Annotated in this window: 97 protein-coding genes and 3 pseudogenes (2 of these 100 running past the window's edge); 55 read left to right on the plus strand and 45 right to left on the minus strand. The window is 71.1% G+C overall.

Going from position 1 to position 114,113, the window contains the following annotated elements:
* Together OOK38_RS29035 and OOK38_RS29040 are read right to left on the minus strand one after the other, a co-directional pair.
* A protein-coding gene (locus OOK38_RS29035) for an SRPBCC family protein (RefSeq protein ID WP_266755736.1) crosses the window boundary here: on the minus strand, positions 1-130 show its 5' portion. 350 nt of this gene lie to the left of the window's left edge; the window shows 130 of its 480 coding nt (coding positions 1-130); its start codon is at positions 128-130; its stop codon lies beyond the left edge, outside the window.
* A gap of 192 nt (positions 131-322) precedes the next feature.
* Positions 323-1,153: a DeoR/GlpR family DNA-binding transcription regulator gene (locus OOK38_RS29040; RefSeq protein WP_266755735.1), complete on the minus strand. Its 831-nt coding sequence runs from the start codon at positions 1,151-1,153 to the stop codon at positions 323-325.
* Positions 1,154-1,432: 279 nt separating this feature from the next.
* Here OOK38_RS29040 and OOK38_RS29045 point away from each other — a divergent pair, with 279 nt between their 5' ends.
* Positions 1,433-3,832 (plus strand): hypothetical protein, encoded by a 2,400-nt coding sequence (locus tag OOK38_RS29045; RefSeq protein ID WP_266755734.1) that lies wholly within the window; start codon positions 1,433-1,435, stop codon positions 3,830-3,832.
* Here the strand turns inward: OOK38_RS29045 and OOK38_RS29050 are convergent.
* The 4 genes from OOK38_RS29050 to OOK38_RS29065 all read right to left on the minus strand — a co-directional run bounded on the left by OOK38_RS29050 (position 3,802) and on the right by OOK38_RS29065 (position 8,485).
* Entirely contained in the window at positions 3,802-6,231 is a 2,430-nt protein-coding gene (locus OOK38_RS29050; RefSeq protein ID WP_266755733.1) for a right-handed parallel beta-helix repeat-containing protein, read from the minus strand. The two genes, OOK38_RS29045 and OOK38_RS29050, sit on opposite strands and share 31 nt — an antisense overlap.
* A 171-nt stretch (positions 6,232-6,402) precedes the next feature.
* On the minus strand, positions 6,403-7,008 hold the full coding sequence (locus tag OOK38_RS29055; protein ID WP_266755732.1) for a hypothetical protein: 606 nt from the start codon (positions 7,006-7,008) through the stop codon (positions 6,403-6,405).
* A gap of 184 nt (positions 7,009-7,192) precedes the next feature.
* Entirely contained in the window at positions 7,193-8,017 is an 825-nt protein-coding gene (locus OOK38_RS29060) for an MOSC domain-containing protein (RefSeq protein ID WP_266755730.1), read from the minus strand.
* A 45-nt stretch (positions 8,018-8,062) separates the two neighbouring features.
* The gene (locus OOK38_RS29065; protein WP_266755728.1) at positions 8,063-8,485 is read right to left on the minus strand and encodes a DUF6643 family protein; all 423 of its coding nucleotides are present in this window, start codon (positions 8,483-8,485) and stop codon (positions 8,063-8,065) included.
* Positions 8,486-8,777: 292 nt separating this feature from the next.
* Here OOK38_RS29065 and OOK38_RS29070 point away from each other — a divergent pair, with 292 nt between their 5' ends.
* Positions 8,778-10,118 carry a TerD family protein gene (locus OOK38_RS29070; RefSeq protein WP_266755727.1) on the plus strand — a complete coding sequence of 447 codons (1,341 nt, stop codon included), beginning with the start codon at positions 8,778-8,780 and terminating at the stop codon, positions 10,116-10,118.
* A gap of 18 nt (positions 10,119-10,136) precedes the next feature.
* On the opposite strand, the gene OOK38_RS29075 is transcribed toward OOK38_RS29070, so the two are convergent.
* Entirely contained in the window at positions 10,137-11,312 is a 1,176-nt protein-coding gene (locus OOK38_RS29075) for a glycosyltransferase (RefSeq protein WP_266755725.1), read from the minus strand.
* A 58-nt stretch (positions 11,313-11,370) separates the two neighbouring features.
* Between OOK38_RS29075 and OOK38_RS29080 the strand changes: the two genes are divergently transcribed.
* Together OOK38_RS29080 and OOK38_RS29085 are read left to right on the plus strand one after the other, a co-directional pair.
* Positions 11,371-12,156 (plus strand): glutamate racemase, encoded by a 786-nt coding sequence (locus tag OOK38_RS29080; RefSeq protein ID WP_266755724.1) that lies wholly within the window; start codon positions 11,371-11,373, stop codon positions 12,154-12,156.
* A 211-nt stretch (positions 12,157-12,367) separates the two neighbouring features.
* Positions 12,368-12,913: a hypothetical protein gene (locus OOK38_RS29085; RefSeq protein ID WP_266755723.1), complete on the plus strand. Its 546-nt coding sequence runs from the start codon at positions 12,368-12,370 to the stop codon at positions 12,911-12,913.
* A 20-nt stretch (positions 12,914-12,933) separates the two neighbouring features.
* Here the strand turns inward: OOK38_RS29085 and OOK38_RS29090 are convergent, their stop codons facing one another.
* Positions 12,934-13,986 carry an O-antigen ligase gene (locus OOK38_RS29090; protein WP_266765565.1) on the minus strand — a complete coding sequence of 351 codons (1,053 nt, stop codon included), beginning with the start codon at positions 13,984-13,986 and terminating at the stop codon, positions 12,934-12,936.
* Positions 13,987-14,225: 239 nt separating this feature from the next.
* On the opposite strand from OOK38_RS29090, the gene lnt reads away from it, so the two are divergent.
* From lnt to OOK38_RS29110, 4 genes are all read left to right on the plus strand, one after another.
* Entirely contained in the window at positions 14,226-15,839 is a 1,614-nt protein-coding gene (gene lnt, locus OOK38_RS29095; protein WP_266755722.1) for an apolipoprotein N-acyltransferase, read from the plus strand.
* 56 nt (positions 15,840-15,895) lie between these two features.
* The gene (locus OOK38_RS29100) at positions 15,896-16,369 is read left to right on the plus strand and encodes an NUDIX domain-containing protein (RefSeq protein WP_266755720.1); all 474 of its coding nucleotides are present in this window, start codon (positions 15,896-15,898) and stop codon (positions 16,367-16,369) included.
* A gap of 60 nt (positions 16,370-16,429) precedes the next feature.
* A complete protein-coding gene (locus tag OOK38_RS29105) occupies positions 16,430-17,230 on the plus strand; it encodes a 3-hydroxybutyrate dehydrogenase (RefSeq protein ID WP_266755718.1) in 801 nt (266 codons plus the stop codon).
* A 98-nt stretch (positions 17,231-17,328) separates the two neighbouring features.
* Entirely contained in the window at positions 17,329-19,254 is a 1,926-nt protein-coding gene (locus OOK38_RS29110; RefSeq protein WP_266755716.1) for a GAF domain-containing protein, read from the plus strand.
* Positions 19,255-19,300: 46 nt separating this feature from the next.
* On the opposite strand, the gene OOK38_RS29115 is transcribed toward OOK38_RS29110, so the two are convergent.
* Entirely contained in the window at positions 19,301-20,686 is a 1,386-nt protein-coding gene (locus OOK38_RS29115; protein ID WP_266755714.1) for an MFS transporter, read from the minus strand.
* Positions 20,687-20,846: 160 nt separating this feature from the next.
* On the opposite strand from OOK38_RS29115, the gene OOK38_RS29120 reads away from it, so the two are divergent.
* Positions 20,847-21,080 carry a hypothetical protein gene (locus OOK38_RS29120; protein WP_266755712.1) on the plus strand — a complete coding sequence of 78 codons (234 nt, stop codon included), beginning with the start codon at positions 20,847-20,849 and terminating at the stop codon, positions 21,078-21,080.
* Positions 21,081-21,287: 207 nt separating this feature from the next.
* Here the strand turns inward: OOK38_RS29120 and OOK38_RS29125 are convergent, their stop codons facing one another.
* On the minus strand, positions 21,288-21,701 hold the full coding sequence (locus OOK38_RS29125; RefSeq protein WP_266848919.1) for a peptidoglycan-binding protein: 414 nt from the start codon (positions 21,699-21,701) through the stop codon (positions 21,288-21,290).
* A 2,673-nt stretch (positions 21,702-24,374) separates the two neighbouring features.
* Between OOK38_RS29125 and OOK38_RS29130 the strand changes: the two genes are divergently transcribed.
* From OOK38_RS29130 to OOK38_RS29165, 7 genes and pseudogenes are all read left to right on the plus strand, one after another.
* Positions 24,375-25,487, plus strand: coding sequence for a catalase family protein (locus OOK38_RS29130; RefSeq protein WP_266755708.1), 1,113 nt, complete (start codon positions 24,375-24,377; stop codon positions 25,485-25,487).
* 533 nt (positions 25,488-26,020) lie between these two features.
* Positions 26,021-26,202 (plus strand): annotated as a pseudogene (locus OOK38_RS29140) (SpoIIE family protein phosphatase); the annotation flags it as partial.
* Between the two features lie 717 nt (positions 26,203-26,919).
* A complete protein-coding gene (locus OOK38_RS29145; protein ID WP_266848921.1) occupies positions 26,920-28,119 on the plus strand; it encodes an acetyl-CoA C-acyltransferase in 1,200 nt (399 codons plus the stop codon).
* A 70-nt stretch (positions 28,120-28,189) separates the two neighbouring features.
* On the plus strand, positions 28,190-28,837 hold the full coding sequence (locus tag OOK38_RS29150) for an HAD family phosphatase (protein ID WP_266848923.1): 648 nt from the start codon (positions 28,190-28,192) through the stop codon (positions 28,835-28,837).
* 189 nt (positions 28,838-29,026) lie between these two features.
* Complete coding sequence (locus OOK38_RS29155) at positions 29,027-29,719, plus strand: TetR/AcrR family transcriptional regulator (RefSeq protein WP_266848925.1); 693 nt, start codon at positions 29,027-29,029, stop codon at positions 29,717-29,719.
* Positions 29,720-29,949: 230 nt separating this feature from the next.
* Entirely contained in the window at positions 29,950-31,218 is a 1,269-nt protein-coding gene (locus OOK38_RS29160) for an acyl-CoA dehydrogenase family protein (protein WP_266848926.1), read from the plus strand.
* A gap of 1 nt (position 31,219) precedes the next feature.
* Positions 31,220-32,002 carry an SDR family oxidoreductase gene (locus OOK38_RS29165; RefSeq protein ID WP_266755702.1) on the plus strand — a complete coding sequence of 261 codons (783 nt, stop codon included), beginning with the start codon at positions 31,220-31,222 and terminating at the stop codon, positions 32,000-32,002.
* A 279-nt stretch (positions 32,003-32,281) separates the two neighbouring features.
* Here OOK38_RS29165 and OOK38_RS29170 read toward each other — a convergent pair whose 3' ends face one another.
* Positions 32,282-32,947: a TetR/AcrR family transcriptional regulator gene (locus OOK38_RS29170; RefSeq protein ID WP_266848928.1), complete on the minus strand. Its 666-nt coding sequence runs from the start codon at positions 32,945-32,947 to the stop codon at positions 32,282-32,284.
* On the minus strand, positions 32,944-34,239 hold the full coding sequence (locus tag OOK38_RS29175; RefSeq protein WP_266755698.1) for a CdaR family transcriptional regulator: 1,296 nt from the start codon (positions 34,237-34,239) through the stop codon (positions 32,944-32,946). Before OOK38_RS29175 ends, OOK38_RS29170 begins: the two co-directional genes overlap by 4 nt.
* A gap of 188 nt (positions 34,240-34,427) precedes the next feature.
* On the opposite strand from OOK38_RS29175, the gene OOK38_RS29180 reads away from it, so the two are divergent.
* From OOK38_RS29180 to OOK38_RS29205, 6 genes are all read left to right on the plus strand, one after another.
* Entirely contained in the window at positions 34,428-35,186 is a 759-nt protein-coding gene (locus OOK38_RS29180) for an ABC transporter ATP-binding protein (RefSeq protein ID WP_266755696.1), read from the plus strand.
* A complete protein-coding gene (locus OOK38_RS29185) occupies positions 35,183-35,989 on the plus strand; it encodes an ABC transporter ATP-binding protein (protein ID WP_266755694.1) in 807 nt (268 codons plus the stop codon). Before OOK38_RS29180 ends, OOK38_RS29185 begins: the two co-directional genes overlap by 4 nt.
* 5 nt (positions 35,990-35,994) lie before the next feature.
* Positions 35,995-36,876 (plus strand): branched-chain amino acid ABC transporter permease, encoded by an 882-nt coding sequence (locus OOK38_RS29190; protein WP_266848930.1) that lies wholly within the window; start codon positions 35,995-35,997, stop codon positions 36,874-36,876.
* A complete protein-coding gene (locus OOK38_RS29195) occupies positions 36,873-38,021 on the plus strand; it encodes a branched-chain amino acid ABC transporter permease (RefSeq protein WP_266755690.1) in 1,149 nt (382 codons plus the stop codon). The genes OOK38_RS29190 and OOK38_RS29195 overlap by 4 nt, the downstream gene beginning before the upstream one ends.
* A gap of 5 nt (positions 38,022-38,026) precedes the next feature.
* Positions 38,027-39,304 (plus strand): ABC transporter substrate-binding protein, encoded by a 1,278-nt coding sequence (locus OOK38_RS29200; protein WP_266755689.1) that lies wholly within the window; start codon positions 38,027-38,029, stop codon positions 39,302-39,304.
* A gap of 333 nt (positions 39,305-39,637) precedes the next feature.
* Positions 39,638-42,058 (plus strand): SpoIIE family protein phosphatase, encoded by a 2,421-nt coding sequence (locus tag OOK38_RS29205; protein ID WP_266755687.1) that lies wholly within the window; start codon positions 39,638-39,640, stop codon positions 42,056-42,058.
* Between the two features lie 139 nt (positions 42,059-42,197).
* Here OOK38_RS29205 and OOK38_RS29210 read toward each other — a convergent pair whose 3' ends face one another.
* Together OOK38_RS29210 and OOK38_RS29215 are read right to left on the minus strand one after the other, a co-directional pair.
* Positions 42,198-43,814 (minus strand): cation acetate symporter, encoded by a 1,617-nt coding sequence (locus tag OOK38_RS29210; protein ID WP_266755685.1) that lies wholly within the window; start codon positions 43,812-43,814, stop codon positions 42,198-42,200.
* A complete protein-coding gene (locus OOK38_RS29215; RefSeq protein ID WP_266755684.1) occupies positions 43,811-44,308 on the minus strand; it encodes a DUF485 domain-containing protein in 498 nt (165 codons plus the stop codon). The genes OOK38_RS29210 and OOK38_RS29215 overlap by 4 nt, the downstream gene beginning before the upstream one ends.
* 261 nt (positions 44,309-44,569) lie before the next feature.
* On the opposite strand from OOK38_RS29215, the gene OOK38_RS29220 reads away from it, so the two are divergent.
* The gene (locus OOK38_RS29220) at positions 44,570-45,577 is read left to right on the plus strand and encodes an NADP-dependent oxidoreductase (RefSeq protein ID WP_266755683.1); all 1,008 of its coding nucleotides are present in this window, start codon (positions 44,570-44,572) and stop codon (positions 45,575-45,577) included.
* A gap of 221 nt (positions 45,578-45,798) precedes the next feature.
* On the opposite strand, the gene OOK38_RS29225 is transcribed toward OOK38_RS29220, so the two are convergent.
* Positions 45,799-45,933: a hypothetical protein gene (locus OOK38_RS29225; protein WP_266848931.1), complete on the minus strand. Its 135-nt coding sequence runs from the start codon at positions 45,931-45,933 to the stop codon at positions 45,799-45,801.
* A gap of 191 nt (positions 45,934-46,124) precedes the next feature.
* A pseudogene (locus OOK38_RS34635) lies at positions 46,125-46,178 on the minus strand (hypothetical protein); the annotation flags it as partial.
* Between the two features lie 355 nt (positions 46,179-46,533).
* Here OOK38_RS34635 and OOK38_RS29235 point away from each other — a divergent pair.
* Positions 46,534-47,718 carry a type III polyketide synthase gene (locus tag OOK38_RS29235; RefSeq protein ID WP_266848933.1) on the plus strand — a complete coding sequence of 395 codons (1,185 nt, stop codon included), beginning with the start codon at positions 46,534-46,536 and terminating at the stop codon, positions 47,716-47,718.
* 168 nt (positions 47,719-47,886) lie between these two features.
* Here OOK38_RS29235 and OOK38_RS29240 read toward each other — a convergent pair whose 3' ends face one another.
* Positions 47,887-50,055: a SpoIIE family protein phosphatase gene (locus tag OOK38_RS29240; protein WP_266755677.1), complete on the minus strand. Its 2,169-nt coding sequence runs from the start codon at positions 50,053-50,055 to the stop codon at positions 47,887-47,889.
* A gap of 552 nt (positions 50,056-50,607) precedes the next feature.
* Between OOK38_RS29240 and OOK38_RS29245 the strand changes: the two genes are divergently transcribed.
* Entirely contained in the window at positions 50,608-51,924 is a 1,317-nt protein-coding gene (locus OOK38_RS29245) for a hypothetical protein (RefSeq protein ID WP_266755675.1), read from the plus strand.
* A 185-nt stretch (positions 51,925-52,109) separates the two neighbouring features.
* On the opposite strand, the gene OOK38_RS29250 is transcribed toward OOK38_RS29245, so the two are convergent.
* From OOK38_RS29250 to OOK38_RS29260, 3 genes are all read right to left on the minus strand, one after another.
* Positions 52,110-52,529 (minus strand): hypothetical protein, encoded by a 420-nt coding sequence (locus OOK38_RS29250; RefSeq protein WP_266755673.1) that lies wholly within the window; start codon positions 52,527-52,529, stop codon positions 52,110-52,112.
* A 450-nt stretch (positions 52,530-52,979) separates the two neighbouring features.
* Positions 52,980-54,092, minus strand: a complete 1,113-nt coding sequence (locus OOK38_RS29255) for an aminotransferase class V-fold PLP-dependent enzyme (protein ID WP_266848934.1) — start codon at positions 54,090-54,092, stop codon at positions 52,980-52,982.
* A gap of 629 nt (positions 54,093-54,721) precedes the next feature.
* Complete coding sequence (locus OOK38_RS29260) at positions 54,722-56,434, minus strand: MFS transporter (RefSeq protein WP_266755669.1); 1,713 nt, start codon at positions 56,432-56,434, stop codon at positions 54,722-54,724.
* Positions 56,435-56,709: 275 nt separating this feature from the next.
* Between OOK38_RS29260 and OOK38_RS29265 the strand changes: the two genes are divergently transcribed.
* The gene (locus OOK38_RS29265; protein ID WP_266755667.1) at positions 56,710-57,483 is read left to right on the plus strand and encodes a TetR/AcrR family transcriptional regulator; all 774 of its coding nucleotides are present in this window, start codon (positions 56,710-56,712) and stop codon (positions 57,481-57,483) included.
* A gap of 192 nt (positions 57,484-57,675) precedes the next feature.
* Here the strand turns inward: OOK38_RS29265 and OOK38_RS29270 are convergent, their stop codons facing one another.
* Positions 57,676-58,467 carry a TIGR03943 family protein gene (locus OOK38_RS29270; protein WP_266755665.1) on the minus strand — a complete coding sequence of 264 codons (792 nt, stop codon included), beginning with the start codon at positions 58,465-58,467 and terminating at the stop codon, positions 57,676-57,678.
* A complete protein-coding gene (locus OOK38_RS29275) occupies positions 58,464-59,504 on the minus strand; it encodes a permease (protein WP_266765564.1) in 1,041 nt (346 codons plus the stop codon). The genes OOK38_RS29270 and OOK38_RS29275 overlap by 4 nt, the downstream gene beginning before the upstream one ends.
* A gap of 386 nt (positions 59,505-59,890) precedes the next feature.
* Here OOK38_RS29275 and OOK38_RS29280 point away from each other — a divergent pair, with 386 nt between their 5' ends.
* Together OOK38_RS29280 and OOK38_RS29285 are read left to right on the plus strand one after the other, a co-directional pair.
* Positions 59,891-62,860: a carbohydrate binding domain-containing protein gene (locus OOK38_RS29280; protein ID WP_266755663.1), complete on the plus strand. Its 2,970-nt coding sequence runs from the start codon at positions 59,891-59,893 to the stop codon at positions 62,858-62,860.
* A 367-nt stretch (positions 62,861-63,227) separates the two neighbouring features.
* On the plus strand, positions 63,228-63,650 hold the full coding sequence (locus OOK38_RS29285) for an SseB family protein (RefSeq protein ID WP_266755662.1): 423 nt from the start codon (positions 63,228-63,230) through the stop codon (positions 63,648-63,650).
* A gap of 263 nt (positions 63,651-63,913) precedes the next feature.
* Here the strand turns inward: OOK38_RS29285 and OOK38_RS29290 are convergent, their stop codons facing one another.
* The 6 genes from OOK38_RS29290 to OOK38_RS29315 all read right to left on the minus strand — a co-directional run bounded on the left by OOK38_RS29290 (position 63,914) and on the right by OOK38_RS29315 (position 69,166).
* Positions 63,914-64,306, minus strand: a complete 393-nt coding sequence (locus tag OOK38_RS29290; RefSeq protein ID WP_266755660.1) for a MarR family winged helix-turn-helix transcriptional regulator — start codon at positions 64,304-64,306, stop codon at positions 63,914-63,916.
* Positions 64,307-64,415: 109 nt separating this feature from the next.
* Positions 64,416-64,766 carry a VOC family protein gene (locus tag OOK38_RS29295; protein ID WP_266755658.1) on the minus strand — a complete coding sequence of 117 codons (351 nt, stop codon included), beginning with the start codon at positions 64,764-64,766 and terminating at the stop codon, positions 64,416-64,418.
* Positions 64,767-64,993: 227 nt separating this feature from the next.
* Positions 64,994-66,025 carry a LacI family DNA-binding transcriptional regulator gene (locus OOK38_RS29300; protein ID WP_266755656.1) on the minus strand — a complete coding sequence of 344 codons (1,032 nt, stop codon included), beginning with the start codon at positions 66,023-66,025 and terminating at the stop codon, positions 64,994-64,996.
* Entirely contained in the window at positions 66,022-66,927 is a 906-nt protein-coding gene (locus tag OOK38_RS29305) for a carbohydrate ABC transporter permease (RefSeq protein ID WP_266755654.1), read from the minus strand. Before OOK38_RS29305 ends, OOK38_RS29300 begins: the two co-directional genes overlap by 4 nt.
* Positions 66,924-67,847, minus strand: coding sequence for a carbohydrate ABC transporter permease (locus tag OOK38_RS29310; protein WP_266755652.1), 924 nt, complete (start codon positions 67,845-67,847; stop codon positions 66,924-66,926). The genes OOK38_RS29305 and OOK38_RS29310 overlap by 4 nt, the downstream gene beginning before the upstream one ends.
* Entirely contained in the window at positions 67,844-69,166 is a 1,323-nt protein-coding gene (locus tag OOK38_RS29315) for an extracellular solute-binding protein (RefSeq protein ID WP_266755651.1), read from the minus strand. Before OOK38_RS29315 ends, OOK38_RS29310 begins: the two co-directional genes overlap by 4 nt.
* Before the next feature lie 311 nt (positions 69,167-69,477).
* On the opposite strand from OOK38_RS29315, the gene OOK38_RS29320 reads away from it, so the two are divergent.
* The 13 genes from OOK38_RS29320 (at position 69,478) to OOK38_RS34575 (ending at position 84,662) form a co-directional block, all read left to right on the plus strand.
* Positions 69,478-71,499 (plus strand): beta-galactosidase, encoded by a 2,022-nt coding sequence (locus OOK38_RS29320; RefSeq protein ID WP_266755650.1) that lies wholly within the window; start codon positions 69,478-69,480, stop codon positions 71,497-71,499.
* 760 nt (positions 71,500-72,259) lie between these two features.
* A complete protein-coding gene (locus tag OOK38_RS29325) occupies positions 72,260-73,819 on the plus strand; it encodes an arabinogalactan endo-1,4-beta-galactosidase (protein WP_266765563.1) in 1,560 nt (519 codons plus the stop codon).
* 144 nt (positions 73,820-73,963) lie between these two features.
* Positions 73,964-74,251, plus strand: a complete 288-nt coding sequence (locus OOK38_RS29330; RefSeq protein WP_266755649.1) for a helix-turn-helix transcriptional regulator — start codon at positions 73,964-73,966, stop codon at positions 74,249-74,251.
* A gap of 25 nt (positions 74,252-74,276) precedes the next feature.
* On the plus strand, positions 74,277-75,239 hold the full coding sequence (locus OOK38_RS29335; protein WP_266755647.1) for an SMP-30/gluconolactonase/LRE family protein: 963 nt from the start codon (positions 74,277-74,279) through the stop codon (positions 75,237-75,239).
* Between the two features lie 202 nt (positions 75,240-75,441).
* Complete coding sequence (gene crcB / locus OOK38_RS29340; protein ID WP_266755645.1) at positions 75,442-75,918, plus strand: fluoride efflux transporter CrcB; 477 nt, start codon at positions 75,442-75,444, stop codon at positions 75,916-75,918.
* Positions 75,915-76,319, plus strand: coding sequence for a DUF190 domain-containing protein (locus tag OOK38_RS29345; protein WP_266755643.1), 405 nt, complete (start codon positions 75,915-75,917; stop codon positions 76,317-76,319). The genes crcB (OOK38_RS29340) and OOK38_RS29345 overlap by 4 nt, the downstream gene beginning before the upstream one ends.
* On the plus strand, positions 76,316-76,690 hold the full coding sequence (gene crcB / locus OOK38_RS29350) for a fluoride efflux transporter CrcB (protein WP_266755642.1): 375 nt from the start codon (positions 76,316-76,318) through the stop codon (positions 76,688-76,690). The genes OOK38_RS29345 and crcB (OOK38_RS29350) overlap by 4 nt, the downstream gene beginning before the upstream one ends.
* Before the next feature lie 83 nt (positions 76,691-76,773).
* Positions 76,774-77,610, plus strand: coding sequence for an undecaprenyl-diphosphate phosphatase (locus OOK38_RS29355; protein ID WP_266755641.1), 837 nt, complete (start codon positions 76,774-76,776; stop codon positions 77,608-77,610).
* Between the two features lie 208 nt (positions 77,611-77,818).
* Entirely contained in the window at positions 77,819-78,496 is a 678-nt protein-coding gene (locus tag OOK38_RS29360; protein ID WP_266765562.1) for a FadR/GntR family transcriptional regulator, read from the plus strand.
* A 244-nt stretch (positions 78,497-78,740) separates the two neighbouring features.
* Positions 78,741-79,763, plus strand: coding sequence for an asparaginase (locus OOK38_RS29365; protein WP_266765561.1), 1,023 nt, complete (start codon positions 78,741-78,743; stop codon positions 79,761-79,763).
* A gap of 163 nt (positions 79,764-79,926) precedes the next feature.
* The gene (locus OOK38_RS29370) at positions 79,927-80,877 is read left to right on the plus strand and encodes a glutaminase (protein WP_266755639.1); all 951 of its coding nucleotides are present in this window, start codon (positions 79,927-79,929) and stop codon (positions 80,875-80,877) included.
* 657 nt (positions 80,878-81,534) lie between these two features.
* Positions 81,535-82,941, plus strand: coding sequence for a polyprenol phosphomannose-dependent alpha 1,6 mannosyltransferase MptB (gene mptB / locus OOK38_RS29375; RefSeq protein WP_266848936.1), 1,407 nt, complete (start codon positions 81,535-81,537; stop codon positions 82,939-82,941).
* 254 nt (positions 82,942-83,195) lie between these two features.
* Complete coding sequence (locus OOK38_RS34575) at positions 83,196-84,662, plus strand: glycosyltransferase 87 family protein (protein ID WP_323178854.1); 1,467 nt, start codon at positions 83,196-83,198, stop codon at positions 84,660-84,662.
* Positions 84,663-84,676: 14 nt separating this feature from the next.
* On the opposite strand, the pseudogene OOK38_RS29385 reads toward OOK38_RS34575, so the two are convergent.
* The 3 genes and pseudogenes from OOK38_RS29385 to OOK38_RS29395 all read right to left on the minus strand — a co-directional run.
* Positions 84,677-85,582 (minus strand): annotated as a pseudogene (locus OOK38_RS29385) (D-alanyl-D-alanine carboxypeptidase family protein); the annotation flags it as partial.
* A gap of 88 nt (positions 85,583-85,670) precedes the next feature.
* Entirely contained in the window at positions 85,671-86,810 is a 1,140-nt protein-coding gene (gene rho, locus OOK38_RS29390; RefSeq protein WP_266755636.1) for a transcription termination factor Rho, read from the minus strand.
* A 499-nt stretch (positions 86,811-87,309) separates the two neighbouring features.
* Entirely contained in the window at positions 87,310-87,759 is a 450-nt protein-coding gene (locus OOK38_RS29395) for a helix-turn-helix domain-containing protein (RefSeq protein WP_266755635.1), read from the minus strand.
* Between the two features lie 132 nt (positions 87,760-87,891).
* Here OOK38_RS29395 and OOK38_RS29400 point away from each other — a divergent pair, with 132 nt between their 5' ends.
* The 5 genes from OOK38_RS29400 (at position 87,892) to OOK38_RS29420 (ending at position 92,532) form a co-directional block, all read left to right on the plus strand.
* Positions 87,892-88,725 (plus strand): alpha/beta fold hydrolase, encoded by an 834-nt coding sequence (locus OOK38_RS29400; RefSeq protein WP_266848939.1) that lies wholly within the window; start codon positions 87,892-87,894, stop codon positions 88,723-88,725.
* A 108-nt stretch (positions 88,726-88,833) separates the two neighbouring features.
* Positions 88,834-90,057: a cytochrome P450 gene (locus OOK38_RS29405; protein WP_266849384.1), complete on the plus strand. Its 1,224-nt coding sequence runs from the start codon at positions 88,834-88,836 to the stop codon at positions 90,055-90,057.
* Between the two features lie 143 nt (positions 90,058-90,200).
* Positions 90,201-90,947 (plus strand): nuclear transport factor 2 family protein, encoded by a 747-nt coding sequence (locus OOK38_RS29410; protein WP_266755632.1) that lies wholly within the window; start codon positions 90,201-90,203, stop codon positions 90,945-90,947.
* The gene (locus OOK38_RS29415) at positions 90,944-91,285 is read left to right on the plus strand and encodes a YciI family protein (RefSeq protein WP_266848940.1); all 342 of its coding nucleotides are present in this window, start codon (positions 90,944-90,946) and stop codon (positions 91,283-91,285) included. The genes OOK38_RS29410 and OOK38_RS29415 overlap by 4 nt, the downstream gene beginning before the upstream one ends.
* Entirely contained in the window at positions 91,282-92,532 is a 1,251-nt protein-coding gene (locus OOK38_RS29420; protein WP_266848942.1) for an RNA polymerase sigma factor, read from the plus strand. The genes OOK38_RS29415 and OOK38_RS29420 overlap by 4 nt, the downstream gene beginning before the upstream one ends.
* 327 nt (positions 92,533-92,859) lie before the next feature.
* On the opposite strand, the gene OOK38_RS29425 is transcribed toward OOK38_RS29420, so the two are convergent.
* On the minus strand, positions 92,860-93,333 hold the full coding sequence (locus OOK38_RS29425; RefSeq protein WP_266755627.1) for a hypothetical protein: 474 nt from the start codon (positions 93,331-93,333) through the stop codon (positions 92,860-92,862).
* Positions 93,334-93,483: 150 nt separating this feature from the next.
* Here OOK38_RS29425 and OOK38_RS29430 point away from each other — a divergent pair, with 150 nt between their 5' ends.
* Positions 93,484-93,849, plus strand: coding sequence for a MerR family transcriptional regulator (locus OOK38_RS29430; RefSeq protein WP_266755625.1), 366 nt, complete (start codon positions 93,484-93,486; stop codon positions 93,847-93,849).
* Positions 93,850-93,917: 68 nt separating this feature from the next.
* Here OOK38_RS29430 and OOK38_RS29435 read toward each other — a convergent pair whose 3' ends face one another.
* The gene (locus tag OOK38_RS29435) at positions 93,918-95,522 is read right to left on the minus strand and encodes an alpha-amylase family glycosyl hydrolase (RefSeq protein ID WP_266848943.1); all 1,605 of its coding nucleotides are present in this window, start codon (positions 95,520-95,522) and stop codon (positions 93,918-93,920) included.
* 54 nt (positions 95,523-95,576) lie between these two features.
* Between OOK38_RS29435 and OOK38_RS29440 the strand changes: the two genes are divergently transcribed.
* Positions 95,577-96,569: a class I SAM-dependent methyltransferase gene (locus tag OOK38_RS29440; RefSeq protein WP_266755621.1), complete on the plus strand. Its 993-nt coding sequence runs from the start codon at positions 95,577-95,579 to the stop codon at positions 96,567-96,569.
* Between the two features lie 340 nt (positions 96,570-96,909).
* Here OOK38_RS29440 and OOK38_RS29445 read toward each other — a convergent pair whose 3' ends face one another.
* The 4 genes from OOK38_RS29445 to OOK38_RS29460 form a co-directional block, all read right to left on the minus strand.
* Positions 96,910-97,731 carry an alpha/beta fold hydrolase gene (locus OOK38_RS29445; RefSeq protein WP_266755620.1) on the minus strand — a complete coding sequence of 274 codons (822 nt, stop codon included), beginning with the start codon at positions 97,729-97,731 and terminating at the stop codon, positions 96,910-96,912.
* An 80-nt stretch (positions 97,732-97,811) separates the two neighbouring features.
* Positions 97,812-98,645 carry an alpha/beta hydrolase gene (locus tag OOK38_RS29450; RefSeq protein WP_266755618.1) on the minus strand — a complete coding sequence of 278 codons (834 nt, stop codon included), beginning with the start codon at positions 98,643-98,645 and terminating at the stop codon, positions 97,812-97,814.
* Positions 98,646-98,786: 141 nt separating this feature from the next.
* Entirely contained in the window at positions 98,787-99,512 is a 726-nt protein-coding gene (locus tag OOK38_RS29455; protein ID WP_266755617.1) for a GntR family transcriptional regulator, read from the minus strand.
* A 108-nt stretch (positions 99,513-99,620) separates the two neighbouring features.
* Positions 99,621-100,820 carry a serine hydrolase domain-containing protein gene (locus OOK38_RS29460; RefSeq protein ID WP_266755615.1) on the minus strand — a complete coding sequence of 400 codons (1,200 nt, stop codon included), beginning with the start codon at positions 100,818-100,820 and terminating at the stop codon, positions 99,621-99,623.
* 234 nt (positions 100,821-101,054) lie between these two features.
* Here OOK38_RS29460 and OOK38_RS29465 point away from each other — a divergent pair, with 234 nt between their 5' ends.
* The gene (locus OOK38_RS29465) at positions 101,055-101,816 is read left to right on the plus strand and encodes a hypothetical protein (RefSeq protein ID WP_266755613.1); all 762 of its coding nucleotides are present in this window, start codon (positions 101,055-101,057) and stop codon (positions 101,814-101,816) included.
* 729 nt (positions 101,817-102,545) lie between these two features.
* Here the strand turns inward: OOK38_RS29465 and OOK38_RS29470 are convergent.
* Entirely contained in the window at positions 102,546-103,205 is a 660-nt protein-coding gene (locus OOK38_RS29470; protein WP_266755612.1) for a hypothetical protein, read from the minus strand.
* 236 nt (positions 103,206-103,441) lie between these two features.
* Here OOK38_RS29470 and OOK38_RS29475 point away from each other — a divergent pair, with 236 nt between their 5' ends.
* A complete protein-coding gene (locus OOK38_RS29475; RefSeq protein WP_266755610.1) occupies positions 103,442-103,747 on the plus strand; it encodes a DUF1905 domain-containing protein in 306 nt (101 codons plus the stop codon).
* Between the two features lie 82 nt (positions 103,748-103,829).
* Here OOK38_RS29475 and OOK38_RS29480 read toward each other — a convergent pair whose 3' ends face one another.
* Positions 103,830-104,750, minus strand: a complete 921-nt coding sequence (locus OOK38_RS29480) for a DUF5829 family protein (protein ID WP_266755608.1) — start codon at positions 104,748-104,750, stop codon at positions 103,830-103,832.
* Between the two features lie 380 nt (positions 104,751-105,130).
* Between OOK38_RS29480 and OOK38_RS29485 the strand changes: the two genes are divergently transcribed.
* Together OOK38_RS29485 and OOK38_RS29490 are read left to right on the plus strand one after the other, a co-directional pair.
* Positions 105,131-105,517 carry a hypothetical protein gene (locus OOK38_RS29485; protein WP_266755606.1) on the plus strand — a complete coding sequence of 129 codons (387 nt, stop codon included), beginning with the start codon at positions 105,131-105,133 and terminating at the stop codon, positions 105,515-105,517.
* Complete coding sequence (locus OOK38_RS29490; protein WP_266755604.1) at positions 105,514-105,663, plus strand: hypothetical protein; 150 nt, start codon at positions 105,514-105,516, stop codon at positions 105,661-105,663. The genes OOK38_RS29485 and OOK38_RS29490 overlap by 4 nt, the downstream gene beginning before the upstream one ends.
* A 15-nt stretch (positions 105,664-105,678) precedes the next feature.
* Here OOK38_RS29490 and OOK38_RS29495 read toward each other — a convergent pair whose 3' ends face one another.
* The 4 genes from OOK38_RS29495 to OOK38_RS29510 form a co-directional block, all read right to left on the minus strand.
* On the minus strand, positions 105,679-106,266 hold the full coding sequence (locus tag OOK38_RS29495; protein ID WP_266755602.1) for a histidine phosphatase family protein: 588 nt from the start codon (positions 106,264-106,266) through the stop codon (positions 105,679-105,681).
* A 175-nt stretch (positions 106,267-106,441) separates the two neighbouring features.
* Positions 106,442-106,822, minus strand: coding sequence for a hypothetical protein (locus OOK38_RS29500; RefSeq protein ID WP_266848944.1), 381 nt, complete (start codon positions 106,820-106,822; stop codon positions 106,442-106,444).
* A 114-nt stretch (positions 106,823-106,936) separates the two neighbouring features.
* A complete protein-coding gene (locus OOK38_RS29505; protein ID WP_266755600.1) occupies positions 106,937-107,836 on the minus strand; it encodes a phosphotransferase family protein in 900 nt (299 codons plus the stop codon).
* 293 nt (positions 107,837-108,129) lie between these two features.
* Positions 108,130-109,095, minus strand: a complete 966-nt coding sequence (locus tag OOK38_RS29510; protein WP_266755598.1) for an acetylxylan esterase — start codon at positions 109,093-109,095, stop codon at positions 108,130-108,132.
* Between the two features lie 555 nt (positions 109,096-109,650).
* Here OOK38_RS29510 and OOK38_RS29515 point away from each other — a divergent pair.
* On the plus strand, positions 109,651-110,553 hold the full coding sequence (locus OOK38_RS29515) for a universal stress protein (RefSeq protein WP_266755595.1): 903 nt from the start codon (positions 109,651-109,653) through the stop codon (positions 110,551-110,553).
* Between the two features lie 134 nt (positions 110,554-110,687).
* Here the strand turns inward: OOK38_RS29515 and OOK38_RS29520 are convergent, their stop codons facing one another.
* Together OOK38_RS29520 and OOK38_RS29525 are read right to left on the minus strand one after the other, a co-directional pair.
* A complete protein-coding gene (locus tag OOK38_RS29520; protein WP_266755594.1) occupies positions 110,688-111,455 on the minus strand; it encodes a ferredoxin reductase in 768 nt (255 codons plus the stop codon).
* 177 nt (positions 111,456-111,632) lie between these two features.
* Positions 111,633-112,238, minus strand: coding sequence for a sulfite oxidase-like oxidoreductase (locus OOK38_RS29525; protein WP_266755593.1), 606 nt, complete (start codon positions 112,236-112,238; stop codon positions 111,633-111,635).
* Positions 112,239-112,546: 308 nt separating this feature from the next.
* On the opposite strand from OOK38_RS29525, the gene OOK38_RS29530 reads away from it, so the two are divergent.
* Together OOK38_RS29530 and OOK38_RS29535 are read left to right on the plus strand one after the other, a co-directional pair.
* Positions 112,547-113,467 carry an NADP-dependent oxidoreductase gene (locus OOK38_RS29530; protein ID WP_266755591.1) on the plus strand — a complete coding sequence of 307 codons (921 nt, stop codon included), beginning with the start codon at positions 112,547-112,549 and terminating at the stop codon, positions 113,465-113,467.
* A protein-coding gene (locus tag OOK38_RS29535; RefSeq protein WP_266755589.1) for a GNAT family N-acetyltransferase crosses the window boundary here: on the plus strand, positions 113,464-114,113 show its 5' portion. Its footprint extends 64 nt past the window's final position; 650 of the gene's 714 nt are visible here — the first part of the coding sequence; its start codon is at positions 113,464-113,466; its stop codon lies off the right edge, out of view. The genes OOK38_RS29530 and OOK38_RS29535 overlap by 4 nt, the downstream gene beginning before the upstream one ends.

The raw sequence follows: 114,113 nt of genomic DNA on the forward strand, positions 1-114,113 counted from the left end.
AGCCGGACACGTCCTCGGCGAGCGCGGAGAACACCGCCTCGGGAGGGGCGGTCACCTCCCGGGCGAACACCAGACGCACCGGAGCCGTCTCGACGAAGTCGGGTCCTACCGGACGCAGGCGACGTGCCATGAGCGAACCCCCTTGCGGGAACCGGGTCCTGGCTCCCGTGTGTGTACGGAGCGCCCGTGACGGGTCCCGCCCGGCCGCCTCGCGGAACCGACCCCGGTCGGCGGCCGACGACGACCTGGTCGCACCCGCGCCACGGACGGCGCCGGCTGTGTCACCGGCGGCGCGGGCAGCGTCACCCTAGCTGGCGGGCCGTCAGATGTCTGTATCGTCCTCGGGTTCACCGGCGACCACCAGACGCCGCAGGTGCTCCGCGATCTCCGCGCGGGCCTCGGCGGGCATCCCGCCGTCGGTCACCAAGGTGTCGACCTGCTCCAGCACGGCGAACGAACTGAGGCCCACCGTGCCCCACTTGGTGTGGTCGGCGACGACGACGACACGGCGCGCGGACTGCACGAGCCGCCGGTTGGTCTCCGCCTCCGCGAGGTTCGGCGTCGACAGCCCCGCCTCGGCCGATATGCCGTGCACACCGAGGAAGAGGACATCGAAGTGCAGTGCCGCGATGGCCTGATCGGCCACCGGACCGACCAGGGAGTCGGACGGTGTGCGCACCCCACCCGTGAGGACGACGGTCGCGGCGCCCGGCCGCTGACCGGAGGTGCGCTGCGCCGAGTGGAACACGTCCGCCACACGCACCGAGTTGGTGACCACGGTCAGGTCCGGGACGTCCAGGAGCTGATGGGCCAGCGCATACGTCGTCGTACCACCGGAGAGGGCGATCGCCGAGCCCGGCGCGACCAGCTCGGCGGCGGCCCGCGCGATGTCCTCCTTGGCGGTCAGCTCCAGGCCCGACTTGGCCTCGAAACCCGGTTCGTGCGTGCTCGCCTCGACCACGGGCACCGCGCCGCCGTGCACCTTCTCGACGACACCCTGGCGGGCCAGCGCGTCGAGGTCGCGGCGGACCGTCATGTCGGAGACGCCGAGCCTTCGCGTCAGTTCGTTCACGCGGACACCGCCGCGGCGGCGCACCTCGTCGAGGATCAGAGCGCGCCGCTGCTCCGCGAGGAGGTTCTGATTCTCACTCACGACCGCTCCGGTCCTTTCGCCGCTGCCTGCCCGACTCCGCCCGAACCCGCTCCCACGTGGACATTCTCCTTGCCCGAGGTCTGGAGGACGACCCATCCTCGCACGGGACACCGCCGGTCGCGCCACTGCCCGCACGCCCACGGTGTCCCTTCCGTGCCGCCACTTTCACACGTATCGGGGAGATTCCGTGAGTTCGGGTGTGCGCGGTGCCCGGATCGCGCGATCCTTGTGCCTGCACATGACACATGCGACAGGCGTGGCGCGGGGAAGTGCGGAACAGTGGAACGTGCACGGGAACATGCCATCGACGGGGAGCCCGGCAGCCCCGTACACCGGCCCGAAGCGGCCGGAACCGCCCTGGAACTCCTGGTCCACGGGGTCGGCGGCACCACGCCGGAGGACATGCTGGACGATCCGCGGACGGTCCGGATCACCGGCGACGCGACGGCGGCCGTCTTCCGGCGCGCCGAGGACGTCGGCGCCGAGGAGCGCCCCGGCGACCACCGCGGCGGTCCGGTGCGCGAGGCGTACGTATGGTGCAACCTCACCTCCGGCAACGGCGCCCGTGCCCTATGGCTCCTGTTACTGCCCTTCATGGTGGTCAACCTCGCGCACTGGATGCGCCCGGCCTCGCTCGGCCGCGGGCGGGCCGTGCGCCTGTACGGGCTGCTCGTCCGCCTCGCAGGACTCACCCTCACGGTGCTGCTGGTCGCCGCCGCCTGCGAGGTCGCCCTCGACCTGGCCGCCTGGCAGTGCGCGGGCACCCGCACGTGCGTGCGCAACCACTCCTGGCTCGGTTTCCTCTCCCCGGACCGGCCCGACGCGGGCTGGTGGAGCCAGCCGGGCCGCCGCCTCGCCCTGGCCTGCCTGGTGCCCGCGGCGCTCACCGCCCTCCTCTGGTACCTGTCGCACCGCACCTGGAGCGCGTACGAGTCGCAGCAGCCGATGTCCCGCGCCGCCGAACCCGACGAGGAGACCGACGGCACCGGACTGGGCCGCCCCGGCTTCTGGTACGGGCGCCGCCTGGTGGCCCGGCTGCGCGCCGCGCACACGGCCGCGGGCTTCCTGACCGTCGCCGCGGCCGTCGGCTCCTCGGCGGCCCGCTACGACCGCAGGCCCGGCGGGCCCGCCGTACTGGAAGTGCTGGGCGGGCTCCTGAACGCAACCCTCGTGGTGGGCGGGGCCGTTGTGCTGTGGGTGGTCTGCCGTCGCGGCCGCACCGAGAACCGGATCGACCACGCACGCGACCGGACGCTCGTACGCCGGCTGGCGCTGGGCTCGGTCGTCCTGCTCGTCCTCGCCCTGGTGTACGCCGGCTGGTCACGACCGGAGTGGCACTCGTCGGGGCGCCTGCCCGGCGACGCCACGTTCGGCGGCCTGGCCCTCGCGCAGGGCCTGCTCGTGATCGCGCTCGGCGTGGTCGCCCGCATCCTCTACCGCGCGAACCCCCGGGTCCCGGGCTCCCGCGGCACCGCGACCGGCACCGACGACACCCGCACCGCGATGCGTGGCTTCGCGGGGCCCGCCGTCGCCATGCTCGCCTGCGCGCTCGGCGGCGTGATGTCCGGAGGTGTGTCGCAGCGGGTCGCCGACTGGCTCGACGGCACCCGCCACTCGATTCCCGGCCCGCCCGTCCTGCTGACCTGGCAGGCCTCCGCGATCCCGCCGCTGCTCGTCGTCCTGCTCGTTCTCATCGGCTGGCTCGCCCGGCGCACCTGGCGGCTGCGCCGCCGCGAGACGATCGCCGTCGAACGCGACTACCCGGGCGAGGCCAAGGACATCGCCCGCACCCGCCGCATCGCGAGCACCCGCGCGATGGCCGCCCTCACCGACCGTGCGCCGCTCATGGTCGGCGTCGTCTCGTCCGTGACCCTGCTGCTCGGGGCCGGCGCCCTGGCCGGGGCCTTCACCACCGGGGACGCCCCGAGCGAGGCCGCGCGGGGGACGTACGGCGTCGTCCAGGGCGCGGCCGAGACCGCGCAGGCACTCGGCTCCTGGCTGATCGGCCTCGGCTTCATCCTGTTCGTCACCTGGGGCCGCCGCGCCTACAAGGACCCCGCCGCCCGCCGTACGATCGGCATCCTCTGGGACGTCGGCACCTTCTGGCCGCGCGCGGCCCACCCCTTCGCGCCGCCCTGCTACGCCGAGCGCGCCGTGCCCGACCTCACCTGGCGCATGGCCACCTGGATCCGCGCCACCGGCGGACGGCTCGTGCTCTCCGGACACTCCCAGGGCAGTGTGCTGGCGGCCGCCGCGGCCTGGCAGCTCAAGCCCGCGGTCCGCAGGAGAATCGCGCTGCTCACCTACGGCTCACCGCTGGAGCGCCTGTACGGACGCTGGTTCCCGGCCCACTTCGGCCCCGCCGCCCTGGCCTCACTGCACCGGGAGGTCGCCTGCTGGCGCAATCTGTACCGTCCGACCGACCCCATCGGAGGACCCGTCCGGCTGCCCGGCGACTGCGGCCCAGAAGTCGACCACGAGCCCTTGAAGGACCCGCTCGCCTACGGCCGCACCGAGCGGCTGCCGCTGCCCGCGCCGGTCCTCGGCCACTCCGACTACCAGGCGGACCCGGCCTTCGCCGACGAGCGGGACCTGCTGCTGGCCCGGCTGCTGCCCGAGGTGCCGGGCCAGCGTCCCCGGAAGGACGCTCACGGCAGCTCCGGCAGGTCCTCCGAGTAGAGCAAGGTCAGGTCGTCGGTGCTCGGCTCGTCCAGCTGGGCGACCCGGCCCGCGTGCCGCTCCACCATCGCCTCGAACGTCTGCCGCGCCGTGCGTCCGTTGCCGAACGCGGCACCCTTCGGAATCGCCGTGAAGTACTTCAGGAGCGCCTCGGCCGCGCCGGGGCCCAGGCGGTACTCGTGCTCCTCGGCCTGCTGCTCCACGATCCGCAACAGCTCGTCGGGGAGGTAGTCGTTGAAGGTGATGGTCCGTGAGAAACGGGATGCCACACCGGGGTTGACCGACAGGAACCGCTCCATCTCGGCGGTGTACCCCGCGACGATCACCACCACCGCCTCCCGGTGGTCCTCCATCAGCTTCACCAGCGTGTCGATGGCCTCGCGTCCGAAGTCGCGGCCCGAGTCCTCCGGCGACAGCGCGTACGCCTCGTCGATGAACAGCACGCCGCCGCGCGCCCGGTCGAACGCCTCCTGCGTACGGATCGCGGTCGACCCGATGTGCTCACCGACCAGGTCCACCCGGGACACCTCGACCAGATGGCCCTTCTCCAGCACACCCAGCGAGGCCAGGATCTCGCCGTACAGCCGGGCGACGGTCGTCTTGCCGGTACCGGGGGAGCCGGTGAAGACGAGGTGGCGCCGGGCGGACGCCGCCTTGAGGCCCGCCTGCTGCCTGCGTCGGCCCACCTCGATCATGTCGGTGAGGGCGCGCACCTCGCGTTTGACGTTCTCCAGGCCCACCAGTGTGTCGAGTTCACCGAGGACGATCCTGGATCCGCGGGCCGGCTGCGCGGGCTCCACGCCGCCGACGAGCGGTTCCCGTTCGGTGCTGCGCTGACCGGGGATCGCCCCCAGCAGACTCGCGGACGAAGCCGACGTCTCGACCGCCGTCTCGTGCGCCGGGGTGTGCAGCGCGGTGCTCTCGTCGCTCGCGCAGTCCTCGACGACGGGACCCCCGCCGGGCGCCGCGCCCCCGTCGGCGAACTCGTAACCCCCGCGCGCGCACCGCTCGGTACGGCACTTGCGCAAGGTCGCCCGGCAGCCGTCGATCACATGGAAGCCGTAGCCTCCGCTGTCCGCCACCCGGCAGTTCAGGAAGCTGCCCCGGCCGTCGGCGGACACGTAGAAGCCGGCTTCGGCGGGCGAGGTGACCGTGCAGCGCTCGATCGTCGGATCGGCGCCCTTGGTGACGATCACTCCGGTCTGCGTGCCGTCCACGATGCAGCCGGACAGGTTGCCGCCGCTGCCGTGGTCACGGAACCAGGCACCCGTCGCGGCGTCGCGGATGCGGCAGTCGTCGAGCTGCGCGGTGGCGCCGTCGCTCACCGACACCGCGGTGTTGCGCACCTGCGAGATGTCACAGTCGACGACATCCGCGCGCGAACCCCGGTCGAGGACGAACAGCGCGTCCGGCACGTCGTGCACCCGGCACGAGTCCAGTACCGCGGTCGCGCCGTCACTCACCCACACCGCGGGGTAGTCGCCCGTGCTGTCGAAGATCTCGCACTGGTTGGCGTCCACGCGCGTGCCCGGGTCCCAGACCGAAAGGCCGTTGCGCCCGAACTGCCGCACGCTGGTACGTGTCAGTGTCAGCACCGAACGCGAGCGCAGATCGACCGCGTTCTCCGGGATGTCGTGGATGCGGCAGTCGGCGAGCGTGAGCACCGCGTCTGTGTCGAGGGTGACGCCGTCGGCGGTCGTCCGGTGGACATCGCAGTCGGTGAGATGAGCCGTGGCCCGGCCGGTGATCTGCACCCCGGAACCCTTGACCTCGTACACCTCGCAACCCACCGCCTCCAGCGACGAGTTCTCGCCGGTCGCCGACAGGCCCGCACCGGAAGTGTGGTGCACCCGGCAGCGCTCGAGGCGCGGATGCGCGCCCCCGCGGACCACGACGCCCGACTGACCGGCCGCGACGACCTCGCACTCCTCGAACACCCCGCCGCCGCCGTCCAGTACGGCGATGCCGACGCCCGCGGGATTGTCGACCGTGCAGCGGCGCACGGTCGGGCGGGCGCCACCGCGCACCTCGATCCCGGCGGCGGACCGCGTGACGATCCGCACGTCCAGCAGTTCCGGTGTGCCGTCCTCGACGAGCAGCGCGGGCGCGGCGGAGTCCTGGCCCTCCACATGCAGGTCCTGGACCACGGCGGAGGCGCGCACGGTCAGCGGCACGCCGTCGACCGGAGCGATGCGCACGGAGCCGGGGGAGCCCTCGGGGCCGCGCAGCGTCACCGCCCGCTCCAGCACCAGGTTCTCCCGGTAGGTGCCGGGAGCGACGGTCAGGACGTCACCGTCGGCCGCGGCCTCCAGGGCGGCGGCCAGCGATGCGTACTCACCCGTGCGGCGCCGCCACCGCGAGGTTCCGGTGTGCGTCACCTGGACCGTGCCCTGTGCCATGGCGCTGTTGTGCCCCCACCTCGTCGTACGCGGGTCCTGCGAGGTCGTGCTGATGCCCCGTCGGTCGGGATCCCGGTCCCTGCCGGACAGCCTCTCACGACGGTGCCGAACAGTTCGGCCGGTCCACCGTAGCGTGCGCGGGGACGCCCGGTTGACCGGAGCGGAAAGGCGTCAGCTGCCGGTGCCTGCCTTGCCCCAGTCGGGACCCGCCTTGTCCCATGCCTGGTCCCAACGGGCATGACGTCGGCGGATCATGTGCCCCACGATCAACCGTCTGGCTCCCGCCACGAATCCCGCCGACAGCACGGCCGCGCCGAAACCGGCCAGAACGGCGTGGGTGGCCGCGGTGGCACTGTCGAGCGGGCGGCCCACTATGCCGCCGTGCAGATCGGTCCAGATCGGGAAATGGTCCCCAGGACGGGGGGACTTGAGGGCGGCGATCACCGTGCCGTGCTGCGGGGTGCCGTCCGGCGCCGTCCAGTCGGCCACGACGCGGCTGCGGGTGTCCCGTGCCGACGACGTCTCGGGGTCCGGCGCCAGCGGGCCCCGGGACAGCCTCCTGACAACGGTGGCGGTGACCTGGTGACGGTCCTCGCGCTGCTCCCGCACGGACCGCAGCAGCGCCTCCTGGGCCGAGGCCCCCACGACAGCTCCGACCAGGGGCGCGCCGACGAGGACGAACAGAAGGGCGGCCAGGGCCAGCCAGGCCTCCACGAGATCCGTCGTGCGGCGCAGCGGATTGTGCCGCCAGCGCCAGAGACCGATGATCGCGTGCACCGTCCCGCACCCCCTTCCGCGTCCGTGATAACCCGCAGCGGAGCCGTTCACTCGGGACGCGGAGGAAGAGAGAGCGAAATCACCCTCCCCCGGGCCCTGCGTGAACATCTCACGCCGACTCAACGATCCCGCCCGGGGCCGGGGTTCCCCGTGCCCGGCCTCTGGCGGAATGTGATCGCAGGGGCTAGGAGAGGACGGTCACCGGGTCGCCCACGCGCAGCGTGCCGCGGGACTCGGGAACCAGGTTCTGTCCGAAGATCAGCCTGCCGGCGAAGCGGCGGTGGCGGGCGAGCGTGCGCAGTGGCTCCTTGCCGCGCGCGGCGGTGTCCTGGTCGGTCGTGGTGACGACGCAGCGCCCCGACATCCTGGTCACCCGGAAGGTCACCTCGCCGATGGCGATCCGCGACCAGTCGTCCTCGGCCCAGGCGTCGGTGCCGGAGACGACGACGTTCGGCCGGAAGCGGTTCATCGGCAGGGGACCCTCGTCGGCGTGGTCGCCCTGCGCGATCAAGGAGTTGAGCGCGTCCAGCGAAGAGAGCGTGGTGACGAGCAGGGGATAGCCGTCGGCGAAGTTAACCGTCTCGCCCGGCAGGGCGAACTCCGGGTCGACGGGCCGGCGCGTGGCGGGATCGTCCATGTGGACGAGGCGCACATCGGCGCCCAGGTAGCCGCTGCACCAGTCGTGCGCGGCCGGGTCGGCGAGGACCGCTTCCACCTTGTCGCCGAAGATCTGCACGGTCGTCGTGCCGACGGGCTCGGGCACGGGAACGCTCACCGGCTCGCGGCCCTCGGCGGACAGACGAAGGCCGCCGCCGGAGAGAATCTCGGCGGCGGCCAGCGCCATACGCGGCTGCTCGCGTTGCGTGACGACCTTTCCCCCGTCGTCGATCAGGACCCAGCGTCGGTCTCCGGCCAGCCCCCAGGGCTCCACCTCGGCCTCCCGGGGTGACTGGCCCCGGAACGCCTTGACCGGATGGACGTGAATCGAGTGCAGTTGCGCGTTCCCCATGACCGCCATGGTGCCAGGAAGCACCGACAATCCGGTCCGAGGAGGTCAGTACCCGCGGTACTGCTGCCCGTTGTAGGGATCCTGGTAGGGAGCCGGGGCGGGCCGGGGAGCCGCGGGGCGCATCGCCTCGTAGCCCGTGCCGCTCGCCATCGGGCGGGGCTGCTGCGGCTGGGGGCCGGGATAGCCCCGAGGCGCGGCGGCCTGCTGCGGGATGTACGGCGCGGGAGCCTGCTGCAGCGGCGAGGGCTGCTGGGCCTGCTGGTAGCCGTACTGGTGCGAGGGGCCGGCCGGCAGCGCGGGGAGCGCCGACGGCAGCGCCGGGAGGTTGTTGCCCGAGTCGTAGGCGGAGGGGACCCGGATCGGGGCGATCTGAGGGGTACCCCGCTCGGCGACGAGGGAGTCGTAGATCGGGGTGTCCTGGAAGGCGGAGTAGTAACCGCCGCCATAGGTGGAGCGGGGGGAGGTCATGGCACATAAGTTAAGCCCACGATGTGCTGGTTGGGGAGACCGATAAGAGGGTTGTTTTCCGTGTCGGCAGTGACGCGGGATCCCCAATGCGAGCGAACTCGGCAAAAAAGGACGTCAAAGATGGTTGAGATCGTGTAAAGGCCGAGCTGCGGACGGGTTACCGGCGGTTGACCTGGATCTTCCAGTGCGAGTCATGGGAGTTCGGCGGGCCGGGGGATTAGGTTTGGCGGGGACGGAGCCGGCCGTCCGCTCGGGACGCGCACCGGCGCGGAGACACGTGATGGGGGCGTACATGTCAATGCCTAAGGGATCGAATGTTCCTGTCCCGACGACCGCACTGCGGGTGGAATTGGGGTGGCGTTCAGGACCGGGGGTGCCCGACGTGGATGCCTCCGCCCTTCTGCTGGTGTCCGGAAAGGTCCGTTCGGACGCCGACTTCATCTTCTACAACCAGCCGGCGCACTCCTCGGGCGCCGTGCGCCACGAGGGGAAGCGCAACGACGGCGGCCAGGTGAGCGACGCGCTGCTCGTCGACCTCGCGCGCGCGGAGCCCGTCATCGAGACCGTCGTCCTGGCCGCCTCCGCCGACGGCGGCTCCTTCGGGCGCGTTCCCGGTCTGTACATACGGGTGCTCGACGCACAGCACGGCACGGAGCTCGCCCGCTTCGACAGCGCCGACGCGACCGTGGAGACCGCCTTCGTACTGGGCGAGTTCTACCGGCGCCAGGGCGCCTGGAAGTTCCGTGCCGTCGGACAGGGCTACGGAAGCGGCCTCGAAGGACTGGCCACCGACTACGGGATAACGGTGGACGAGCCGCAGCACGCGGCACCGGCCGCCCCCGCACCGCAGGGGCCCGCCACCCTCGTCCAGGGGCCCCCTCCTCCCGTGGCGGCCCCGGTCACCATGCCGCCGCCGGTCGCCCCGCCCGTGACCATGCCGCCGCCGATGGCCCCGCCCATGACTCCGCAGCCGCCCGCGGCCCCTCCGGCGCCGGTCCGCCTGACCAAGGTGACGCTCACCAAGGAGGCGCCGTCCGTCTCGCTCAGCAAACAGGGCGGAACGTCCGGTGCCATGCGCGTGAACCTCAACTGGGAGGTGCGCAAGCAGTTCAAGGGGTGGGGCAGCAAGCGCGGCCGGGCCGTCGCCATGCACGCCGACCTCGACCTCGACCTGTGCGCGCTGTACGAGCTGTCCGACGGCCGCAAGGGAGTCGTCCAGGCGCTCGGCAACGCTTTCGGGGCGCTGCACCAGCCGCCGTTCATCCATCTCGACGGGGACGACCGCACCGGGGCCGTGGCCAGCGGCGAGAACCTCTCCATCAACCTCGATCACAAGCAGAGCTTCCGGCGCATCCTCATCTTCGTGACCATCTACGAAGGCGCGCGGTCCTTCGCCGACCTGCATGCCACGGTCACCCTGCAGCCGCTGAACGGCGCGCCGATCGACTTCTCGCTCGACGAGTGCACGGTGCCCTCCACGGTCTGTGCGCTCGCCCTCATCACCGGGAACGGCACCGACATGGTCGTCCAGCGTGAGGCGCGGTACCTGATCCCCGAGCGCGGCGTGAGTCCGCAGCGCACGGTCGACTACGCCTATGGCTGGGGCATGAACTGGACGCCCGGCAGGAAATGACCGCCGGGCCCCTGTCCCTCAGTTCTCGTCGAGGGCGGTGTCGGGGCGGGCGTAGGTGCGGCCCTTCCAGGCCGCACCGCGCCCCCTGTAGTGCTGCACCGCGGAATCGACCGTCATGAGGAGATAGAGGAACGCGGTGACCGGCAGCAGGGGAGCGAGCCACAGGGGCTGCCGGTAGTAGCGGAGCATCGGCACATACGTCGCCGCCATCAGCAGCCAGGCGAGCCCTCCGGCCGCCGCCGCCCACGTGTTCCCCGCGGCGAGGCCCGCCAGGAGGGCCACCGGCGGCACCAGATACACCACCGCGAGCCCGGCGACCGTTCCGGCGAGCAGCGGCGGGCTGTGCCGCAGCTGGGCGTACGCGCTGCGGGAGACCATGCGCCACAGATCATGGAGCCGCGGATAGGGGCGCACGCTGTCGACCCGCTCGGCGAGGCCCAGCCAGATGTGGCCACCGCCCCGCTTGACCGCGCGGGCGAGCGCCACGTCGTCGATGACGGCATGCCGGATCGCGTCCGGGATCCGCGCCCGCTCGGCGGTGTCCGCGCGCAGCAGGACGCAGCCGCCCGCCGCGGCCGCCGTCCGTGACCCCTTCACCGCGATCCGGCGGAAGGGGTAGAGCTGCGCGAAGAAGTAGACGAACGCCGGTACGACGAGCCGCTCCCACAGGCTCTCCACCCGCAGCCGCGCCATCAGCGAGACCAGGTCGAAACCACCCGTGCGCGCCGCCGCCACCAGTTCCCGCAGGCTGTCCGGCGCGTGCGCGATGTCCGCGTCCGTCAGCAGCAGATATTCGGGGTCCCGCGCGCGGGCGAGGCCGATGCCGTGGCGCACGGCCCACAGCTTGCCCGTCCAGCCCGCCGGCGGTTCACCCGGTGAGCCGACGGTGAGCGGCAGTCCGCCGTGCCGGCGCGCCAGTTCGCGGGCCAGCTCTCCCGTGCCGTCCGAGCTCCCGTCGTCGACGAGGAAGATCTCGGCCCGCCCCGGATAGTCCTGGGCGAGGAGTGACGGCAGGCTCTCGGGCAGGACGGCGGCCTCGTCCCGGGCCGGCACCACGACACAGACGGAAGGCCAGTCGACCGGATCGTGGCGGGCGGGCAACCGCACGTCCGTACGCCAGAAGAAGCCCTGGCCGAGCAGCAGCCACAGCCACGCGGCCAGTGATCCGACAGCGATCCACACGAGGGCGCTCACCTGTCGCAGTCTGCCCCACCCCAGACTCCCGTCGAGAGGGATCGTCTATGGTGACCGGGTGAAGATCGCGCTCATGGACTCCGGAATCGGACTGCTCGCTGCTGCCGCCGCGGTGCGTCGACTGCGGCCAGACGCCGATCTCGTCCTCTCCTCCGACCCCGGCAGCATGCCCTGGGGACCGCGCACACCGGAGGACGTCACCGCACGCGCCCTCGCCGTCGCCGAGGCCGCCGCACTGCACCGGCCCGACGCGCTGATCGTCGCCTGCAACACCGCCTCCGTACGTGCCCTGCCCGCCCTGCGCGCCCACCTGGAGCCGGAGGTGCCCGTCATCGGCACCGTCCCGGCGATCAAGCCGGCCGCCGCGGGCGGCGGCCCCGTCGCGATCTGGGCCACGCCCGCCACCACCGGCAGCCCGTACCAGCGGGGACTCATCGACCAGTTCGCCGACGGAGTGGACGTCACCGAGGTGGCCTGCCCCGGACTCGCGGACGCGGTGGAGCACGCCGACCAGGCGGCCATCGACGCCGCGATCGCCGCGGCCGCCGCGCACACCCCCGAGGATGTAAGGGCCGTCGTCCTGGGCTGCACCCATTACGAGCTGGTCGCCGAGCGCATCCGCGCCGCCGTGCAGCGCCCGGGGCGCCCGCCGCTCGTCCTGCACGGTTCCGCCGGGGCGGTCGCCGCCCAGGCGCTGCGCCGGATCGGCGAGATGCCGGACCCCGCGGCCCCCGCAGACTCCACGGTCACGGTGCTGCTGAGCGGGCGCGAAGGCGCCCTGCCGACGACCGCGCTCACCTATGAGGAAGGCCGCATCCTGTCGGCCGTCAGCCCCGCGCGCTGAGCGACGACCGCACCCCCGCTCCACCCTCGTGACGCCTGCTTGTCAGCGAAGGCGTCCGTTCCGCGGACACCGGTGGTGAACGTGCGGACACCCGGCGTACGGGCACGGTCCGTCACCGCTCGGTCCCCCACGGCGAGAAGCTCGTCCACCCGGCGGAGTAACGCTCCGCGACCCGGTGCCCGCGCAGCGGAACCTGAGTACTCTCGTGAACATGAGGGACCACCCCCACGGCGAAACCTCACCGCACCCGGCCTTGTGGACCGGGCATGCGAGGAATCGCGTTCAGTTGCTGCCCGCCATAGGCGGCCTGGCCTGCCTGGCGCTCGGGATCGAGCTGGCCGTCGACTCCGGCTGGACGTCGGGAACGGCCCCGCTGATCATGTCCGTCATCGGATGCATCGCCGCCGGACTGCTCATCCTCTTCGGCACGCTCGCGTTCGTGCATGTCGCCGTGACGGTGGACAAGGACTGTCTGGAGGTGCGCTGCGGCCACATAGGGCTGCCGCGCCGCCGCATCCCGCTCTCGACGGTCGTCGGCGCCGACTTCGCACCTCAGGTCACCCCGCGCCAGTGGGGCGGCTGGGGATATCGCTGGCGGCCCGAGCAGGGAACCGCCGTCATCGTCCGACGTGGTGAGGGCGTGGTGCTGCGCCTGGGCGACGGCCACACGTTCACGATCACCGTGGACAACGCCGAGGCGGCGGTACGGATCATCCGCGGCCATCTGCCCCCGGACACGTCCGGTGTGGTGCGCTGACGTCCGAAGCGGATGTCAGCTCATGACTCCAGGTGATCGCCGGACGACCGGGCCGGGACGTCGTCCGGCTCGGTCGTGGTGAAGGGGCGCGCGGTCGCGAGCCCGGCGAGCAGTCCCGCACCCGCGGTCACGGTCATGAAGCTCAGCGCGTTCCCGATCGAGGCGATGGCGGCCAGCGCCGTCAGAGCCGCGCCCGTGGTCAGCGCGATGGGGGTGGAACGCGGCGAGCGCAACAGCGCGTACAGGACCCAGCAGAAGGCCGCCCCGAGCAGGGCCACGCCGACAACGCCCTGCTCGGCGGCCTGCTGCAAGGGCGCGGAATGGGGTTTGCCGTCGGGCAGCAGCGACTGGGCGACCGTGGGACTGAACTCCCCGTAACGTCCGGGCCCGACCCCCAGAGCGGGATCGGTGCGGGCCATGTGCAGGGCGTCGTGCCAGAGCTGGACCCGGTGCTCGGTGAGCCGGCCCTCCAGGGACGCGGTCAGTCCGCCCGGCAGCGTGTCCTCGCCGATGGCCCAGGTCGCCCCGGTCACCAGCACGGCGGCGGCCGCCAGACCCGTGAGGGCGAGGGCGCGACGTCGCACACGGGCGGCGGCGAGCGAACACAGCAGGACCCCGACGCAGGTGACGAATCCGGTGGTCGATCCCAGCACCGCGGCCGTCACCGCGATCGCGGCGGCCAGCAGTCGCAGTGCGAGACGCAGGGCGGGCGGGCGTGCGGCCCAGGCGGCGCAGCACGCGGCGCCGGAGGAGAGGGTCAGCAGGGCGGCCGTGGCGCCGCTGTGGCCGAGTTCCAGGCTGATCTGCGGGCCGGGTGTGGCGATGGCGAGGCCGAGTCCGGCCAGCGCGCCTGCGCAGGGGGCGGCGACCGGCAGGAGTGCTCCGAAGATCCGCCCCGAGGCGTAGCCCGCCGCCACGGCGAGCACCGCCAGCAGCATGCCCTCGGGCCGGCCGTCGTGCGCGGTCGCCGTGATCAGCGACCAGGCGGCACACGCCGCGAGCACGGCCACGCCGGCGCCGTCCGCGCGGCTGCGTCTTTCGCCCGTGGCCGCCGAATCAGCCGTGGAGACCATCCCCGTGGAACCCACCCCGTCGCCCCCCGACTCCGCCTGACCTCGGGTGCCGTCACCGCATCAGGCCGCACGTCAGAGGCTCGGGCACACCGTAACGGGTGATGCGCCGGTTTGGGGACATGTTGTGCAGGAACGTTGCAGCAGATGCGTACGAGGGGACCCGCCGAGCGGTGTTCCGCCCATCGGGACCGAAGAGGCCGAGCTGTCGGCGCCCAGGTCAAGCGCCGTACACTCCCCAAGTGACCGCCACCGCAACCACCGTAGACGAGCCGGAACAGCTCGAACCCCAGGCCGTGCCCGCTTCGCGCGGTGCCGCCCTGGTGCGTCGCCTCGTTCCGGCCGCCGCCGCGGCGCTCTCCGGAGTGCTGCTGTACGTCAGTTTCCCGCCACGGACCCTGTGGTGGCTGGCCCTGCCGGCCTTCGCGGTCTTCGGTTGGACCCTGCGCGGTCGCAGCTGGAAGGCCGGTCTCGGCCTCGGCTATCTGTTCGGCCTCGGATTCCTGCTGCCGCTGCTGGTGTGGACCGGGGTCGAGGTCGGCTCCGGCCCCTGGCTCGCGCTGGTCGCGGTGGAGGCGGTCTACGTCGCGCTCGTCGGCGCGGGGATCACCCTCGTCTCCCGGCTGCCGGGGTGGCCGCTGTGGGCGGCGGCCATCTGGATCGCGGGAGAGGCGGCACGCGCGCGTGCGCCCTTCGGCGGATTTCCCTGGGGCAAGATCGCGTTCGGGCAGGCGGACGGTGTCTTCCTGCCGCTCGCCGCGCTCGGCGGCACTCCGGTGCTCGGCTTCGCGGTCGTGCTGTGCGGCTTCGGGCTGTACGAGATCGTCCGCCTGTCCGTCGAGGCGCGCGGCACCCGGGTCCTGCGTCGCGGCGCGGCCGCGGTGGCGCTGCTCAGCGTCGCCGTCCCGGTCGTCGGGGCAGCGGCCGCGCGGACGCTGGTCAGCGACAAGGCCGAGAACGGCACGACGACCGTCGCGCTGATCCAGGGCAACGTGCCGCGCGCGGGACTGGACTTCAACTCCCAGCGGCGTGCCGTCCTCGACCACCACGTGCGGGAGACCGAGCGCCTGGCCGCCGAGGTCAAGGCGGGCAAGGCCGCCAAGCCCGACCTGGTGCTGTGGCCGGAGAACTCCTCCGACATCGACCCGTTCGCCAACGCCGACGCGCGCTACGTGATCGACGGGGCCGCCAAGGCGATCGGCGCCCCCATCTCCGTCGGCGGGGTCGTCGAGCGGGACGGCAAGCTCTACAACGAGCAGATCCTGTGGGACCCGGCCAAGGGCCCGGTCGACACGTACGACAAGCGGCAGGTCCAGCCGTTCGGCGAGTACCTTCCGCTGCGTTCGCTGCTCGGGGCCATCAACGAGAACTGGACGTCGATGGTGCGCCAGGACTTCAGCCGTGGCACCGAGCCGGGCGTCTTCACCATGAACGGCACCAAGGTCGGCCTCGCCACCTGCTACGAGGCCGCCTTCGACTGGGCCGTGCGCAGCACCGTCACCGACGGCGCGCAGATCATCTCGGTGCCCAGCAACAACGCGACCTTCGACCGCAGCGAGATGACCTACCAGCAGCTCGCCATGTCCCGCATCCGCGCCGTCGAGCACAGCCGCACCGTCACCGTGCCCGTGACGAGCGGTGTCAGCGCCGTGATCATGCCGGACGGGAGGATCACCCAGAAGACCGGGATGTTCGTCGCCGACTCGCTGGTCCAGAAGGTGCCGCTGCGCTCCTCCGAGACCCCGGCCACCCAGCTCGGCATCATCCCCGAGATGTTCCTGGTGCTGGTCGCGGCGGGCGGCCTCGGCTGGGCCGCGGCGACCACGGTGCGCGCGCGGCGGAACACCGACGCCTGATACGCGGTCCGGGGCCCGTGCCGAGGTGACGGAATCGCGCCGCTAGGGTCGGGGCCATGGCTACTCCCGACTTCATCCGCGAGATCCGCGCCTTCGCGGGCCACCAGCTCCTCTGGATGCCCGGGGTGACCGCCGTGGTCTTCGACGACGAGGGCAGAGTTCTGCTCGGGCAGCGTTCGGACAACCACCAGTGGGCGCTCATCTCCGGTATCCCGGATCCGGGAGAGCAGCCGGCGGCCTGCGCGGTGCGCGAGGTGTACGAGGAGACCGCCGTGCATGTCGAGGTCGAGCGCGTCGTCCTGGTCCGGGCGGGGGAGCAGGTGACGTTCGCCAACGGCGACGTCTGCCAGTTCATGGACACCACGCTCCGGTGCCGCGCCGTCGGAGGTGAGGCCCGTGTCAATGACGACGAGTCCCTCCAGGTCGACTGGTTCGACGTGGACGCTCTGCCGAAGCTGAACGAGCAGGCCCTCTTCCGGATCAAGCAGGCGCTGGTTGACGCACCCACATGGTTCGAGCCTATGACCTGAGTGTGAAGTGTGTGGACCGACCACATCGGTTGGGGCGTGGGGGCTGCCTAGGGTCGAGGCATGACCGAGCCCAGCGCCCTCTCGGGCCCCCACGCTTCCGCACTCGACCTCGGCGGCCGCACCGCCCTCGTCACCGGCGCCGCGAGTGGCATCGGCCGCGCCTGCGCGCTGCGGCTCGCCGCCGCCGGAGCCAAGGTGAGAGCGGTCGACCGGGACGCCGGAGGCCTGGAGACCCTGGCCGACGAGATACACGGCCTGGGCGGGACCGTCGAGCCGCACGTCCTCGACCTCACCGACCTCGACGCCGCGGAACAGGCCGCGGCGGGCACCGATGTCCTCGTGAACAACGCCGGGCTGCAAATGGTCCGCCCCATCCAGGAATTCCCGCCCGAGGTGTTCCACACGGTGCTGACCGTGATGCTGGAGGCGCCGTTCCGCCTCATTCGCGGTGCTTTGCCCCACATGTACGGGCAAGGGTGGGGCCGCATCGTCAACATCTCCTCCGTCCACGGGCTGCGCGCCTCGGCGTTCAAGTCCGCATACGTCGCCGCGAAACACGGCCTGGAAGGCCTCTCGAAAACCGCGGCCCTCGAAGGCGCACCCCACGGAGTCACCTCGAACTGTGTGAACCCCGCCTATGTGCGCACCGCACTGGTCGAGAAGCAACTGGCCGACCAGGCTCGGACACACGGCATCCCGCGGGAGCGCGTCCTGACCGAGATTCTGCTGAAGGACAGCGCCCTCAAGCGTCTCATCGAGCCGGCGGAGGTCGCCGAGGCGGTGGCCTACCTCTGCGGACCGCAGGCGGCCTTCATGACCGGAACATCGCTGACGCTGGACGGCGGCTGGACCGCGCACTGAGCGAGGCCGAGCCCGCCCCGCGTCGAGCCGTATCGGAGCAGGTCGTGAGTTATCCACAGGGCCGCGGCGCCGATCCGCGGATGCGCCATCCTGTTGCCATGTTCCGCGATCACCTGCCATCAGCCGAGCGCTCCGCCGACAGCGTGGAAGCGCCGTTCCTGGAACTCCTGGCCAGAGGAGCGACCGCCGACGCCTACGAGCAGCCGGTGCTCCTCGCCCGCGCCGAGGGCCTGCCCGCCGACCGCGTCGCCGCGCTCGAACAGGCCAAGCTGCTCGCCCTGCGCGTGCGCACGGAGATAGAGGGACGGCGCCGCCGCGAGGCCGAACTCTCCGCGCTCTTCGAGACCGCGCACGACCTCGCGGGCCTGCGCGACCTCGACGCCGTGCTGCAGGCGATCGTGCAGCGGGCCCGGTCCCTGCTGGGCACGGACGTGGCGTATCTCAGCCTGAACGACACGGCCAGAGGCGACACCTATATGCGTGTCACCGAAGGCTCGGTCGCCGCACGGTTCCAGCAGTTGCGGCTCGGCATGGGGGAGGGCCTGGGCGGGCTCGTCGCGCAGACCGCCCGCCCCTACGTCACCGACGACTACTTCAAGGACGAGCGCTTCCAGCACACCCGCACCATCGACGCGGGCGTACGGGACGAGGGGCTCGTCGCGATTCTCGGCGTGCCCTTGATGATCGGACCCCAGGTCATCGGCGTGCTGTTCGCGGCGGACCGCCGGGCGCGGGTCTTCGAGCGGGAACAGATCGCACTGCTCGGCTCCTTCGCGGCCCTCGCCGCGGCGGCCATCGACACGGCGAACGCGCTGGCGGACACCCGATCCGCCCTCGACCGCCTGGGCCGCGCCAACGACATCATCCGGGACCGCAGCGGAGTGATCGAGCGCGCCTCGGACGTCCACGACCGGCTCGCCGAACTCGTGCTGCGCGGCGGGGGAGTCCATGACGTGGCCGCCGCGGTGTCCGAAGTCCTCGACGGCACGGTCGAGTTCGCCGAGCCCGGCGCCACACCGGCCACCGCGGTGGAGGCCGCCCGCGCCGACGGCCACGCCGTGCGACACGGGGACGACTGGGTCACCGCTGTGGCAGCCGGCGGCGAGCTGCTCGGCGCCCTGGTGCTCCGCGGGCACCCGGGCCTCGACCCCGTCGACCAGCGCACCCTGGAGCGCGCCGCCATGGTGACCTCGCTGCTCCTGCTCGCCAGACGCTCGGCCTCAGAAGCCGAACAGCGCGTACGCGGCGAGCTGTTGGACGACCTGCTGGACGCCCGGGACCGCGATCCGAGGCTGCTGCGCGAGCGGGCCGCGCGGCTGCACGCCGACCTCGACGGCCTTCACGTGGTGCTCGCGGCCCGTCTCGACGCCACGGCCGCCGACGCCGACCAGGAGGCGAGCGCACGCAGACGGCTGTGGTCCGCCGCGTCCCATCTCGCCACCACCCGCCACGGACTGGCGGCCGCCCGCGACGGCGGCACCGTCCTGCTGCTCCCCCTCGGACCCGGCGACACAGCGACGACACTGGCCCGCCGCACGGCCAGGCAGCTCGGTACCGCCGTCCACGAAGCGGTCAGTGTCGGTGCCTCGGCACCCGTCGACCGGCTCGCGGCGCGTCCCGAAGCGGTGGCCTCGGCGTACACGGAGGGCCGACGCTGCCTGGAGGCACTGCGCCTGCTCGGCCGGGCCGGCGACGGCGCGGCCGCCGAGGACTTCGGGTTCCTGGGACTGCTCCTCGCAGGGGACCGGGACATCTCCGGGTTCGTCGACCGCACCATCGGCGGAGTCGTCGCCTACGACGAACGGCGCGGCACCGACCTCTTGCACACCCTCGACGCGTACTTCGCGAGCGGCATGAGCCCGGCACGCACGAAGGACGCCCTGCACGTGCATGTGAACACCGTCGCGCAGCGGTTGGAGCGGGTGGGCCGCCTGCTCGGGGACGACTGGCAGAGCCCGGCCCGCACACTGGAGATCCAACTCGCCCTGAGACTGCACCGGTTGTCGTCGGGCGCACCGCGCTGATCCCCGCACGCGGATCGCGTACGGGGATCAGGGGTGCGGGCCTCGGTCAGACGGTGCGGGCGTCCGCCGGCGTCGCGGAAGCGGGCCGCTCGTCGGTCGTGGCCTCGACGTCGGACAGGTCGCGGCTGCGGGTCTCCTTCGCCAGGCCCACGGCGATCAGGGTCAGGACGACCGCCCCGATCACGTACAGGGAGATGGGGGTCGAGGTGCCGTACGAGGAGAGCAGCGCCGTCGCGATGAGCGGTGCGGGCGCGCCCGCCGCGACGGAGGCGAACTGGGCGCCGATGGAGGCACCCGAGTAGCGCATCCGGGTCGCGAACATCTCGGAGAAGAAGGCGGCTTGGGGTGCGTACATGGCGCCGTGCAGGACCAGGCCGACGGTGACGGCGAGGACCAGATTCCCGAAGCCGCCGGTGTCGATCAGGGAGAAGAACGGGAACATCCAGAGGCCGATTCCCGCGGCGCCGAACAGGTAGACGGGGCGGCGGCCGACGCGGTCGGAGAGCGCGCCCCAGGCCGGGATGACGGCGAAGTGCACGGCCGAGGCGATGAGGACGGCGTTGAGCGCGGTCTGCTTGGAGACGCCGGCGGAGGTGGTGGCGTACACGAGGATGAAGGCGGTGATCACGTAGTAGCTGATGTTCTCGGCCATGCGGGCGCCCATCGCGACGAGCACGTCCCGCCAGTGGTGACGCAGGACGGCGACCAGCGGAAGCTTCTCCGGCTTGTCCGTTCCCGCCGCCTTGCGGGCCTCCGCCTGGGCCAACGCCTGCTTGAAGACGGGCGATTCATCGACAGACAGACGTATCCACAAACCGACGACGACCAGGACGCCGGAGAGCAGGAAGGGAATGCGCCAGCCCCAGGAGACGAAGGCGGCGTCCGACTGGGTCGCGGTGAGCAAAGAAAGGACGCCGGTCGCCAGGAGCTGGCCGGCGGGTGCTCCGGTCTGCGGCCACGACGCCCAGAACCCTCGCCGCTTGGCATCGCCGTGCTCGGACACCAGCAGGACGGCGCCGCCCCACTCACCGCCCAGCGCGAAGCCCTGCACCAGGCGAAGTGCGGTCAGCAGGACGGGGGCCGCCACGCCGACGGTCGCGTGCGTGGGCAGCAGACCGATCGCGAACGTCGCCCCGCCCATCAGCAGCAGGCTCAGCACCAGCAGCTTCTTGCGGCCGAGCCGGTCGCCGTAGTGCCCGAAGACGAGCGCGCCCAGCGGCCGGGCCGCGAACCCGACGGCGTAGGTCAGGAAGGAAAGCAATGTGCCGACGAGCGGGTCGGATCCGGGAAAGAAGAGCTTGTTGAAAACCAGGGCGGCGGCCGAGCCGTAGAGGAAGAAGTCGTACCACTCGATGGTGGTGCCGATGAGGCTGGCGGCGACGATGCGCTTGAGGCTGGCGGGGGGTGGGGGAGCGGTGGTTCCGGAGGCCATGTGCGCCACTTCCTCGTGTGCGGTGGGGACGGGTACGTGTTGGCACACGGTAGGAAGACGCACGTCAGGGGCACATGTGGTGGGGCAACATAGTTCGAGGGTTGGCTATGCGTGTGGCCACCATGCCAGGGTTGCGGAAGGCCGGTTCAGGGGCTCGTAGGTGGTCGAAACTGGTGCCGTCTGGCTGCGCCCCGGCACCGTACGGCTGCCCCCGTGGCCCGGCCGGCTCCCGTTCACCGCTGGAGATGGTCCACCGCAACACCGTCCACTACCGCATCCAGCGGCCGTCGACCACTACCACCTCGACCTCGACGCCAACGCCTTCGACCTCCACTTCGCCCTCAACGTCCGCCGCTGGCACGGGGCGGAAGTCCTGCGCCGCAAGCGCAGATGATGGAGTCATGGGGGCCCTTCGTCACCTCATCAGTTCCCTGAAGTGGACACTCGTCCGGCTCTCTGGACACGCGTCACCGCATCCGCATCCGCCACCTCGACGAGACGCTGCGGGGTAGGTGGCGCCGACCCTGCCGCAGTTGGGGCGCGTTCCTGCAGTGGGACTCGCGCCGACGTTGATCCTGGTACCCCGTCCTTCTGTCGCCGGCTATTTGGTCCGCAGCATGAGGGCAAGACGTGTGTTGTCGCCGTAGACCCCGGTCTCATCGCCGCGGATCCCGTACCGCTTCTGAAACAGGGTCACTGCCGCTCGGATCTCGGCGTCGTAGCGGCCGTCGATCGGCCCACCGTCGTAGATGCCGGGTATCTGCAGGAGACGTACCTGCAACTCGTAGACGCCATGGCCGCTGTCGCCTTGGCGCAGGACGCCCGTGCCCGGGATTTCGGGGAGCGGCGGGTCAGGTGTGCCGTGCGGCGGGCGGTTCGACTGCCCTTCCGTCGGGAGGGAGGGGTCCTTCGGCGCGGGAGTCGCCGGCTGTGGGGATTCCATGTGCCGGGCAGGCGAAGAGGAGGTCGCAGGGTCGGCGTTGTGGTAGGTCAGCAGCCACGTGGCGAGGATCAATCCGCTCGCCGCGCCCAGCCCGAGGATTCCGGTGATTCGCAGGTCCCTGCGGCTGGTGAATCGCCGCCGTCTGCCGCCGGTCTTCCTCCCATGTGCGCGGGCGGATGGCGCAGATCCCCTTAAGGGCGCCGTGTCGAGCTGGTCGAACGGGACGGCAGCACAGCGGGAGACGTCCGGCCAAGCGCCCGGCCGGGGGGTCCTGCTCGACGAGCTTTCCTGCCAGGGTGCCGGAGCTGGGAGAGCCACGGCTGGTGCGACAGCCTCCGGTTCCGGTCCACCGGCCGTCGGCGGCTTTCCCGTCGACGGGGGTGGGACGGCCTCCAGCCCTCTGGGCAGCCCCGGTGGCTCCGCAACGACAGCCCGCGGAGTGTCGTGGTGCAGGCCGCCAGTCGGCAGCGATTCAGTGGCAGTTGGGCGGTGGGGCCCGGGACGCTCTGGTTGCGTGCCTGACGACACACGTCTGACTGGCAGTGCCTGGCCGGATGCGGAGCAAGCCGGGGTCGACGGGGACGAGGTCGGCTGGGGAAAGCGGGCATCCCCGGTCGGGTGACCGTGCCGGCTCTGGGGCTGAGACGGGCCTTCGACCTCCTGGTTCTCGTCGCGCAGGAGGTCGGCGCGTGCGGCATCCAAAGCGTCCAGCACGGCTTGGAAGGAGTCTCTGATCCCTTGCGCGATGTCAGGGTCCGAGCCGGGAGTTCGCTCAGGGTTGGCGTCGTTGCGACCCACCGAGTCCTCCTCAACTTGTCTTGTTTCTGACGGCCCATTTCTTTCATCAGCGGCGGTCAGGTACCAGCTGTAGGGTGGTGATCACTGCGAGGGCCTCTGCGCAGGGCGCCCCGGTGGCGGGTTTCCCTCTCTTCTCAGGGAGGCAATACGTAGGCCGCGCGGCTTTGTCTTCATCGTGCGGCCGGTATGTAACCCACGCCTCATCCAGAGCCCGGGCGGTGGTACAGCCGCACATCTCGTTCTGCAGAGCCCCGAATTCGCCGAACCGTGGATCCGATCACCGCGTCCGCGCATGTGACACGCCGTGCTGGAACTGCACGACCCTTGGATCGGCTGGGTGGCAGTACCTCGGGGCTGCCCTTCGAACTGTCCCTGATCGTCACCGGCACAACGTCAAGGAGGCCGCTGTCATGCGACGCCTGGCCGAGCGCTACGGGTGCGGGCTTCGGGGTGCCCATGGTTGGGTGGCTAGGGGGATCGGCGCTGGCTGGTCCCCGATGGCCGCCTCACAGCGGCCGGCGAGGCTTTTCTCTCCCGCGGTCTGGCAGGGGAGGTCGAGCCGTGGGAAGTGAGCAGCACTCGGCCCGGATCGAGCCGCAACCGTTCGGCTCGTACGCGGAAGCTGCCGCGCCGTCCCGATCATCAACGTCCCTTCCAGCAGAGTTACCTACCCCACTCTTCAGCCTGTGGGTGAGTACTCATTCGATGCGCCCCGTTGAACCCAGTAACCGGTGACCCACCCGCAGACCGGTAAGTGAGGTTCGTACATGTCAAAGATCGGTCCGAAACAAACCCAGCGGCGTCTCCCCACCGCTGACTGCTGCCCGGATTGGGTGCACCTTTGCTCCCGTCAACTCAAGGACTGAGAACGGTCGCTTCATGGACTACTGCATCCCGTGCAGCCGCACGCTCAACGGCACCGTTACCTGCCCAGAGTGTGGGGCATACGACCCCGGCATGGCACAGCCGAGCGATCGGAGAGACGGTGCTCCGGCCGTCGAGGCCGCGATGCCGGAGGTCCGCTCGAGTAGGGGACCGAGCTCCTCCGGGTCGCCCCTTCCCGGGTCAACGACTGCCTCGCAAGACCTGCCGGCTGACCGGTACGACCGTCCGGCGCGGCTGAAGAAGTATGCCGCCCGGTCTCTTGCCGCAGCCGCCTTCACCCTCCTCGGAGGCCTGGCCAGCGCATCGGTGTTTCCCCAGTCGACGGCCCCACGAGCAGCCTCGATCCCGGAACAGCCGTCCCCCGAAGAGCCCGGGGTCCGCGTTCCCGATACACAGGCTTCACCGGAGCGTGTGACCACGCACCCGGCCCGAAAGGGCGTCCGGGACCGAAACGGGGACGGGATCCGGCGTCCTCTGCCAACGGCGTCTCGCAGCACGTCACCGGTCTCTCGGCCTCCCGCCACCACCAGTGCGCCGCCACCAGTGAAGGCGAAGCCGACCCCCCGAGCCTCCAGCGGCCGCCGCCCCAGCTCGCCCTCGCAGAGGGCAACCCCTTCCGCGAGGCCCTCCGCCAGTCCTTCGGCGAGTCCTTCCGTCAGTCCATCCGTCAGCATCAGCGCCTCTCCTACCAGTTAGTGGCTCGCCGAGCAGCAAAGGGGAAGCCGGTGGCTGAAACGCCGGCAGGGCTCCCGACCCCAGAAACCTCCACCTGATCTGCGCACGGCATCCGCCTGATCGGCAGCGGGCTTGCCGGCGCCAACAGAGGCCACAACCACGCACCCTTCTGCCGTCAACAACGTGCGGCACGTGGACTGCGGCCAGGAGTGGGAGCCGTTCATGTCTGTCCGTCGTCCCTCTGATCCGCATCCCACGCACTGGACACCGACGAGTAGCCGGCACGATTCGGTGCTGGGAACGTGCGATCGCCCACAGTTATGTTGTGCACAATCAAATTGCGTACTAGCGTCTGTGCGCAGTGCACCACGAGAGGGAGGCGGCGCAATGAATCCTGTCCGTTACGAGGACTACCGACCCACCGAACGCCCTTCCTACCAGGAGGAGTTGGAAGCAGTTGTCGCCCAGGTCGCGCGTCGTACTCGCGCCTCGGTCGAGCGCGAGACCGTCGGCCGCGCTGTCCGAACGGCCCACGGCAAGACCTACGGCCTCCTCAAGGCCACGGTCACGGTTGGTGACAATCCTGGCTTCTACCGGCAGGGAATCTTCGCGCGGCCGACCGCGTACGACGCGGTCGTCCGCTACTCGAACGGCTTGGGCCACGACCGCCCCGACCACCAGCTGGGCGCGGCTTGCGGAATGGGCATCAAGCTGTTCGGAGTTGCCGGCCCCTCGCTGCTGGACGACGAACGAGACAGCGGCACCTTCGACCTCAACCTGATCAACAACGATGTCTTCTTCGCGAACACGGCCTACGACTACATGGTGATCGAGGATTTGTTCGCCGAATTGCCCGAGGCCCTCGTGGACCCAGCCCGCCGCAAGACCTGGATGGCGGAGTTCCTGACCCGCCGGCTGACGCTCACCGATCCCGACAGCTGGCTGTGGGACGAACTGCTCGCCATGCTGTCGTTCACCGGCGTCCCGCGCAGGAACCTGCTGTCGTACAGCTACAACAGCATGGGTGCCTTCCGGTACGGCGACCACATCGCCAAGATCCGTACCGTGCCGACCGCCGCGTCCCTGGCCTCCATCACGCAGCAGATCGTGGACGTGCGCGCGGACAATGAGGCATTCCGCCGCACCCTGGTGGCCGAGGCCGCGGAGCGAGACCACTCCTTCGAGCTCCAGGTCCAGCTCAACACCGATCTGACCCGTATGCCGGTGGACAACACGTCCGTCAAGTGGCCCGAGGAACTGTCCCCCTGGGTGACGGTCGCCCGGGTGGATCTCCCGCGCCAGGCTATCGGCGGGTACGACAACCTGGCGGCCGCCGACGCCACGTCGATCACGCCGTGGCGTTCACGCGAGGACCACCGGCCCATCGGCGAGATTCAGCGGGTGCGGCAGGAGGTGTACCGGCGCTCGTCCATCGAACGGCACCGCGTCAACGGGCAAGAGCGGCGCGAACCGACCGGCAGCGCTGAGCTGCTGGGCTGAGCTGCCTCGGTCGCCCGCCGCCACGCAGGTCAAGTGGGCCCGGCACCGCCGTCCGCCGGCCCGCTGGGCACCCAGGGGCGCGCGGCGGCCAGGTGGTGGCTGGCGGATTGGATGGCCAGCAGGTGTGTGGTGCCCCGTAGGCCGGCGCCGACTCCCGCGGCTCGGATCGGTTGAACCCGTGCACGAACCGCTGGTGGCCGGCATCCAGTTCACTCGCCCACAACCTGACGTCAGCAAGGTCCCCATCCACAACCACGCACGTCATCTGCAAGCACCTGCGACGTCAAAACCCTGGGCGTCGACTTCGCAGGGCCGCCTGCCTTTGACCGGATCGGGCTCGGCCGGTCGAGTCTGACCCAACTGGTACGGGACCAGGAGGGCCGCGGGTGGGTGCTGCGGTGCCCACCGCTGGGTCGCCTGTCGGCGTCGGCGCACGACGTGGCCCGCGAGGCGCGGATTCTGACCGCGCTGGAGTGCGCTGCCGTCTCAACCCCGTGGATGCTCGGGCCGACCGACGGTCTGTGGGCGAGCAGGTCGTTGGCGCCACCTGCCTGTACGCCGTGTACGACCCGGACTCCCGGCGCCGCTCCGTGGGCCGCGTCGGCCACCCGCCGCCGGTGGTGACCGCTCCGGATGCACGGGTGGCTCCGTCGACCTGCCCGCCGGCCCACCGCTCAGCCTGGGCGGGCTGCCGTTCGAGGCCGGGGAGGTCGACGAACTGTGACCTCCAGTGGCCTCCAGATCCCCTTCCTCTCTGCCCCGAGCTCCCCTCCGCCGCCCCCGACCAGCACGGTCGAGCTCCGGTGCTGGGTGCGCGCTGACTTCAAGGCCACCCATGAGGTAAAACCGTCCGGCTCCCCTGCTGACTTGGTGCTGACCACGCTCCCGTGAACTCGGGCATCTGAGGATGATCGGCCCACAGCCACTGCGCAGTACGCGTGCGGCAGGTCTCCGCCGCCGAGGAACTGGCCATGCCGCTTGCGCAGTGGTCCCCGTATTCACCCCCGATCTGCCGTTTCCGGACCAGCCCCGTCCGCGGGAAGCCGTGCAGCAGCACCGGGCGGCCTCCGGGCAGACCCGCCACGATCGCGTCGAACACGCCCGCACCCCAGGAGAGGCTCGGGCGGGTCACGCCCCACCTCTTCATACCGACTGGTCGGTAGCTTTCAGATGAGGAGGGTGGCTGTCAAGACCTGCCCGCCGTTGAACATGACGCCGAATTCAACTATAACGATCGGAAGGCCGACTCCCTGTCGCTGCCGCGGCCATGACTCACGTCGAAGGCCGCTCGAGGAGACGGTCGATGAGCCATCTCCGCACGACAGTTGGCGTTCGGCGCCCCCTGTCGGCAATCGAGCCCGGCGCACGGCGCTCGGAATCCCGGCCCCGAAGCTCCCGGACGAACCGGACCAACAGGAAACAGTGAGGCGACATGAGGGAAGCAGTCATCGTTTCGACGGCACGGACGCCGATCGGAAAGGCTTACCGCGGCGCGTTCAACGACACCCAGGCGCAGGAGCTTGCCGCTCATGCCCTTTCGCACGCGGTGCAACGCGCTGGGCTCGAGGGAGGTGAGGTCGAGGATGTGATCTTCGGCTGCGCCGTGCAGCAGGGGGCCTCGGGTTTCAATGTCGCGCGTCAGGCTGCTCTCCGTGCCGGACTTCCGGACGTCGTGTCGGGGATGACGATCGACCGGCAGTGCTCGTCGGGCCTGATGGCCGTGGCGACGGCCGCCAAGCAGATTGTCACGGACGGCATGCAGGTCGCAGTCGGCGGCGGTGTCGAGTCGATCTCCCTGGTGCAGAACGACCACATGAACACCCACCGCATGGCGGATCCCTGGCTGGTCGAGCACAAGCCGAGCATCTACATGCCGATGTTGCAGACGGCGGAGATCGTCGCCGAACGCTACGGCGTGAGCCGGGAACGTCAGGACGAGTTCGCGCTGGTGTCGCAGCAGCGCACCGCGGCGGCGCAGGAGGCCGGCCGGTTCGACCGGGAGATCGTCGCGCTCACCAGCACCAAGAAGGTTCTCGACAAGCAGTCCGGGGAGGTGCGGGACGAGGAGTTCACCCTGGTCCGGGACGAGGGCAACCGCGCGTCAACGACGCTCGAAGGCCTGGCCGGGTTGGCCCCGGTGCTGCCCGACGGTCGGGTGAGCGCGCGTTCCAGCGTGACGGCGGGCAACTCCTCGCAGTTGTCGGACGGGGCTTCGGCGTCGGTGCTGATGGAGTCGAGGGAGGCCGAACGCCGCGGACTGGAACCGCTCGGTGTCTACCGGGGTATGACCGTTGCCGGATGCGGGCCGGACGAGATGGGCATCGGACCGGTGTTCGCCATTCCGAAACTGCTGAAGCAGCACAACCTCACCATCGACGACATCGGTCTGTGGGAACTCAATGAGGCGTTCGCCTCCCAGGCGCTGTACTGCCGGGACGAACTGCACATCGATCCGGAGCGGTTCAACGTCGATGGCGGCGCCATCTCGGTCGGTCACCCGTACGGAATGACCGGTGCCCGGCTGGTGGGGCATGCCCTCATCGAGGGGAAGCGCAGGGGTGTTCGGTATGTGGTGATCTCGATGTGTGTCGGCGGCGGAATGGGCGCGGCCGGACTGTTCGAGGTCGTCTGAGGTCCCCGTCCCTGCTGGAGAACTGGCTGCCGTCGGATTGCGCGGCAGCAGGCCGATCGTGAGGAGAGACGTGGATACCGTGTCGAAGTCGGCGGCAAAACCCCGAACCGCGGTCCTGGTGGACTTCGGTGGGGTCATCACCTCCAGTGTGCTGCGGGCATTCACCGCCTTCGGCGCCTCGCTGGGCGGCGACCCGCGCCTGCCGCTCGACCTCCTCGCCCAGGACCAGCGATCACGCACCCTCCTGGCCGATCATGAGTGCGGCCGTCTCGACGCCGGGGGCTTCGAGCGGGGATTCGCCGAACGCCTCCGCGTCCACGGCGCAGACGTACCGGCCGAGGGGCTCACGGCCCGGATGCAGGCGGGCATGTCGATCGACCAGGACATGCTCGCGCTGCTCGGTGATCTTCGAGCCGCCGGCCGTCCCGTTGCGCTCGTGTCCAATTCGTTCGGTACCGGAACCTACGACGGCGTCGACCTCTCCGCCGTTGCCGACGCGGTCGTGATCTCCGCGGAGGTCGGGATACGCAAGCCCTCCCGGCGGATCTACGCGATCGCCTGTGAACGGCTGGGCATCGACCCCGAAGAGGCGGTCATGATCGACGATCTGCAGCAGAATCTCGACGGAGCGGCGCGGATCGGAATCGGGGGCGTACTGCACACCAGCGCCGCCGACACGCGCCGCCAACTCGCCGAACGCTTCGGGATCACCGCCTGATCGCTGATTCGGCGGGGGTGAGACCCGCACGGCCGTCTGCTCGCATCTCGGCAGGCGCCGCCCACGATCAGCGATGTCGATCCTGTGTGCCGCCATGCGCCGTCACTGTCGACAGCATGGTGCTGCGCGGCGCCAGGGATCAGGCTCACGTTTGTGACTATGGCGTCGGATTCAAGTACCGTTTCCCGAATGGACACCACCGCGCCCGAGGAGATCGACGGCGAGTACGCACCCCCCATGGCGCCCCTCTCGAACCTTCGCGAGCCGCCGACGACGAAGCGCGGAGCGCGGACACGGGCCGCATTGGTGAAGGCCGCGCGGAAGGTGTTCGAACGGGACGGCTACCTCGACACTCGCCTGACCGACATCACCAAAGAAGCTCAATGTGCGGCGGGATCCTTTTACACCTACTTCGCCAACAAGGAGGAGGTGCTCGCCGCCGTCCTCCTGGAGGCGCAGGAGGACATGATGCACCCCGGCATGGGCCGGGTGCAGGGTACCGACGATCCCTATGCGGTACTCGAGGCGAGCAACCGCGCGTATCTCGAGGCGTACAAGCGGAACGCGAAGCTGATGGCCCTTCTTGAGCAGGTCGCACAAGTGGAGCCGGAGTTCCGCGAGTTCCGAAGCCGGCGCGCTGACGCGTTCATCCGCCGCAATGCCCGCGGCATCGCCGACCTGCAGGCGCGGGATGTCGCAGACCGCGGGGTCGATCCGATGATGGCCTCCCGTGCCCTGTCGGGCATGGTCAGCGTCCTGGCCTACAACGCCTTCGTGGTCGGCGAACGGCAAGCAGAAGGTGCGCCGGTGGACTTCGAGGAGCTCGTGTCCACGGTCACCCGTCTCTGGGCGAACGCCCTGCGGTTCCCCGGCCACCGCTGACCTCGGCAGCCTCGACCGCCTGGCCCACCGCACCCGGTACTGCCGGGTGCTTCTCATTTCTCGGCTCCCTTTGTGGTCCCCTCCGCGGGAGGTGGGCGGTCTTCTGCGCGCGTCACCGCGCTCCGCTGTTGAACTTGACGTCATATTCAATTATAAAGTTCGACAAGAGCATGGTCACGCCGGCTCGCGGCCGTGCCCCGGCTTCGCACGCCAACCCGTCAGGAGCTCAGATGTCCCTGTTCGAGATACGGGATCGCGCCAAGAAGTACCAGGCGGATCTGCTCGAGTTCATGGATGCACACGTCTACCCGGCTGAGGCGGTGTACCACGTGCAGATGCGCGCGTCGGGTGACCCGCACTTCCACCCGCCGATCATCGAGGAACTCAAGGCGGAGGCGCGAAAGCGCGGACTCTGGAACCTGTTTCACCCGCACCCGGAGTGGGGCCCCGGGCTGACGAACCTCGAGTACGCGCCGCTGGCGGAGATCATGGGGCGCAGTCACATCGCCCCCGAAGCGTGCAACTGCAACGCTCCCGACACCGGGAACATGGAGGTGCTCACGCTGTTCGGCAGCGACGAGCACAAGGAGAAGTACCTCAAGCCCCTGCTCGACGGCACGATGGCCTCTGCCTTCGCGATGACCGAGCCGCGTGTCGCCAGCTCCGACGCCACCAACATCGAGTTGCGGATGGAGCGCGACGGCGACGAGTACGTGCTCAACGGCCGCAAGTGGTTCGCCTCCAATGCCCTGCACCGCAACTGCAAGATGCTCATCGTCATGGGGAAGACGGACCCTGGCGCTGCTCCGCACCGGCAGCAGTCGATGATGGTCGTCCCCATCGACGCCCCCGGGATCACGGTGATGCGCGGCCTGCCGGTGTTCGGCTACCAGGACCGTGAGGGGCACGCCGAAATCGACTTCGCCGACGTACGGGTGCCGGCCAAGGACCTCCTCAAGGGCGAGGGCGAGGGTTTCGCGATCAGCCAGGCCCGGCTCGGGCCCGGTCGTATCCACCACTGCATGCGGGCCATCGGCGCGGCCGAGCGGGCGCTGGAGCTGATGTGCCGGCGCGCGCAGTCACGGGTGACATTCGGTAGTCCGGTCGCCGAACGGTCCAACATCCAGGACTGGATCGCGGAAGCGCGCATCGACATCGAGATGATCCGGCTGCTCACGCTCAAGGCCGCGTATCTGATGGACACGGTCGGGAACAAGGAAGCGCGCACCGAGATCGCGGCCATCAAGGTGGCCGCCCCGAACATCGCTTTGAAGATCATCGACCGCGCGATCCAGGTGCATGGAGCAGCCGGAGTGACCGAGGACTTCCCGTTGGCGATGATGTACGCGCAGCTGCGGACACTGCGGCTGGCGGACGGTCCCGACGAGGTTCACAAGCGGGCCATCGCCAGGCAGGAACTGCGGCGGTACCGCGACGGGGCCACCACGGCGGCGAGCGGCACGGACACCCCCGGCGGCCACAAGGCAGGGGTGAACTGAAATGGCAGGGCTGGACCTCAGTGGTCGCACCGCCGTCGTCACGGGCGCCTCCCGCGGTATCGGGTTGGCGATCGCCCAGGCCATCGCCACCGCCGGCGGAAACGTCGTCCTCACCTCCCGGTCCCAGGAGGCGGCGGACGCCGCCGCGGCCCAGGTCGGGGGCACGGCGATCGGCGTCGGTGTGCACGCGGTCGACGAAGAAGCGGCCCGGCGCTGCGTCGATCTGACGCTCGAGCGCTTCGGAAGCCTCGACATCCTCGTCAACAACGCGGGGACCAACCCGGCCTTCGGACCCGTCATCGACCAGGACCACGTCCGGTTCGCCAAGACCTTCGACGTGAACGTGTGGGCTCCGGTCCTGTGGACGGGGCTGGCCGTGCGGGCCTGGATGGGCGAGCACGGCGGCGCCGTCGTCAACACCGCCTCGGTCGGCGGCATGACCCTCGAGGCGAACATCGGGTTGTACAACGCGTCGAAGGCCGCACTGATCCACCTCACGAAGCAACTGGCTCTGGAACTCTCGCCCAAGGTTCGCGTCAACGCGGTGGCGCCGGGTGTGGTGCGCACGAAGCTGGCCGAGGCTCTGTGGAAGGACCATGAACAGGCACTGTCCGCCGCGACGGCACTCGGGCGCATAGGGGAGCCGGCCGACATCGCCTCGGCGGTCGCCTTTCTCGTCTCGGACGCCGCGAGTTGGATCACCGGCGAGACGATGGTGATCGACGGCGGCCAGCTCCTCGGTGACGCGCTCCCGTTCAGGCAGGGAGCCGACACCGGTGTCTAGGACCTGGCCGGCCGATCACGCCGCGGACGCAGCGCCGGACAGGCGCCGTCTTTTCCCTGCGACTTGACCGGCCGGCCAGGTCCTGGCCTGGACAGCGTCGGGATCGACGTCGAGGCGTAAACCCCCGTGGCCGCTGTTGCCCGGAGGCAGCTCGGTGAGGAGGTCATCGGCGTGGAGGCGGCGGGCGAGGTCGATGGCGGCGCTCGGCGCGGGTTGTCCGGCGAGTGAGGCGTCGTCGGCCCGGGGCCGGGCCTGTCGCCCAGCCCGGTGCCGGGCGTTTCAGCCGGGCGGCGCCGACAGATGGATCAGGATGCCGCACACCTCGTCCACGATCTCCCGGGCTTCCGTCTCGTCCCCGCAGTCGCCCAGCTCGCGCGCCGTTCCTCCGATGACGGTGGTCAGCACGCTCACCCTGACCCGGCCGGCGCGTCGCCGCTCGTCGATCTCCAGGAGCCGGGCGTTGCGCCGTACCCATGCGCGGTCCCACTGGCGGCGCAGCGCGTCGAAGCCCGCGGGGCCGTCGTCCTCCACGAGCAGTCTGCCGAGCCTCCGGTTGTCCCAGGCACCCTCCAGGTAGGCCCTGGCTCCCGCCACGAAGAGGGCGACGGGGTCCTCCACCCCGCGGTTGCGCTCGGCGGTCAGTGTGGCCGCGGTTCGACGCTCCTGCTCCTCCCGGAACTCCTCCCACAGGGCGAGGTACAGCCCTCGCTTGCCGCCGTAGTGCTGGAAGAGGCTGCCGACCGGGATGCCGCCGCGCGCCGCGATCTCGGTGAGACCGGCGTCCGTGTAACCGCGCTCGGCGAACACCTCCAGCGCGGCGTCGAGCAGCGTGCGCCGGAGGCTTCCGTCCTGCCCGGCGTATTCCTCAGGCAGACCCATGTCCCCCTGTCCGCCCGGCAGCTGACGTGCCGCTCCGGTCCCGGAGGATTCCACCATGCCGCTCATTCGCCTTCCCCGCCTTCCTCGGCGCCGTCGCGGATGGCGAGGGCGACCAGTAGTTCCAGGAGGTCGGCGATCCGGCGCGGATTGCGGCCGCTGCGTTCCTCGATCCGGCGCAACCGGTAGTGCGCCGTGTTGTGGTGCACCCGCAACCGGTCGGCGGCCAGCCGCAGATTGAGGTCCGCCGCCGCGAAGGCCCGTATGGTGACGGCCAGTGTGTCGCCACGTCTGCGGTCCTCGTCCAGCAGCGCACGCACCCGGGGATCGACCAGCTGGCGGGCGACGTCGTCGGCACGCAGCGCCAGATAGTCGAACGGGGACAGCCGCGGCAGCGCCGCCACCCCGCCTCCGCTCGGCACCAGGTCGAGGGCAGCCCGCGCCTCCTGGTAGGCACGCGGCAGTTCACCCGTGCCCTGGGCCACCGTACTGATCCCCATGGAGAGCATGGTTCCGGCCCGCGCGAGCCTCCGCTGTACGGTCTCGAAGTGGGCGCATATGTCCTCTGCGTCCATGCCGGCCCGGACCACGGGCACGGCCACCACCTCGCCGTGCCGCACGACGACCAGCGTTCTGCCGGCCCAGGGCCCGGCGACGCTGATCGACGCGCTGGCGGCATACCCGTTCTCGGCCGAGGTCGGGTCGCCGGTGCGGGTGTCGCCGACGCACACCGCCACGACCGCCATCATCGGCGAGCGCGGACCGACGCCGTACGCCTGAGCCGCGGCCATCAGCGGACCACGCGTCGGTGCGACCCCGGCCAGCAGCTGGTCCAGGAGATCGCGGCGCTCCCGGTCCGCGTCCGCCACCACGTGCTGCTGGTACTCGACGTAAGCCTGCGCGGCATGGGTGCTGGCGTAGTCGACGTACCGCATCAGCGGGGTGACGAGGGACAGCGCGGCCTGCTGGGCCTCGGCGGACGTGCCCGCGCAGTCCAGCAGCGCGTCCCACAGCACCTGCCGGCCGACCCGGAAGGCACTGATCCAGTCCTCCAGGGCGAACCCGGCACGTGCTCGGCGCATCGCTGCCGCGCGGCTGAAGACCAGGTCCTCGGGGGCCATGTCGCGATCGCCGGCCAGCGCCGCGAGCTGCATCCGGTAGTGCTCGAGCACCTGGTCCCGTACGTCGCCGAAGAACCGTTCGTCCTGCAGTGCGTACGACGGGATCTCCGTGCGCATCACCTCGACGGCGGTCTCCGCCACCTCCTCGACCCGGTCGTGGACGGCGTGCAGGATCCGCTGCCGCTCGCGGCGGAGCGGTTCGGAGAGTCGGGGAGTGCTCAGTGCGGGACCGCGCGGCATGGGGCCGATCGTCGCCGCCCTCCTCGTGCTTCGTCAACAGGTTCCACGTGAGACATCTCCCGGCACCTGTGCGCGGCGCACAGTTCGGCCACCGAGAAGTTGGGTGCTCACACCCAATGTGCGCCCGCAACGCCCCCACCTACTGTGACGCTCGCCCACCCACCAGCACGTCGGAAAGGGCGTCACTCATGCTCGCGGTCGAAGACATCACCGTGCGCTTCGGCGGGATCACGGCATTGGACGGTGTCGCTTTCACCGTCGAGCCGGGCACCGCCGTAGGGCTCATCGGGCCGAACGGAGCCGGCAAGACCACCTTGTTCAACTGCCTCACCAGGCGATGCGCTCCCGACGGGGGAGACGTGCGGTTCGAGGACGAGGACCTGCTCGCCCTCCCCCCGCACGCCGTGGCCGGGCGCGGCATCGCCCGCACCTTCCAGAACCTGGGCCTGTTCCCGCAGCTCACGGTCCGGGAGAACGTCATGGTCGGCGCCCACAGCCGGGGGCGCACCGGACACCTCGCCGCGGCGCTCCGGCTGCCTCGCGTCCGGCGGGAGGAGAGGACGCTGCGTGACCTGGCGGAGGACCTGCTACAGCGGCTCGGTCTGGCGGACGTCGCCGACCACCCCGCCTCCGGACTGCCGTTCGGCACGCTCAAACGCGTCGAACTCGCCCGGGCCCTCGCGGTACGGCCCCGGCTGCTGTTGCTCGACGAACCCGTCAACGGGCTCAGCCACGGCGAGGTGGACCAATTCGCGGATCTGGTCCGCTCGGTACGCCAGGAGTTCGACCTCACGCTCGTGGTGGTCGAACACCACATGGCCTTCGTGATGGGCCTGTGCGACAAGGTGATCTGCCTCGACTTCGGCCGCAAGATCGCCGAGGGCACGCCGGAGGAGATCCAGCGCGACCCGGCGGTCGTCGAGGCGTACCTGGGGGTGGCCGCGTGAGCGAGCCCACCATCGGCAGCACCGAGGCCGCGGCGGGTGCGGAGCGGGACTTCCTGAAGGTCTCCGACCTGCACGCCGGATACGGCCAGGCCCGCGTGCTCCAGGGCCTCGACTTCTCCGTCGCCCGCGGTGAGGTGTGCGCGATCCTCGGACCCAACGGCGCGGGCAAGACCACGACGCTGCGGGTGCTGAGCGGCATGGTCCGCGGCCGGGGCTCGGTCACCCTGAACGGCACGGAACTCCTGGGCCGCTCGCCCGAGCAGGCCGCCAGGCTCGGCGTGGCGCACGTGCCCGAGGGCCGGGGCACCTTCAACGACCTGACCGTCGAGGAGAACCTGCGCATCGGCGCCCACCTGCGCACCGGCCCACGGAGGCGGGGCCGCACCGAGCGCGCGGCCGTGGTGACCGACCTGGAACGGATCTACGACTACTTCCCCAAGCTGCGCCAGCGGTCGCGGCAGGCCGCCGGCAGCCTCAGCGGCGGCGAGCAGCAGATGCTCGCCGTCGGCAGGGCGCTGATGCTGCGGCCCTCGCTGCTGCTCCTGGACGAGCCGTCCCTGGGGCTCGCGCCGCTGGTCACCCGCGAGCTGTTCGAGATCGTCCGTGCCGTCAACGAGGAGGAACGCACCACCGTGGTCGTCGTCGAGCAGAACGCCCAGCTCGCGCTGGATATCGCGCACCGGGCCCACGTACTGGAGGCCGGCCGCCTGGTGCTGTCCGGACCGGCCGCACAGATCCGCGAGGACAGGCAGGTCGCCGAGGTGTACCTCGGTGTCTCCGTCCTCTCCCGGAAGGCCGGGTGAGGACGGTGACCGATGTGCTCCAGCAAGTGGTGGAGGGACTGGGCTCCGGCGCCGTGTACGCCAGCCTGGCGCTGGCCCTGGTGCTGATCCACCGGTTCACGGGGATCGTCAACTTCGCGCAGGGCGAGCTGGCCATGCTCTCGACGTACGTCGCCTGGCAGCTGGTGGCGTCCGGGATGCCGTACTGGCTGGCACTGCCGGCCACCCTCGCGGTGTCCTTCGCCGGCGGCATGCTGCTCGAGCGGATCGTCATCCGCCCCGTACAGGGTGCGCCCGAGCTGACGGTGGTCATCGTCACGGTCGGCCTGTTCATCTTCGTCAACGCGCTGGCCGGCCTGATCTGGTCGTTCACCGTGAAGGACTTCCCGCAGCCCTTCCCCGACGGCGGACTCGACCTGACCGGTGTGCGCATGGACTGGTCGACGCTCGGGATCATCGGTGTGGTGGCCGTCGTGATGGGTCTGCTGTATCTGCTGTTCCAGCACACATCCATCGGTCTGGTGATGCGGGCGGTCGCCTGTAATCCGGCCTCCGCCCGGTTGTCCGGCATCCAGGTGGGCCGGGTGCTGATGCTCGGCTGGGGCCTGGCCGCGACGGTCGGCGCGGTGTCGGGCGTGCTCGTCGCCCCGGTGCTGTTCCTGGAGCCCAACATGATGGGCGGGGTGCTGATCTACGCGTTCGCCGCAGCCACTCTCGGGGGCTTCGACAGCCCGGTCGGTGCTGTCGTCGGCGGCCTGTTCGTGGGTGTCGCCGAGACCCTGACCGGGGCGTACGTGGACGTGATCGGCGCCGATCTGAAGGTGGGCGTCCCCCTCGTGATCATTCTTGCGGTGCTGCTGGTGCGGCCCCAGGGCCTCTTCGGACGGGCGGCGGTGGAGCGCGCATGAGCACCATCACAGCGGCACTCGGCACCGACCGGGTCCGGTGGCTGCGGCCCGCGCTCACCGTCCTCGTCGCGACGGCGGTCGCCGTCGGCGCACCGTTCTACTTCGCCCCGTTCCAGGTCTTCCAGCTGACCATGGTGCTCCTGTACGCCGTGGCGCTGTCCGGCCTGAACCTGCTGACCGGCTTCGGCGGGCAGATCTCGCTCGGGCACGGCGCGTTCTTCGCGGCGGGCGCCTACACGGCGGCGGTCATGCTCGACCGGTACGACACCGGCCACCTGGCCACGCTGCCGGCCGCGGCCGCCGGATGCTTCCTGCTGGGCCTCGGGTTCGGAGTGCCCGCGCTGCGACTGCGCGGGCTGTACCTGGCCCTGGTCACCCTCTCGTTCGCGGTGTTCCTGCCGCCCCTGCTCAAGCGGCTCGAAGCGGTGACGGGCGGCTCCATGGGGCTGACCGTGAACAAGCTGCAGCCGCCCGCGTGGAGCGGGCTGGCCGAGGACCAGTGGATGTACTTCGTCGTCCTCGCCGTCACTGTCGTAGCCCTGACGCTCGCCCGCAACCTGCTGCGGTCCCGTGTCGGCCGGGCACTGCTGGCCGTACGCGACAACGAGAGCGCCGCCGAGATCATGGGTGTGCGGCTGTCGCTGCACAAGACCCTCGCCTTCGCGTGGAGCGCGATGTTCGCGGGTGTCGCGGGGTGTCTCTACACCTGGGTGATCGGCTTCGTCTCGCCCGACTCCTTCAGCTTCGTTCTGTCCATCACCCTGCTGGCCGGCCTGGTGGTCGGGGGGCTCGGTTCGCTGTACGGACCCCTGCTGGGGGCGGCGTTCGTGATGTACGTGCCGAGCGTGTCCCAGGACGTCAGCGAGGCGGCGCCGGGAGTCGTGTTCGGCCTGCTGATCATCACGGTGATGTTCGTGGCCCCGACGGGACTGGCCGGTCTGCCGGCCCGTGTCCTGGGCGCAGTCGCCCGTCGCCCGCCTCGCGCCACCGCTGCCCTCGACCGGACGCCAGAGGCCGAATCCGCGCCCGATGCGGAGCCGGAGTCCCAGCCCCTGTCCGGACCCTCCGACACCCACACTCCTGCGGACCCCGCAGGTGCCGACGCCGAACCCGTGGGCGCACCGCCCCGCACGGAAAAGGAATGATCCACATGCGCAAGACGACCGCTCTGCGGGCGGCCGCGGCCGCGACCGCCGCACTGCTCACCGCGACCGCCTGCAGCAGCCAGCGAGGTCAGGACGCCCAGGACACCACCGCCGGTGGCGCGTGCAAGGGCCAGCAGACCACCGGCATCACCGACAAGACCATCAAGCTGGGTGGGATCTACCCGCTGTCGGGACCTGCCTCCGCGTACGGCACGATCAGCAAGGGCGTGGCCGCCTACTTCCGTCACGTCAACGACAAGGGCGGCATAGACGGCCGCAAGGTCGAGTTCGTCGTCCGCGACGACGGCTATCAGCCGCCCAAGGCGGTCGAGGAGGCCCGCAGACTCGTCGAGCAGGAGAAGGTCTTCGCGGTGTTCCAGACCCTGGGCACCCCGTCCACGGCAGCCGTGTGGGACTACCTCAACAAGCAGAAGGTGCCGCAGCCCTTCGTCGCGACGGGCGCCTCCGCCTGGGGTTCGGGCGACCAGCACCCCTGGACCATCGGCTGGCAGCCCAACTACGTGGCCGAGGCACGCGTGTACGCCAAGTACCTCAAGGACGCGAGGCCCAAGGCCAAGGTCGCGGTCCTCTACCAGAACGACGACTTCGGCAAGGACCTGCTCGGCGGGTTCAAGAAGGCCGTCGCCGGCAGCGGCGTCAAGGTGGTCGCCGAGGAGAGCTACGAGGTCACCGACCCCTCCGTGTCGGCACAGATGGCGAGCCTCGCACGCTCCAAGGCGGACGTGCTGCTGAATGTCACCACCCCCAAGTTCGGCAGCCAGGCCCTCGCCGCCGACGCCAGGAACACCAAGTGGAATCCGCTGCACATCGTGAACAACGTGGCCTCGTCCGCCGCCGTGCTCAAGCCGGTCGGGTTCAAGAACGTTCAAGGCGTGGTCTCGGCCACCTATTTCAAGGACCCCGCCGACCCGCAGTGGGCCGCCGACCCCGAGATGAAGGCGTACAAGGACGCGCTCCACAAGTACGCACCCGACGCCGACCCGGCCAACCAGTTCAACGCCTACGGCTGGGCCGCAGCCTCCAGCCTGCACCAGGCCCTGGACGCGATGAAGTGCCCGACCAGGGAAGGACTGCGGGACGCGGTGCGCAGCCTGAAGGACGTGAAGGTGGGCATGCTCCTGCCCGGGGTCACCATGTCCACCGGCCATGGTGACGCCTTCCCGCTGGAGACGATGCAGCTGATGCGGTTCAAGGGCGAGCGGTGGCAGCTGTTCGGCAAGCCGGTCGACACCCGCAAGGAGTTCGGCCCGGCGGCGCAGTGAGCCGGCGGGGGCGGTCCGCGTCGATGCCCGACACCCTGGGGACCGCCCTCGCCCCGTCACGGGAGCCCGGAGCCGTGCGTGCCTGCCGGTACGGGGTTGACCCGACGTCTGCCGGGCACGTCGGCGCCGGACAGGGCCGTCGCCGGTGGAGGAGGCAGTCGCTGTCCAGCGGACGCGAAGGAGCCACACCAGGCTCGGTGTCTGCGGGCCGCTGACAGCGGACCGGCGGCCCTGCCGTGATGACCCGCGCCGGCCGCGGTCGGCGCGCGCGCGGCCCCACCGGGTTCACTAGGCTTAGGCGTATCAGCGGGTCAGCCGACTGTGGAGATGCGGATGACGGAGCTCAGCGGAAGCTACGACGATCCGTTCGCCCCGCCCCTCGCCGCCCTGGCGGTGCTCGACGACCGGGGTGCCGTGGTCGGGTGGAACCGGCGGGCCGAAGAGCTGCTCGGCCATCCGGGCGCAGCCGTGATCGGTCGTCAGGCCTTCGAGGTCCTCGTCGATCCGCGTGATCTGCCGGCCCTGAGGGAGGCCGCGGCGAGTTGCCGGAGAGCCGGCGGCTGGTTCGGGGTGCTCAAAGTGCGGCACCGCGACGGACGGCTTGTGGAAATGGGGCTCAGGGCCCAGACGTTCTCCCGGGACGACCGGGTCCGTGAGTGGCTTGTCGCCGGGGCACCTGCGGCCGACGTCCTGGCCTGGCAAAGGGACCGCGCGATTCTCGACGGGTTGTACCACCAGTGTCCGATCGGCCTGGTCGTCCAAGGCCCCGACCTGAAAGTTCTCCGGGTCAACCGGGCCGTAGAACGCTTCACCGGCGTCCCGGCAGCAGATTTTCGAGGTCTGCCGACCGGCTGCATGCTCGTTCCCGACGATGCGCGCAAGGCCGTGGACCGTGTGCGTCAGGTGATGGAGACCGGCAGACCGTTGATCTACTCCGAGCAGTTCGCTCGCCTCGAATCGGCTCCGGCACGAGAGCGGGTCGCCTTGGTCTCGGCCTTCCGGATGGAGGATCGCTCCGGTCGCGTCCTGGGTGTGGCCGAGATGATCGAGGACATCACCGGACGCCACCGGGCCCAGCGTCGGCTCGCGCTCCTCGACCAGGCCGGCAGTCGTATCGGAACCACGCTCGACGTGGCGGAGACCGCCCGGGAACTCGCCGAGGTGATGGTGCCGCACCTCGCCGACCACGCGTCGGTGGACCTGCTCGAGTCGGTCACATGCGGTGAGGAACCGGCTCGGGCACTGGCGGGACCCGTGGTTCGAGTGGGGGTCTGCGGCATCGGAACTCAGCAACCCGGCCCGCCCCACGGCCAGGGCGTGCCGGTGGAGTTCGCACCCGACACCCCGCAGTCGAGATGCCTGGCCGAGGGGCGGCCCGTCCTGGAACCGGTTCTGTCGTCCGACTCCGTCTCGACCGAAAGCCGCCAGGACGCCCAGGCCCCGGACCCGGGCGCCCACTCGCTGATCGTGGTACCCCTCGCCGCACGTGGCCTGGTGCTGGGTGTGCTGACCCTGTGGCGGTCGAGCCGCCCCGATCCCTTCGAGGCGGACGACCTCACCCTCGCCCAGGAACTCGGCTCGCGCGCCGCCGTCGCCATCGACAACGCCCGGCGCTTCACCCAGCAGCAACAGACCGCCCTCACCCTGCAGAGCAGCCTTCTGCCCCGGACGGTCCCGGACCAGTCGGCCGTCGAGGTGGCCCTGCGGTACCTGCCGGCCAGCGCGGCCCCGGGCCTGGGCGGCGACTGGTTCGACGTCATTCCGCTGTCCGGGGCTCGGGTCGCGCTCGTCGTCGGCGACGTGGTGGGACGCGGCATCCACGCCGCTGCCACGATGGGCCGGCTGCGCACCGCCGTACACACGCTCGCCAGCCTCGACCTGGAACCGGACGAGGTTCTCTCGCGCCTGGACGACCTGGTCACCTTGCTGGCGGCCGAACAGGAAGCGTTCGGCGAACGGCCCGTGGGCGAGCAGGTCGTCGGCGCCACCTGCCTGTACGCCGTGTACGACCCTGTCTCCCGGCGGTGCTCCGTGGCCCGCGCGGGCCACCCGCCTCCGGTGGTGACCGGTCCGGATGGACACGTGGAGCTGCTCGATCTGCCCGCAGGCCCACCTCTCGGCCTGGGAGGCCTGCCGTTCGAGGCCCGGGAGATCGATCTGGCCGCGGGAAGCCTGCTGTGCCTGTACACCAACGGAATCATCGGCGAACGCAACATCGACGCGGACATCGGCCTGAGCAAGCTGTGCGCAGCGCTCACCCGCCCTGCGGACGAGCTGGAACGGACATGCCAAGCCGTGGTCGACTCGCTCGTGCCCGCACACCCCAGCGACGACATCGCGTTGCTGATCGCCCGCACCCGCATGCTGCCACCGGAGGATGTCGCCTCCTGGCAGCTGACGCTGGAGCCTGCCGGCGCCGCCCGGGCCCGGGCGTTGACCTCGGCCAAGCTGACCGAATGGGGCCTGGAGCACTTGGCGTTCAGCACCGAGTTGATCGCCAGCGAACTGGTCACCAACGCCTACCGGTACGCCAGTGGCCCTGCGACCCTGCGGCTGATCCGTGAACGGTTTCTGGTGTGCGAGGTCAGCGACGCCAGCCACACCGCACCACACCTGCGCCGCGCCCGCACCACCGATGAGGGCGGGCGCGGCCTGTTCCTGGTGGCCCAGATGGCCGAACGCTGGGGCACTCGCTACACCCGCGAGGGCAAAACGGTGTGGACCGAGCAACCACTGGCCGGCACGTACACCTGACCGTCGCAGGCCCTTGCTGTCGACTCATACATCGGCGCGCGTGGAGGCGTACGGCTGTCATGGGGCTCCGCGCAGGGCCCTGGGCGGACCGAGGCGGCGGCAGCGAGGCCGCCTGCCCGGTCCGCCCCCGCCACCTCGGTCACTCGGCTGCGGCGAGCAGACGCTCCTCGCTCTCCTCGTACAGCACTCGGCTCTCCCGGCTGTCAGCGGCGCGGCGCCGGTGGTCCAGCCGGCTGCCCAGCCAGCCCGCCAGGTAGCCGAACGGGATGGAGACCAGTCCGGTGGACTGCATGGGGAACCAATGGAAGTCGGCGTTCGGGAAGACGGCCGACGACGTGCCCGAGACGGCCTTGGAAAAGATCATCAGCACCAGTGCGCAGGCCGTGCCGCCATAGAGGGTGGCGAGCAGTCCGGTGCGCGTGAATCCTCTCCAGAACAGGGAGTAGGTCAGCGCGGGAGCCACCGCGGATGCCCCGATGCAGACGGCCAGAGTGGTCAGCACGCCGACGTCCCATTTCTGGACCAGGGTGGCGAGCCCGATGGCCACGGTTCCCACGGCCACGCTCGTCCACGCCGCCACCGTCATCTCCGTACGCGGCTCCGCCTGTCCCCGTCGCGCCGCATGGGCGAACAGGTCGTGAGCGAGCGACGAGGCCGCGGCCAGTGTCATCCCCGCGACCGAGGACAGCAGAGTGATGAACACCATTCCCGCCACGGCCGAGTAGAGAATCGTCGCACCCGCGGAGGCGGGGGCCCCGCCGAGCACCTGCGACAGCATGAGCACCGCCGTCCTGCCGTGCGGGTCGACCGCGGTGATGGACCGCGATCCCACCAGGGCTGCCGCGCCCGTGCCCAAGATGATCACGAGCAGGCAGAAGGTGGTGACCGTGCCGACGGCCCACGACATGGAGCGACGCACGGCCGGTGCGTCCTGCGCGGAGTAGAGACGCATGGTGATGTGGGGCAGGCAGGCCACGCCGAGGACCACGGTGATCTGGAGACCGACGAAGTCCAGCCGGTCACCGGCCGAGGTGCCCAACTGAAGGCCCTGCTGAAGGAAGGCGGGGCCCGTGCCGCTGCCGTGCTGGGCGGCCCTGAGCAGGTCTCCGGGGTTCCAGCCGAAGCGGTGCAGGACCAGGGCGGCGACGACGACGCTGGTGCCGAGCAGGATGACGATCTTGATCATCTGAAGGAGCGCGGTTCCCCGCATACCGCCGAGCGCCGCGTAAATGATCATCAGGCTGCCGACGATGACGATGCATGCCGTCCTGGCGCCCGCCCCGTGCGGGATGTTCAGGATGAACGTGAGCAGCGACCCGGCCCCGGAGAGCTGGACGACCAGGAAGGGCAGGGTCGCCGAAAGCGTCACGACGCAGGAGGCGATGCGCACGGCCCGCCCGGGCATGGTGCGGGCCAGGACGTCGCCCATGGTGAACCTGCCGGCGTTGCGCAGAGGTTCGGCCAGCAGGAACATCAGCAGCACCAGAGACAAGGCGGTGCTGACCGTGAGGACATAGCCGTCGTATCCGGCGAGCGCGATGATGCCGCTGGTGCTCAGCACCGTGGCCGCGGAGATGTAGTCGCCCGCGATGGCCAGGCCGTTCTTGAACGGGGTGAGCGAAAGGTAGCCGGTGTAGAAGTTCGTCAGGTCGTCGCGGTCCGGTCCCGTCATCACACACATCAGCAGCGTGACGGTGACCAGGGCGGTGAAGAGGACGAGGACGGTGGCCTGCGACCCGGAGTCGAAGTCGGTCATCTCGCCACCCCCGCGGGCCGGTCGGCCGCCCGCTCCCTGACGACGCGGGCCAACGGGTCCACCGAGCGTTGTGCGCTGCGCTCGTACGAGAAGACCGCCGCGAAGGTGACGACGAGCTGAAGGATCCCCAGGGCTATGCCCAGGCTCAGCTCCCCGGTGATCCTGGTCCCCATCAGTTCCGGTGCGTAGCAGGACAGCAGCACGTACACCACGAAGGAGCCGAGTGCGGTGATCGTGGAGACCCGGCGGAGCACGCGGTAGGCCGAGCGAAGGGCGGCGAGGTCGGCGCTGGGCCGAGGCGTCTCGTGCGCGTACGGTTCCTGCCGGGCGGCTTGCCCGTACCAGTCGTACGGGGCGTCGGCGTATCCGGACGGGGAGGGCTCCTGTCCCGGATCCCGCCCGTACGACTCGTACCGAGGGGCACGGGCGTACGGCTCGGTCCGCGGCTGCGGCCATTCCTGCTGCGGGTACCGCGGGTCATGGGGATATGTCATCGCGTGGCCTTCCGGCTCGGCTCGGTTCCGTGGAGGGCTGGGGGAGAGGCGTGGCGGCGCACGATACCGACTGGTTGGTATGCCGGACAGTCTGTGGGGCGTCACGTTTTGGGCTCGACGCGGCATCCGGCAGGCGCTGTCGGTCGACGGCCCGCGAGCCATAGGTGCCCGCCACGCGGGGCGCCCTGTGGCGCACATCACGGCCGCCGTCGTACCTACTGGTCGGTATGGTCAGGGGGAGCCGCAACGACAGGAGGCGCGATGTCCGCGACCAACCGCCAGATCCGTCTGTCAGCCCGCCCCGTTGGCGAGGTGCAACCCGATGACTGGGAGCACTGCGCGGGGCCCGTCGACGAACCCGGCCCGGGCCGGTTCGCGGGTCGCACACGCGTCATCTCCCTGGACCCGGCGATGCGGGGCTGGCTGGACGACCGTCCCTCCTACCTGCCGCCGGTGGCCATCGGTGAGGTGATGCGTGCCGGATCGGTCATCGAGGTCACCGCCTCCAACCACCCCGACTTCCAGCCGGGTGATCACGTGGTCGGAATGTTCGGCGTCCAGGAGCACGTGGTCTCCGACGGCAAGGGCGCCATGAAGATCGACACCTCCCTCGCCCCTCCCTCGACGTATCTGGGCGCACTGGGCATGCCCGGAATGACCGCCTACTTCGGCCTGCTGGACGTAGGGGCACTGAAGGACGGCGAGACCGTCGTGGTGTCGGGGGCGGCCGGCGCCGTCGGCACCATCGCGGGGCAGATCGCGAAGGCCAAGGGCTGCCGGGTCGTCGGCATCGCCGGAGGGCCGGAGAAGTGCGCCCTGCTCACCGACGAGCTGGGATTCGACGCGGCGATCGACTACCGCGCCGAGGACGTCAGGAAGGCGCTGCGCCGGCACGCCCCCGACGGCATCGACGTCTACTTCGACAACGTGGGCGGCGACATCCTCGACGCCGCTCTGACCCGGCTGGCGATGCACGCGCGCGTCGTGGTCTGCGGTGCGATCAGTCAGTACAACAACGCCACCCCGGTCAAGGGCCCCTCGAACTACCTGACGCTGCTGGTGCGCCGCGCCCGGATGGAGGGATTCGTCGTCTTCGACCATGCCAAGCGCTATCCAGAGGCCGCGCAGGACATCTCCGCCTGGATCGGCGACGGCCGCATCAAGGTCAAGGAACACGTCGTGAGAGGGAGCGTGGACGACTTCCCCGAGGCGCTGCAGATGCTCTTCCGTGGCGAGAACGTCGGCAAGCTCGTCCTGGAGCTGGCATGACGGCCGCCGGGAGCGGGGCCGCGCTTTAACGGTCGGCGAGGCCACTGCGGTGGCCTCGCCGCAGTTTGACTCTCTGCAGTGGTCAGCAGGTCGGGCCGCTCGGCCTGGTGGACGCGTAGCCGGGCGGCCGACCCCGATCGGTGGGTCATCTCGACCATGTCCGAGGGCCTTTGACCCCCCGTCGCCGCAAGGCCGGCCGACCAGGGGAGGGGTCCGTGGGCTCATGACCCGCGCAGCCGGCCGTCGGCCGTTCCGTGCTGGCTCGGTCCGGTGACCTGTGTGCGCCTGTCGTCGAAGCGGTGGGTGAGGTCGTCCACGACGTCGACGACACCGTCCAGCGGGCGCGTCGGACCCACCGCGACGGCGGCTCTGCGCAGCCTTCCAGCTGCCCGGTGAGCGTGACCGCACCGTCGTGGACGGCGACTTCGGAGATCTGGGGGCCGAGCCGGAGCGCGTCGGCGAACACCTCGCGTTGCACGGCCTGCCAGATCTCCTCGGCGGAGCGCAGGAAGACCTGGAGCAGGCCGCGGCGGGTGACGATGTCGACGAGCCGGTCCTTTTCGTCGACCACTGGGAGTCGTTCGATGCCGTGTCGCGGCATCAGCCGGGGGCCTCCGGCTGATGTCGCCTCCGCGGGACCGTCATGGCGGGCGCCGACACCAGCCCGGCGGCGGTGCGCGCCCGGACCAGGCGCCCCCCCGGCTGACGGTGAGTCAGGCAAGGCCTGTGGAGCCGCTCCGAGGGCCCCTCTGTTTCGGCGGTGTGTGCCGCATCACGCCCTCCAATGTCCGCCCAAGTTGACTTAGTCACAGCGGAAATGTCCCTTTCGCGTCCATGCTCGACCTGGACGGCGACTCCCGAAGTGGAGCCCATCGGCATGGGCGCGAAGTTCCCAGAGCGGCCCATGACGCAGCCCTCGTGACGTTCCTCCTTGTTCCCCTGGAAAGGTGCCCATCATGGCCGCTTACCTCTGTCCTCCTGCCGTGATTCACGGCGAGCACGCCGTGGAGACCAGCCAGATCGTGGCGGAGGTGCGCGACCGGCACCCGCATGCGGCGTGGGCGCCGCGGATCGACGGCATCGCGGCCAGTACGGGCATCGAGACCCGCGGGTGGATGCTGCCGCTGGAGACCGCCGTCGCGCCCGGCGAAGGCGGCGGCCTGCGGGCTGTCGGCATCGGGACCGCCCAAGAGGCGCTGGCACGCGACGGGTTCACCCAGCAGGACGTGGACCGCGTGATCGCCGCCCTCGAGGCGATACCCGCGCCGCAGACCGTCCAGGAGCGCACCGCGCCGGCCTGGGAGGCCGTGCAGTCCTACGGGGAGCGTGCGGCACGCGGGGCCCTGCAGATCGCCGGGCTGGACGCCACGGACATCGACTGCCTCATCACCAGTCACTCCACCACCCCGGCGCTGCCCGGTCTGGACATCGCCCTGGCCAACAAGCTCGCGCTCCGCGACGACGTGATGCTGCTGCCGGCCACGCAGTGGGCCTGCGTCGCGGGAACCCGCTCCCTGGCCCTGGCGGCTGATCTCGTGGCAGCGGACCCCGATCGGGTGGTCCTGGTCGTGATCGCGGAGGCGCTGAGCACGACCTACCAGCCCGCGGACGACACCCTCGAGTCCCTGATCGTCCGGTTGCTGTTCGCGGACACCGCGGTCGCCGCGGTGGTCACGGGCCGCCCGAGGCGCGAGTCGGTGCTGCGGCTGGACGCGGCCTGGCACCACACCGTGCCCGACACCCAAGACCTGCACTGCCTGGAAACGCGGGCGGACGGCACTCACTTCGTGATGGACCGGCGCGGGCCGCGCGCCGTACAGGAGACGGTCACCGCGATGTGGGAGTGGCTGCAGGTCCGTTACCAGGACGACCCCGACTCCTGGCACCCCGACGTGCTGCTCGCGCACCCCGGCGGGACCCGGGTGCTGGAGTACATGGAGCAGACGATGCCCGACGCATGGCCGTCCGGGCTGCTGGACTACAGCCGGGACAGCTACACCAGCGGCAACCGCGGAGGCGCCGCCGTGTTCGACATCCTGAGGCGGGCGCACGACGCCGGACAGAAGTCGGGCAGTCGCGCCGTCCTGTATGCGGCGGCACCGGGCCTCACCGCCACCGCCCTGGAAGGGGAGTGGCTGTAGAGCGAGCCCGCGCCACCCGTAGCAGCGAACGGGCCGCCCGCATCACCGGTCACGCCACCGGTACCGCTGCGGGCGCCGTCCGTACCGTCGGTGGCGCCGGCTGACGCGCACGCCGCCCTGCCCTCGCCGCGCTCGCGGACGCCCGGCCGCGCCCGCCCCGCAGCCGCGTCATCTTGCGACTTCCGCCCAGACCACCTTGCCGGTGTCCGTCCACCGCACCCCCCACCGGGTGGTGAGCCGGTGCACGACGTGCAGGCCACGCCCGCCGTCGTCGAGGAGGCCGCCCCGGCCCAGACGCGGCCTGCCGTTGCCGGTGTCTCCCACCTCGCACAGCAGGCCATGACCACCACCGGCCCTGATCAGCCGTATCGTGATCGGACCGGTGGCGAAGCGCACCGCGTTCGTGACCAGCTCGCTGACCAGCAGCGGCACGTCGTCCTGGATGTCGCTCCTGGTGTGCCATTGCCGCAGCCGTGCGGAGACGTGCGCGCGGGCACGGGCGGGCGCGTCGTCGCGAGCGGGTAGCCGCCAGGTCGCGGTGTCCCCCTTGTGGTAGCCGATCATGCGCGCGAGCAGCAGGGTCACGTCGTCGCGCTGGCGCGCGGGCGCCAGCGCGGAGACGACGTGCCGTGCGGCCTGCTGCAGGGCATCCCAGGGGTGCACCGTGGACACGGCGTCCGTCAGCCTGCTGATGCCCTCGTCGATCGACAGGGCCGGATCCTCCACCAGGCCGTCGGTGTAGAGGGCGAGCAGGGAGCCCGGGGGCGCGCCGAACGTGTGCACGTCGAACGGCTCCCGCAGCGCGAACTCGGCGCCCAGGCCGGGGTGAGGGCGGACCGCGAGCGGGCCTGCGTGCCCGTTCGGAAGCACCAGGACCGGAGGGAGGTGGCCCGCGCTGGAGAGCGTCACCTGGTGGCTGACCGGGTCGTAGAGGGCGATGCAGCAGGTGGAGCCGAGGGCGCTGTAGCCGGCCGCCAGTCCGGACTCCGCGTCGTCCAGAAGCGTCACGGTCTCGTCCAGGTGCTCCAGCACCTCGTCGGGCGCCAGCCCCGCGGACAGCAGGGCGCGGGCCTCCATGCTCAGCTGGCCCATGGTCGCCGCGGCTCCCAGGCCGTGCCCGACGACGTCACCGACCACCAACGCGGTACGGCCGTCCGGCAGCGGAAAGCTGTTCACCCAGTCGCCGCCGACGCCCGCGCTGTCGGGGGTGGCGGGCTGGTAGACGCTGGCGATCTCAATGGTGTGGCCGCCGGTCCGGGGCAGCAGCCGGCGCTGCAACGCCAGCACCTGGGTGTGCTCGCGCTGGTGTTGACGGGCCAGGTCGACGTGATGGGCGGTCCTGGCCACCAGTTCCTGCAGGTCGAACAACTCGCTGTCGCGGAAGGGGCGGTCCGACCGCCGCCAGACCTCAGCCAGGCCCAGCACGACGGGTGGCGCGCGGTCCAGGACCAGCGGTACGCACGCCACACTCGCCGACCGGTCACCGGGCACCAGGGCACGGATCACTCGCTGACTGCCGAGCAGCCGCTCGACCGCCTCCCGGTCGGGTATGACGATGGGCTGCGGGGCATCGTCCCGCAGTACCGCCTGCGCCAGCAGGCGACTCGCGTCGCTCGGAAGATCGCCACCCGGAGTCACATAACCCTCGGGCCACGCCCGGTCCGGCACCAGGGCCGCCCGCCGTAGCCGGATGCGCCCCTGCGCATGCTCGCTGACTCCCTCGCCCGTCCACACGGCGAAGTCGAGATCGACGGCGGCCACGTCTCCCCAAGCCAGCAGGGACTCCGCCAGCGACTGCGCGGTCTCGCCGATGTCCAGCGAGGTACCGATCGCGGTCTCGGCGGCGTACAGGTGCAGCCTCCTGGCCATGGCGATCACGGAGACGGTCAAGCCCTCCTGAGGCGCCGCGGCGGGCAGGATGCTCAGCGAGACCACCAGCTCCGACCCGTCGCCGCGCCGCAGGCGCTGGATCCGGGCGACGTGCGCCTCACCGATCTCCAGGACCTGCCGCAACCGCCGTGTGACCGTCGGTACGTCCCCGGTGGGCAGGAGATCGGCGAAAGGACTCCCGGCCACGGCGTCCAGACCCGCGAATACGGGGGCGTCCAGATTGCTGCGGGTGATTCTCAGATCCCTGTCCAGGTTGACCACGCCGAGAATCTGATCCTGACGGTCGGCCGCCGGGCTGTCGGGTACGCGCTGGCGGGTGGCGCGGTCGCCCTGCGCGTTCGCGGGACCGGCCGCCGCTGCCGCTCCGCCGCGCGGGATGTAGCGCCCCAGGGCACGGCTGACCAGTTCAAACGGTGAAGAGGACGAGGGGGAGGGTGTGGAGTCCATGCGGCTCTCTCAGCAATCCCCGGCGCAGCGCCGGGGCTGTACTCGGACCCGTGCGTCGGGGCACCGAGATCCCTGACCGCACACCTCATTGAATAACACCGGGGGTCGCTTCGCCCACACCAGCGGATCGCGCGGTGAACGCCGACCATGAGGGAATGCCACGGCCGGTGGGGCCATGGTCACCTCGCCGGGGCGTCGCCCGCCAGGATGCGACGACCGCCGCAGGACCACCGGGCACCGGCGCCCGGTGATGGCGAGTCCGAGTTCGCCGGAGAGGCACGCGGACCTGCATGACGTGGGGGCGGCCTGATCGTGCTCTGCGAGCACGCGAGGCACGACGCCGTCACCCACGCCCACAACCGCATCCTCCACGGCCGTTCCGCCACCGGCTTCCCGCACGAGCGGCGCGAGCCGACCGACGCGGACGTCAGGCTCGTCGGCATGAAGTGGGTGACCGTTGACGGCCTTGCCCTGCCCGGTGATCATCTGGTGCGGGCAGTCACGTCGGCACGCAGACTCCCGCGATCTTTCCCCCCAGCTTGGAGGTCCGTCATGGCAATCGACTCCCGCGTCCGGAATGCGGCGCGGGTCGCCGGTGCCGCTGCCGTTCTGTGCCTGACGCTGCTCACGGCCTGCGGCGGCCAGGCACGGGACGCGGACGCCAGGACGCCTTCGACGACACGGTCGAAGACCGCGTCCCCGAGTCCATCGGCGAAGGAGGGAGCGTGGAAGATCGCCTATTCCAGCAAGGAGGACAACGCGGAGCTGAGAGCTCTGTCTGTCGCCTCCGACCGGGACGCATGGGCGGTCGGTCTTGCCGGAGACGACTGGGACAAGACCTTCTTCGTCCACTACGACGGTCGGGAGTGGCGGGACTACGACGCCGCTGCCGACCTGCCGAAGCTCAGCCGGCTGTCCCTGGTCGAACTGGCGTCGTCGGGGCCGGGGAACACCTGGCTCTTCGGCACCGACAACCCGGTGGGCACCGAGGACGTCACCCCGGCCATCGCCCGCTGGGACGGCAGCCGTTGGCGGGACGTGCCCCTGCCACCGCGGATGACCGACCAGGTCAAGGACGCGGCCGTCTTCGCCCCCGACGACGTGTGGCTGCTGACAGGGACGCGGGCCGGCGAGCTCCCGGGGCAATGGCCTGTCGAGGAGCAGACGGTCTGGCACTGGACCGGCGCGCACTGGACCGAGGTCCGGCTGCCGGCCCGGGCGGACGCGATCGCCGGGCGGGCGCCCGACGACATCTGGGCGGTCGGCAGCGCCCCCGGCGCACAGGTGAGCACCGGCAGCAGCCCCGGTCGCCGTGCCGCGCCGGCCGCGATGCACTATGACGGCCGCGGCTGGCGGCTCGTCCCTGCCCCGCAGTTCCAGCCTCCGGCGAACGCGGGCCCCGGCGACGACCGGAGTGCGGTCCTGAACGACGTGGTAGCGGCCGGACCGGACGACGTGTGGACGGTCGGCACGCAGTCCTACCCGGGCGACGATCCCAATGAGGGACAGGACGAGGCACCCGTCCTCGCCCACTGGGACGGGAGCCGCTGGGAGGAAGGGCCGACATCGGACCAGCTCCCCGGGCCCCGAGCGGTCGCCCCGGACGGCGCCCACGGCCTGGTCTTCCGGTGGGGCCGGCTTCGCGCCGACGGCACATACGAAAGCATCGCCAAGTCGCCGCTGCTACCGGGGAAGACCGGCCAGGTCTCCAAGTTCGACCGGGCCCAGCAACTGGCGCTCGGCGAACTTGTCCAGGTACCGGACACGCACGAGGTGTGGGGCGCCGGATCCATCGCGGCCGGTGGCGGAGGCTCCGAGCTCAACTTCTCGCACGGGGTGGTCGTGGTCTATGAAGTGCCGGGCGGGTAGGCGGGAAGTGGGCCGGTCGGCCGGGCAGTTGTCGCTCCGCACGCGCACGCGCACGCGCAGGGGACGGGCCCGGGGACGGCGACGCCCGGTGCGCGGCATGTCGGTTGCTGTACAGCACCCGTACGGAAGAACGCACAGGCTGGGCGGCTGACCGCAGCCCAGCCTGAGTCGTGTCCCGATGCGCCCTACTTCTTCACGGGGTCCAGGCAGAGGACGAACTTGTCGGCGTCCCACTCCTGCGCGAGCGCGGCCTCGCCGACGGTGCAGGCGTTGACGTCGAAGGTGTTCTTGACGACCTTGACGACCTTGTAGTTGGCGTCACCGTCGTCGCAGCCCTTGGTCTCGACGTCGGGGTTGTTCTCGGAGCCGGTGACCTTGACGCAGTCGCCGACATCAGCGCGTACCGGGGAGTTGAAGACGTAGCCGATGCCGAGCTTCACCGCCACCGCGACGACGATCATGACGACGACGGTGAGGAACTTCTTCAGCTTGCTCTTCTTGGCGGGCGCGGGCGCGGGCGCCGTGGCGGGCGCGGCCTCGGGTATGGGCCCGCCTTGCGGGAACTGAGGGTCTTGCGGGGCGGCGGAGGGCGTCGGAGCGCTCATTGGCGGTTGTCCTAGGGGTCGCATGGAGATCGAACGCGCGCACGCTACACGATGGATAAGGACCAGATAAGCGCGAGGTGCTACGGAGTCCTGATCGCCCTGTCTGACACCCTTTTAATCCCCTGACCAGCGCGAAGAGGTCGCGCGCCGGCCGCAGCGGCAGGCCGTGAGCGTGGTGAATCGGGGCGTCCCGCCATGGTCTGGTGCCGCAGTACGAGAGGCTGAAGCAACGGCCCCTTCTCCAGACTGTGTTGGCGGAGCTGAAAGGTCCCGGACCACGATCGGCCCGGGGCTCTGGCGGTCTCGGCGAGACTGCGAAGGAGGCTGCCCGAGGTGCCAGTCCGGGCAGGATGTGGGCGTACCTTGCTGACTCCCGTGCCGACTTCGTGCTGATGGCTCTGCGCGGAACCTGGACGGATACGTCTCGCCGCGTTCGTGCGCCGGCTTCGTTCAGTTCCCCAGCGACGACAGCGCCGCGGCCACCCGTTCGGACACTTCCGGCGGGGTCGAGGCGTGTGGGGAGAATCTGAGCGAGTCGGTGCGCACGGTCGGTGTGACGCCCTCGGCCTGCAACGCCTTCGCGACGACGGACGGTTCGTGGTCCGGCATCGTGAAGGAGAGGATGCCCGCCCGATGCGCCGGGTCGGTGGGGGAGAGGATGAGGCCGCCGTGCCCCTTGACGGCCTCGGTGAGTTCGATGATCCGCGTGGCGATGGCGGCCTCGATCGCCGCGACGGTGTGCCGCTCGACGAGGTCCAGTGCGGCCACGAACGCGGCGGCCGTCACCGGGCTGAGGTTGGTGATCGACCACCGTTGCGCGTGTGCGGCCGGCGGGTGCTCGATTCCGTCGAAGAGGCCGACGTCGTCGACGCCCGTCCAGCCGGTGAGGACCGGTTCGAGGGACTCCAGCGCGCGATCGGACAAGGCCGCGAAGCCGGTGGCCCATCCCGCGCGCAGCCATTTCTGACCGCCCGCCACCACGACGTCGGCCGCGTCCCAGGACATCTCGGCCACGCCGAACGCCTGGATGGCGTCCACGATCAGCAGCCGGTCCGGTCCGATCGCCTCGCGCAGTGCCGCCAGGTCGGCGCGGAAGCCGCTGCGGAAGTCCACGGCGCTGACGGACACGGCGACGACGTCGTCGGTCAGCGCGGCACGGACCAGGTCGGGCGTGACCCCGCTGCCGGGCGTCGGCTCGAGCCAGCGCGGGGTGGCCCGGCCCAGGTCAGCGGCGCGGCGCCAGGGATAGTGGTTGGCCGGGAAATCGGTGCGCGGCGCGAGGACGACACCCTCCCGGATGCCGAGAGCGGCGTGGAACAGGCCCGTGGACGCGTTCGGAAGCAGCACGGTGTGCTCGGCGTCGGTGCCCGCGAGGCGGGCGGCCGCGTCCCGTGCGGCCGCCTCCGCCCGCATCAGGCCGTCCACGGTGGTGTGATCGGCCCGGGCGGACTCCTCCATGGCCCGCGCGGTGGCGGCAACGGCATCCCGCGACGGCGGACCGAACCGTGCGAAGTCGAGGTACCCGGCGGGCGTGTCGAAGTGGGCTGCGTACGACGTGAGCACGGGGCTCGTCCTTCCGGGACAGAACGGGTCGGGCGGGTTGAGCGGGTCGGGCTGTCGGGCTCTTCGGGGGTGTGACGGCGAGTGCGCCAGGTGGGGAGCGCCGCGTGTACGACGGACCGGCGTCCGCCGTTCGCCCACCGCGCCTGTCTCCACCCGCTCGCACGGTACGCGCTTCCCGTCACGCGGACCGGCCCAGGGTGCCGTCCGGGTATGTCGGCCCGCCGCTGCGACGGGCCGACATAGCGGACGCCGTTCACCGCCGATGCGCTGCTGACCATGGGAACGTGCGCCGCTTCACTCGCCACCTCGTCGGCGGCGTGCCGGACCGAGCCGGCAGTACCTGTGCGGCGAACCGTCGACGGCGGTGTGTACGGGGCCCGACTCCCCAGCCGCGGACTCCCCAGCCGCCAACTCCCCAGCGGTCGCGCATGAAGAACGCGTGGTCCGAACCCGGCCGCCTACGTCGAGCGGGACGCCGCGCATCACCCCGCGCATCACGCCGCGCCCGACCGAACCGAGCATGCGGACTGCGTGTCGCGTCGACGGTGACAATGGGACGGCCGGGCACCCCTGAGAGGGTGCCCGGCCGTCCGCTTCGCCGATGCCTGCGCCGCCTGGGGCGGCCGGGCTCAGTGTCCGGCGGATTCCTCCGGGCGGGCGTGGCGCGGCAGGAGGAATGCGAGGAGGAAGGTCAGGGCGAGCATGCCGTCGACGATCCAGAGCAGTGTCTTCATGACGGAGCCGAAACCACTCTGGAACGCGGACGACGCGGTGGCCCCCAGCGCGGCGGAGATACGGCCGCCGGCCTGGGGCGAGGTCGCGGCGGACCGGGCGTCCTTCTCCAGGCGGGCGCAGGATGCCGGGGTCGCGGCAGGGTCCTTGGCGACGGCGCGGTCCGAGGCGCACGTACGCAGGTCCGCCACGACGCGCTCCTGAGCCGCGGGCGAGACATGCGCGGCGGTCAGCTGCCCCCGCAGGTGGTCCGAGCGGTGGTCGACGGCGGTGGCGATCCCGCCGCCCAGCAGACCGAAGAACGCGGTGCCGAGGATGGCCACGCCGAAGGCGCCGCCGAGCTGCTGCACCGCGGTCATCGTGCCGGACGCCGAACCCGTCTCGTGCTGCTCGACGCTGGCGAGCACGATGTCGAAGAACGGGGCCATGAGCAGGCCCATTCCGATGCCCGTGACGAGCAGCGACGGCAGGAGCTGCCAGGGGCCGACACCGGCTCCCACCTGGTCGAGGGTCAGCCACACGCCGAACACGCCGACCGCCATGACCAGCGCGCCCGCCTGAAGCACGGCGCGTCCGAAGCGGACCACACCCTGAGCCACGCCGAAGCCGACGATCATGCCGCCGGACCAGGGCACCATCACCAGTCCCGCCTTGAGCGGCGAGTAGCCGAGGCCGATCTGGGTGTAGAGGTTGAAGACCAGCATGAAGCCCTGCATGGTCGAGAAGAAGACCAGCCCGAGGATCATGCCGCCGCTGAAGCCGCGCTTGCGGAAGAGGCTGGGGACGACCAGCGGGTCCCGGCCGGCCTTGCTGCGCTGCGACTCGTACCGGGCGAAGACGAGGAAGACGATCACCGCGGCGCCCATCATCAGGAACGTCCACACGGGCCAGTCGTACTCACGGCCCTGCACCAGCGGGAAGATGATCAGCAGCGCGGCCAGTGAGACCAGGAGCATGCCGGGGATGTCGAGGCGCGGCTTGCTGTCGGACCGGCTCTTCGGCAGGTAGCGCACGGCACCGAGGAGCGCCGCGGCACCCATCGGCAGGTTGATCAGGAAGATCATGCGCCAGCCGGTGCCGAAGTAGTCGGCGTCCACGAGCCAGCCCGCCAGGATCGGCCCGCAGACCGCGGACAGACCCATGACCGGGCCGAACATGCCGAAGGCCTTCTGCGACTCCTTCGGCGGGAACATCTCCTTGATCATGCCCAGGCCCTGCGGCAGCATCACGGCGCCGAACAGTCCCTGGACGACGCGCGCGCCGATCAGCATCTCGGGCGACACGGATATCGCGCAGAGCAGCGAACCCAGGGTGAAGCCGGCGGCTCCCACCAGGAACATGTTGCGGCGCCCGTGAATGTCCCCGAGCCGCCCTCCGGTGACGAGCCCGACGGCCATCGAGAGGGTGTAGGCGGCGGCGAGCCACTGCAAGGTGGAGGCGCTGCCGCCGAGGTCGGCCCGCATGGAGGGACCGGCGATGTTCGTGACGACGGCGTCGAGGAGATCCATCACCTCGGCCGCCAGGATCACGAAGAGCGCAGCCCAGCGCCACCGGTACGGCGCTGGTGAGTCGATGGGCGTCTCGGCGGACGCGACACCGGTGGTGGACATCGGAACTCCTCGTGAAGAGGCCACGCCACGGTGACGAACCGGTGGGCGCGGTGGGTGGACGGATGCGACTGCCCGGCTCGCCGGCACGGAGTGGGGGACGGGCGACGAGACACCGAGAACACTGTTCAATCTAACAGAACAGTGCTCACCGAGAGAACAGCGTTCATTAAGATATAGCGCAACTCGAGAGCGCGGACAAGATATATCGCGTCCTGTCGAGGTGAACGCCGCTCATCGAGAGAGAACACTGCTCTCCCGACGCCTAGACTGTCCTCATGAGCGACGCGGCCGCCGGCACCCCCGCACCACCTCCGCCGTCTCCCTGGGAGCGCGAACGTCCCGTTCGCGCCCGGGCGGTCAGCGACCGCGCACCCCTGTCACGCGAACGCGTCGTCGAGGCCGCCTTCACCGTCCTGGACCGCCAAGGACTCGACGGTCTGTCGATGCGCCAGGTGGCGGCCGAACTGGGCGTCACGGTCTCCGCCCTCTACGCCTACGTCAGCTCCAAGGACGACCTTCTGGAGCTGATGTACACCCGGCTCTTCGACGGCTTCGCGATCCCCGAACCCGACCCGGAGCGGTGGCAGGAGCAGGTGCGGGACTACGCCCGCTCCTGGCGGCAGTGCCTGTCGTCCCATCGCGACATGGCCAGGATTTCCATGGCCCACGTCCCCTTCACCGCCGAACTGCTGCCGCACGTCGAGGCCTTGCTCGCCGTCTTCCGCACCGCCGGACTGCCCGACCGCATCGCGGCCGAGGCCGGTGACCTCATCTCCACCTACATCGACGGGTTCGTCCTGGAGGAGGGCATGTGGCAGGACCGGGCCGCCCAGCAGAGCGGTGACGGTTCCTCCCTGGCCCGTCCGGACTGGCGTGAGATGGCCGACGAGATGCAGAACTACTTCGCGTCCCTGCCCGCGGCGGACTTCCCCCATCTGCGCGCCCTGTCCGGGGTGATGGTGACGGACTCCTCCGACGAGAGGTTCGAGATCGGTCTGGAGATCATGCTGCGCGGCCTGGCGAGCTATCTGCCGGACCCGGCGGCCTGAGCGACCACGCATCTGCCTGACCCGGCGGACGAGCGACCACGGACGCCCGCCGGACCCCGGACGCCGGCTGATCCGCGACACCGACCGATCCCGCGACACGACACCGCCGTCCGGGGCGGCCTCGCCCCGGACGGCGCCAGGGCGCGAGGACCGAACAGGCCGCCGTGGACCTGCCCTCGCCGGCCCTGGTGATCAGTTGTTCCAGCTCTCGTCGTACGGATCGCGCGGTGTCGCGACCGGCCTCGCCGCACTGACGTCGAGGAACGGGATGATGCCGCCGTTGACCGGGTCCTTCGTGCGCTTGCCGGTGTAGGTGCCGGTGACCTCGAGCCAGGTGTCCGGCCGGAGGACGGGCGGAATCCGCCCGGTCAGGCCGATCTTGACCGGTTGGGCGTCCGCGGCGCAGCAGTTGAGGGCCATGCGGACGAGATACGGGGTCCCGGCGTGGTCGAGTGCGAGGAAGCCGGAGATCTTCACCTGCCGTCCGCCGAGGGAACGGCCGTGGTCGTACGCCGCCCGGCTCGCGTAGTCGACCAGGCCGAGCGGGACCGGGTCGCCCGCGGGCAGCTTGGCGTAGCCGAACGGCGCCTGCAGCGCCGTACCGGTGCGCATCGCGCTGTAGGACCCGAGAGCGGGCGGGGCGACCAGGATGAGCGCGAGCAAAGGCAGGACGAGGAGCCACGAGATACGCGGTTCGCGATGCGTGTGACCGTGCCCTTGCGTGTCGTCCGCGGACCCGTCCTCGTACCCGTGCGCTTCCTCGCCGTCGCGGGCGGCGTCGGGGCGGTCGGCGGAAGCCGTTCGGTGCTCGCGCACCTCGTACCAGACCGTGGCGAGGGCGGTGACGACGAGCACCACACCCGCCGCGAGCAGCAGGGGCTGCAGACCGGCCTTGACGTACCGCAGATAGAGGTCCGAGACGCTCGCGTGCAGCACCGCCGCTCCGACGAGGAAGAGCACGGCCGCCTGTGCCTGCCGGTTCACAGCAGCACCGCCCCGATCAGAACGGACATGAGGATCGCGAGGGCGAAGGTGGCGGGCGCGAACCGCAGGGCGAATCCTCGGCCGAACGTGCCGACCTGCATGGCGAAGAGCTTCAGGTCGATCATCGGTCCGACGACGAGGAACGCCAGCCGGGCGGTGAGCGAGAACTGGTTCAGCGAGGCGACCACGAACGCGTCGGCCTCCGAGCAGATCGACAGCAGCACGGCCAGGATCGCGAGGGCGAGGACCGACACCACCGGATTCCCGGCAGCGGCTTGCAGCCAGCTCGCCGGGACGACGGACTTGAGCGTGGCCGCGGCCATCGCGCCCAGCACGAGGAACCCGCCCGCGTGCATCACGTCGTGCCGCACCGAGCCCCAGAACGCCGCCCCCTTGCCGAGGCCTTCGTGTGCCGGCCGGCCCGGCGGGCGCAGCCAGTCGGTACGACCGAGACGCTGCCACAGCCAGCCCATCGCGCAGGCCACGAGGAGACTCGCCACGAAACGGGCGAGGACCATCTCCGGGTTCCGCGGGAAGGCGACGGCCGTGGCCGTGAGCACGATCGGATTGATCGCCGGTGCGGACAGCAGGAAGGCCAGGGCCGCCGCCGGAGTGACACCGCGGCGCACCAGCGCCCCGGCGACCGGCACGGAGGCGCACTCGCAGCCGGGCAGGATCGCCCCGGCCATCCCGGCGACCGGCACGGCGAGGGCCGGGCGCCGGGGCAGCGCGCGGGCGAAGAACGACGGCGGGACGAACACCGCGATGACCGCCGACAGCAGCACACCGAGCACGAGGAAGGGCAGCGCCTGGACCACCACCGCGACGAACACGGTCATCCAGCTCTGCATCACCGGTGTGGACAGCGCCCCGCGGATCGGGCCCTGTGCCGCGATGACCAGCAGCAGGAGCATCGTCAGGGCGAGCGGTGAGTTGATGTTCCAGCCCTGCCGGCCCTGGCGGTCGCCTCCGTCCGGCCGGCCCCGGCCGTCGTCCCCGTTCGGCCGGTGAACCGGCGGCGGGGCTGCCTTGGTCATGGTCACGCTTGCGGTACCTCCGGTCGGGGAAGGGCTCGGGCTCGGGCTGCTGATGCCCCTCCGCCTTGAATACGCCGGTTCGGCCACAGCTTCTCACCGGGTGTCGCCGGGATTGCCTCCGCCCGGGCGAATCTTGACCTGCGCAGGACCGAGCAGCGGCGACTCACGCCCCTCGGCCGTCGTGAGCGGCCGGTTCATCCTCCGTCGCGCGCTCGGGGCGACGGCTACCACTCCTGGTCCGATTTCGCTCCGCGTTCCGGCCGTTGCGAGATCTCTTTACGTCGCTGTCATGTACCTGTAGCTTCCGGCCGCAAGGGCTTTCAGGAACTTGCCGGTTCTCCTTGCAATGCAACTCCCCCTCCCCAGCCCCGCATTGGAGACGCCCCATGAGACGCAGACCCCAACGCCCGCCGCTACGAACACTGGTGGCGCTCGCCGCGGTGACCGGACTGTTCGGACCGACCCCGCCGGACGCGGCCTCGGTCCCCCTGGAGAGCACGGCCGCCACCTCCGCCACGGCGACCGTCTTCTACTACACGAAGACCAAGAACTGGCCCACCACATACCTGCACTACGCCCCCGACGGCGGCTCCTGGACCACCGTGCCCGGCGTCCAGATGGAGGCGGCCTGCACGGACTGGGTGAAGAAGACCGTCGACCTCGGCTCGGCCGCCGGACTGCAGGCCACCTTCAACAACGGAAGCGGCACCTGGGACAACAACGGCGGCAGCAACTACGCGCTGGGCACCGGCACCATCACCGTCAAGGACGGTGTGATCGCCCACAGCGACCCGTGCGCCGACACCGGCACGGGCAGCGGCAACCAGGCCACCGTCTACTACTCGACCGCCACGTCCGGCTGGACCACGGCCAACATCCACTACGCGCCCACGGGCGGCTCCTGGACGACGGCCCCCGGCGTCGGAATGGAGACCGCCTGCACCGGCTGGTGGAAGAAGACCCTCGACATCGGTACGGCGACCTCGCTCAAGGCGGCCTTCAACAACGGCAACGGCGTCTGGGACAACAACAACGGCACCGACTACGCGATCCCGGCCGGCACCACGACCGTGAAGGACCGGACCGTCACCGCCGACGCCAAGGACCCGTGCGCCGCCGAAGAACCCGACACCGAGGCACCGACCGCGCCCACGAAGGTCACGGCGACCGCCACCAACACCTCGGTGGTGGTGGGCTGGGACCCGGCGACCGACGACACCGCCGTGACGAAGTACCAGCTCACCCGCACCGGCGGCACGAAGGGAAGCGTCGTCACCGACGTCGGCTCGACGGTGTACTCCGACACGGGCCTTGAGGAGAGGACCGACTACACGTATACGGTCAAGGCGGTCGACGCGGCCGGGAACACCTCGCCCGCCTCCGCCGCGGCCACCGTCACGACCGGGGAGAAGGCCCCCGCCCCGGCATCGGGGACCCCGCTCGGCACCGACCCGCGCAAGGACCCGATCTACTTCGTCCTCACCGCCCGCTTCTACGACGGCGACAGTTCCAACAACCGCGGCGGCAGCCAGGACGTCAAGTCGGGCAACGCGGCCAACAACGACCCCATGTTCCGCGGGGACTTCAAGGGTCTCGTCGACAAACTCGAATACATCAAGGCGCTCGGATTCTCGGCCGTCTGGATCACCCCGGTCGTCCTCAACCGCTCGGACTACGACTACCACGGCTATCACGGCTACGACTTCTACAAGGTCGACCCGCGCCTGGAGTCCGCCGGAGCCTCCTACCAGGACCTGATCAACGCGGCCCACGCCAAGGGCATGAAGATCTACCAGGACGTGGTCTACAACCACAGCTCCCGCTGGGGCGCCAAGGGCCTGTTCACCCCGACCGTCTACGGCGTGCGGGACACCCAGTGGAGCTGGTACTACGACGAGAAGAACGAGGGCATCGAGTACGACGGCCTGACCGTCGAGCCCAAGTCCGGGAAGTCGTACTACAACGGTGACCTGTGGTCGACCGCCGAACCCTCCGGCAACACCTGTCTCAACTGGGGCAAGCCCACCGGAGGAAAGAGCGCCGAAGGCTACACCGTGTACAACTGCCAGTGGCCCAGCCCGACTTCGGGCATGTTCCCGAAGGCGTACTACCACCAGTGCTGGATCGGCAACTGGGAGGGCGAGGACTCCCGTTCGTGCTGGCTGCACGAGGACCTCGCCGACTTCAACACCGAGAACGCCACCGTCCAGAACTACTTGATCGGCGCGTACGACAAGTACATCGACATGGGCGTCGACGGATTCCGCGTCGACACCGCCGTCCACATTCCGCGCGTCACCTGGAACCGCCGTTTCCTGCCCGCCATCTACGACCGGGTCACCCAGCGGTTCGGCACGGAGGCGGCGAAGAACTTCTTCGTCTTCGGCGAGGTCGGCGCCTTCGTCAACGACAAGTGGAACCGCGGCTCGGTGAACCACTCCGCGCAGTTCTTCACCTGGAAGGAACGCAAGGAGTACAGCGCGGACGACGTGACGGCGGCGATCGAGCAGTACAACTACGAGGAGCAGCTCGGCACCGGCAACCAGCCCACCTCCGCCAACGCCTTCCTGAGCGGGAACAGCTACCACACACCGGACCGCAGCCAGTTCTCCGGCATGAACATCATCGACATGCGCATGCACATGAACTTCGGCGACGCGCAGAACGCGTACAGCAACGGCAAGGACTCCGACGACTCCGTCAACGACGCCACGTACAACGTCGTCTACGTCGACAGCCACGACTACGGCCCGAACAAGTCGAGCACCCGCTACAGCGGCGGCACCGACGCCTGGGCCGAGAACATGGCGCTGATGTGGACCTTCCGCGGCATTCCCACGCTGTACTACGGATCGGAGATCGAGTTCCAGAAGGGCAAGCAGATCGACTGCGGGCCGACCTGCCCGCTGGCGACCACCGGGCGCGCGTACTACGGCGGCCATCTCGCGGGCAGCGTCACGGCCTCCGACTTCGGCAAGGTCGACTCCGCGAGCGGCGAGGTCGCGACGACCCTCGCACAACCGCTGGTCAAGCACCTCCAGCGGCTCAACCAGATCCGCCGTGCGATCCCGGCCCTGCAGTCGGGCCAGTACTCGACGGACGGCATCAGCGGCTCGATGGCCTTCAAGCGCCGCTACACCAGTGGTTCCACCGACAGCTTCGCGCTCGTCACGGTCACCGGCGCCGCGACATACACCGGCATCCCCAACGGCACGTACACGGACGCCGTCACCGGTGATGTGAAGACCGTGTCCAACGGCACGCTGTCGGTGGCCGCACCCGGGACGGGAAACCTGCGGGTGTATGTGCTGAACGGGCCCGGCAAGATCGGAGCGGCCGGCCCGTACCTGAAGTAGCCGCCGCCTCGCACAGCGCTCGCCTCAAGCGGCCCGTGCCTGGTGCGCGGGTGCGGGAGGGGCGATCACCGTGGTCACGCCGGGTGCCTCACACCCGAGCACGGCACCGTGATCGCCGCTCCCGGCCGGGGCTCGGCAACGGCTCCCGGCCCCGGGCTCGGCAACGGATCGCCGCTCCCGGCCCCGGGGTGGGACACCGGATCGCCACTTCCCGCCCCGGGCGGGACAAGGGATCGCGGCTCCCCGCGTCGGAGGAGACGGGACGGGGATGAATGGCGTGGTGTGCGTTGGGTACGCGTCGGTCGATGCGCCCGGGAGCGAGACCGGCCCGGGTGGCCGCCCGCCCGCCACTACCCCGGGATCTGCCATGGACACGCCCTTGAACAACCACCACCCCACCGCAGCAGCGGCGACACCGGCCCAGGAGGCGCTGAACACCCTCGCCGAGAACACGCAGGACAGCGCGGCGCTGGACACGCTCGCCGGCAGCGATGTGCTCGTGCCCGTGCCGGACGACGCCACCGACGCGGACGTCGCCGATCCCACGGCCGTCGCTCTGCCCGTCCTGGAGCAGCCGGGCGGCGAACAGGTGGTTCCGGTGTTCACCTCCGAGCAGGAGATGGCCGGGCTCCTCCCGTCCGTCTCCCGCTACCGTCTCGTGCCGCTCGGCGCGCTCGCCTCCCAGTGGCCGTCGGACGATCTGGCCCTCACGATCGACGCCAGCTCACCGCACGGACTGACCCTCACCTCCGAGGGTGTGCGCACGCTGCTGGTCCGGCCGCAGGGCTGACGGCAGCGCCGCCCCGAGGCGGCCCGCTCTTCCGGGCCCCGCCCCTCTCTCCGCCGAGGGCTGCCCCCGTACGATGAGCTGCCACCGCATGTCCGTGGCCGTCCCGGGCGCCGCCGAGGCGGGGCGGGGCGTCGGGTGTCGCTCCTCGCGGACGCACCCAGAAGTGCGCCGCCGTCCCGGCGATTCCCGCCACCGGTGGTCGCTCAACGCCTCACCCGGGGTCCGCGCAGCCGAACTCCACCCCCGCGCACCCCGAGAGGTGGTCAGTCGTGCAGCATGCGGGCGAGCACAGACCGCTGCAGGGGGAGCACCTCGGCGTGCAGGTCGCGGCCCTTCGAGGTGAGGGCGACCCATACTCCGCGGCGGTCCTCCTGGCAGACGGTGCGTTCCACCAGGCCGTCCTTCTCCAGACGGCCGATGAGGCGGGACAGCGCGCTCTGGCTCAGATGGACCCCGCCCGCGATGTTCTGTACCCGGCACTGCTCGCCCGGCTCCGAGACCGTGCCCGAGGCGAGGATGTCCAGGACCTCGAAGTCACTGGCTCCGAGGCCGTGCGGATGCAGCACGCGGTCGATCTCGCACATCGTGCGCGCGTGCACCGAGAGGATGTCCCGCCACTGGTCCTCCAGGCGGGCACTGGGCGTCTTCGTTGCCATAACTGAACGGTAACAGAGATCCGGCCACTAGTTGAGTGTGCAACTAGTGCGTCCGCATGCAATCGCCGGTGGCCGGCCACGGGATGCGGACGCAGCCGGTCGGCCGTCCCTAGGCGGCGGGGTCCTGGATCAGTCCGACGAGGTTGCCGTCCGCGTCCTTGACCGACGCGATCAGCCTGCCGTTTCCCACGTCCTGGATCTCCTGGAGGGTCTCGGCGCCGGCGCCGAGCAGGGCCGACAGCCGCTCCTTGATGTCGTCGACGTGCCAGAAGGGGACCGGACCGGTCAGGCCCTTGGCGTGGCCGTTCGGGTCCAGGCCGACATCCTGGCCCGCGTCCTTGAAACCGACGTAGTACGGCTCGTCCACATACGGCTCCACGCCCAGCAGCGCGCTGAACAGCGCCTTTGTCTGTGCGAGGTCCTTGACGGGGTAGATGATGGTCTTGAGCCCGGCGGTCATGGCGACTCCTCCGTGGTGCGTGGTGGCCGTGTCGGCCGACTGTCGTGCCGTCGGCGTTCCGACGGTGCGTTCACGCTAAGCCGGGGGAGGCGGGTGTGGCTTCTCGAATCCTGACCGGTGCGCCCGGCCCGGAGCGCGGAGGGCCCCGGAGGGTTCGGCCCCCGGGGCCCTGCCGTGCTGGGGCCGGCCGGCCGGCAGGCGCGGCCCGGCGGCTTCCGGCGCTGTCCTCAGGTGGACTCGCGGCGCACCAGTTCCGTCGGCAGGATCACCGCCGCCGGATCCTCGCCGCCGATCTGGGCGAGGAGTACCCGGACCATCTCGGAGCTGATGCGGTCCCAGGGCTGGCGGATGGTGGTGAGGGCCGGGGTGGCGGCGGTGGCGGCGGGGGAGTCGTCGAAGCCGCCGACGGCGACGTCCTCGGGGACCCGGCGGCCGGCCTTGCGCAGCGCCGCCAGCACACCCTGGGCCATCAGGTCGGAGGCGACGAAGACGGCGTCCACGTCCGGGGCGCTCTCGAGGAGCCGTTCGGCGCCCGCCTCACCGCTGGCGCGGCTGTAGTCGCCGGAGGCGATCAGGCGTTCGTCGGCCTCGATGCCCGCCTCGGCGAGCACCTCCCGGTAGCCCGCGAGGCGCTCGACTCCGCCGGGGGTGTCCAGCGGGCCGGTGACCATACCGATCCGGCGCCGTCCGAGGGAGAGCAGGTGCGTGACCATGTCCCGGGCGCCGTCCCGGTCGTCGGCGGCGACGTAACTCACCTTGGACCCGAGGCCGATGGGCTTGCCGCACGCGACGAGGGGCACGCCCGCCTCGCGCAGTTCCTCGGCGACCGGATCGCCGGAGTGGCTGGAGACCAGCAGCACCCCGTCGACGTGGCCCGCCGTGATGTAGCGCGTGATGCGCCGCCGTTCGTCCTGGGTGCCGGCGAGCATCAGCAGGAGGGGCACGTCGTGCGCGGCGAGTGCCTGGGTGCAGCCGCGCAGCAGGACGTTGAAGTTCGGGTCCTCGAAGAACCGCTCCTGGGGCTCGGTCAGCAGGAAGCCGACCGAGTCGGACCGTCCGGTGATCAGTGAGCGGGCGTGCCGGTTCACGACGTAGCCCGTCCTGCGGATGGCGGCGTTGACCGCCTCCTGTGCCGAGGGGCTCACGTAGTGCCCGCCGTTGAGCACGCGTGACACGGTGCCGCGTGAGACACCGGCCTCGCGCGCGACGTCGTGGATCGTCGGCGGCTTGCGTCGGCCCCCCGTGTTGCTCATGGTCATGACTTTACGGCTCCGGACAGCAGGTCGAGGCTCCAGAAGCGCTGGATGACCAGGAACAGCGCGACCAGCGGAATGATCGCGAGCAGGGCGCCGGTGATCACCAGGGTGTACAGGGCCGGAGTGTTGGAGCCCTGCTGGAGGAGGGTGAACAGGCCGAGCGTGATCGGGAACTTCTCGTCGTCGCTGAGCATGATGTAGGGGAGCAGGAAGTTGTTCCACACGGCCACGAACTGGAACAGGAACACCGTCACCAGACCGGGCACCATCATGGGCAGCGCGACCCGGGTGAAGATCCGCCACTCCCCGGCGCCGTCCATCCGCCCGGCCTCGACCACGTCACCGGGGACGGCGGCGTAGGCGTAGATCCGGGCGAGGTAGACGCCGTACGGGGAGAGGACGAGGGGCAGGAGCACCGACGCGTACGAGTCCGTCAGGTCCGCCTTGGCGAGGAGCAGGTACTGCGGGATCGCGAGGATCACCGGTGGCATCAGCACGCCCGCCATGAGGATGCTGAAGATGGTCTCGCGGCCCCGGAAGCGGTAGATCGCCAGGGCGTAGCCGCTGATCGCCGAGACGGCCGTCGACAGGAGGGCGCCGAGACCGGCGTAGAGGGCGGAGTTGCCCATCCACGTCCAGTAGATGCCGTCTCGGTAGGCGTTGAGGTCCTTGACGTTCTGGGTGAAGCCGGTGCCCGGCAGGAAGGTGAACGTCGAGAACAGCTCGCGGCCGGACTTGGTGGCCGCGATCACCACCCAGGCGACGGGCAGCAGGCAGTAGAGCGCGCCGAGCAGCAGCGTGAGGGTCGGGACCAGGGCGATCCGGTGGCGCAGGGGCGGCCCCTGCGCGGTGCCGGGCGTCGTGCCCGCGGCCGGCGCCGCCTTGCGGACGGCAAGAGAACTCATCGTGCTTCCTCCTGCTTGGTACGGGAGTTGGCGGCGCGCAGGAAGCCGAAGGACAGGATCAGTGTGACCACGGCGATGATCACTGCCTCGGCGGCGGCCGCGTAGATGTCACCGGCGCCGAACGCGTCCCGGTAGACCTTCATCAGCGGACTCCACGTCGTGGAGACGGAGTTGGTGAGCGGCTTGAGGGTGGTCGGCTCGCTGAACACCTGGAGGGTGGCGATGATCGAGAAGAAGAAGGTGAGCACCAGGGAGGGTGCCACCATCGGGATCTTGATCCGCAGGGCGGTCTGCAGCGGGGTGGCGCCGTCCAGCTTCGCCGCCTCGTACACCTCGGCCGGGATGGCCTGGAGCGCGGTGTAGATGACGATCATGTTGAAGCCGGTGCCGCCCCAGACCGCGATGTTCGACAGCGCGAAGTACAGCGGGCCGCCGTCCAGCAGGTTCGGCTGCGGCATGCCCAGCTTGTCGAGGACGAAGTAGAAGGGGCTGACGTCCGGGAGGTACAGGAAGCCCCACAGCATGGCCGCGACGACGCCCGGGATGGCGTACGGCAGGAAGATCGCGAGCCGGGTGAAGGGGGCGAGGCGCACCTTGTCCGCGTCGAGCATCAGCGCGAGGAGCAGCGCGAGGCCGAGCATCACCGGCACCACGATGGCGCCGTAGCCCGCCACGCGCAGCGCGCCGTCGACCAGTTCACTGTCGGTCAGCGCGTCGGTGTAGTTCCTGAGGCCCGCCCAGACCTCCTTGCGGGCGCCGGAGCCCAGACCGAGGCCCTTGACCTGGACCTTGTGCAGGCTCAGCCAGAGCGCGTAGCCGATGGGCAGCGCGAAGAAGAGGACGAAGAGGATCGCCGCGGGGAGGAGGAAACCGTACGGGGCCCCCTTGACCCCGTACGGCTTCCGGCGTGCGGTCGTCACTGAGCGACCCCGAAGCCCTGCTTCTTCAGGTCGGCGACGGTGGCGTCCTGCATGGTCTTCAGGGCGGCACCGAAGTCCGACTTGTTCTTGGCGGCGGCGCCGAAGGCGTCGTTGAAGGACGTGTAGGCGACGTTCACGTTCGGGCCCCACGCGGACGGGGCGGTGGTCTTGGCGATCTCCGAGGCCTTCGTGTAGAAGTCCGGCTGGTTGGAGAAGAAGGCCGGCGGCTGCGAGAAGGCGTCACTGAGCTGGGCGTTGGTGGACGCCGGGTAGATGCCGCTCTCCTTCGCCAGCGCTGCCACCGCCTGCGGGTCCGTGTTCAGCCAGGCGGCGAACTTCGCGGCGGCCGCCTTGTGCTGGGAATCCGTGGTGACCGCCGTCGAGGAGCCGCCCCAGCTGCCGGTGACGTTGTCGCTGTCCGACCACTGCGGCAGGGGGGCCATCGCCCACTTGCCCTTGGTGTCCGGGGCCGCCGTGGTGAGGGTGCCGGGCGCCCACACCGCGCTGACCCAGGCGATCTGCTTGCCGGTGTTCAGGGCCTTGTTCCAGGCGGGCTGGTACATCGGCTGGTTGTCGATCGCGCCCTCCTTGACGAGACCGCCCCAGAAGTCGGCGACCTTGCGGGTGGCCGTGTCGTCGATCCCGACCTTCCACTTGTCGCCGGAGGTGGTCCACCACTGGGCGCCCGCCTGCTGGGCCAGACCGGCGAAGAGGCCCGAGTCGTTGGCGGAGAAGGTGGTCAGCGCCTTGTCCGGCGCCTTCTTCTTCAGCGCGCGGGCGGTCTCGGCGAACTCCTCCCAGGTGGTCGGAACGGTCAGGCCGTACTTCTTGAACAGGTCCGCGCGGTAGTAGAACATCATCGGGCCGATGTCCTGCGGGATCGCGTAGACCGCGTCCGTCCCGAGGGTCGTCTGCTGCCAGACGCCGTCGGCGAACTTGCTCTTGGCGTCCTTGGACTCGCCGGCTATGTCGGCGAGGGCGTCGTTGCTGACCAGCGTCGGCAGGGCCTGGTACTCGGCCTGGACCAGGTCCGGTGCCTTCTTGGCCTTGTGCGCGGTGATGATCTTGGTGACGAGATCGTCGCCCGACGCCTGCTTCTTCACCGTGACGGTGATCCGCTGCTTCTTCCCCGGCCCCTTGTTCCAGAGGTCGACGACCTTGTCCATGCCCGGCGCCCAGCTCCAGTACGTCAGCGACGCGGGTCCGGACTGGGTTTCGCTCTTGTCGTCGTCCGACGAGCCGCATGCGGCGAGCGAGGTGGCGCCGAGGACGACGGCGATGGTGCTGGCCACGAGGCGGCTGTGCTTCGTGTTGGGCATGGAACGTTCTCCCCTGACCTGGGCCCCCGCCTGCTGCGGAGGCCTGCCCTGTTCTTGCGCGGTTCGCCTTCGGGGGCGTGCCGCCGGTACCGGGACGACGACCCCGCGCCCGGCCCTTTCGGGCCTTCGCGCGGTCGCCTCTCGACACCGGAGCTCCCCCTTCGGCACACTCGCGGTGCTTCTGTGAGCGTTCACAGTAGAGAAACATCCCGGACACTTGTCAATGGTTGTTGCTGTGCGGTTATGTTGGACTCACGCCGCTGGCGCTGTGTGTGCACGTTCCCAAATGATCGATTACACGGGAGAGATCCATGCCGGAGACCAACCCCAAGGGCCTCACCGGGCTCGCCTTCGGTGGGGACTACAACCCCGAGCAGTGGCCGGAAAGCGTCTGGCCCGAGGACGTCCGGCTGATGCGCGAGGCGGGCGTCACGATGGTGAGCGTCGGGATCTTCTCCTGGGCGCTGCTCGAACCGGGTCCGGGCACCTACGAGTTCGGCTGGCTCGACCGTCTGCTCGACCTGCTGCACGAGAACGGCATACGCGCGGACCTGGGCACCCCCACCGTCGCGCCGCCCGCCTGGTTCTACCGTGAGCACCCCGAAGCGCTCCCCGAGGCCCCGGACGGCACCCGCTACGCCTTCGGCTCACGCGGCGCCATCTGTCACAGCAACACCGACTACCGCGCGGCCGCCGCCTCCATCACGACCCGGCTCGCGACCCGCTACGCCGACCACCCCGCGCTCGCGCTGTGGCACGTCCACAACGAGTACGGCGTCCCCGTCTCGGCCTGCTACTGCGCGTCCTGCGCCGAGCACTTCCGCCGGTGGCTGACCGGCACCTACGGCACGATCGACGCGCTCAACGAGGCCTGGGGAACCGCCTTCTGGGGCCAGCGCTACGCCGGCTTCGACCAGATCGACCCGCCGCGCGTGACCCCCACCGTCGGCAATCCGGCCCAGGCGCTGGACTACAAGAGGTTCGCCGACGCGACCATGCGCGAGAACTTCGTGGCCGAGCGGGACATCCTGCACCGCCTCGCGCCCGGCATCCCGGTCACCACCAACTTCATGACGGCCCTCAGCCAGTGCGACTCCATCGACTACTGGGCATGGGGCCGCGAGGTCGACCTCGTCACCAACGACCACTACCTGATGACCGACGGCCGCCGCACCCACGTGAACCTCGCGATGGCCGCCGACCTCACCCGATCGGTCGCGGGCGGCGCCCCCTGGCTGCTCCTCGAACACTCCACCTCGGGCGTCAACTGGCAGCCCCGCAACCCCGCCAAGGCGCCTGGACAGATGGCCCGCAACTCCCTCTCCCACGTGGCGCGCGGCTCCGAGGGAGCCATGTTCTTCCAGTGGCGGCAGTCCCGGCGCGGAGCCGAGAAGTTCCACTCTTCCATGCTGCCGCACGCCGGCACCGACTCACGGGTGTGGCGGGAGGTCGTCGAACTCGGCGCGTCCATAGACTCGTTGGCTTCCATCAAGGGCACCCGCACGGTCGCCGACGTGGCCGTCCTGTGGGACTGGCAGTCCTGGTGGGCCCAGAGCCTCCAGTGGCGCCCCAGCGAGGACCACGACGCACGCGAGCGCGCCGATGCCTTCTACGCCGCCCTCTACGACCGCCACCTCACGGTCGACTTCGCCCACCCGGAAGCCGACTTGTCGGCCTATCCCCTTGTCGTCGTACCCGCCCTCTACCTGATGACCGAGGCCGCGGGGAACAACCTCAGGGAGTACGTCGACAACGGCGGCACCCTCGTCGTCTCGTACTTCTCCGGCATCGTCGACGAGCACGACGCCGTGCACGAGGGCCCCCACCCCGGCGCCCTGCGGGACGTACTCGGCCTGACCGTCGAGGAGTTCTCCCCGCTGCTCCAGGGCGAGCTGGTCCGGATCACCGGGCCCGACGGCTCCGAACTCACCGGCGACGTATGGACCGAGTTCGTGGTGCCGCGCGGCGCCGAGACCGTCTGGTCGTACGCCGACGGGCTGACCGCCGGTCATCCGGCGGTCACCCGGCATCGCCTCGGCGCCGGTTCGGCCTGGTACGTGTCGACGCGTCTCGGTGCCGAGGGCCTGGACGCCCTGATCGGCTGGGCGGCCGACGACGCCCGCGTCGCGCCGCGCGCCGATCTGCCCCGCGATGTCGAAGTGGTGCGCCGCACCGGTGAGTCGGGCACCTACGTCTTCGCCGTCAACCACACCGCGTCGGACGCCAAGGTGCCGCTGGACGCGCACGGTACCGAGCTCCTGACGGGCGAACGTGCCGCGGGCCGCCTCGCGGTTCCGGCCGGCGCGGTGCGGGTCGTGCGCCTCGACGACTGACCCGGGTGACGGCCGCGCGGGTCGTCCGACGCGCGCGGCCGTCACCAACCGCCTTCAATCGCGAGGGACTTGCGTGAGCCTGGCAGGTGGCAGGTGGCAGGTGGCAGGTGGCAGGTGGCAGGTGGCAGGCGGCAGGCGGCAGGCGGCAGGCGGCAGGCGGCCGGCAGCCTGCGGGTCGGAGACCGGCGGCCGCACGCCCTGCCGTCTGATCGCGACCCGGCCGCGGCACGGCAGCCGCCCTGGCCGGAACCCCGGGGCGGCGTCGGCACCGGTCCGGGGCGCCCCCCCGGAGGCGGCACCGAAAGAGCCCCGGTCGCCCAGCCCGCCGGAACCCCGCACCGCCGTCGAGATCGCCACCCGCGGCCGCCCCGAGCTGCCGAGGTCGCAACCCAGGTACCACGCACAGCCGTTCAGATCCTGCAGACCCGATGACCGCCCCGGGATCGTCCGGGGTCTCAGCCCGGTGAATGCCCCAGCCGTTCAGATCGCGCAACCCGATGACCGCCCCGGGAGCAGTCCGGGGCGCCCGGCCCGGTCACCGCTCCGGAGCCGTCCAGGTCGCGCAACCCGGTACCCGCTCCGATCCACCCGGGTCGCGCGGTCCGCCGGTCGCTCCACCTGCCGTCCGAGTCAAAGGTGCTCGACGGCGAGCCGACTCCCCTCCGCCCGTGTGAGCCATGAAGCCGCGGGCGGAGGGGTTCGCCCCCGGACCCACCGGGGGCACCCCCTCCCCACCACGTCGAAGGGACGACGGACGATGATGTTCCATCCCAGACGCACACTCAGGGCTCTGCTGCTGCCGCTCGCGGCCGGGCTCGCCCTCACCGCCCTCCCCGCGCAGACCGCGCAGGCGGCGAGCACTCTGACCAACGCCGGATTCGAGGCCGACGGGACCGGCACCGCCGTGCCCAGTGGTTGGTCGGAGTCCGGAAGCACCGGCGCCTCGTACGTCGAAGCCGGTGGCCACGGCGGGAGTTACCGCCTCAGCCACTACTCCGCCTCGGCGTACAAGGTGGAGACGTACCAGTACCTCTCCGGGCTGACCAACGGGAACTACAAGCTCACCGCGTGGGTGCGCTCGGGCGGCGGACAGAACTCCGCCTACCTCGCCCTGAAGAACTGCGGCGGCACCGAGCAGCGCACCGATCTGCCGGTCTCCGCGAGCGGGTGGATCCACCTGGTCGTGCCCGTCGCCGTGACCGGCAACCAGTGCACGATCAGTGTCTACTCCGACGCCAACGCCGGAAACTGGATCAACGTCGACGACCTGACGTTCACCTCCGGCACCGGCGGACTGACCGTCAAGGGCTCCGACATCTCCTCCCTCGCCAAGAGCGAGGCCTTCGGCGGGGTCTACAAGACCAGCTCCGGTACCACCGGTGACGCGCTCGCCATCCTCAAGTCCTCCGGGATGAACTACGCGCGCCTCAAGGTCTGGGTGAACCCGGCCGACGGCTACAACAACAAGGCCCGCGTCCTCGCGATGGCCAAGCGGGTCAAGGCGCAGGGCATGAAGCTCCTGGTCGACTTCCACTACTCGGACACCTGGGCCGACCCCGGTACCCAGACCAAGCCGGCCGCCTGGTCCGGACACTCGTACAGCCAGCTCAAGACGGACGTCTACAACCACACGTACGACGTGCTGGGCGCCCTGAAGGCGCAGGGCACCACGGCCGACATGGTGCAGATCGGCAACGAGATCAACGGCGGCATGCTCTGGTCCGAGGGCTCCACCGACAACTTCTCGCAGCTCGCCGGTCTGCTCAACTCCGGCTACGACGCGGCCAAGGCGGTCAGCTCCTCCACCGTGGTGGCGCTGCACCTCGCCAAGGGCGGCGACCTCGCCGGAACCCGCTGGTGGTTCGACAGCGCGGTGTCCAACGGCGTGAAGTTCGACGCCATCGGCCTGTCGTACTACGGCTATTGGCACGGCTCGCTCTACGACTTCCAGACGACCCTGGACGACGCGGCGGCCCGCTACGGCAAGCCGGTCTTCCTCGCCGAGACGGCCTACCCCTTCCGTCTGGACAGCGACGACGCGCTCGTCAACCAGATCGACACGACCGGTGAACTGGTCTCCGGCTACGCGGCCACCACCGCCGGGCAGTCCAACTGGCTGCGGGACGTCATGAACGTCGTGGAGGCCGTGCCGAACGGCCGCGGTCTCGGTGTCTTCTACTGGGAGGCCACCTGGACGGCCGTCACGGGCAACGGCTGGGACCCGGCCGACTCCGCCTCCGGCAACGGATGGGAGAACCAGGCCCTGTTCGGCTTCGACGACAAGGCCCTTCCGGCCATGTCGCTGTTCGGTCACCGCTGAGCGCGACGGGGCCCGGCCGCCGGTGCGGCCGGGCCCCGTGCGTTTTCGGAGCCGTTCGGCTCCGGCCAGGGTCGTGGAAGGCCGTGCGTGCTGACCCGGGCTGCGGGACAGTAGCGGGAGACCGTCACGACGGAGGGGGACGAGATGCTCAAGGGGCCCGTCAATGGGCAACGGCTGGACATCCTGGAGTGGTTGCGCGACCCCGCGGTCCACTTCCCGCCCCAGCGCCGCGGCGACCTCCTCGAGGACGGCGTCAGCCCCGACGCTCTCGCCGTCAAGCTCGGTGTGAGCCGGGCCGTGGCGCGCACCCACCTCGACCTCCTCACCGGAGTCGGACTGCTGCGTGCCAAGAAGGTCGGACGGCGGACCTACTACCGCCGCGACGAGTTCCGTATCGCCGAAGTCAGCCACTACTTCGAGAAGGGCTGGTAGGCGCGTGGGACAACGGTCCACTGTTATGGGGCCTCCCACCGCGCTCCTGCCCCGGCGCGTGGTGGAGCTCGGCGGCCGCGGCCCCGAGGACGTGGTGGCCGACTCCCGGGGCGGGGTGCTGACCGGTCTGGAGGACGGCCGCATCGTCCGCGTCGACGGGCTCGGCGATCCCGCCCGCACCGGCGTCCGGGTCGTCGCCGAGACGGGCGGCAGACCGCTCGGCCTCGAACTTCTCCCGGACAACGCCCTGTTGGTGTGCGACGCCGAACGCGGGCTGCTGCGGATCGGGCTCGACGACGGAGTCGTCCGCGTCCTCGCCGACCGGGTCGCCGGTACGCCCCTGCGCTTCTGCAGCAACGTCGTCGCCCTCTCGGACGGCACGGTGTACTTCACCGTCTCCAGCCGCAGTTACCCCCTCGAGCACTGGATCGGCGATCTCGTCGAGCACACCGGTACCGGTCGCCTGCTGCGACTCGCACCGGGGGAGACGGAACCCGAAGTGCTCCTGGAAGGGCTCCAGTTCGCCAACGGCCTCGCCCCCTCGGCCGACGAGTCCTTCCTCGTCCTCGCGGAGACAGGTAGGTCACGCCTCACCCGCTACTGGCTCACCGGGCCGTCGGCGGGCCGCGCCGAGACCTTCCTCGACGACCTCCCCGGCCAGCCGGACAACCTCTGGCGCGCCCCGGGCGGTCCGATCTGGGTGGCGCTGGCGGGACCCCGGGTCGGCGCCCTGGAACTCCTGCACCGGCGCGGCCCGGCCGTCCGGCGCACCGCGGCCCGCATCGCCGTGCGCGCCCCCTTCCGCCCGCCGGGCACCATGGGCGCCCTCGCGGTCGACGACGCAGGCCGTGTCCTGCACCATCTGCAAGGCCGCCGTGCGCGATTCCGCATGGTCACCAGCGTCTGTGAGGCCGACGGCCGGCTGATCCTCGGAAGCCTCTGGGAGCGCGGCCTCGCCGTCTGCGATCTGCCCGGCGCCCCCGGCTGAGCCGCCGCGCGGGGCCTGTCACGGCACGGTCCGCGCATGCGCGGCCCGTATCTCCGGCGTTACCCTGTTGACCGGCCGCGATCTTGTGTCGTGGCGCGGCGGTGGGGCCCGCCGTACCCGAACCGCGGCACCGATGCCGCCAACGGTCCCTGCTTGCGATGCCGTGCGCCCGCACCGGCCCGGCGAGTAGGAGCCCAGGTACATGACAGTCCCGCATCCCGAGCGCGTCGACGAATCCGGCACTCCCGTGCGCGCGCCCGCGCGCAGGACGTCCCCCTGGCGCGGGCAGGGCCCGGTCGTCGCGATGGTCTCCCTCGGCGGAGCCGTCGGCGCCACGGCCCGCTACGGAGCGGGGCAGCTGTGGCCCACGCAGACCGGCGCCTTCCCCTGGACCACGTTCGCGATCAATGTCGTGGGCTGTGCCGTGATCGGCGTCTTCATGGTGCTGATCACCGACGCGTGGCCGGCGCACCGCCTGGTACGGCCCTTCTTCGGCACCGGGGTCCTCGGCGGCTTCACCACCTTCTCGACGTACGCCGTCGACATCCGGACCCTGGTCGGCACGGGCCACCCGGGCACCGGGCTCGGCTACCTCGCCGCGACCCTGTGCGCGGCGCTCGCGGCGGTGTGGCTCGGGACGACGGCGGCCCGCCGGGCCCTCGCACGGAGGCGGCGATGACGAGGCTGACGGGCAGCGCCCTGCGGGTGACGATCTTCATCGGCGAGAACGACACCTGGCACCGCAAGCCGCTCTACGCGGAGATCGTGCACCGCGCCCACGCCGCGGGCCTCGCGGGCGCCAGCGTCTTCCGGGGCATCGAGGGGTTCGGCGCCTCCTCCCTCATCCACACCTCGCGGCTGCTCTCGCTGAGCGAGGACCTTCCGGTGGCGGTGATCGTGGTGGACACCCCGGAGCGCGTACGGGCCTTCCTGCCGCAGATCGACGAACTCGTCACCGAGGGACTGGTGATCCTCGACGACTGCGAGGTCATCCGCTACGTCGGGCGGGACGGCACACCTGAGGACACATCCGGCGCCGGCGGTGGCGGAACGTCCGGGAAAGGTGAGAAGTCGTCGTGAATTGGCTGCTGGTGATCCTCGGTGCCGCGGCCGGTGCGCCCCTGCGTTATCTGACCGACCGGGCGGTGCAGCTGAGGCACGATACGGTCTTCCCCTGGGGCACCCTCGTCGTCAACGTGACAGGGTGCCTGGTCCTGGGCCTGCTGACCGGCGCCGCCTCGGCAGGTCAGGTCTCCGAACACCTGCAACTGCTGATCGGGACCGGTCTGTGCGGTGCGCTGACCACGTACTCGACGTTCTCGTACGAGACCCTGCGGCTGTCCGAGGCCGGTGCGGGGTTCTACGCTGCCGCCAACGTGATCGTGAGCGTGACGGCGGGCCTCGGCGCGGCGTTCGCCGGGGTCTCGTTCGCGCAAGCTCTGTGGGCGTAGGTGCCGGGCGCCGTCGCGCATAGGCGACACTGTCTCCTGCACCGTCTACAGCACTGTCGACCAACTCCTCAGAACTGGATCCCATGAGCGTCATCAACGTCGGTCAGGCCGTCGTCCTCGGAGCCGTCGAGGGGGTGACCGAATTCCTCCCCGTCTCCTCGACCGGCCACCTCAAGATCACCGAGGGGCTGATGGGGATCCCCGTCGACGACAACGCCGTCGTCGGCTTCTCCGCGGTCATCCAGGTCGGCGCGATCGCCGCCGTGCTCGTGTACTTCTTCAAGGACATCGTGCGGATCGTCTCCGCCTGGGGGCGCGGGCTGCGCGACAAGGACGAGCGGCACAGCCACGACTACAAGTTCGCCTGGTGGGTCATCTACGCGACGATCCCGATCGTGGTCGTGGGCCTCGCGGCCAAGCCGCTCATCGAGGGTCCGCTGGCCTCCCTGTGGGTGGTCGCGGGCTCGCTGATCGCGGGCAGTGGTGTGATGTGGGCGGCGGACCAGATGGGCCGCCACAAGCGCGGTGAGGACGACACCTCGTTCAAGGACGCGATGCTGGTCGGCAGCTCCCAGATCCTCGCCCTGCTCTTCCCGGGCTTCTCGCGCTCCGGCGCTACCATGTCGACGGGCCTCATCCTCGACCTGGACCGTGTCGCCGCCACCCGGCTCTCCTTCTTCCTCGGCATCCCGGCCCTGACCGGCGCGGGCCTGTACGAGCTCAAGGACGCCCTCGGCACCGGTGTGGGCGCCGCCCCGCTGCTCGCCGGCACCCTGGTGTCGTTCGTGGTCGCCTACGGCTCGATCTCCTGGCTGCTGAAGTTCGTCGCCAAGCACTCCTTCAACGCCTTCGTGATCTACCGGATCGTGATCGGCCTGGCACTCTTCGGGCTGCTCGGCGCGGGAGTTCTCGACAGCTGAGACCGGAGTCCGCCCCGGGCGCCGACGTGAGCCGCCCCCGAGGACACGAACCAGTCGCCCAGGGGGCGCGAAGCCGAATTCAGGGCTTCGCGCCCCTTGTGTGCTTCCCGCGCTCCGCTTGACATCCCGGCAGGCCACCCGGAGTATCGCGTCCGTGAACCTGTCAGACAGCCAGACAGGTGGGGCGATGCCGCGGCGTGTCAGTGCCATGGAAGCGGTGCTCACCCACCTCCGCGACGCCATCGAGCGCGGCGACCACGCCGTCGGCGACAAGCTCCCCTCCGAGGCGGAGCTCTGCCGCCGTCTCGAGGTCAGCCGCCCCGTGCTGCGCGAGGCACTGCGGGCCCTCCAGGTGATGGGCCTGACCGTGTCCCGTACCGGCAAGGGCACCTTCGTGGTCGCCGACGCGGTCCAGGACCCCACCTTCGGCGACTACGCGGCCGGCGACCTGCTCGAAGTGCGGCGCCATGTCGAGATCCCCGTCGCGGGCTACGCGGCCCTGCGCCGCACCGCGGAGAACCTCGACCACCTCGCGCATCTGCTCGACCGGATGGAGCGGGAGACCGACACCACGGCCTGGGTCGCCATGGACACGATCTTCCACATCGCCATCGCCGAGGCCACCCAGAACCCGGTCTTCCGCCGTGTCATCGAGGCGATCCGTGACGCGCTGGCGCGTCAGTCGGCCTTCCTGAACGACCTCGGCGGCCGTCGCGAACAGTCGAACCGGGAACACCGGGCGATCGTCGAAGCGCTGGTCGACGGCAGCGAACACGACGCCACCGAGGCCATGGCCCACCACCTCGACCGTGTGGACACCGCACTCACCTCCATCGTGCGCCCCGAGCGCACGGACACCCTCACGAAAGGCGGCCCCGAGGCATGAGTGCGCACTCCCCACGACACGACATTCCAGCGGCGTCCCGTACGTCCGCAGCTGACCACCTGGTGACCTCCCGGACGTCCGCGCAGGACATCCGGGCGGCGTTCCGGGCGCCCGCGCCCGTCGGCTCCCGCCGGTCGGCCGGACCGCGCCGTGCGCCCATCGCCTTCGCGCCGGCCGCGGCCCGGTACGGCACATGCCGCCCGCATGCCCGGATACGGGTCGGGGCCGACGCGTGAACCCGACCATGACGCACGGCGGTCCGCTCGCCGTCGAGGCCCCCGTGATCCGCGAACCCCTGCACGCGCCCGTCGCCCACCTCGTGCGCGGCGGCGTGATCGAGGGCATCCACTACGGTTCCGTCGTCGTGCTCGCCGCCGACGGGAGCGTGGACCTCCAGATCGGCGACATCGAGGCCGCCTTCTACCCGCGCTCGGCACTCAAGCCCGTGCAGGCCGTGGCGATGCTGCGTGCCGGCCTCCCGCTGGACGGCGAACTGCTCGCGCTCGCCGCGGCCAGCCACTCCGGCGAGGAACGGCATCTCGCCGGCACCCGGCGCATCCTGGAATCCGCCGGGCTGCCCGAGGAGCGGCTGCGCAACATCCCCGACCTGCCCTTCGACCCGGTCGTCCGGGAGACCTGGGTGCGCGAGGGCCGACTGCCCTCCCGGCTCGCCCAGAACTGCTCGGGCAAGCACGCGGCCATGCTGTACACCGCCCACCTCAACGACTGGTCCCTCGACGACTACCTCGACCCGGCCCACCCGCTCCAGCGGACGATCGCCCAGGCCGTCGAGGACCTCACCGGACAGGCCGTCGCCCAGGTCACCGTCGACGGCTGCGGCGCGCCGCTGTTCTCCGTCTCGCTGCACGGCCTCGCCCGCGCCGCCGTCCGGATCGCGGGCGCCGCGCCGGGCACCCCGGAGGCCCGGGTGGCCGACGCGATGCGCGCGCACGCCGAAATGGCCTCCGGGTCCGGGCGTGACGTCGCCGCGCTGATGAGGGCCGTGCCCGGGCTGCTCGCCAAGGACGGCTTCGAGGGCGTGCAGGTCGCGGCGCTGCCCGACGGCCGCGCCGTCGCCGTGAAGATCGCCGACGGCGCCGACCGGGCACGAGTCCCGGTGGCCGCCGCGGCCCTGGCACGGGCCGGGGTCGACCCGGCCGCCCTCGCCGAGTTCGCGGGCGCGCCGCTCCTCGGCGGCGGCGCGGTGGTCGGCGGCATCCGCCCCGTCCGCGCCCTCGACCCGCTCGCCCGACCGGCGTACGCCTGACGCCCCGCGGAAGTCCACGCGACCACCCGCGAGTGGCCGAACTCGCGCTGAAGAGAGCCCTGTTGCAGCCCGAGCGGCTCGCCGGCCCTCCGCGGCCCGAGGCCGTCGCGAGCACGCCCGGGACCGCCCGAGCGATGAGCGGCGGGACCGGGCGGGCGGCACAATGGCGATCATGCCCGCGTATTCGTCGTATCCCTCCTCCCTGACCTTCCAGCCGGTCCTGGAGCGCATCGCCACCGAGATCGCGCAGACGCCGGGACGGGGGCGGCCCGCCGACTACATCCCGGCACTGGCCGCCTGCGACCCGCGCCGCTTCGGCATGGCCGTCGCGGAGCTCGACGGCACGGTGTACGGAGTGGGGGACTGGCGGCAGCCGTTCTCCACGCAGTCCATCACCAAGGTCTTCACGCTCGCCCTCGACCTGGCCCGCGAGGGCGACGCACTGTGGGAGCACGTCGGGCGCGAGCCCTCCGGCAACCCGTTCAACTCCCTGGTCCAGCTGGAATACGAGAATGGCATCCCGCGCAACCCGTTCATCAACGCGGGAGCCCTCGTCGTCACCGACCGGCTGCAGACCCGGACCGGGGACGCGGCCGGCACCCTGCTGAAGTTCCTGCGGGCCGAGAGCGGCAACGCGGAGCTCACCTTCGACAAGGACATCGCCGCCTCCGAGGCCGCGAACGGCGACCGCAACGCGGCGCTCGGCCACTTCATGGCGTCCTACGGCAACATCGACAACCCGGTGCCGGTCCTGCTCGAACAGTACTTCCGGCAGTGCTCGATCGCGGCGTCCTGCGCCGATCTCGCCCTCGCCACCGGGTTCCTGGCCCGGCACGGCATCCGCGCCGACGGCGGCCGGCTGCTCACCCAGAGCCAGGCCAAACAGGTCAACGCCATCATGCTGACGTGCGGGACGTACGACGCCGCGGGCGACTTCGCCTACCGGGTGGGGCTTCCGGGCAAGAGCGGAGTGGGCGGCGGCATCATCGCCGTGGTGCCGGGCCGCTGCACGCTGTGCGTCTGGAGCCCGGGTCTCGACGAGCGGGGCAACTCGGTGGCGGGCGTAGCGGCCCTGGACCGCTTCACGACCCTGACCGGGGTGTCGGTGTTCTAGCCCCGGCCCCTGTCACCAGCAGGCTTGGCCCGCCCGCCGGCCGCCGTCACCTGTGGGATTGGGCCGCCTGCCGGCCGCCGTCACCTGTGGGCTTGGCCCGCCTGCCGGCCGCCGTCACTCGTGGGCGTGGCCTGCCTGCCGGCCGTGCCACCTGTGCGCTTGGCCCGCCCGCCGACCGTGCCACCTGTGCGCTTGGCCCGCCCGCCGACCGCGTCACCTGTGGGCTTGGCCCGCCCGCCGACCGCGTCACCCGCAGGTCTGGGCCGCTCGCCGGCCGTCGTCACCCGCAGGCGCGGGGGCACCCGCCGACCGTGGTCTCGCGTCGACCGTGGTCTCGCGCCGACCGGCGCCCGCGGAATCGCGAAGCTCACCGACGCGCCAAGTGCCGTCCCGCGCCGACCGCCGTCTGGCACGGACTGCGCCTCCCGCACAGAGTGCGAGTCCCGCACGGACTGCGCGTCCTGCACGGATGGTGCGTCCCGCGCCGTCTGCGCGCCCCGCACCGACCGTGCGGCCAACGGCGGCAGACCCGGCGCCCGGTGCGGCGTCCGCACGACGTTCGCGCCACCACACGGAGGTCATGCGCCTGACCCCGCGAGGAGAGCGCCACGTCGCCTTCCGGCCACCCGGCGTTGACACGCTTGCGGAGTGTTGGCCATGGCTTTCCCCGTCGATCTCCGCCGCTGCCAGGCTCTGGGCCTGGCCGGAACCGCCTTTCTCGCGCTGGGCGGCGAGACTGCGGGGGCCCTGCCCGCGGCCGAATTCCTCGCTCCCGAGTCGGGGCGTGCTGTACTCGGCCTGGTCGGGGTGTACTTCGGGGTCGTTCTGCTGATCGCCGCCTGGGCGCTGCTGGGCACCGTCGTACGGGGGCCCGAACCCCCGACTCCGCGTTCCCTGCTGCTCGTGCTGGCCCTTTGGGCGGCGCCGCTGCTGCTCGCGCCCCCGCTGTTCAGCCGGGACGTCTACAGCTACCTCGCGCAGGGCGCCATGGTCGACGCCCACATCGACGTGTACGCGTACGGACCCGCGCGGCTCGGCGGCCCGCTCGCCGACGAGGTGGCGCCCGTCTGGCAGCAGACGACGACGCCGTACGGCCCGGTCTTCCTCGCCGTCGCGTCCGCCCTGTCGGCGCTGACCCGCGGGGAGATACCGGCCGGACTGCTCGGCATGCGCCTGGTGGCCCTGCTCGGGGTCGCCCTGATGGCGGCGGCCCTGCCCCGCCTCGCCCGGCACAGCGGCGCCGATCCGGCCGCCGCGCTGTGGCTCGGCGCGCTGAATCCCCTCGTCCTGCTGCACCTGGTGGCCGGCGCGCACAACGACGCCATCATGCTCGGCCTGCTCGGTGTCGGCCTGGTGGCCGCGCGCGGCCGATGGCACATCGTCGGCGTCGTTCTGATCACCCTCGCGGCGCTGGTCAAGGCGCCCGCCGCGCTCGGTCTGCTGGCGGTCGTCGCGCTGCGCGGGCGCGGGCGAGGGCGCCGGGGGACGGCGCGGGCCACGGTGACGACCCTGGTGACCGCCGCCGCTACGACGGTCGCCGCGACGGCGGTGGCCGGTACGGGGTACGGCTGGATAGCCGCCCTGAGGACGCCGGTCTCGCCGCACAACTGGTCACCCACCAGCGTGCTCGGCCGCGCCACCGGCGCCGTGCTGCAGAACCTCGGCAGCGGCCTCGCGCCGCTCGCCATGCCCGCGTGGCACGCGGCCGGACTGGTGGCGACCGTGTGCCTGCTGCTGTTCATATGGCTCCGGCTGCGGCCGCACCCGGTCTACGCGCTCGGCCTGAGTCTGGCCGCGGTGGCGGTGTTCGGGCCCGCCATCCGGCCCTGGTACGCGCTGTGGGGCCTGTTCCTCATAGCGGCGGCGGCCCCCACCGGTTCGACGCGGGGCCGCGTCGCCGCCGTCAGCGCGGTGCTCGCGCTCGCGGTGCTGCCCAGCGGGGCACCGGCGGATGTGGAACAGGTGGTCCTCGCCGTCTCCGGGGGAGTGCTCGCCCTGGTCGTGCTCTGCCAGGCCCACCAGGCGGCGCAGCCGAACGCACCGGTACTGGAGCGGACGGCATGACGGAAGACCCGAGGTCTGGGACGGGTCCGAGCGGGTCGAGGGGGTCGAGGGGGTCGAGGGGGTCGAGGGGGTCGAGGGGGACGAGGGGGACGAGGGGGACGAGGGGGACGAGGGGGACGAGGGGGACGAGGGGGACGAGGGGGACGACAGGAGTGTCGAGGGGGACGACAGGAGTGAAGACGCCGAGCGGCGTTCGGGGGCCGAGCGGCGAGGTGCCGGGCGGGCCGAGGGGTCCCGGCGGCATTTCGGCGGTGCTGGGCACCGATCGCCGGCGCTTCGGTCTCGTCCTCGGACTGGCCGTCGTCGTCGGCGTGTTCACGGCCACCGTGCCGCTGCTCCGCGACTGGTTCGACCTGCGCGTGTACTACGGGACGGTCGACACCTGGGTCCACCACGGCGGCCGGATCTACGACTACCGGGTGCCGGGAACGACGTACGGCTTCACCTATCCGCCGTTCGCGGCGCTCGGCATGCTGCCGATGGCCCTGGTCGGGCTGCCCACGGCGATCGCCGTCGCCCTGCTGCTCAACCTCGCCGCGCTGGCCTCCGCGGTGGCGATCCTGGTCGGACCTGCACTGCGCCGCTACGGCTGGTTCGGCTTCGCCCTGACGGCCTGTCTGCTGGCCCTGTTCGAACCGGTCCGCGACACCTTCAGCTTCGGTCAGGTCAACCTGGTGCTGCTCGCGCTCGTGCTGAGCGACGCCTGGCTGCTGTCGAGCGGGCGCGGCCGCTGGGCGGGCGCCGGGATCGGCCTCGCCGCGGCGATCAAACTCACGCCGGCGCTCTTCATCGTGCTGCTCCTGCTCGGCCGCCGTCGGCGTGCGGCCGGTGTCGCGACGGCCGTCGCCGCCCTGGCCACCGCGCTGGCGGCGTGGGCGGCACCGGGCGCGTCGCGCTTCTACTGGACCGACGCGCTGTGGGACACGGCCCGTGTCGGGCGTCCGGCCTACGTCTCCAACCAGTCGTTGCAGGGTGTCCTGGCCCGGCTCACGGCCCCCGAGGACCCGAGCCGGGCCCTGTGGGCGACGGCTTCCCTGCTGGTCCTGTGCCTGTGGGCCCGGCGGGTCTCGCGGGCTCTGGCCGACGACGACTGGACCGCGGCGTTCGCCCTCACCGGCCTCGCCGCCTGTCTCGTCAGCCCGATCACCTGGGTGCACCACTTGGTGTGGCTGCTGCCGTCCTTCGCCGTGCTGCTGCACAGGCACAGGCTGCGGGTCGCGGCGGCTCTGTACGCGGTGCTGTGCAGCAGCGTGGTGTGGCTGTGGTTCGACGACGCGTCGGGCCTCGACGGGTTCCTCGGCAGCAACACCTATACGTGGGTCACGCTCGGGCTGCTGGTGTGGCTGCCCGCCGGTCAGCCGCGCGGGGGCCGGGCCGCCTTGATCCGCAGGGCGAGAGCGACGCTCGCGGCACCCAGACCGGCGGCGCCCGCGATCCCCGCGGCTGCGGACCAGTCGAACCCTTCGTCGTCCGGGAGCGCGGCGGCCACGGGCCGTGCGGTGGCCTCGCGCCATGCGGTGGCACCGGGCCGGGCGGCGGAACCGGCCGGGGTGGACGGACCGGCCGGGGTGGACGGACCGGCCGGGGCGGCGGGACCGGCCGCGGGTACGGCACGTGTGTCGAGCAGTGTCCCCACGGGCTCGACACGGCCGGCCGCCTCGAAGCCCCAGTCGAGCAGCGAGCGCGCCTCCTCGTACACGGTGAACCCGCCGCCCGCCTGAGGGTTCATCAACGTGACGACGAGGGTGCGCCCGTCGCGGCGCGCGGCGGCGACCAGGGTGTTGCCGGCGTTCGTGGTGTAGCCGTTCTTGACGCCGATCAGACCTGGGTAGGGCGCCACCCCGTTCGCGCCGGTCAGCAGCCGGTTGGTGTTCTGGATGCCGTACGAGGAGCCGCGGTCGCCGGGGAACATCGATTCGGCGGTGGCGCAGTACCGCGCGAAGTCGGCGTTGCGCAGCCCCGCGCGCCCGAAGACCGCCAGGTCGTACGCCGACGAGACCTGCCCGGGTGTGTCGTACCCGTCGGGCGAGACGACGTGGGTGTCGCGGGCGCCGAGCGAGCGGGCCTTGGCCTGCATCTGGGCGGTGGTGGCCGTCCAGCCGCCGTTCATCGCGGCGAGCACGTGGACGGCGTCGTTGCCGGAGTTGAGGAAGACCCCGCGCCACAGGTCCGCCACGCTGTAGGTGTGATTCTCGGCCACGCCGACCAGGCTGCTGCCCGCGCCGATGCCTTCCAGCTCCTCTTCCTTGACGGTGTGCCGGATGTTGCCGGGCAGCGACGGGAGGACGGTGAGGGCGAACAGGGTCTTGAGGGTGCTGGCGGGCGGCAGCCTGCGGTGGGCGTTGTGCGCGGCGAGTACGTCGCCGGTGCGGGCGTCGGCCACCAGCCACGACAGCGCGGAGATGTCCTCGGGGACCTCGGGCGCCCCGGTCCGGGGGCGTACCTGCGTCCCGGTCCGGTAGAGCGCCGAGGACTGCGACGCGGCAGGCCGGGGCGCCCCGGGGCCCGCATCGGCGAGTGCGGCGGCCGGGCTCGTCGCGGCGGCCAGCACACCGACCACGCAGACGGCGGAGCAGGAGAGGGCGGCGCGCGTGACCGAGGAGCGAGAAGCGGCGGCCCGGAATGAGAATCCGATGGTCATACCGCAAACGTAGGAACGGACTCGCGACACGCCGGGCTGCCCGGGCCGAGTGGCGACGTCGAGCACCCGGATGCCACAGGCGCGGGGGTCAGGAGGGCAGGGTGGGGTGAACCTGGCGCAGGAAGGCGGCGTTGTCGGGGGTGGCGCGCAGCCGTTCCAGGAGCGTTTCCAGGCCGGCCTGCCCGTCCCGGGTACCCAGGGCGCGCCGAATCCCTCGGGTGGCCGCCAACTCGGGTGCGGGAAGCAGGAGTTCCTCGCGGCGGGTGCCGGAAGGAGTGATGTCGACCGCGGGGAAGACCCGTCGGGCGGCCAGGGTCCGGTCGAGCCGGAGCTCCATGTTGCCGGTTCCCTTGAGCTCCTCGAAGAAGAAGTCGTCGGCGCGGGAGCCGGTCTCCACGAGGGCGGTGGCGAGGATGGTCAGCGAGCCGCCCTCCTCGGCGAGACGCGCCGCTCCGAAGACGCGCTTGGGGCCCTGGAGCGCGGCGGCGTCGACACCGCCGCTGAGGGTGCGCCCACCGGCGGCGGCCGCGTTGTTGTGCGCCCGGCACAGCCGGGTGAGGGAGTCGAGCAGGATCACGACGTCCTGGCCCGCCTCGACGAGCCGCTTGGCCCGCTCGATGACGAGCTCGGCGAGCGCGATGTGCTGCTTGGGCGACTGATCGAAGGTGGAGGCGTAGACCTCGCCGCGCACCGAGCGCCGCATGTCGGTGACCTCCTCGGGCCGCTCGTCGAGCAGCACCACCATCAGGTGGCATTCGGGGTGGTTGCCGGCCACGGCGGCGGCGATCTGCTGGAGCAGTACCGTCTTGCCGGTCTTGGGCGGGGCGACGATCAGGCCGCGCTGGCCCTTGCCGACCGGTGAGACCAGGTCGACGACGCGTCCGGTCAGTCCGCTCGCCGGGTGTTCCAGCCGGAGCCGGTCACGCGGGTGCAGCGGGGTGAGATCGGCGAAGTGCGGGCGGCGGCGCAGCTCTTCGGGCGCACGGCCGTTGATCCGCTCCACCTCGGTGAGGGTCCGGGGTCCGCCACGCACACCGTGCACGGTGTCTCCCTTGCGCAGGCCGTGACGGCGGATCAGTGCGGGGGAGACCTGAAGGTCGGTGGGCGAGGGCAGGCAGTTCGCGGAGCGCAGGTGCCCCTTCCCGTTGCCGTCGATGTCGAGGACACCGGTGGCGACCTGGGTCTGGGGCCGCTGCTGTACAGGGGGGCGTTCGAGTGTGGTGGTCATGGGATGTCCTTTCACGGACGGGAATTGCATGGGGCATGCGGAAGGAAGGGGGGAGAGGCCGCGGAGGGAGGGCGCGGGGCGCGCCTCGGTGCGGCGGGAACATCACCTCGGGTACGACGGGAGCGATCCCCGGCCGTGCTCGGGAGGTGGTGCTGAGAAGCTGGTCCGCCGGTCGGAATCGACGGCGTGGCAGCGGGAGAGGGAACTGGCACCGGCGCCTGAAATCAGCGGCGTACACGAGTGCTGGTGCGACTGTACCACTGGAGGGGCCCGTTCGGCTGTGATCCGCCTCTCAGCGGCCCGCGAGGGGGGCTTTCGGAAGGGGGACCCTTGCGTCCGGCGGTAACGGCCGGCCGGACGCTGTCCGGACCATCCGGCCCCGGTGCGGCCCCAGTTGCCGTCAGGTAAGTCGGCCGCTCTCCGGTAGCCGTCGGAGCTGCACCCTCACCCCCTCAACGCGGTCCCGACCTCGTCCATTCCGGCAGCTGGCGCTCCGGTGTCAGCGCAGGCGTCCGAGGACGTCCGGCGACAGCCGTTCGGCGAGCTGTTCCAGCAGGGCGACCGTCTCGGCGATCGTCGCGCTGTCCTCGGTGTCGAGGGCGGCGCCCAGCGCGTAGTCGATCGGGCTCGCCGCGACCTCGGCCCGGCGGCCGGTGATCTCAGGGTTGCGCCGGATCAGGGAGCGGCGGCGGTCGGCGGGGTCGGTCGCGGTGAGGATCGAGCCCGCTTCCCTGAGGCGTGCGACGCACGCGGACACGGCGCTCTGCGGCAGGCCGGTCCGCAGGGCGACCTCGCCGACCGTCGTGTCGGTGTGGGCGTACACGTCGAGCATCACGATCAGCATGGACCGGGTGCTCGTGGACCGGGGGCCGACCCCCTCGGTGGGGATGGCCTCCTCGCCGATCTTCATCAGGGTCCGGCCCAGAAGGAAGAGTTCCGCTCCGTTCATGACCGCAGATCATATCAAGGAAGATGCATCAGAAATAATGCATCACTCTTGATGCATCAAAAATGATGGAGTACGTTCGATGAGGGAGGGATGCCGAAGGGCGTCCGCGTTCATCCACGTGAGGAGCCCGCCATGCATGTCACCCGTACCGGCGCCCTGCCCGTCCCCGGCGCCACCCTCCACTACGAAGTGCGCGGCACGGGACCCCTGTTGCTCGTCTCGCAGAGCGGAGAGGGCGACGCCAACCGCAGTGACGCGATGGTCGACCACCTCGTCGACGCGTACACCGTCGTGACGTACGACCGGCGAGGCCTGTCCCGCAGCGTCCTCGACGATCCGGCCCGCGGTGCCACCCTCGACGAGCACGTGGACGACGTGCACCGGCTGCTGGCCCACCTCACCGACGAGCCCGCGCTCATGCTCGGTTGCAGCATGGGCGCCGTCATCGGACTCCGCCTCGCCCAGCGCCATCCCGAGCGGCTGAGCGTCCTGGTCGCACACGAGCCCGCCATCCCCGGCATGCTGCCCGAGGCCGAGAAACTCCGCGCCAGGCGGGAGCTGGACGAGATGCGCGAGGTCTTCCGACACGAAGGATGGATCGCCGGTGTACGCAGGATCGCCGAGATCCTCGGCATCGACCCGGCCCGCCAGGAAGTCGAACCCGGCTCCAGAATGGCCCCGTTGGATGCCTCCCGCGAGGCGAACTTCACGTTCTTCGTCGCGCACGACGCACTGACGATGAGCCGGGCCGAACTCGGACCGGACGAGATCGGTGCGCTCAAGCGCGGGCCGGTCCGCGTCGTGCCCGCGGCGGGACGCACCACGCCGCGCCAGATGTTCGACTACCGCTGCGCCGAGGAACTGGCCGCCGGACTCGGCGTCGCACCGATCCACTTCCCGGGCGGCCACAACGGCAACCTGACCCACCCGAAGGGCTTCGCCGAGCTGCTGCGCACGCTGTGCTGAGCAGGCAGAATCGATCGTCGTACGGCGCCCGACGGTGTCGTACGACCGCCAACTCGGCCCCGTAGCAAGGAGAACCCGGTGGACACCTCTCCCGTCGCGCCGCACCGCATGGACCCCGCGGGCGGCTGCCCGCACGCCGACAACGAGCGGCTGCTCGCGCTGGGCGCCGTCGCGACAGTGGAGCTGCCCGGTGCGGTGGAAGGCGTGGCGGTGCTCGGGCACGACGCGTTGAAGGAGTTCCTCGCGCACCCGGATGTCGCCAAGGGGGCACGGCACTTCACGGCGCTGCGCGAGGGACGGATAGCCGACGGCTGGCCACTGCTGACCTTCGCCACCGTGCAGGGGATGACGACCGCCGACGGTGACGACCACCGGCGGCTGCGCTCCCTCGTCAGCAAGGCGTTCACCGCACGACGTGTGGAGCAACTGCGCCCCCGCATAGAGGAGTTGACGTCCGGACTGCTCGACAGCCTGCACGCGGCGGCACAGGAGGGCGGGGGAGTGGCCGATCTGCGGAGGCACTTCGCGCTTCCCCTGCCGATGGGCGTCATCGGCGAACTCCTCGGCGTCGAGGCCGAGTACCTCGACCGGCTCCACCATCTGTCGAACCAGGTCGTCGCCACCGACATCGGTCCGGAACAGGTCGTCGCGGCGAACCGCGAACTGGTGGCCGTGCTGGTCGCCGTCGCGACCGCGCGCGCGGAGAACCCCGGCGACGACCTCACCAGCGCCCTGATCGCCGCCCGGGACGAGGAGGGCGACCGGCTCAGCCAGCAGGAACTCATCGGCACCCTGGTACTCATGATCATCGCCGGGCACGAGACCACACTGAACCTGATCACCAACGCCGTACGGGCGTTGTGCGGGCACCGGGACCAGTTGGAGTCCGTCCTCAAGGGCGAGTCGAGCTGGGCGGACGTCGTCGAGGAGACCCTGCGCTGGGACGCGCCCGTCAGCTACTTCCCGTTCCGCTACCCGGTGCGGGACCTGACCGTCGACGGGACCGTCATTCCCCAGGGCACGCCGGTCCTCGCCGGCTACTCGGCCGCGGGCCGCGACAGGGCCGCTCACGGACCGGACGCCGACCGCTTCGACATCACCCGCCCCGGGCGGCCCGGTGCCGTCCGGCACCTCTCCCTCGGGCACGGCGCCCACTACTGCCTCGGCGCCCCGCTCGCCCGGATGGAGGCCACCATCGCCCTGGAGCGGCTGTTCACCCGCTTCCCCGACCTCGACGTCGCCCTGCCCGAGGCGGAGCTCACCCGGCACGCCAGTTTCGTGGGCAACAGCGTCCGGGCCCTTCCCGTGCGGCCGGGAGCCTCCCGCCCCTGACAGCCTGCACGCGCGTACGCGCCTGCACGGGCCGCGCGTGCCCCGGGGCGCGCACGGGCGAAAGAGATCACCGCCGCGTGTCGATTCGCCGCGCCGCCGTTCGTCGGTGGGGTGTAGGAAGCCCATGAGCACCGGGAGGAACCATGAAGTACATGCTGCTGGTCTGCGGCGACGACACCGCCGACGCCTCCGGCATGGCGCCCGTCGAACCCTGGGTCGAGGAGCTGGGCGCCGAGCGCGGCGTACGGCTGCACGGTCACCGGCTCCGGCTGCCCGCCGACGCGGTCACCGTCCGGGTGCGGGACGGCGAGGTGCTGCGCACCGACGGCCCCTTCGCCGAGACGAAGGAGTACGTCGCCGGTTTCGACATCCTCGACTGCGCCGACATGGAGGAGGCGATCCAGGCCGCGGCGAAACACCCGGTCGCGACCATCGGCGCCATGGAGGTCCGCGCGTTCTGGGACGAGGAGGACGCCGAGCCGGAGATCCGCCGCCTCGACGCGGAGCTCACCGAGGCCGCCCGCGAGCGTGACATCGACCGGGCGATGGCCTGCTACGCCCCGGACGTCGAGGTGTTCCACCCCGTGAGCGGCCTGGAACAGAGCGGCGTCGACGCCCTGCGCAAGGCGGAGGAACTGTGGTTCTCGACGCTCGCGGGACCCGTCGACCGGCAGGTGCTCGACTTCCGCCTGCGCGTCGACGAGAGCGTCGCCTTCAGCCACGCCCTGGTGCGCACGCGCGCCACGCTCGTCGACGGCGGAGCGCTCGACACCACCGCACGCGTCACCACGGGCTACCGCGCGGCCGGCGACCGCTGGCAGATCGTCCACCAGCACACGTCGGTGCCGGTCGTCGCCGGCATCCCGGGAGCCGAGGAGGTCCCGTCATGAAGTACGCCCTGTTCGTCTGCGTACCCGTCGGCGGCGAGGAACTCGGTCCCGCGGAGATCGCCGACGACCCCCGGTTCACCTCGTACGTCCAAGAAGTGCGCGACCGCGACATCGTGAGGGGCGGCGCCCGGCTGCGGCCCCCCAGCGACGCCACCACCGTCCGGGTCCAGGGCGACCAAGTCCTGCTCAGCGACGGCCCGTTCGTCGAATCGAAGGAGTACGTCGCGGGCATCGACATCATCGAGGTCGCCGACCTCGACGAGGCCATCGCCCTCGCGTCCCGGCATCCGGCGGCGCTGAACGGCGGGTCGGTGGAGGTGCGGCCGGTCTGGGAGTGAACGACGACGTCGAGGAGGCGGTCGCGGCCGCGTTCCGCGAGGAGTGGGGCCAGGTCGTCGCCACCCTCATCCGGGTGACCGGCGACTGGGACCTCGCCGAGGAGTGCGCGCAGGACGCCTTCGCCCAGGCACTCGACCGGTGGCGGCGCGACGGAGTGCCGCGCCGCCCCGGCGCCTGGCTGACGACGACCGCGCGCAACCGCGCCCTGGACGTGCTGCGCCGGGAGGCGGTCGGGGCGCAGAAGCTGCGGGAGGTGGCGGTGCTGGCGCGCGACGAGGGTCCGTACGACCCGGAATTCGACGAGGACAGCGGAGTCGGGGACGACCGGCTGCGGCTGATCTTCACCTGCTGCCACCCGGCGCTTCCCATCGAGGCCCGGGTGGCGCTCACCCTGCGCACCCTGGCCGGACTGACCACGCCCGAGATCGCGCACGCCTTCCTCGTCCCCGAGGCGACGATGGCGCAGCGGCTGGTGCGCGCCAAACGGAAGATCCGCAACGCGGGCATCCCGTACCGCGTACCGCCCGCGCACCTTCTGCCGGAACGCACCACGGGCGTCCTCGGCGTGCTCTACCTGCTCTTCAACGAGGGGTACGCCGCCACGGCCGGCGCCGATCTGGTGCGCACGAACCTCTGCGCCGAGGCGATCCGCCTCGCCCGCGTCCTGGCCGGCCTGATGCCCGACGAGCCCGAAGTCCTCGGTCTGCTCGCACTGTTGCTGCTCCACGACGCCCGGCGCGGCACGCGCGTCGACGCGGTGGGCGACCTGGTCACCCTGGAGGACCAGGACCGCGGCGCCTGGGACGGGCCGGAGGCCGACGAGGGCGCCGCACTCCTGGAGACCGCCCTGCGTCGCGGGCGCCCCGGGCCGTACCAGATCCAGGCCGCGATCGCCGCCTGTCACACGACCGCCGCCACGGCCGACGAGACCGACTGGGCCGACATCGCGGCCCTCTACGGCGAACTCCGGCGCTTCGTGCCCTCCGCCGTGGTCCGGCTCAACCGGGCGGTCGCCGTGGGCATGTCCGAAGGCCCCGACGCCGGGCTCGCCCTGGTCGCCGAACTGGAGGAGGAGGGCGAGCTGGCCGCCTACCACCTGCTGCCCGCCACCCGTGCGGACCTGCTGCGTCGCGGCGGTCGTACCGCGGAGGCCGCCGAGGCGTACGAGCGGGCGCTCGGACTGGTGGAGAACGCGTCCGAGCGGAGATTCCTGGAGAAGCGGCTCGCGGAGTGTCGATCGGCGTAGGCGCCCTTCGTCGGTGAGGTGACGGCACCCCGGGCGACTGCCGGCCGGGTTGCCGACCCCGGCCACCCGACACCCGGAGGCTCCGATGACCGCCCCAGCCCCCACGACCACATCCACCCCGAAAGCCTCTTCCCCTTCCCCTTCCCCCGCGCCGCGTGGCAGGCGCGCGCTCCGCCTGCTGCTCGCGCGCCGCGCACGACCCGAGGACGTCAGCCCCGCGCCGTCGGCCCCACCGGCGGAAGCGGGCCCGGGCACCCCGGACGTCTGGCTGGCCGGCCTGCGCCTGGGAAGCTGACCCTGTCCGTCACCACCGCTTCCTCGGCCACCTCACCAGGCCCGACCCGCGCCGTCGGGGCGCCCTCGTGCTGCTCTGCCGGCCGGGTCCGTGCGTCGGCGTCGCCACCACGGCGCGAGCTGGAGGACGCCGAACACCACCTCGACGGCGAAGAACGGCCACAGAATCCGAGAGACTCCCTGGGCCAAGGCGTACGCCTGCCACGCGGCGAACAGGGTGCGCGCCATGCCGTCGAACAGCCCGTGTTCCGGCTGGGTTCGGACGATGCGCAGAAGCGACCAGACGACCACGACCGAGCCCATCAGATTCGCGAACAGGGTCTGCCACGCGTCGGGTTCGGGCAGAGTGCCCATGCCGAGCGCGTCGCCCCATGACGACAGCGCGTCGTGAACCAGCGTGTAGGTCCACGGCGTCGCGAATCCCGCCGTGACGGCGAGGTCGTACCAGGCACTGGCTCGTACGAGGTGGAGATAGGCGGGTTGCGCGGGGTCGGGAAGACGGATCACGGTGAGACTCCTGCTGGTCTTGTGGCAGCGACGCCTCACGCTAAACAGTGGAGTACGGTCCAAGGTCAAGCCCGAACCTGAACCCGAACCAGCCCGAACCCGAACTCGAACGCGAACTCGAACCCGAGCCCCGATCTCCGACGGAGGGTCATGCGCATCGGTGAACTCGCCGCGCAGGCAGGCATATCCAGAGACACGATCCGGTTCTACGAAAAGGTCGGTCTGGTCGAAGGCCGCCGCCTGGCCAACGGATATCGCGACTTCCCACCCGAGGCGGTGCCCTGGCTGCACTATGTGCGCACCGCGCAGGCCCTCGGGTTCTCCCTGGCCGAGATCGCGCGGCACGGCGAGGAGTTGCGTGAGGCGCCGGACACCGCTGAATCACTGTCCGCGCTGTTCGAGGAGAAGATCCAGGTCATTGACGCCCGCATCGCCGAACTGGTCACCCTGCGGACCGAGCTGACCACACGCGTCGGCACCGGCTGCCCGCTGCGGACAGCCGGCCGGCTCGCCTGAACCACCCTGCCGCGATCGTCGACCGGGGCAGGGCGCGCCGAACACGACGGGCGAAGGGGAACCGTCCCTCAGCGCCCAGCACTCGGCCCGGTGAGTTCGAAGACGCCGTAGCCGAATCCCTGCGCGTCGATGACGTCGTCGGCGACACGGACGCTGGCGCCTTCCAGAGGGCGGGCGTCGGTGGCGCCGTCGTAGCGGCAACTCGCCTGCTCACGGCGTGGATTGATCACGACGAGGTAGCGGCCGCCCCGCACGTACACGAACGGGTACCCGGCGTGCACCACCTCCACCGAACCGCCCGGCCCCAGCTCGGGGGCGCTGGTGCGCAGGGCGACGAGGCGGCGTACGAGATGCAGGAGCGAGGTGTCGTCGGCCAGTTGGGCGGCGACCGTCGGGCGGTCCGGGGACGGGTCGATGGGGAGGTAGAGGCGGTCGGCGGGGGCGGTGGAGAAGCCGGCGTTGGGGCTGTCGTCCCACTGCATCGGCGTGCGGGAACCCGCGCGGTTGTAGCGAGGCCCCAGCACGCTGCCCTCCTTCTCGGGCAGTCCCGGAAGGTAACGCATGCCGATCTCGTCGCCGTAGTAGATCGCCGGAAGGGTCGGCCAGGTCATCTGAAAGGCGAACGCGGCGGGGAGCTGAGCGGCCGTGCGGGGGCCGCAGTTGAGGCGGGAGAAGTCGTGGTTGGAGGTGGGGAGCGCGATGAATCCGTCCTCGCCGAGCGCGGACACCGCCCGGCTCCACGCGTCCACGAAGGGGCGCGGGGAGCCCCGGCCCTCGGCGTCGAAGAAGCAGTCGAGCGGATCCCAGGCCTCGTTGACCGTGCCCTCGCCGTTGCTCCACAGCGAGCGCAGGGCGAGTCCGTCGGTGGGCCCGCCGAACTGGAGGAAGAAGTCCGTGTGGAACCCCGCGGGGACGGACACCTCGGGGTCGCCCCACTCCGAGAGCAGCACGGCGTCCGGATGCGCGCCGTCCAGCCAGTGGCGCAACTCCGTCCAGATCGCGGCCGTCTCCTTCTTGTCCGGGTCGTCCTTCACCAGCGAGGCGGCCATGTCCACGCGGAAGCCCGACAGACCGAGGCCCAGCCAGTGGTCCATCACGGAGCGCAGCGCGGCACGGTTGGCACGCGGGCCCTCCGCGTCGACCGGACCGCGCCACGGCTCGTCCGGATGCGTGCGCGCGTAACCGAAGTTGAGGGCGGGCTGAAAGGCGAAGAAGTTCGGCAGATACGCCCCCGGTCGGGTTCCGGGGGAGGGGACGAAGCCGTCCGGGACGCCCTCGGGCGCCCAGATGTACCGGTCGTCGGCCGGATCGTCCATCGCGGCCCGGAACCACGGGTGCTGGTCGGAGGTGTGACCCGCCACGAGGTCGAGGAGTACGCGGATGCCGCGGCGGCCGGCCTCGACCACGAGGCGGGCGAGGTCGTCGGACGAGCCGTATCGGGGTGCGACGTCCAGGTAGTCGGCGACGTCGTATCCGGCGTCGCCGAACGGTGACACGAAGCACGGGTTGAGCCACACGGTGTTCACGCCCAGCCACGCGAGGTGGTCGAGGCGCTCGGCGATTCCGTCGAAGTCGCCGATGCCGTCGCCGTTCGAGTCGGCGAACGACTGCGGATAGATCTGGTAGAAGACGGCGTCGGCCAGCCAGGCGGGGGCGGGGCGGAACGAGGTCATGCCGGGGACGATAGATCAGCGCACCCGGCGCCCGCTGCCCCTAAGCTCGGCCAGATGTTCACGCCGCAAGGTCCCACCCTCCGCGAACTGGCCGTGCAGGGCCTCTCGTCCATCGAACACGGTTACGACCTGCTCGCCCCCAAGTTCGATCACACGCCGTTCCGGACCCCGGACGCGATCCTCGACGCGGTCGGACGGGCCCTCGCGCCGATGGGACCGTTCACCGCGGGACTCGACCTCTGCTGCGGCACCGGCGCGGGCATGGAGATCCTGCGGGAACTGTGCCGGGAGAGCGTCACCGGCGTCGACATCAGCACGGGCATGCTGACGGTCGGCCGCGAGCGGCTCGACACCGATGCCGACGGTCCATCGTCCCTGGTGAGGACGCGCGAGGGCGGCTCACCGTCCTCGGCGGAGGCGCGTGATGACGGGCCGCAGCCGGTCGCCCCGGCGCGGGGAGGCAGGTCGCCGTCCGTCGCTCCGGCGCCGGGAGGCAGGTCGGAGTCAGTCGCTCCGGCGCGGGGCGGCACGCTGCCGTCCGTCGCCTCCGTCCGGGGGGCCGGGTCACCGTCCGTGCCCCGGGTTCGCGGCGACGGCGGCCCGTCGGTCGCCTGGGTGCGCGGTGACGCCCGCGCCCTTCCCTTCGGGCCCGCGTTCGACCTGGTCGTGAGCTTCGGCGCCTTCGGGCACTTCCTGCCGCGCGAGCTGCCTGGCCTGTTCGCCGGGGTCCACGCCGTACTGCGCCCCGGCGGACGCTTCGCGTTCCCGATCATGGCTCCGCCGCGGCCCACCTCGCCGTGGTACTGGGCCCTGCTGGGCTTCGACACGGTGATGCGGGTGCGCAATGCCGTCCGGCGTCCGACCTTCGTCATGTACTACCGCGCGTTCCGGCTCGGTGACGTGGAGCGGGAACTGGATCGGGCAGGCTTCCGGACGGAACTTCACGCGCTGCCCGAGTTCGGCCGCCGACGGGACGGCAGCCCGCGGGCCCGGATGGTCGTGGCCACACGCGAGGACACCTCGGTGAGGTCCTCCGGCGCCGTATGACGGGGCCGGTTCGGGAAGGCTTCCCTGTCGGCCCTGTCGGCCCTGTCGGCCCTGTCGGCCCTGTCGGCCCTGTCGGCCCTGTCGGCCCTGTCGGCCCTGTCGGCCCTGTCGGGCGGGCGAGGGCCGTCTGCCGGGGCCGGGTCGCCCTTCCCGGCATCCGGAGGGCAGACGGCCTCCGCCGCACACGGTCCCGAGTGCCCGGGCGGCCTCCCGAGCACTGACGAGTCCTCCGGGCCCGCGGACCCGGAGGACTCTCCTACCTCGGCGGACGTCGGCCCACGCCCCCCGCCGGCGGACTCGCCGAGGCCGGTCACGGCGTCCGGGTGGGCCGCGTCGACCGTCAGGCGCGGATGAAGTCGAGCAGATCGGCGTTGAAGGCCTGCTCGAACGCGCCCACCAGGCCGTGCGGGGCGCCCGGGTACACCTTCAGCGTCGCGTCCTTGACCAGCTGAGCCGTCTTCAGCGCGGCGGCGCCGATCGGCACGATCTGGTCGTCGTCGCCGTGCGCGATGAGCGTCGGGACGTCGATCTTGGCGAGGTCCTCGGTGAAGTCGGTCTCCGAGAACTGCTTGATGCAGTCGTACGCCGCCTTCAGCCCGGCCTGCATGCTCTGCAGCCAGAACTCGTCGCGCTTGCCCTGCGAGACCGTGGCACCCTCGCGGTTGGCGCCGTAGAACGGTGTGGCCAGCTCCTGGTAGAACTGCGAGCGGTCCGCCTCGACCCCGGCGCGTATGCCGTCGAAGGCGTCGATGGGCGTGCCCTCCGGGTTGGTGTCCGACTTCAGCATGACCGGGGGAACCGCGCCCAGCAGGACCGCCTTGGCGACCCGCCCGGTGCCGTGCCGGCCGATGTAGCGGGCCACCTCACCGCCGCCCGTGGAGTGCCCGACCAGGATCACGTCGTCGAGGCCGAGCGACTCGATGAGCTCGGCGAGGTCGTCGGCGTACTGGTCCATGGTGTTGCCCCGCCACGTCTGCGCCGAACGGCCGTGCCCGCGGCGGTCGTGCGCGATACCGCGGAAGCCGTTCTCGGCGACCAGCCGCAGCTGACCCTCCCAGGCGTCCGCGTTGAGCGGCCAGCCGTGGCTGAAGACGACCGGCTGCCCACTGCCCAGGTCCTTGTAGAAGATGTCGGTGCCGTCGGAGGTCGTGAACGTGCTCATGGGTTGTTCCCTTTCGAAAGATGGCGCGATGGCGCGATGGTGCGGTGCGGCGTGCGGGCGCCGCACGGTTGAGGTGGTGGTCAGACGAAACGGCGGACGAACTCCAGTGCCGTGTCGGCGACTTCCTTCCAGCCGTGGTCGATGGTCAGCGCGTGGCCGCGGTTCTTGATCTCGGCGATCTCGGTGACGCCGGGGTTGCGCTGCTGCTTCTTGTACGACGCGTTGGCGATGGCCCACGGCACGGTGTGGTCCTTCTCGCCCGAGATGATCAGCAGGGGTCCTCGGTCGGCGTTCTCGGTGTCGACCTTGACCTCGGTCCAGGGGTTGAAGTTGGCCGTGGCCGCCTGGAAGAGCGGGGCGCCCGGCGCGGGCACGGCGAAGGTGTCGTACAGCTCCTTGGCCTCCTCCTCCCCGACCGCGTTGGCGAAGCCGTAGCGGAACTGCTCGAAGGTGAGCGGGACGGCCCGGTTCCGGTTCGCCGGGTTGCCGAGCACGGGCGCGGCGGAGCGCAGGGACGAGATCGGGAGGGGCAGGACGCCCCGGAACGGAGCCGGGTCGATCGCCACCGAGACGGCGGACCGGCCGCGGCCGGCCAGGATCTGGGTGAGGAGGCCGCCGAAGGAGTGGCCGACGACGGCGGGCTTCTTCTCGAGGCCGCCGATGAGGCTCTCCAGGTGGTCGGCGACCTGACCGACCGTCTTGCCGGCGAAGACCTCGGGATGGGCCTTGGCCTCCTCGACCGTGTCGGGGTCGTCGGGCCAGGACAGCGAGACCGGAGCGAATCCGGCCTGCTCGAAGTGGGTCGCCCACCGGTCCCAGCTGCTGGGCAGCAGCCACAGACCGTGGACGAAGACGACCGGTGTCCGGCCCGTCGCGTTGGCCCGCTCGATCTGCTGTGCGTCGTTGGAGGTCATGTCTCGACGCTAGACGCGAACAGCCCCGCTGGGATCGGTCAGATGACTGCATTCCAGCTCCGGACGGGTGGGTGACCCCGGGCGAAGTCCCCACCCCTCCCGTCGTGTTCGCCGTCTCGACCGTGTTTCGTCACCCGGGGTTCACTCGGCCGCCGGAAGCGTGAACTCGTAGACGAGGGCGTCCTGTTGCGCGTCCACGGTCAGGTCGGTGATCTCCAGAGGCCGGTCGTACTGGTCGTGCACGCGGCGGGTGACCCGTACCGACTGCGGGAGCCGGGTGATCGCGTCCCGGTGATGCAGGGTCAGACCCGCCTTGCGCATCCAGTCGTAGGCCCGTGACAGCTGAGCCGACGCGTGGCCGTCCGCGCGGTCGCGGTAGCGGGCGAGTTCCTCGACCTCGGTCACCGCGATCGCGGAGAAGGACGTCACGGCCGTGCGCAGCCCGCTGCCGTCGGCGGCGGCCGACTCGTAGCGGTGGACCAGTGTCGCCCGCCGCGGGGCGAGTCCGAGGGCCTCGGCGTGCTCCGGTGGGGGAGTCTCCCAGGTCACGGAGGTCCGTTGGCGGGCGCACGGTTCACTGGTGTGCGCCCCGACGGGGAAGTCGAGGGAGGGGACGGGCTCCGCGCCGGTGGCGGGCAGCGTCGCATGGCTGCCGCGCCGGTCGGTGGAGACCCGACCGCCGCGTCGCAGCATCTGCAGCGCCTGTCGTACGGTCTCCCGGCTGACGCCGAAACGGCCGGCCAACTCGCGCTCTCCCGGCAGGCGTTCGCCGGGAGGGATGGTTCCGTCGCGCAGCTCGCCGAGCAGTTGTACGGCGATCCGCGCGTAGAGCGGTTCGTGGTCGGATGAAGGGGTGGTGCGGGCCATGTCCGCTCCTGCGTGGTGACTAGACGTAGCCGTGCGGGCTCATTGCGCCACCACATCTAGCATTGGTCTAAACCACCAGGAAAGGGCGTTCGGAGACTTCGGCCGAATTCAACCCGCGTCCGGGGCGGTCGCGTTGTGCTCACGGAGGGCGCTGTACAGGGCGTCGACGAGCGCCATCTTCCTTGGGTCGTCTGCGATGTGCGGGCCCATGCGGTTCATCACGTACCCCAGCGAGACCCCCGCTTCCGGGTCGGCGAGACCGCAGGAGCCGCCGAACCCGTCGTGTCCGAAAGCCCTGGGGTTGGGTCCGTACGATCCGTTGACCCCGCTCAGCCACAGCCCGAGTCCGACCTCCGTCTCACTCGCGAACCCGGCGCCCAGCACCAGGTCGCGGCAACGGCCCTGCCCTTCGCGCACTCGCTCGGCCGCCTCCGGGGACAGTACGCGCCGGGAGCCGTAGGTGCCCTTCAGTGCGAGGATCCCGTACAACGCGGCGACCGCGCGCGCCGTTCCGTGGCCATTGGCGGCCGGTATCTCGGCGGCCCGCCAACGCGGTGTGTTCGCCTCGGCGGCACCGACCGACGGGTTGGCGAGCGCCGCCAGCGCCGCGGGCGCCAACTCGGCGAAGACCGCGGCCTGTTCGCTGCTCGATGCGGCAGGAGGGTGGACGAGCTCGGCCGCCCTCGCGGCCTCCTTCTCCGGCAGCCCGATGGTGAAGTCGATCCCGAGCGGCCCGGTCACCTCCCGCTCCAGGAACGCGCCCGGCAACAGCCCCGACACCCGGCGCACCAGCTCGCCGACCAGGTGCCCGAACGTCAGCGCGTGATAGCCGGACCGGGTCCCCGGCTCCCACCAGGGCTCCTGCTCCGCGAGACGCCGGACGGTCAACTCCCAGTCGCAGAGCTGTGCGAAGGTGTGCGGCTCACGCAGCCCGGACAGCCCTGCCCGGTGGGACAGCAGATGTCGTACGAGTACGCCCGCCTTGCCCGCCGCCGCGAACTCCGGCCAGTACGCGGCCACCGGGGCGTCGAGATCGAGCAGTCCCTGGTCGGCCAGGATGTGCGCGCACAACGCCGTCGGCCCCTTCGAGGTCGACCACACATTGACCAGCGTCTCCCGCTCCCACGGGCGGGTGCGGGCCGCGTCGGCCCAGCCGCCCCACAGGTCGACCACCGTCTCCCCGCCGAGCGTGACGCACACCGCCGCGCCCAGTTCCCCGCGGTCGCGGAAGTTCTCCTCGAACGCGTCGCGAACCGCCGCGAAGCGCGGGTCGCAATGGCCTTCTGCCAGGGGGGTCTGCTGGGTCATGGGCCCTCCGTGATGCGTCCGCGGGTGGTGGGATGAGGCCGGGCCCGTTGAACATACCGACTGGTCGGACCGGAGGGAAGCGGTGGGACGACAACGCGCCGTTCCGCCGCCGTAGGCGTCCAGGCGTCCGCCGCCCGCATGGTTCCCCACTGGGCGAGGCCATCGGAGACAACCGTGCCTGGTGGGGCCCCGAGCGCCGCACGGACTGTCATAGGCGGGTGAGAGTCTGGGTCGGTGCTGATAGAGGGATTCGAGAACGCCCCTGTTGTCGCGGGGGAGGACCTGCTGGCATTGCCGGGGTTCTGGGCGGCCTACCTGATGTGGCTGAGCCAGACAGCGGACTACGACCCCGTTCCGGAGTGGTTCGGTGTCGACGGGGCCGATGCCGACGCGGCCTGGGACGCGCTGAGCCACGAGGACCGATGGCCCGTCTTCCGGATCCCGTTCGCGGGCGGTCACACCGCGATGGTCCTCGGCTGCAACATTCCCGAGGATCCGGGAACGGAGTACTTCATCACCCACCCCGGATGGGGACGGCACGGCCATCTGACCACCGTCGGCGGCCACCACGCCGGCCCCGGACTCTCCTGGCGAGAGCTCCACCACATCGCCCGCACGCCCGACCTCGACGCCCCGGGAGTCCACGCCGAACACGCACGCCTGCTCCTGCTGCTGCCCACGCTCGGGGACCAGGACACGCCCGAGGACGCCGTGGACATACTCGGCGACGCGTTGGCGCAGGCGGGCCTTCCCGCGACGGAGGCGCGGGGTACCGCGGAAGCGCTTCTCGCGGACCACCCCCTGTGGGAGCCGGCTGAATGGACGCTTTCTGGCGCCTCCCCGCTCTCAGGAGGACAGGATCCCTTGCCCTTTGAGGGAATCCTCCACTGCGACGGTCCCCTGAGTCCCCGGTTCGGTACCCGCCTCGCCCAGGGCATCACCCGAGAGCAGAGCGACCGGCTGGCCCACGCACTCGGCACCTGGCCCGCCGCATGAACAGCCCACCCACGGGACAAACGCCGGGCGGGCCTGCGAACGACACCGACGGACGCAGTGCTCGTTCGTCTCGGGGGCGGCAGCCGACCGAGAAGGTCGGATGCCTGCCACGCAGTCAACGGAGAGCTGGCCCTCGCCGTCTCCGCCCGCCCGCTGCTGGAGGTGGCTGACGGGAGGACCCGCGCGTGCAGCGGGCGACCCGAACTGCCCCGTAGCGTGCCGGTGCTCACTACTGTCGTGCCATGACGCCTGCTGACGAATGGCCCGACTTTCCCGAAGGGCTCGACCCCGAAAGCGTGTCATTTCGGGAAGCCCGGTGCACGTGGCACGGCAGGACGTGTGCGGAGCCGCCCGTCAAGGTCGTGCGCACCCGTGATGGAGCGCGGTGGGCAGCTTGCGCAAGGGCCGTGCGTACGATCGCTGCCGAACGCGGCGCTCAGACCGACGGGTGAGCCGCCGAGGTCTCGCGGTCCTTGATCCAGGTACGGCTGGTGCCGACCATCGATGAGCGCGATGCGCGATGGCCATCGTCCTCGGTCCACCAGTGGACGCCGTCGGGGGCAGTCCCTGGCCGTGCCGCCCTACGCTGCACAGCAACCGGATGGCGATTGGCACCGAGCGGTCTGCAGCCAGGTCTGCAGCCAGGTCTGCATCCAGGTCTGCATCCAGGTCGGCGGACCGGGCACGCCTTGCCGGGCATCGGCCGCACTCGAATCGCAGTGAGGGCGGTCAGTCACCTGCGCTGCCGGGTTGGCTTTGGTCCGGCCTGCGAGTCCACAGCGAAATGTCGCTGCTCGTCGCGACGGCGATGGTCTGCCCGGAGGGCGAGAAGCCGACAGCCCGGAGTTCGGAGTAGGTGGAGTGGAAGATGTGCCACCACCGTTCCCCGTGGGGGCCGGAGTGGGGCAGGCCGCCGTCGCCGGAGAGCAGGACACGGTCATTCGGCCAGGCCGGGGTGACGACCTCCAGGGTCCAACCGTCCGCGGTGGTGGTGTGAAGTCCTCCGCCGAAAAGCCCCGCGATGCGCACACGAATCCCGCTGATCGGCCCCAGTCCGGGGCAGGACAGGTCGGCGACCGCGTCGGGGGTGCTGTCCTCGGGGTCGGGGTCGCGGTCCCTGGCGATCCTCTCCCCGGTGACGGCGTCGAAGAGGCCGTGCCCGTCGTGCGAGACGACCATCACCAGATCGCGGCCGTCCTCGGGACAAGACGCGAAGCCGATCCCGAGGAGCCCGCCGACGGGGACGAAGGCAACGGGCCTCCAGGGTTCGGGTGCAGGTACCACGGGAGCCGCGAGGAGCCGTTCCCGCAACGCCTGTTGGTACGCGGAGAGCTCTGGCTCAGGAAATGGCTGCTCGACCGGAGGTGCTTTCTTCGTCCACTTCGTCACAGCTCCATGATCCACACTTCGGCACGCCTGCCCAACGGAGTTGACGCAGAGCTGCTTCCAGTCGTGGGTCCCTGCAAGCGGTGGCCAAGACCGCGTTCGGCCCCTGACCGACCTGGAGGTGGCGGTCCCTCCGCTCCGTGGCGCCGTACTGCTACTACGTCAAGGGGTGAGAGGACCACGGACCTTCGCCGGGGGATCGCGTATCTTGGCCGTCGTCGAGGAAGGAAACCGACTTCATGGAGTTTGTCTTTTCCGGCCGAGTGATCGAATGGCGCGGACCGTCGCCGTACTACTTCGTTCGTGTGCCGGACGAGGAGGCCGCCGACATCCGCGAGGTGGCCGCGATCGCCACCTACGGCTGGGGCGTGATCCCGGTCGAGGCTCGGATCGGCGAGGTCGCCTTCCAGACCTCGCTCTTCCCCAAGGACAGCGGCTACCTGCTGCCGCTCAAGGTCGCCGTGCGCAAGCCGAGCGGCCTTTCGGCAGGGGACGACGTGACGGTGACGATGACCGTCCGTCTCCACGAACCCCAAACCCGCTAGGCTCCCCGGCCCCGGTCCCGGCCCGGCACCAGCGACCGGGCGGGGCCTGAATCTGTCGACCGGGATGCTCTCGCGGTTGGGTCTACTCGGTGCCGCTGCCGCCGAACGTCCACACGGCGCGGCTGCCCGGGCCGACGACGAGCTTCGAGTGACCGATCCGTTCCACCCGACGGTCCTTCACGGGCCGGTTGAGCGACAGTTCGATCCGCTTCAGGCCCGCATCCGCGCGCGCCACGGCGTCGAACCTAAGCGTGGTGCTGCCACGCTCCGCGACGACGCCACCGTCCGGCACGGTCCGGACGGCGAACCCGCCGGCGCGCAGCAGCGGCACGGTGTCGGCGAGGTCGCCTTCGGTGACCGCGATGTGAACGGAGGTCACGTCACGCATCAGATGAGTGCGGTAGTCGTCGGACAGGTAGCGCTCCCGGCCGACGTCACCCGGGAAGCTCGCCGGCTCGGTGTTGCCGCGCGGGTCGGCGAAGTACTCCGGCCGGTACTCCATCGCCCAGGCTCCGAAGGCGTCGTACTCGGTGGTGGTGAGGATGGCGTCGAACCACGGAACGGGGACGCCGTCACCGAAGTCACGCGTCTGAAGGAACTCGACGGGGTCGGCGACGCCCTCGTCCTTCAGCCGCTCCGTGACCGTCGCCAAGTCTCCGGCCCGCTCGGTCGAGAGGCCCAGCCCGGCGGAGCCGAGGGTGCCGTCCTGGCCGGCGATGTCACCGACCCCGAACAACTCGACGTAGGTCTCGCGGCCCATCAGATAGCGACCGGTCCAGGTCTGTCCGTCGGTACCGGTAGTGGTGCGGACCTGGAAGTTGGCGAAGTCCCGCAGATAGTCGGAGTGCTCGATGGCGTCGGCGGTCTCCCGGTCGAGGACACCGTAGGAGTGGTTGTAGAACAGCAACTGCCGATCGTGCGACGACCGGCTCTCCTCGGCCTGCGCCGTCCCCACGCCACCCCCGATCGCACCGGTGAGGGCCACAGCGAGCACGATGATCATCCGTAATGTGCGGCGAATCAACATGCGAGGGATCGTAGGACGGGGAGCGCCCAGCCGCTGTTCTTTTCGAACCGGGCTGAAACGACGACGTCTTGCCTCCGACGAGGCGTGGCTCGCCGCTGACTTTGAACATGGCTTCGGTGCGGGTGCGGGTGCGGGTGCGGGTGCGGGTGCGGCTCCGCGGGAACTGGGGCTGTCGGCGCCACGCGTTCGGGCGGGAAGTGTCACCCATCCGCCAAGCCCTCGTCGAGGCGGGCGCCGATGCCCCCGCGAGTAGCTCCCCTGTGCGTCGCCGCGTCCGGCCGTCTTCGCTGCCCCGGAGACACGACTGACGATCTTGGCAGGCATCATGGGGGTCCGACGCTGGAGGGGTGCCGCCCATGAGACTGGTCTCTGACTCGAGGTACAGCGAGGTGGTTCTCTCCGCCTCGCTGGAAGAGTTGACCTTGCTGGCAAGCATGGTGGCCCACGGTGAGGGGCTGCTCGGCTCCACCCTTTCGCCGGGCGACAACGACCTGGCCGGGGTCGAGGTCAAAAGTACTTCCGGCCCCGGCGTCCTCATCCACAGGGACGCCGAGCGGCAGATCCTCGTGATCAGCGGTGACTTCGCCGACAGGGCAGTACTCGCGGAGAATCTGAGGGGCTTGGCCAGTGCCGAGGACGGCGGTCATCTCCACATCGACTACTTCCCCGGGCACTTCTACCTCGCCGAAGGGTCACTGCCCTTGGTGGTCAACAGCCCGCACGGAGGCATGCCGGCCCGGTGAGCGGGCAGTTGGCCGCGGCGTTCAGGGATCTGAGAGACAGGAGGTGGCTGCACCGCCGTTACGAGCGCAAGGCGGAACACTTCCTGGCCTTCGCCGGGATCGCCGCGGTGCTCATATGCGTCCGGCGCTTCTCGCGGCAGACGTGAAGCAGCGGGCTGCCGCTACGGGACGTTCCAGGCGGCGATGAAGGGCTGCTCGTTCTCGGTGGCCAGGAAGCTGAGAGTGCCTGGATGTGGGTGGCCGAGCAGTCGGCCGGCGGACGCGTCGAGGCCGAGCCAGCGCACGGTGAGCACGCGTGCCAGATGACCGTGGGCGACAACGGCGACGTCACCCTCGTCCAACAGCGGCCGGATCCGGTCCAGCACCGCGTCCGTGCGCGCGGCCACCTGTTGGAGTTGCTCGCCAGGATGGGCGGCGTCGCCGGGAATGACGCCGTCCCGCCACAGGTCCCAGCCCGGCCTCGTCTCCTGGATCTGCACCGCGGTCAGACCTTCATAGCCGCCGTAGTCCCACTCCATCAGGTCGGAATCGGGTCTGACACCGGTCAGGCCCGCCAACTCGGCCGTCCGCACAGCGCGGCTCAGCGGGCTGCTGAACACGGCGACCAGATGGCGTCGGGCAAGCCTCGGAGCGAGCGACTCGGCTGCGGCCTCGCCCGCGTCGGTAAGCGGAATGTCGGTGCGGCCGGCGTGCTGGCCCGACAGGCTCCATTCGGTCTGGCCGTGCCTGATCAGTATCAGTTCACCCATGGCTGCGCACGATATCTGATCACTCGGCATGGCTGGACACTTCGTCACCTGCGCCCTCAACTGCTGCACCGGACGCACCGAACGAGATGACGTCCAGGTCTGTGGACGCGGCTTGATGACTCATGTCAGGCCGTGCTCACAGACCTTTGGAGGTGTGTTGTCCGACGCGTTCGGTCTACATGCCGCGTTCTGGGCCATGACTGACGCGTGGGTGCTCACCGGGCGCCGTGGGTGGGTACTCCAGCAGCACAGGGCCGGGGTGGAACGCCGTGCTTTCGTATCCGGCCATGTCCTGTCCGATCAGGAAACGGCAGAGCCACTCGGCGAACTGCATCGAATGGCCGGCCCAGTCTCCGTCCTCGCAGGCAACGCAGATACCGCCGGGGAAGCCGTGGGCCTTGGGTGCCAGGAAGATGACGTCTCCCCGGTCCGTGGCAGCCAGCGGAATCAGGCCTTGCCGGGTGCCGAAGGCAATTTCCCGCAGCCCGCAGATCAGGCGACTTTGGGACCACGCCCGGGAGGCGTGCTCACCGCTGCAAAGTCCCGTTCCTGACACACGACCGGGAGATTCATGTCAAGCCACATCCGTGGCCCATCCAGGAGCGGTGCGCTGGGCGCTGGTACGCGCAGGGCGGTTGGTGCTCTTGGCCGCTCGATCGAGATGCAGTGGCTATGGCGGAAACAGCCATTCCATCGCGGCAAGGCTCTTGTCGACGTACTTGCCTTGTTCCGTCTCTATGCCGTGTGCGAGGTCCTCGAAGACACTGCACCTGGCATAGAACACGGCGCGCTCGCTGAGGGCCGCGAGGTCGTTGGCGTCGGTTCGATAGCTGCGGATCGCGGCGCGGGTAGCGGCAGGGCCGAGATCGCGGTAGAGCAGCCCGAAGTCGTAGGCCGGGTCGACGACGGCTGCATCGCTCCAGTCGATGATGCCGGTCACCGTCCACGTGACCGGGTCGATGAGAACGTGTTCGATCCCCAGATCGTTGTGGGAGAACGTCGGGGTGCATCCATCGTGCGGTGGTGCGGCATCCAGGAACGCCTCGACGGGCCGGCGGTGCGCCTCCGGTACCTGCCCGGCTACCGTCGCATAGTTCGCCGTGGCCTCATGTCGCCACTCGGTCAGCGGCTGGTGGTCCGCGTCCACCAGATCGGCCAGCCGTTCGATCGGAACGGCATGCAGCGCGGTGAGCAGCTCGCCGAGCGTGGCGGCGATCGACGTGCCGTGGGCCGATCGCTGGTGCCGCGGCATATCCAACAGTGGCTCGCCGGGGAGCTTGTGGTAAGCCAGACATCCCTGCTCCGCGACCGTGAACGCCGGTTCGGGGACCGGCAGCGGCGAGACATCGGCGACGGCAGCAAGCACGCGGGCCTCGTGGCCCACCAGGACGGCCCGCCGCGCCAGGTCGGGCTCCTTACTGAAGCGCACGATCAGCTCACCGTTGACCTCGTACGCCAGGTTGTCCAGGCCCTCGCCGAGCGGCACAACGGAGTCGATCTGATAGTCGAGCATGTGCGCAACCACGACGCTGCGGACGTCTGCGACGCGGTCGCGGCTGCGACTGGTCATTTGCCGACCCTATCCTCGATCGCATGAGGCAAGCGGTGGTCACCGCGCGGCCGACCTGGTCGACCGCGCGGTCGGAGAACCGAACGCTGGTCGTGTTCTCGGACGCAAAGGATTGGCGGATATACGCGGCGAGTTCGTCCCGGCCTCGGTGCGGCCACTTGAACGGGACGGACCGGTGGACGGACGCGTCCGCGTGCAGTTCCAGGTCGCCTCGATGTCATGGGTCCCGCCGGCCCCTCCCGCGCTCACATCCGTATGAAGCGTCGTGTCGCCCGTCGTGCCCGTCGTCGGTGTCAGAGGCGGGCGGGCAGCCAGCGCAGTTGCTCTGCCTGCTGGTAGGGGCCGCCGCCCTCGTGGTCGTTGAAGTCGTACACCTCGATCTGCTTCTCCTCGTGGGCCCAGGCGTTGAACGCCGCGAAGACCGTCGACGGCGGGCAGGTCTGGTCTTCCAGGGCCGCCGAGAACAGGGCGGGCGCCCGGCCGCGCGCGGCGAAGTGGACCCCGTCGAAGTAGGAGAGGGTGCGCAGCACCTGTCCGGTGCGGCCGCGGTGGGTCTTGAGGTAGCTGCCGATCTCCCGGTAGGGGGTACGGTCCGTGATCGTCGTGGCGCGCGGGAAGTCGCACAGGAACGGCACGTCGGGGGCGATCGCCGCCAGGTCGGGCACCAGGCCGCCCACCGCGATGGTGATGCCGCCGCCCTGGCTCCCGCCCAGTGCCGCGACGCGCCCTGAGTCGACGAGGGGATGCGAGCGAGCCGCCTCCACCGCGCGCACCCCGTCCGTGAACAGGCGCCGGTAGTAGTAGTTCTCGGGCTCCTCGATCCCTCGCGTCATGAAGCCGGGGAAGGCGGGCGCGCTGCCCACCGGGTCCGGGGTCTCGCCGCCGCCCCAGGCGCTCGCCTGGCCGCGTGTGTCCATCACGAAGTGCGCGAACCCGGCCGACGCCCACAGCAGATGCGTGTGCGGGAGCCCGCGCCCGCCGCCGTACCCGATGAACTCGACGACCGTGGGCAGCGGCGAGTTCGCCCACGCCGGCACTGTCAGCCAGCCCTTCACCGGATGGCCGCCGAACCCGGCGAACGTGACGTCGTGGACCGAGACCGTCTTCAGCGGGGTCTCGAACGGCTCGAAGCGGGCGGAGAGCTCGTGCTCCCGGGCCTCCTGGAGCGTCTTCGCCCAGAAGGCGTCGAAGTCCTCGGGCTCGGTGGACGCGCTGCGGTAGGTGCGGAGTTCGTCGAGCGGGAGGTCGAACAGGGCCATCAAGGACCACCTTTCGGCATACGGCGTGCGGTGATCACACCGTACGTGCGCCCTCGAGAGCCCGTCACGCCTTCTCCAGGAAGCCGACCAGGCAGCACGGCAGCACGGCAGCCAGGCAGCCAGCCAGGCAGCCAGGCAGGCAGCCAGGCAGGCAGGCAGGCAGGCAGGCAGCCAGGCAGGCAGGCGGCCAGCCGGCCCGGCAGTCCGTAGCCCGCAGCCCGCACCCCGCGCAGAACGCAGTCCGTATCCAGCTGCCCTTTGCTGGCCCGCAGCCCGCAGCCCGCAGCCCGCAGCCCGCAGCCCGCAGCCCGCAGTCAGCAGCCCGCTGCCCCTGGCGACGGGCGCACAACTCGCCTGCGCCCGTCGGGCCGTGCGCCCGGTCCAGCCGTGGGCCGAGTCCAGCCGTGGGCCGAGTCCAGCCGACGGTTCCACTCGCGCCCGGTCCCGCACCCCGGGCCGGAAGGCCGCTCGCACCGACTCCGGCGCCGCGCGACTGATCCCCGCCCGCCGTGGAACCCCGCGCAGCACTGCATCGGCGAACAGGAGACATCAGCCATGAACTCCGGCACCGGCACCATCACCGCGGGAATCGACGGCTCGCGCGCGAGCCTGGACGCCGCCGACTGGGCGGCTCGCGAGGCCGGCCGGCGGCGTCTCCCGCTGCGTCTGCTGCACGCGGACACCCGGCACCGCGTACCCGCGCGTGTTCCGGACGTCGACGTACCCGCCGGGTGCACCAGGTCGGCGCTCGACCGGGCGGCCGTCCAACTGTCCTACGCGCACCCGGCGTTGGACATCGCCGGGCGGGACACCGAGACACCCGCGGTACCCGCGCTGCTCGCGGCGGCCGGCGAGTCCGAGACCCTGGTCCTCGGCTCCCGCGGCCGTACCGGCCATACCGCCTTGGCCGGCTTCCTGCCCGGCTCGGTCGCCCTGGCGGTCGCGGCCGCCGCCGCGTGTCCGGTCGTCCTCGTCCACGCGGGCGAACTCCCGGAGGACGAAAGGGAGTCCACCCTCGGCGGCACGCCGCCGAGCGCCGCGCCCTACCTCCCCGTGGTCCTCGGCCTCGACTTGGAGTACCCCGCCGACGACTTGATCGGCTACGCCTTCGACGCCGCAGCGGTCCGCTCGGCACCGCTCCTCGTGGTGCACGCCTGGACCCCGCCCGCGTACGACCGTCGCGCGCCCGCCGTCCCGTCCGACGGCGACGCGCACGACCAGGAAGCCACCCGGCGACGTGCCCTGACCGGCACACTGCGGTCCTGGCGCCACAAGTTCCCGGAGACCCCGGTCTCGGAACAGGTCGTCCACGGCCACCCCGGAGACCATCTGCTGAAAGCGTCCACCGGCGCGGGTCTGCTGGTCGTCGGCCGCCGCGCGGGCGAGCGCCTGGGCCGCGCCGCGCGGACTGTCATCCAGCAGGTGACATGTCCGGTCGCTGTGGTGCCGCACGGCTGACGCCGCTCCGGTGGCGCTCGGTGGCACCGGGCGGCTCCCGCGCCCCACGTCGGCTCACGTCGACTCACGGGCACAGGTCGCCCGACGGGCCCGAGGCCGGTCGTCCCGGCCGTCCGCACCTACGGGAACACGCCCTAGCCGAACCGCTCGATCCGGATCCGGTCCACCGGCTGCCCCGCCTCCACCAGCAGCCGCGAGGCGTGCTCGGCGAATCCGTTGGAACCGCAGACGTAGGCCTCCCACCCACCGGGCGGCTGCTCGGCCAGGAGCGGCGCCACATGTGCGGCGGCCATACGTCCGACCCGCACACCCTCCGGGGCACTCCGTGTGAAGACCGCTGTGGTCTCCTCGCCGTACTCCGCCGCGTAGATGAGCTCTTCGGGGCTCCGCGCGGAGACGAGAAGCCGCACCGGTACGTCCAGGGCCTGCGCGCGGTGGTGACGCAGCATCGACATCAGCGGGACGACACCGGAGCCGGCGCCGACGAGGAGTGCGGGCCGGTCCCCGGGCCAGGCGAAGAAGCCGCTGAGCGGGCCGCGCACCTCGACGGAGTCGCCGGGCCGGGCCACGGTGTGGAACCAGCCGGAGACCTCGCCGCCGTCGACGTGGTCCAGGGTCAGTTCGATGTGACCGGTGTCGTCGGGTGAGGACGCGATGGAGTAGTGGCGCTGCGCCACATACCCGTCCCCGGCGGTCAGCCGCAGCATCAGATGCTGGCCGGGCAGATGCCCCTCCCAGGCGGGCACGGCGAATCGGAAGGTCGCCGCGTGCGGGGTCTCGCGGCGGACGTCGGTGAGGGTGGCGGTCTGCCAGGTGGTGGCCGTTCGGGTGTTCACGGCGATCCGTCCGGGCACGGCGAACCGTGTCGGCGGTACGAAGGTCGCTGTCGTCGTCGCTGTCACCTGGTGGCCTCCCGCATCCTGTTCGTTCCCGTCCCTGTCCCTGTCCCCGTCCCGGTCTCCGTCTGTGATTCCGTCCCGGTCCCCGTCCGTGATTCCATCCCCGTCCCTGTCCTGCACCCGGCCTCGGCCCCCGTCCCCGGACCCTTCCGCGAGGTGTTGTCCGTCCTCGGGATCGTCTCAGTCACCGGAGTAGCGCTGCTCTTCCCAGGGGTTGCCGCGGGCGTGGTAGCCGTTCTGCTCCCAGAAGCCCGGCTCGTCGTGGTCGAGGATCCGGATGCCCGCGATCCACTTGGCGCTCTTCCAGAAGTACAGGTGCGGCACGATCAGCCGTGCGGGGCCGCCGTGTTCGGCGGGCAGCGGTTTGCCGTCGTATTCCCACACGATCCAGGCATGGCCGCCGGTGAGGTCGGCCAGCGGGAGGTTCGCGGTGTACCCGGTGTGCGCGTACGCGACCGCGTGGGTGGCGGCCGGGTCCGGTCGTACGGCCTCCAGGAACGCGTCCAGCGACACGCCCCCGAACCGCACCCCGAACTTCGACCAGCTCGTCACGCAGTGGATGTCTCCCTCGTACGCCGAGGGAGGCATCGCGTGTGCCTCGTCCCAGTCCCAGGTGCGCGGCTCGGCCACCAGGCCGTCGATCCGCAGGGTCCAGTCGGCTGGGGCCAGGTCCGGGGTGACCTCGGCGGACAGGACGGGCCAGTCGTCGCCGGCGTCGTACTGGCCGGGCGGCAGTCCGGGGTCGTGGGCGCGCGGGCGCCCCGTGAAGCCTCGCGTGACGTTCATACGGGTGGTGCCTCCAGGACCGGCGGGGACGACGGCCCGCGGATCGAGCGTGATCGGCGCGCACCCACGGGTCGGTCTCGCGGGTGCGCACCGGTGCTTAACCATTCAACCGTACGCGTAGACGGACCGTTCTCCGAGCCCGTGCGGAGCGCTGATCATTGCGGCCGTATGAACTCTTCCGGCGCCCGGGAATAGTCGCGCCGCGATCTTCCTTGCTGCTGATGCCGACTCCGGTGGCCCGTACACGCACAGCCGGTGAGCGGGGCCGCGACGACCGGTGACGACAGCGAAGGAGAGTGAGGGACCAGATGCCCAAGGCGTACGTCTTCACAGGGTTCGGGGGTCCGGAGACCGAGGCCCTGGTGGAGCGGGACCGCCCGAGCCCCGGCCCCGGCGAGGTCCTCGTCGCGGTGCGCGCGGCCGGTGTGAACCCCGTCGACTGGAAGCAGCGCACCGGCCACCGCCGCCCGGGCGGTCCCCGGCGTTCGTTGCCCGCCGTGTTCGGCAACGAGGTCGCCGGGGTCGTCGTGGAGACCGGCACCGGGGTGACCGGCCTGGCCGTCGGGGACGAGGTCTTCGGGAACCCGGTGGACGGCGGATACGCCGAGTACGCCGTGCTGCCCGTCGCCGTCACGGCGCACAAGCCCGCCGGGCTGTCGTTCGCGGACGCAGCGGCCCTGCCCGTCGCGGCGGCGACGGCGTACGACGGAATCCGTCAGCTCGGCCTGCCCGAGGGCGCGACCCTGCTGATCACCGGCGCGGGCGGCGGAGTCGGGGTCGCCGCCGTCCAGATCGCGCGGGCCTCCGGGCTGCGGGTCGTCGGGGTCGCGAGCGACGGCAAGAAGGACTTCGTCGAGTCGCTCGGAGCCGTGCACGTCCCGTCGGGGCCGGGCCTGGAGGATCGGCTGCGCGCGGCGGCGCCGACCGGGGTGGACGCCGTGTTCGACCTCGTCGGGGGAGAGGTGCTGGAGGCCGCGGCGACGCTGCTGGCCGACCGTACGAAGCTGATCACCGCCGCCGACCGCGAGACAGTGGCGAAGCTGGGCGGCGCGGGCGTCGAGCGAGCCCGTACGGCCGCCGTGCTCGACGAGGTGGGCCGGCTCGCCGCCGAGGGCAGGCTGCGCCCCTTCGTGACCCGGACGTTCCCGCTCGACCGCGCCGCCGAGGCGCTGCGCACCGTCGAGGACGGGCACGCCCGCGGCAAGATCGTGATCGAGGTGACCGCATGAGCGCCCATCCGCTGGACAACCCGGCCCTCGGCTCGCTCACCGGGCCTCACGCCCACTTCGCCGAACGCCGTGGACGCGTCCTGCGCTACCCCGTGGACGTGTCCCCCTGGCTGGCGCTGCCGGACGATCCCGGCGCCGAGGACTGGGCGGATCTGGCCGCCCTGGTGGGGCCCGGCGGCGAGGCTCCGCTGGCCGGGTTCGGCGGGCGGACCCCGGACGGCTGGGAGGTGACCTTCAGCATCGAAGGCGTCCAGCTCGTCGACGACGGACTCGCCGCGGCGCCGGACGCCGAGGCGGTGCCGCTCGGCCCCGCCGACGTGCCGGAGATGCTCGACCTGGTGGAACGGACCCAGCCCGGTCCCTTCCTGTCGCGCACCGTCGAGCTCGGCACGTATCTGGGGATCCGCCGGGACGGCGTCCTCATCGCCATGGCGGGGGAGCGGCTCCATCCGCCGGGCTGGACCGAGATCAGCGCGGTCTGCACCGACTCCGCCCACCGGGGCGAGGGCCTGGCCAGTCGCCTGATCCTGGCTGTCGCGCACGGCATCCGGGAACGCGGCGAGACCCCGTTCCTGCACACCAGCGCGGGCAACACCAACGCCATCCGCCTCTACGAGTCCCTCGGGTTCACGCTGCGCCGCGGGAC

It is taken from the genome of Streptomyces sp. NBC_00568 (assembly GCF_026341855.1).
Lineage (GTDB): Bacteria > Actinomycetota > Actinomycetes > Streptomycetales > Streptomycetaceae > Streptomyces.

Bases quoted from the DNA above. Each gene is read 5' to 3' on its own strand.
- OOK38_RS29510 (WP_266755598.1), bottom strand. From the start codon at position 109,095: ATGGCCCTGTTCGACCTCCCGCTCGACGAACTCCGCACCTACCGCAGC.
- OOK38_RS29485 (WP_266755606.1), top strand. From the start codon at position 105,131: ATGAGACTGGTCTCTGACTCGAGGTACAGCGAGGTGGTTCTCTCCGCC.
- OOK38_RS29440 (WP_266755621.1), top strand. From the start codon at position 95,577: ATGTTCACGCCGCAAGGTCCCACCCTCCGCGAACTGGCCGTGCAGGGC.
- OOK38_RS29275 (WP_266765564.1), bottom strand. From the start codon at position 59,504: ATGACCAAGGCAGCCCCGCCGCCGGTTCACCGGCCGAACGGGGACGAC.
- OOK38_RS29240 (WP_266755677.1), bottom strand. From the start codon at position 50,055: ATGGACTCCACACCCTCCCCCTCGTCCTCTTCACCGTTTGAACTGGTC.
- OOK38_RS29330 (WP_266755649.1), top strand. From the start codon at position 73,964: ATGCTCAAGGGGCCCGTCAATGGGCAACGGCTGGACATCCTGGAGTGG.
- OOK38_RS29245 (WP_266755675.1), top strand. From the start codon at position 50,608: ATGGCAATCGACTCCCGCGTCCGGAATGCGGCGCGGGTCGCCGGTGCC.
- OOK38_RS29370 (WP_266755639.1), top strand. From the start codon at position 79,927: ATGGCGATCATGCCCGCGTATTCGTCGTATCCCTCCTCCCTGACCTTC.
- OOK38_RS29395 (WP_266755635.1), bottom strand. From the start codon at position 87,759: ATGAACGGAGCGGAACTCTTCCTTCTGGGCCGGACCCTGATGAAGATC.
- OOK38_RS29305 (WP_266755654.1), bottom strand. From the start codon at position 66,927: ATGAGTTCTCTTGCCGTCCGCAAGGCGGCGCCGGCCGCGGGCACGACG.
- OOK38_RS29220 (WP_266755683.1), top strand. From the start codon at position 44,570: ATGTCCGCGACCAACCGCCAGATCCGTCTGTCAGCCCGCCCCGTTGGC.
- OOK38_RS29495 (WP_266755602.1), bottom strand. From the start codon at position 106,266: ATGGGTGAACTGATACTGATCAGGCACGGCCAGACCGAATGGAGCCTG.
- OOK38_RS29175 (WP_266755698.1), bottom strand. From the start codon at position 34,239: ATGCCGCGCGGTCCCGCACTGAGCACTCCCCGACTCTCCGAACCGCTC.
- OOK38_RS29070 (WP_266755727.1), top strand. From the start codon at position 8,778: ATGTCAATGCCTAAGGGATCGAATGTTCCTGTCCCGACGACCGCACTG.
- OOK38_RS29415 (WP_266848940.1), top strand. From the start codon at position 90,944: ATGAAGTACGCCCTGTTCGTCTGCGTACCCGTCGGCGGCGAGGAACTC.
- OOK38_RS29360 (WP_266765562.1), top strand. From the start codon at position 77,819: ATGGAAGCGGTGCTCACCCACCTCCGCGACGCCATCGAGCGCGGCGAC.
- mptB (WP_266848936.1), top strand. From the start codon at position 81,535: ATGGCTTTCCCCGTCGATCTCCGCCGCTGCCAGGCTCTGGGCCTGGCC.
- OOK38_RS29110 (WP_266755716.1), top strand. From the start codon at position 17,329: ATGTTCCGCGATCACCTGCCATCAGCCGAGCGCTCCGCCGACAGCGTG.
- OOK38_RS29235 (WP_266848933.1), top strand. From the start codon at position 46,534: ATGGCCGCTTACCTCTGTCCTCCTGCCGTGATTCACGGCGAGCACGCC.
- OOK38_RS29100 (WP_266755720.1), top strand. From the start codon at position 15,896: ATGGCTACTCCCGACTTCATCCGCGAGATCCGCGCCTTCGCGGGCCAC.
- OOK38_RS29430 (WP_266755625.1), top strand. From the start codon at position 93,484: ATGCGCATCGGTGAACTCGCCGCGCAGGCAGGCATATCCAGAGACACG.
- OOK38_RS29315 (WP_266755651.1), bottom strand. From the start codon at position 69,166: ATGCCCAACACGAAGCACAGCCGCCTCGTGGCCAGCACCATCGCCGTC.
- OOK38_RS29205 (WP_266755687.1), top strand. From the start codon at position 39,638: ATGACGGAGCTCAGCGGAAGCTACGACGATCCGTTCGCCCCGCCCCTC.
- OOK38_RS29265 (WP_266755667.1), top strand. From the start codon at position 56,710: ATGAGCGACGCGGCCGCCGGCACCCCCGCACCACCTCCGCCGTCTCCC.
- OOK38_RS29480 (WP_266755608.1), bottom strand. From the start codon at position 104,750: ATGATCATCGTGCTCGCTGTGGCCCTCACCGGTGCGATCGGGGGTGGC.
- OOK38_RS29355 (WP_266755641.1), top strand. From the start codon at position 76,774: ATGAGCGTCATCAACGTCGGTCAGGCCGTCGTCCTCGGAGCCGTCGAG.
- OOK38_RS29280 (WP_266755663.1), top strand. From the start codon at position 59,891: ATGAGACGCAGACCCCAACGCCCGCCGCTACGAACACTGGTGGCGCTC.
- OOK38_RS29290 (WP_266755660.1), bottom strand. From the start codon at position 64,306: ATGGCAACGAAGACGCCCAGTGCCCGCCTGGAGGACCAGTGGCGGGAC.
- OOK38_RS29085 (WP_266755723.1), top strand. From the start codon at position 12,368: ATGAGGGACCACCCCCACGGCGAAACCTCACCGCACCCGGCCTTGTGG.
- OOK38_RS29475 (WP_266755610.1), top strand. From the start codon at position 103,442: ATGGAGTTTGTCTTTTCCGGCCGAGTGATCGAATGGCGCGGACCGTCG.
- OOK38_RS29300 (WP_266755656.1), bottom strand. From the start codon at position 66,025: ATGACCATGAGCAACACGGGGGGCCGACGCAAGCCGCCGACGATCCAC.
- OOK38_RS29505 (WP_266755600.1), bottom strand. From the start codon at position 107,836: ATGACCAGTCGCAGCCGCGACCGCGTCGCAGACGTCCGCAGCGTCGTG.
- OOK38_RS29320 (WP_266755650.1), top strand. From the start codon at position 69,478: ATGCCGGAGACCAACCCCAAGGGCCTCACCGGGCTCGCCTTCGGTGGG.
- OOK38_RS29295 (WP_266755658.1), bottom strand. From the start codon at position 64,766: ATGACCGCCGGGCTCAAGACCATCATCTACCCCGTCAAGGACCTCGCA.
- OOK38_RS29365 (WP_266765561.1), top strand. From the start codon at position 78,741: ATGACGCACGGCGGTCCGCTCGCCGTCGAGGCCCCCGTGATCCGCGAA.
- OOK38_RS29180 (WP_266755696.1), top strand. From the start codon at position 34,428: ATGCTCGCGGTCGAAGACATCACCGTGCGCTTCGGCGGGATCACGGCA.
- OOK38_RS29410 (WP_266755632.1), top strand. From the start codon at position 90,201: ATGAAGTACATGCTGCTGGTCTGCGGCGACGACACCGCCGACGCCTCC.
- OOK38_RS29090 (WP_266765565.1), bottom strand. From the start codon at position 13,986: ATGGTCTCCACGGCTGATTCGGCGGCCACGGGCGAAAGACGCAGCCGC.
- OOK38_RS29200 (WP_266755689.1), top strand. From the start codon at position 38,027: ATGCGCAAGACGACCGCTCTGCGGGCGGCCGCGGCCGCGACCGCCGCA.
- OOK38_RS29250 (WP_266755673.1), bottom strand. From the start codon at position 52,529: ATGAGCGCTCCGACGCCCTCCGCCGCCCCGCAAGACCCTCAGTTCCCG.
- OOK38_RS29160 (WP_266848926.1), top strand. From the start codon at position 29,950: ATGTCCCTGTTCGAGATACGGGATCGCGCCAAGAAGTACCAGGCGGAT.
- OOK38_RS29450 (WP_266755618.1), bottom strand. From the start codon at position 98,645: ATGACCTCCAACGACGCACAGCAGATCGAGCGGGCCAACGCGACGGGC.
- OOK38_RS29105 (WP_266755718.1), top strand. From the start codon at position 16,430: ATGACCGAGCCCAGCGCCCTCTCGGGCCCCCACGCTTCCGCACTCGAC.
- OOK38_RS29405 (WP_266849384.1), top strand. From the start codon at position 88,834: ATGGACCCCGCGGGCGGCTGCCCGCACGCCGACAACGAGCGGCTGCTC.
- OOK38_RS29435 (WP_266848943.1), bottom strand. From the start codon at position 95,522: ATGACCTCGTTCCGCCCCGCCCCCGCCTGGCTGGCCGACGCCGTCTTC.
- OOK38_RS29530 (WP_266755591.1), top strand. From the start codon at position 112,547: ATGCCCAAGGCGTACGTCTTCACAGGGTTCGGGGGTCCGGAGACCGAG.
- OOK38_RS29130 (WP_266755708.1), top strand. From the start codon at position 24,375: ATGAATCCTGTCCGTTACGAGGACTACCGACCCACCGAACGCCCTTCC.
- OOK38_RS29445 (WP_266755620.1), bottom strand. From the start codon at position 97,731: ATGAGCACGTTCACGACCTCCGACGGCACCGACATCTTCTACAAGGAC.
- OOK38_RS29050 (WP_266755733.1), bottom strand. From the start codon at position 6,231: ATGGCACAGGGCACGGTCCAGGTGACGCACACCGGAACCTCGCGGTGG.
- OOK38_RS29515 (WP_266755595.1), top strand. From the start codon at position 109,651: ATGAACTCCGGCACCGGCACCATCACCGCGGGAATCGACGGCTCGCGC.
- OOK38_RS29285 (WP_266755662.1), top strand. From the start codon at position 63,228: ATGGACACGCCCTTGAACAACCACCACCCCACCGCAGCAGCGGCGACA.
- OOK38_RS29060 (WP_266755730.1), bottom strand. From the start codon at position 8,017: ATGGGGAACGCGCAACTGCACTCGATTCACGTCCATCCGGTCAAGGCG.
- OOK38_RS29115 (WP_266755714.1), bottom strand. From the start codon at position 20,686: ATGGCCTCCGGAACCACCGCTCCCCCACCCCCCGCCAGCCTCAAGCGC.
- OOK38_RS29215 (WP_266755684.1), bottom strand. From the start codon at position 44,308: ATGACATATCCCCATGACCCGCGGTACCCGCAGCAGGAATGGCCGCAG.
- OOK38_RS29145 (WP_266848921.1), top strand. From the start codon at position 26,920: ATGAGGGAAGCAGTCATCGTTTCGACGGCACGGACGCCGATCGGAAAG.
- OOK38_RS29325 (WP_266765563.1), top strand. From the start codon at position 72,260: ATGTTCCATCCCAGACGCACACTCAGGGCTCTGCTGCTGCCGCTCGCG.
- OOK38_RS29460 (WP_266755615.1), bottom strand. From the start codon at position 100,820: ATGACCCAGCAGACCCCCCTGGCAGAAGGCCATTGCGACCCGCGCTTC.
- OOK38_RS29525 (WP_266755593.1), bottom strand. From the start codon at position 112,238: ATGAACGTCACGCGAGGCTTCACGGGGCGCCCGCGCGCCCACGACCCC.
- OOK38_RS29195 (WP_266755690.1), top strand. From the start codon at position 36,873: ATGAGCACCATCACAGCGGCACTCGGCACCGACCGGGTCCGGTGGCTG.
- OOK38_RS29345 (WP_266755643.1), top strand. From the start codon at position 75,915: ATGACGAGGCTGACGGGCAGCGCCCTGCGGGTGACGATCTTCATCGGC.
- rho (WP_266755636.1), bottom strand. From the start codon at position 86,810: ATGACCACCACACTCGAACGCCCCCCTGTACAGCAGCGGCCCCAGACC.
- OOK38_RS29260 (WP_266755669.1), bottom strand. From the start codon at position 56,434: ATGTCCACCACCGGTGTCGCGTCCGCCGAGACGCCCATCGACTCACCA.
- OOK38_RS29065 (WP_266755728.1), bottom strand. From the start codon at position 8,485: ATGACCTCCCCCCGCTCCACCTATGGCGGCGGTTACTACTCCGCCTTC.
- crcB (WP_266755645.1), top strand. From the start codon at position 75,442: ATGACAGTCCCGCATCCCGAGCGCGTCGACGAATCCGGCACTCCCGTG.
- OOK38_RS29155 (WP_266848925.1), top strand. From the start codon at position 29,027: ATGGACACCACCGCGCCCGAGGAGATCGACGGCGAGTACGCACCCCCC.
- OOK38_RS29170 (WP_266848928.1), bottom strand. From the start codon at position 32,947: ATGAGCGGCATGGTGGAATCCTCCGGGACCGGAGCGGCACGTCAGCTG.
- OOK38_RS29400 (WP_266848939.1), top strand. From the start codon at position 87,892: ATGCATGTCACCCGTACCGGCGCCCTGCCCGTCCCCGGCGCCACCCTC.
- OOK38_RS29210 (WP_266755685.1), bottom strand. From the start codon at position 43,814: ATGACCGACTTCGACTCCGGGTCGCAGGCCACCGTCCTCGTCCTCTTC.
- OOK38_RS29455 (WP_266755617.1), bottom strand. From the start codon at position 99,512: ATGGCCCGCACCACCCCTTCATCCGACCACGAACCGCTCTACGCGCGG.
- OOK38_RS29165 (WP_266755702.1), top strand. From the start codon at position 31,220: ATGGCAGGGCTGGACCTCAGTGGTCGCACCGCCGTCGTCACGGGCGCC.
- OOK38_RS29335 (WP_266755647.1), top strand. From the start codon at position 74,277: ATGGGGCCTCCCACCGCGCTCCTGCCCCGGCGCGTGGTGGAGCTCGGC.